This window comes from Pseudoalteromonas sp. 2CM41L (genome assembly GCF_023161905.1).
In the GTDB taxonomy this organism is placed as follows: Bacteria; Pseudomonadota; Gammaproteobacteria; order Enterobacterales; family Alteromonadaceae; genus Pseudoalteromonas; species Pseudoalteromonas atlantica.
Genome location: NZ_JALNTN010000004.1, coordinates 42,125 through 157,467, shown reverse-complemented (window position 1 = coordinate 157,467; position 115,343 = coordinate 42,125). Strand labels below are relative to the sequence as shown.

Genomic DNA, 115,343 nt, shown 5'->3' with positions numbered 1-115,343 from the left:
ATACAATTATGTACTGTAATTGGCCCTTTTAATGACACTTATTAATGAAATATAAAAACATTTAAGGAATATTTTAAGTGCAAGCAATTATTAAAGAATTTCAACTAGGTCAACACACAGTTACCCTAGAAACAGGTGCAATCGCACGTCAAGCAGACGGCGCAGTATTAGCAAGCATCGGCGACACGTCAGTATTAGTTACTGTCGTTGGTAAGCGTGAAGCTCAACCTGGTCAAGACTTTTTCCCACTAACAGTTAACTACCAAGAGCGTATGTACGCTGCGGGTCGTATCCCGGGTGGTTTCTTAAAGCGTGAAGGTCGTCCTAACGATGGCGAAACACTTATTGCACGTCTTATTGACCGTCCAATTCGTCCACTTTTCCCAAATGGTTTCGTAAACGAAGTACAAGTTATTGCAACCGTTGTTTCTGTAAACCCTGAAATCCAACCAGATATGGTTGCGATGATTGGTACATCAGCAGCACTTGCTATCTCTGGTATCCCATTTAGCGGCCCAATTGGTGCGTCACGCGTTGGTTACATCAACGGTGAGTACGTACTTAACCCAACACTAAAAGAGCTTGAAGAAAGCCAACTTGATTTAGTAGTTGCAGGTACTGATAACGCAGTACTAATGGTTGAATCAGAAGCTGACGTACTAGCTGAAGACGTAATGCTAGGTGCGGTTGTATACGGCCATGAGCAATCTCAAGCTATTATCAACGCAATCAACGAATTTAAAGCAGAAGCGGGCAAGCCTACATGGGATTGGTCTGCACCTGAGAAAAACGTATCGCTTGAAGAAAAAGTAGCTGAACTTGCTGCTGATAAAGTAGGTGAAGCTTACCGTATTACCGATAAAGTAGCGCGTAAAGAAGCATTAACTGCAGCAAAAGACGCTGTAATTGAAGCGCTTACAAGCGAGCTTGCTGAAGATGAAACACTTGATAAGCAAGAAGTAGGTAAAGTATTTGGTTCTTTAGAGAAGAAAATTGTACGTGGCCGCATCACTGCTGGTGAAAAACGTATCGATGGTCGCGAACCAGACATGATCCGTGCATTAGACGTAATGACAGGCGTATTACCACGTACTCACGGTTCTGCAATCTTTACTCGTGGTGAAACTCAAGCATTAGTTACAGCTACACTTGGTACAGAACGTGATTCACAGTTAATCGATGATTTAACGGGTACTCACAAAAACCACTTTATGCTTAACTACAACTTCCCTCCATTCTGTGTAGGTGAAACTGGTTTTGTAGGTTCTCCTAAGCGTCGTGAAATTGGTCACGGTAACCTAGCTAAGCGTGGTATTTCTGCTGTAATGCCTACACTTACTGAGTTCCCTTACTCAATTCGTGTTGTATCTGAAATCACTGAATCTAACGGTTCGTCTTCAATGGCATCTGTTTGTGGTACGTCACTAGCTCTTATGAACGCGGGTGTACCAATTAAAGCGTCTGTTGCGGGTATCGCGATGGGTCTTGTGAAAGAAGATGAGAAGTTTGTTGTTCTTTCAGATATCTTAGGTGATGAAGATCACTTAGGTGACATGGACTTTAAAGTAGCAGGTACTACTAACGGTATCACTGCACTACAAATGGATATCAAGATTGAAGGTATCACACAAGAAATCATGCAAATTGCGCTTAAACAAGCAAAAGCTGCACGTTTACACATTTTAGGTGTGATGGATGAAGCGATTTCTGCTCCTTCTGAAGAATTATCAATGTTTGCTCCTCGCATCTACACTATGCAAATTCCTGCTAAGAAGATTGCTGAAGTAATTGGTAAAGGTGGCGCTACAATCCGTCAACTTACTGAAGAGACAGGCACAACAATTGAAATTGAAGACGACGGTACAATTAAGATTGCTGCAACAGACGGTGAAAGCGCGCAAAACGCAATTACACGTATTGAGCAATTAACAGCAGAACTAGAAGTAGGTACTATCTACACTGGTAAAGTTGTACGTATTGTTGACTTTGGTGCGTTTGTAAACATTCTTCCTGGTAAAGATGGCCTAGTGCATATTTCTCAAATCAGCACAGAGCGTGTTAACAACGTAACTGACCACTTAAGTGAAGGTCAAGAAGTTAAAGTTAAAGTACTAGAAGTAGACCGCCAAGGCCGTGTACGTCTAAGCATTAAAGAAGCAATGGAATCAGCAGCACCTGCAGCTGATGAGTCAAAAGACGCATAATTGCTAAACTTTAACCCGTTAATATACGCGGGATAATAAAAAAGGGGCTGTTTAGCCCCTTTTTTTATGCTTTAATGAAACCTTATTAGACAAGGTCTGTCTTATTTTTATTGCGATATATCTTGGTATTAAGGATTTTAATGATACTCAAACATTTAGCTTTGGCATCTTTTGCTATTTTGTCTTTAAGCGCTTGCCAAACCACGACTGAATCAAAACCTACGCCGATTGTTAATGTGCCTTTTACTGCACCCCTTGCATCTGACTTTAGAAGTGAAATTGCGATTGCACGTTACTCTGAGCTATTAAATCGAGCCGATTTAAGTACCGAGCAACAAGCTAAGCTTTATTATGACCGTGGGGTATTATTTGATAGCTTAGGAATGACCACGTTATCGCGCATTGATTTTAACCGCGCTATAAAACTAAAGCCTGATTTAGCTGAGGTGTATAACTTTTTAGGTATTCAGCACACTTTAATGCAGCAATACGAAAAAGCGTATGAGTTTTTTGACTCAGCCCTTGAGCTTAATGAAGAGCATGAATACGCTTATTTAAACCGTGGCATTGCACTGTATTATGGTGAAAGAGCAAACCTAGCGCAAAGTGACTTTGATGAGTTTTTAGCGCGTTCACCAAACGATCCTTATCGTGTGTTATGGCTTTACCTTGCACAATCACAAGAGGATAAACAACAAGCATTAGCGGCTCTTAAAACAAATGCTGCAGCCCTTGATGAATCGCAATGGGCTTATCAGTTAATTTCGCTTTATACCGGCGATATGAGTGAGCATACGTTTTTATCGGGTATTAGCGAGGGCGTTAAGTCAGAGCAAGAATACGCACAGCGCTTGTGCGAGGCGTACTTTTATTTAGCCAAAATGCATCAAGCAGCCGGTGAGCAGTTTTTAGCTGCTGATTACTTTAGGTTGGCATTATCCACTAATGTGCATGAGTTTATTGAATACAAATATGCACGTTTAGAGCTTGAGCTTATGGCTGGTGCAGACGCTAGTTAAATACCTGTGTTATCTAATTGGTTTGCTATTTAGCCTGCTTATTGCAGGCTCTTGCAACCAGTTAAGCAGCATTAGCTTTTGGCATGTACTTCACGCTCAGGCTAATCCGCTGCAAAGTTATTGGCAATTTCCCCGTTACTTTTCAAATAATATTGCACATCTTCCCGAGCTGACCTTAGGCTTTTTAGCGCGTAAAAATATCCCATCAGCTCAGTACAATTATTCTTTAAAGCTGATTAATGCAAGCAAAAACGAGCAAGCAAAGTTATTTTGGCTACAAAGTATAGAGCATGTTGGGCACAACAAGCGCCAACAACTCGCGCATGCTCTTTTAAAGCAAGGTCGCTGGAATGACCTTCAACTATTGTTAGCTCAAAACTTACTGCCTAAAGGCGCAGCATTTAACCATTTAGCGCTGCACAAAGGGAGTGACTATGAGCAAGTTTCGCCTTCCTTTTTACATCAGCTTGGTTTTGCAGCGTTAAATACACGCCCGCCGATTAACAATAGCTGTAGTTACAATGTGCTGCTATTAGGTGTAAATAGAGAAGCCTTGTTTAAGTTATCAAGTTTTGCCGCGCAGTATAATAAAAAACCTGAGCCGCAAAGCGGGGCGTATTGCTTAAGTAAACCGGTTTACGCTGGGGGCGCAATTGACTGCGCTCCCACCTCGGACATGGCTAATTGCTTATGGCAAAACGCGCACGTAAAAGCGCAGTCTACTAACGGCTATGACTACACTGTAATTATGGGTACGAGCGGCAGCGCCAATGTAACAGGTAAAAAAATGCAGCTAAGTACCCAAGCAAACTATAATGTATTTTTGCATGAGCTAATGCACTTTAGTGGTTTTGAAGATGAATATACGCTGCCTATTTCTAAACAGCGCTGGTTGTGTAAACGCCAAGGATACGTAGCCCCAAATTTATATATTTCGCAAGGTGAGGCTGCGCCAAATGGATGGCACAAAAGCTTAAGTTGCCAGCAAGGCGGCGTGGCATATAAGCCAACTAAGCAATGGTCAATTATGCAGTATCAACAACTCGGTTTATCAAAGCGGTACAGGGCTTTGTGGGTTGATCAAATCAATGCTGCTAAAACCGCTCAGCTTGATTAAATTTAAATCGATTAGGCTTGCTATCTATAGACAAAATGGCCGTTTATAAGTATAACTGTACGTATTAATGTCGTTTAAAAACAGACAGTAAAAGCATCTTTTCGTGATGTATAAAACGTAAGGATAAACTTATGATTATAAAAGGCCCTACATTATGACTTTGCTCTGGATACCTTTGTTATCCTTAATTGGCAGTGTTATTTCTTCATGCACCGGCAAACTATCCCGTACGCAAGCTGCAGCTGTCACTGTACTTGCCCCTTTAGCAGCATTAGGTATTACGCTATACCACACCCCCGCTATTTTAGCAGGTGAAACGATTCGTTATGCTGTAACGTGGATCCCCGCTGTTGGACTGGACTTATCATTTCGTCTTGATGGCTTGAGCTTACTGTTTATGTTTATGATTTTAGGCATAGGCATACTGGTAATTACCTACGCACGTTATTATCTGAGTAAAAACGACTCCTTAGCTAAGCTCTATAGTTACTTATTGCTGTTTATGACCGCAATGCTGGGCATTGTTATGTCTAACAATGTTATTCAGCTTTGGCTGTTTTGGGAACTGACCAGCATTAGCTCGTTTTTATTAATTAGCTATTGGTGGCATAAAACAGAAGCACGAAAGGGCGCTCGCATGGCGCTAGCTGTTACCGGTGCTGGTGGCTTAGCATTGCTGGCAGGTTTAATGTTAGTGGCCGATATCGTTGGCAGTTACGACCTAGATGTAATTTTAGCTAGCAAGGCAATTGTTCAATCACATGATTTATACGAAACAGCACTGGTATTAGTTTTGCTAGGTGCATTTACTAAATCGGCACAGTTTCCATTTCATTTTTGGCTACCTCACGCTATGGCAGCCCCAACCCCTGTTAGCGCGTATTTACACTCTGCGACTATGGTAAAAGCAGGTATATTTTTATTAGCGCGTTTTCACCCAGTACTTTCAGGTACAGACACTTGGTTTTTACTGGTTGGTTTAACCGGTTTAACAACGCTTTTATTTGGTGCTTATATCGCCTTATTTAAACACGATTTAAAAGGCCTGTTAGCGTACTCAACCATTAGCCATTTAGGATTAATTACCCTGTTATTGGGCCTAGATACTGAGCTCTCTACTGTGGCGGCAATATTCCATATTATTAATCATGCCACGTTTAAAGCCTCGCTATTTATGGCAGCAGGTATAATTGACCATGAAACCGGCACTCGTGATATGCGTAAGCTTAATGGTATGTGGCGGTATTTACCGTATACGGCCACACTTGCCATGGTTGCGGCTGCTTCAATGGCGGGTGTGCCATTGCTTAACGGCTTTTTATCTAAAGAAATGTTTTTTGCCGAAACCTTACATCAGCAAGTGCTTGGCTCTATGTCGTGGTTAATCCCGGTGTTAGCCACTATTGCAGGGGCGTTATCGGTGGCTTATTCGTCGCGTTTTATTCACGATGTATTTTTTAATGGCGAGCCAATTGATTTACCACGCCAGCCGCATGAGGCTCCACGTTATATGCGACTCCCTATTGAAGTATTGGTTGTGCTGTGTGTGCTGGTTGGTTTGTTCCCGCATTTTTCAGTCGATGGCATTTTATCTGCTGCGTCTTTGGCTGTACTTGGTCAAAAGGTACCAGAGTACGAACTGGCTATATGGCATGGTTTTAACTTACCGCTATTAATGAGCGCCATGGCGGTAGTGGGTGGTTTGTTTATTTATATAAATCGTAAATACCTATTTCAATTTCAAGCATCATTACCGCCACTTAATGCTAAAAAAACCTTTGAGCTAATTGTGCTTAAAGTTATTAATTGGTGCCAAAGCAGGGTAAACACTATCGAAAACGGCTCATTACAACGCTACATTTTTGTAATGCTGGCGGTGGTATTGTTATGTGCCGGTTGGCCATTATTTGAAATGCAACAATTAGCGGGTAGTATGCCGCGTATTCCGGTTGATGTGCATAACGCAATAGGTGCAGGCCTATTGATTATAGGTGCTTTTGCTACCGTTATTTGGCATCGCTCACGCGTAGTTGCGTTACTAATGATTTCTATTGTAGGGCTTATGGTGTCGGTGGCGTTTACGCGTTTTTCTGCGCCCGACTTAGCGCTTACGCAATTAACGGTAGAAGTAGCAACCGTTATTTTATTAATGTTGGCGTTGTTTTTCTTACCACAACATACGCCTAAAGAGTCTAGCTCGTTACGAGTACTCAGAGATTTAGGGATAGCCTCAACATTAGGTGTTGTGGTGGCAAGTATATGTTATGCATTACTTACGCGCCCACTCGAATCGATATCAGATTTTTTCATAGCCAATGCCAAAACAGGAGGTGGCGGTACCAATGTAGTAAACGTTATTTTGGTTGATTTTAGGGGCTTTGACACCCTAGGCGAAATAACCGTATTGGGTATTGCAGCGTTGGGTATATTTAAAGTGCTTTCTCGTATTCCATTGTTCATGCCAGCAAGTGATGGTGAAGGGCGCCCATGGGCACGCGAGCGACACCCTATACTACTTGCCAGTATTTCGCATAGCTTATTACCGCTTGCATTATTAGTATCGGCTTATATTTTCTTACGTGGTCATAACTTACCTGGCGGCGGCTTTATTGCAGGGTTAGTAACATCAATTGCCTTTATATTGCAGTATATGGCTCATGGCTCAGCTTGGATAAGCGAGCGCTTTGCAGTCAACTACCGGAAAATTATTGCATCAGGTATCGGTATTGCCTTGTTTACTGGAGTCGGTAGCTGGTTCTTTGAACGGCCGTTTTTAACTACGTGGTTTGATTATTTCGATATCCCATTTATTGGCAAAACAGAACTTGCAAGCGCAATTGTGTTTGATTTAGGCGTTTATTTAACAGTGGTTGGAGCCACGTTAATGATATTAGCAAGCCTTGGCAACATGACAGCAGATACCCAGAAAAAAGAGGTAAATATTTAATGGAGCTATTGTACGCATCTTGCGTTGGTGTATTAGTTAGTTGTGGTGTGTTTTTACTGCTAAGGGCCCGTACGTTTCCGGTAGTGCTTGGCCTTACTATGATTTCCTATGCCGTTAACTTATTTTTGTTTTCTGCGGGTCGCTTAACCATAAATAAAGCGGTTGTACTTGGTACAGGGGCTGAATATGCCGACCCTTTACCTCAAGCACTAGTGCTTACTGCAATAGTGATAGGATTTGCAATGACTGCGTTTGTGGTTATTTTGGCTATACGTGGTAGAGCCGATTTAGGAAGCGATCATGTTGATGGGCAAATCATCAAAAGCGCAGCCGATAGCAAGGAGCAAAAATGATTCAACATTTAACCTCTTTGCCTATTTTATTACCTATGTTGGCAGCGGTAATATTGCTTTTGCCACCCTGTGGTAAAAGTTTACGTATTCGCCGTATTGCCTCATCAATTATGGCGGTGATCACATTTGTTGTTAGTGCATTGCTGTTAATCCATATATATAACAGTGGTATCAATGTATACGCTATTGGTAATTGGTCTGCTCCTTTTGGCATAGTGCTTGTTGCCGATATGCTTTCTACTTTATTGGTTGCACTTACATCCTTTTTAGGAATGGGAGTCATTTTATATGGCTGTGCCGGCGATGATGCAAAAGGAAACTTTTTTCATCCATTAGTTCATTTTTTAATATTAGGTGTTAATGGGGCATTTTTAACGGGTGACTTATTTAATGTATTTGTATTTTTTGAGGTGTTGTTGATTGCTTCATACTCACTACTTATGCATGCCGGAGATAAACAAAATACCCGTGCAGCGCTCCAATACGTCATATTAAATTTGGTTGGCTCGAGCGTATTTTTAATTGGTTTAGGTATTTTATACGGCGTACTGGGTACATTAAACATCGCTGATATGACGCAAAAAGTAGCCCTGTTAACGGGCGATGATGTCTATTTGGCGAAGGCCGGCGGCTTACTGCTGTTAGTTGTATTTGCTTTAAAAGCTGCATTGCTCCCTTTGCACTTGTGGCTACCAAATACTTATGCCAGTGCAAAGCCTGTGGTTGCCGCTTTATTTGCTATTATGACCAAGGTGGGTGTATACGCCATGTTGCGCGTTTATACCGTTATTTTTGGTGAGCAAGCCGGTGAGCTTGAACATATGGCGCAATCGTGGTTATGGGGCTTAGCCATTGCTACTATAGTGGTTGGTGCAATTGGCGTAATGGCTGCGCAAGATTTACGTAAGTTAACGGCAAATTTAGTTGTTGTATCAGTGGGCACGTTAGTCGCTCTAATTGCACTGCAAAACGTCACTGCAACAGCTGCATTGCTTTATTATTTAGTGCACTCCACCTTAGTCAGCGCTGCACTATTTTTATTAGCTGATTTAATTGCCACACAAAGGGGCAAAGTAGGGGATAGACTGGTTGCCGGACGAGCCGTAAACCAACCTTACTTATTAGGGGCATGCTTTGTAATTGCTGCATTAACCGTAGTAGGTATGCCGCCGCTATCGGGGTTTGTTGGAAAAGTTTGGATCCTCAAAACAACCTTAAATAGCGAGCAAGCCTTACTATTTTGGCCTGTTTATTTAATTGCTAGCTTTGTTTTATTAGTTGCACTTTCTCGTGCTGGTACAAGTATGTTTTGGGAAAGAAAAGGCAATAAAACAGAAAGCGCCGAGGGCGAAAATGCTCACCCATTACAAGTGATGATAATTGTAGGGCTACTTGCGTGCTCACCTTTGTTAGTTGTTTTTGGCGGACCAATAAGTGAATACATGGTCAGTGCTGCTACGCAATTGCATGACATAAGTGGTGGCATTAATGCAGTTATGAAGGGAGGTGAGTAATGAGGTTACAAGCCCGTTATCGTTGGTTGCCAACGCCGTTTCGTAGTTTGTTTTTATTCTTAATTTGGTTGTTGCTTAATAATAGTGTATCCGCAGGGCATATAGTATTAGCTACGTTTTTTGCGATATTTATACCGCTATTAAGTGTTTCATTACGTGATCCGCAACCTTTAATACTAAAACCAGGTTTGGCACTAAAACAATTACTCATTGTACTTTACGATATAGTGGTTGCTAATTTGCAGGTAGCCTTATTAATCGTTGGCCCAGCTAAAAAGTTACGCCCTGCTTTTGTTAAAGTGCCTATAGATTTAATACACGATATGCCCATTACAATTCTTGCCAGTTGTGTATCTCTTACACCTGGTACAGTAAGTGCCGAGGTATATCCTATTCCTGAGTCACTAGACGAAGGCGAAAAGCCTAAACAGCGCTATTTACTTATACATGTGCTTGATTTAAAAGATGAAGAGGCACTTATTAAACAAATTAAACAGCGCTACGAAGCTCCCCTAAAGGAGATATTTCAATGTTAGATACTGTATTACTTATTGTATTTGCCATGATTGGTTTATCGTTACTGTTAAACCTATGGCGATTAATTATTGGCCCCTCAGTGCCTGATAGAGTTTTAGCCCTAGATACTATGTACATTAATGTTATCGCGTTAATTATTTTATACAGCATTAGTATGGGCACTGGTTTGTACTTTGAAGCCGCGTTATTAATCGCGATGCTTGGCTTTATAAGTACTGTTGCAGTATGTAAGTATTTACTACGCGGCGACTTAATTGAATAGGATATTAAAATGATAAGCGAGTGGGTTGTATCAATATTACTACTTTTTGGTGGGCTATTTATTTTAATAGGGTCGCTGGGCTTAATTAAATTACCTGATTTTTACATGCGCTTACACGGCCCTACTAAAGCAACAACACTGGGTATGGCCAGCATATTAATTGCTGCAATGGTGTTTTTTGCAACGTCGGTGCACACCATAAGCGTAAAAGAGATTTTAATTACCGTGTTTTTATTAATCACTGCCCCTATTAGTGGGTATATGTTAATAAAATCAGCGATCCATCATAAGCTTAAAGCAAAGGAAGGCACAAAAGGGCTCGATAACGTAGAAGACGATTAGCCCCTGTGCACTGATAAAAAGGCCAAATAAACATGTTTTATTTGGCCTTTTTAGTATGGGTTTACACATTTACAAACTATTTTATACCCGTTCGCATAATTAAGTAATTTATTCTGAGGCTGGTAAAACGTGTTGATAATTTAGTAAAAAATTAGCTATTTAGTTGTTCTGAATGAGCATTTTTTAACGTAAGTAGCGACCCGTTTAGCCCCGTAAAATGAGTAAGTATTATTGCGGATTGATATTAATCATGTGAGTATGGTCTTACTTTTTATATTTAAGGATATGACAATGGCTAAGGCACTATTACTTTCGTTACTTATATTTTCTGGCAGCGTATTGGCTGACGAAGCAACTAAGCAGCAAAAAATAGATGAGCTGATAAACGTGATGAACATGGATGCTATGGTTGACTCAATGTACGGGCAAGTTGAGGGCATGATGAAAAACATGTCTGCACAAATGGGTGTTAAGCCCTCTGAGCAAGCTATTTTTGATAAATACTATGCAGATATGACCAACGTACTTAAAACCGAAATGAGCTGGAAAAAAATGCAGCCGATGATGGTTAACGTTTACGACAAACATTTTAACGAGCAAGAAATTGCCGACATGCTGGCGTTTTATAAAACTGAAACAGGGCAAAAAATTCTTCAAAAAATGCCTGTAGTAATGCAAGAGTCTATGCAAATGTCGCAAAGCTTAGTGCAAGATGCAATGCCAAAAATTCAGCAAATAGCCGGTGAGCTAAGTGAAGAGCTAAAAGCCTCTCGCCAACAAGAAAATTAATCTCTCTGCCTCTTTTTAAGCGCGCTCATTAGCGCGCTTTTATTTTATCAGCTCCAGTAAATTTAAATTATGCTTTAATGCTCCCCTCTATTGACCTGTGTGTCACACATAGGTTTACAATTGAGCTCTAAAATCTAAGGGGGCTAAATTATGTATGTTAAGCAATTAGCGACGTTAATGGGTGTAACGCCTGATACAGTTCGTCATTACACACGAATAGGCCTTTTAACGCCCATACGTAGCCAAAGTAATGGTTATCAACAATATACAAAAGCAGACCGCCAACGTTTACAGTTTATTATAAGCGCCCGAAAGCTCGGGTTTTCCCTAAAAGATATACAGCATATCATTGGCGAGTCAGAACAAGGGCATTGCCCATGCCCACTTACACGGCAAATTATTGCAAAACGTTTAGAAGAAACCGAAGCCTTGTTTCAAGAAACCCTTAAATTACGAGTGCGTATGCACGCGGCGTTAAAACAGTGGGAAACATCGGCAGACGGCGCTGTTGCAAGTGATGTGTGTAGCTTAATAGAGACGTTTGTTGACCCACTTGTTGAGCCAAACAAAAGCGGAGATGTGCAATGAGTAGCAGTAAAACAACAGAGCAAAACTTTATTATTGAAGGTGCTAATTGTGGCAGTTGTGTAGCCAAAATAGAAAAAGCCCTCAATAGTGTGCAAGGCGCAAACAATGTCGAAATGAACTTTGCAGATCGCACGGTACGAGTAGAGGGCAGCGCGCAGCAAAGCACATTAATTAGCGCCGTTGAAAATATAGGTTACGGCGCAAAACCTATGGATAACACATCAGAGCAAGATGCGCTTGATGAAAAAGCCAAGTCAGACGAGGCACATTACAAAAAGCTAATGCGCAACATGATGCTGGCTTTAGGTGTGGGCGTACCGCTTATGATTTATGGGCTTATTTTTGATATGAGCGTGACAACCACTAACCAGCGAATTGCATGGGGTGTGGTCGGTATTATCACGTTTGTCGTTATGGCTGTAGCAGGTAAGCAATTTTATAAAGGTGCTTGGCAGTCATTTAAAAATCATGGGGCTAACATGGATACGCTTATTGCTTTGGGAACGGGCACTGCGTGGTTATATTCAATGTTTGTTGTGCTTGCGCCTAGCTTACTACCTGAGGTTGCAAGGCACGTTTATTTTGAAGCTTCTTCAATGATAATCGGGTTAATTAGTTTAGGCCTGGCTTTTGAAGTGAAAGCGCGTGGACGTACTTCGCAGGCTATTAAGCGTTTAATTGGCTTACAAGCAAAAACAGCCCGTGTAATACGCGATGGCGCAGAGCAAGATATAGACATTAGTGATGTGCAAAAGGGCGACCATGTAAGGGTACGCCCAGGCGAAAAAATCCCGGTAGATGGTGATGTGCTCGAAGGTAGCAGCAGATTAGATGAATCTATGCTCACGGGTGAGCCTATGCCAGTGAGTAAACAAGCTGGCGATAAAGTGGTTGCTGGCAGCATTAATAAAAGTGGTACATTATTATTTGAAGCCACACATATAGGCCAAGAAACAACCCTTGCCAATATCATTAATATGGTAAAACGCGCGCAAAACTCTAAGCCTTCAATAGGGCGATTAGCCGATGTTATATCGGGCATTTTTGTGCCCACAGTAATGATAATTGCGATACTAGCAGCCCTTGCATGGTTGAATTTTGGCCCAGCTCCTTCAATAGCTTATGCAGTGGTAGCGTTAACCACCGTGCTGATTATTGCATGCCCATGTGCGCTGGGTTTAGCAACGCCTATGTCGGTAATGGTGGGAATAGGTAAAGCCGCCGAGTTTGGCATATTAATTCGCAATGGCGAGTCACTGCAAACGACCTCTAAAATTACTACCATGATTTTAGATAAAACCGGCACTATCACCCAAGGTGCACCACAGGTAACAGATGTTGTAACGTTTAATAACGCAGATGAAAATAACGTAATGCAATTAGTTGCAAGCCTCGAGAGTAGCTCTGAGCACCCACTTGCGGAGGCGATTACACAGTACGCTCAAAAACAAAATGTAACCTTGAGTAAAGTTACCGACTTTGATGCGATTACCGGTAAAGGTGTAAGTGGAGCGGTGAATGGGCAAACACTGTTATTTGGCAATAAAGCGCTTATGGATAAATACGAGATTGCAGTTGATGACGCCATAGAGCAAGCACACACCTTTGCAAATGATGCAAAAACCCCGATGTACTTTGCCTGTAATAATCAACTAATGGCCTTAATTGCGGTAGCGGACCCGCTTAAAGAAGACTCAGTACAGGCAATCAAGCGCTTGCAAAATGAAGGTATTCATCTAGTAATGCTCACTGGCGATAATAAAGCGACCGCACACGCTGTGGCTAAAAAAGTCGGTATTGATGATTTTATCGCAGAAGTGTTGCCAGAGGATAAAGTAAACGAAGTCACTAAACGTCAGCAGCAAGGCGAGATTGTAGGCATGACGGGTGATGGGATCAATGATGCCCCCGCGCTTGCTAAAGCAGATGTCGGTTTTGCAATTGGCACAGGTACAGATGTAGCCATAGAAAGCGCCGATATTACTTTAATGCGTGGCTCACTTCATGGCCTTGCCGATGCTATTGCCATTAGCAGGGCAACAATTAAAAACATTAAACAAAACTTGTTTGGTGCCTTTATATATAACGTTGCGGGCATCCCTATTGCAGCCGGTGTGTTGTATCCGTTTATTGGTGTACTACTAAACCCAGTAGTGGCGGGCGCAGCTATGGCGCTTTCATCACTGACAGTAGTCACCAATGCTAATCGCTTACGTTTTTATAAACCCAATAAGCGCTAAGGAGTCGATAATGTTAATGATAAATTTACTTGGTGCAGTATTAATAGCGGCCATTATTTATTGGTTTTGGCTTTATAAGCCAAAGCAAATACACAGTAATGATAATACGCAAACCATAGTGGTAGATAACGGCGTTTATCAACCAAGTCATATAAAGGTGGCGGCCAATAAAAAAGTAACACTTACATTTGATAGAAAAGACAGTGCACCGTGCGCCGAAACTATGGTGTTCCCGCAGCTTGATGTAAGTGAAAGCCTTGCAATGGGAGATAATAAAATCACTTTGCCTGCACTTAAAGCAGGTGAGTACGACTTTCATTGCCAAATGAAAATGTATAAAGGTAAGTTAATCGCTGAGTAACCAGTGAGTTGATGAAGTAACATTAATACGGCCTAACTTTATGTTGAGCTAAACAACGGGTTATGTCGTATTAGTGTTAATTAAGCACACTAGATTATTTAATGAATAAGTTAAACCCTAAAAAATTACTAAACAGTAAGTGGACTGCCACTCCAGCTATCAATAAAGAAAAACACTTTATCATTGTAGAGGTAGAATACGATGAAGAGGGTAATGTAATTGAGTGCATTACCGAGTCGGTATTTTCTAAAGATCAGTACTCAATACGCTGGCGAGATTTAAAAGACACACAAAAATGGCGTCAAGGCTGGAAGTAGTTAAATTGTTTTTATACTTTAAAAACGCCAATTTGTTATGCCCAACTAAATGCAATGCGCTCCCTTTTTAACCCCTGCCTTTTACTAAATTCGCCATTTGGCAACAAATGCCTGTTTTTTACAGGCTTGCCATGCTTTTAAAAAATAAACGCTAAAAATTTTATAAATGTCAATATATTTCAATTGGTTATGTTTTAGGTTTTATGGCGTTTAATTGTTTTAATTAAGCTGTTCAGCTTTAGTTTATTCTTAAACTTCCCCACATTATGTTTTTAGTTAGCTTTTAGCTCATGTGTGGCTTTTTTATAAATCATAAGCTGTTGATTCTAATGGTTTATTTAAAGTGGCTCATCTAGCTGTTGCTAAAAAGCAACAAAAATACCACTCGAAACTTAATTTTTTCATATACTTATCGTATAACTCATTGTTTATTAGGTAAAAATAAAACATGGCACTGAAGTTGTAATAGCTAAGCTGTATTAAGCAAAACGTGGGTAACGCCAATTGGCTACTCCCCTAACCCTATGAAGGATTTCATTATGAAAAAGGCACAATCAACATTGGTATTAATGGCTTTAGCCTCTTCATCAGCGGCTTTTGCAGTAACAGATTTTGACACACTCGATAAAGATGGCAGTGGCACATTAAGCCCGTTAGAAGCATCTGCTGATGCTGAATTAATGAGTCAGTTTACAAAACTTGATACTGACAAAAACAACGAGCTATCTAAGAGTGAGTTCGACAAAGCATAAGGGAGTGCTTTGAGTAGTTAACGCCCAGTGGCACGTTAATTCTGAGTTGCCAAAGACAACCTAAGTAGGCAAGGGAGCTTACCATAAAGAATAACAAGGACAGTGTAATACACAGGGCATTTTATTATAAACGCATAGCGAAGGAATCGATATGTAAAAGCGATACCCAACTTTGCTTGCAATAGCGCTGGTATTTTCTGGCACATTTGCAAAGTTTGATACCAACACAAGCGGTAAACTTTTTAAAGCAGAGGTTTTACAAGCGTAGACGATTAATGCGCTGTGGTGTAAGCATGATTCTGAGTTGCCAAAGACAACCTAAATAGGCAAGGGAGCCTATTAAAAAGAATAACAAGGAAGTGAATTGTAACCACCTCAGTGCAAATTTATACAGGTAATGCATATTATTGAAGGATTACATTATGACTAAGCTGAAAACAACACTTGTACTTATCACCTTGGTGTCATCATCGGTGGTATTGGCAAATACAGAGTTTAAAACACCTATGCAAGGCGAAGGTGGTTTAACAAACCAAAGTGATCAATCAGCAGAACAAATAATGCAGCAATTAAATATGCAAAGCCGAAATGGCCTAACCGAAAACGATTTTTTTGAATACAAATAACCGATTCTCCCTTTATGGATCTCAGAAAAGGATTTCTTCCCCTTTGCCAAGCACTTAGCCTAAGGAAATGATTATGAAAAAATTTATCGCACTTCTAGCACTTGCCTCTTCATCAGCGGCGTTTGCCGCGGTCGACTTTAACAGTTTTGATGCCAATGGCGATGGCGTAATTAGCAAAACAGAAGCACAAGCCAACGCTCAGTTAGCACGGTTGTTTGATAAGCTCGATACAGATAAAAATGGTGAGCTTTCACAGCAAGAGTTTTCTAAAGTACAATAATTTTATGGCGTAGTTTTACGCGCTTAAAATTTATCAGGTCATACTCACAAAGCAGTTAAGTAACATTTACTTAGCTGCTTTTTTTGTGCATGGCGCAGGCATAACTGCTTTTTCACCAAATAGGTGCAAATGAGCGCAAGTTAAAACCTTAACCTGATGAATAAAAACACTTTTTATACTTGGTTTTAAACTTGCTTAGTTAACGCTATAGCAACTAAGTGAGTACACAATTATGGCGCGAATGAGTTATATAAGTAGTGTTGAGCGCTACCATGAGTATGAGCAAGTAATACACAGCTTGCTTGACTCTATTTTAATGAGTATTGAAGATGGGCTTAACAAAAATCGAGATACGCGTTTTTTAGTAAAGCAATATCCCTTTTTAGAGCTGCAATATTGTTTAAACGAATCTGGGCTTCAGCAAGGCAATAACGTTTGCTTTAAGCGTGCCTATAAAAAATTAGCCGAGCAAGGCAATCAGCAAGACTTAAGTGAGCGCCCTTACTTTTTACAATCTAAACAAACCGATTCGGTGTGCTTTACCGATCCGTATATTTCTATCGCAACTAATCATGTATGTATTTCGGCTATTAAAGAGCTAAAAAAGCCAATTAACCAGCAGCATTATTTAGTGTTAGACGTATGCTTAACCCAGTTAATTGAGTTTGTAATGGGAGACAGCGCGCGTGCCGGTATTTCGCCTTATTTTAAAGCGGGTTATGGGGTGATTGTGGCGTGTTTATTTACTTTGGTACTCTTTTTACTGAGCATAGTATTTAACGATATATATGCATTATTAACCCACTTTGACTCAGCGTCTGATCCTCTCGAGCCCTTTAGCATTATTATATATATTACTTTAGCGTTGGCCGTGTTTGATTTAGGAAAGACCATTCTCGAAGAAGAGATTTTAATGCATAAGGATATATTTAGGCACTCTTCTACACGGCGCACAATTACTCGGTTTATATCTACCGTGCTAATTGCAATATCTATTGAGGCGCTATTAACCATGTTTAAGGCAGCGTTGGGGCAGGCTGAATACTTATTACCGGCCATTGCGATGATGCTTGCGGTGGTAGGGCTTTTAATAGCCTTGGCTATTTATGTGTATTTAGGGGCCAAAGCCGAAACCTTACTAATGCGGGCGCGCTCAAAATTAAAATCCTCCAAGTAGGAGGATTTTAATGCGATTGGTATGATTATTATTTAGCTTTAAACTTTATCTGCTAATGCGGCTTATCTTGCTCGCGCTTTGCTTTAAAGTCTGAGTCACTCGTCCATGTAGGCCAATCGCCATTGTTAGCAAGCTTTGTGGCTATATCAACAATAAGCTCTATGTCTTGCTTTACGCCACCTAAGGACCACTGCGGCGAGTAATCATCGGCTTCTTTATGGTATTTATGCGCAATGTAATCAGGGTCGGTATCGCCAAGGCTCATAAATAATAAACTCGGCACACCTTGCTTAGCTAAAGAAAAATGATCTGATCTAAAAAACAAACCGTTTTGCGGGCGGGGGTCCATTTTAACAACGCGACCTTGTGCTTTTGCCGCGTTTGCTAGGTAGTTTTCTAGGGTGGATAAATCCTTACCGTATTGCAAAATGTAATCGGTGCCATCTAGCACGTTCATTCCGTCAATATTTAATAGCCCGACCATTTGTTTAGTGGGCACAACGCCACCGGTTGCAAATTCTTGCGAGCCAATGAGGCCAGTTTCTTCTGCGGTAAAATTAGCAAATAAAATAGAGCGTTTAAACGGTGTTTGCTGGTGGATTTGATTCATAATGCGGGCAATTTCAAGTGTGGCCGCTGTGCCAGAGGCATTATCCACTGCACCGTTATAAATTTTAGGGCCGCTGTCGGTTTGCTTGGTACCAAAATGATCCCAATGAGCACCTATTACCACGTACTCATTAGGGGCGTCGCTTCCTGTAATTTGCGCAACTACGTTATGTGATTTGGCATGCGATACTTCGTTTTTAAATGAAAGGTTGGCTGTTAAATTAAGCGCTGTGGCTTTAAAGTCATCACTTAAAGCCTTTTGTTTTAAATTTTGATAGTTAAGCTGTGCGGCATTAAAAATTTGCTCAGTAGTATTAAGTGTTAGCCAGCCCATAACTGGGAGCTTAGAAGCGTTTAGGTTATTGTCCATCAGGGTGTATTTAGTCCCTGTGTTTGAGCTTTCAACCACGCCCCAAGGGTAAGCCGCAGGGGCAGTTTCGTGCACAATAAATACCGCTTTGGCACCTTGGCGTGCGGCTTCTTCGTATTTGTAAGTCCAGCGGCCGTAGTAGGTCATAGCATTACCTGTAAATAACGCATCGTTTTGTGTAGCAAAGCCAGGGTCGTTTACCAATACAATAACGGTTTTACCTTCAACATTAATGTTTTCGTAATCGTTCCAGTTGTATTCGGGGGCATTAATACCGTAGCCCACAAATACAATGTCAGAGTTTCGTACATCTATTACTGGCTGTAATTGCTCTGTACGGGCGGTAAAATCGTTACCTGCTTTAAACTTTAAGTCGCCTACCTGCAATTGCATATTTTGATTGGCCGTGACCATTGCCATTTTTACCGGCTGTAAAAACTTACCATTATACGCGCCAGTTAAACCCATAGTTTCGTATTGCTCGCTCAAGTAACTCACTGTTTTTACTTCACCATGAGTAAGTGGGCCGCGACCTTGAAAGTCATCAGAGGCTAGCGTTTTTATATGCTGTTTAACGTTATTTAGGCTTACGCCGAGCGTATTTTCTAAAGGAGAATGCTCGCTTGCAGGTTCAGAGCAACCAAAGAGAGCGACTAGCAGGCTTAGGCTAGCGCTTTTAAAAAGAGTAGAGGCCATAGTTTTCTGAATAGTTTTAAAAATTGGCTTTTAATATAAAGGAAGCACTGATGTGAGTCGAATATTTATCATTTTGCCAGTTCTATTTTTCAAAAATTGAAAATTGCCGGTGTAGGGTGTATAAATAATCGACAACAATAAATGGAGCACACACAATGAGCCAATCTAAAAAAAGCGGATACCTGTTTATAGGCAGCGGCGTAGCATTTTTTGCAGCAGCTTTGCTCGCACAGCAAGCGATGTTTTTTGCTTTAGCTGCATCTTTTGTAGTGTTAGGTACAATTAGTATAAAAAAAGCGGCTTAATAGCCGCTTATTTAATTAACACCTTGTAATAAATACCTTTAAAACACCTACCAAATTAGTTTTTCCACCATTTATGGGTTATTGCAGCGTCGGTAGGGGTAAATATTTGTCCAAACTCGGGTGTACTCAATGTTACGTTATTTATGTTGCTTGCAGCCGTTACTCGTTCAAATGGGTCAACCCAAGCATGAAACGCCAAGTCAAACGTACCGTTATGAATAGGCACTAAAGTTTTACCTTGTAAATCAATATGAGCTTGAACCGATTGCTCTGGTGTCATGTGTATATCGGCCCAATCTTTGTCGTAGGCGCCTGTCTCAATTAGGGTTAAATCAAAAGGACCGTACTTGTTACCAATTTCTTTAAAGCCTGCGAAATAACCCGAATCACCACTAAAATAAACACTTTGCTGGGAGGTTTTAATAACCCACGAACCCCAAAGTGTGTTGTTTGCATCACTTAATCCACGGCCCGAAAAATGCTGGGTAGGAGTAAAGGCAACTAATGCATGTTCGGTTTGTAACTCCTGCCACCAGTTAAATGTGCTAATTTTGTTTTCATCCACTCCCCACTTAACTAAATCGGTATCTACACCAAGTGGCACATAAAACTGCTTAGTTTTTGCAGACAGCTTTTTAATAGCAGATTTATCAAGGTGATCGTAATGGTTGTGCGAAATAAGCACCTTATCGATTGGTGGCAGTTCGCTAATACTAATAGGTAATTTAGAAAAGCGCTTTGGCCCTACAAAAGAAAAAGGAGATGCGCGCTCACTAAATACCGGATCGAGTAACCAGTATTCGCCATGCACTTTTAAAAGCACGCTAGAGTGGCCAAGTTTAATGACATGCACAGTATTATTTGCAAGGGAGTTAAGCATTTTTGCTGTAACACTTTTAATTGCAATGGGCTTTTTAGGTGTAATGTTGGTACGCTTTTCTGTTATGTAACGCCCTAAAATTCCGAGTGTTTTCTTAAAGCTATTCGGCTCAACCTGTTGATGGTTATGAAATCTACCATTTTCGTAGTTATCTACATTAGGTGCTTCATTAACACCTTGCGCAACTATCTGTTTATTCACGCTACAACCTCCAAAAACAATGATGGCGATGATCACAACTACCCATCTTATAAATGTCATCGTTAAACCTTAAAGTAAACTAGTGAGTGTAGTTTTTCATTGTTTTGGTGAAAAGTAAACTATACAGTGCATTTTTTTATTGTTTAGTTAAAATGTAGCTATTAACAATTGCAGAACCCATTATGAAATTATCAGAAAAAAAACGCATAAATATTCTTCAAGCAGCAGAGCATCTGTTTTTTGAAAAAGGTGTAGAGCACACTAGTATGGATCAAGTTGCTGCAAAAGCGGAGGCTTCTAAGCGAACTGTTTATAATCACTTTGCGACAAAAGAAGAGCTATTTCAGGCTATTTTAACGACTATGCTGGCTAAAATTAATCATGGTGATGTTATTTACTTTAATAAAAATCAACCAATTGATTTGCAGCTTACTGCTATTGCCGAGCAAGAAGTGGCTATGCTTACATCGCCTGATTTTTTACGTTTAGCTAAAATTGCCTTTATGCAAATGCTACAAGAGCCGCAGCTAGCAAAGTCTTTAAGTAATAATACTATGGGGTGTATGACTTATTTAGAAGATTTTTTAGAGCAAGCTAGAACAGCAGGTGTTTTAAAAGGTGATGAGCTAAATATAGCTGCTAAACAGTTTGTGTATCAATTAAAATCGTTTGTGTTTTATCCGCTACTTTATGGGTTTGAAACAATAACAGATCAGCAAAATAATAAAGTAATTGAACAAACAGTCAGCTTATTTCTGGCTAAATATAAAGCGTAAACTTAAAAGTAAAAAACCAGCAGATAGCTGGTTTTAATCATATAGCAAGTAACTAATTACTCATCTGCGTATTTTACGCGAATTTTGCTTTTATCAACGCTTAATTGATTAAGTGCTTTAATAGCGCTTCTACTTTCTATGTCGTTTGGCATTTCTACAAAGGCAAAACCTTTTGATAAACCAGTATCTTTATCAAGCACCAAGTTACAGGTAGTTACTTTACCGTGTGCTGCAAACAACGTGCGAAGGTCTTGCTCTGTGGTAGCGCGAGACAAATTACGAACTAATAATTTCATATATAACCTAAATAAGGGGTTCGCTGAGGATTATCTCAAGTAACTTGGCTTTAACCTAATTTTATTTTTACCCTTTTATTTAAAGTTGTTTTTCGCAAATAGCTCAGCTAACAATTATAAAGCCATACTGGTAATAAAGATCTAGTTATTAAAACAAATAATTGGTAAGTTATATTTTACTTTATTTACTTACCATTAACCTGGGCTGGTTGTTTATGTCAAAGTTTGGCTTGCGTATTTTAACTATTACTTCTGTTTGTTCTTTGGGTATTTTAGTTGTAGGGTGCGGCAGCTCAGGGTCAAAAAGTGAGCCTGTAAATGCATCGGTTGTAGCGCAAAGCGCCGCGGTGATTAGCGGTCAAACAGCTGTAAGTATTGAAAATACCCGCGATATAGCAATTTCAGGTGAACTGTCTATAACGGATGCACAAGCCAATGAGGCAGTATTTAAAACGCAAAGCAATAACACCACAGCTTATGGTTTATTTAGCTTAACTGAAGATGGTAATTGGTCATATACACTTAACGGCGAGCATGCCACTGTGAGTGCACTAAACGAGGGCGAAACCTTACTTGATGAGATAACCGTCACATCGGTAGATGGCACCGAAGCGACAGTGTCTATAAGCATTATAGGCACTGCAGGCCGTGATGATTTTATAGTAACGCAAGAAACAACCCTCAATGCCGATGGCGAAAACACAGGGCTAAGTGCTTATACATTAATAGAAAATGCGTTTAGTGAAGGTGCAATTGAATCGCCTGATATGTATAGCGGGAATCATCAAGATGTTGTGCATATTATTGAAGATACTGACTCAACTGTAGGTAATCACTTTGTGTTTTTAGCACATCGTGATGAAGACCAAGATAAAGATAAGGGCGCAACCGACCGCCAGCGCAACGAAATAAAAGCCTTTGATAAATCGCCCGCCGCAACACTTGCCTTTAAAGACGAAACCGTACAATACAGTTGGAAGTTTAAAGTCTCTAGCGAGCTTGAGCTAAGTAGTAAATTCAGTCACTTTTTCCAAATAAAAGCCCGTAACGACAGCAACGACAATACCAATGGCAACGACGACCAACCTATTATTACGCTCTCTGGTGCACAAAAAAACAGTACAGGTAATCAGCTGCAAGTACGTTATAGCGCAGGCTTTGATGAAAACGGTAACAGCACAGGGCTTGATAAAAACCTTATCGAAACCGACTGGTCACTCATTACTGATGAATGGATTGCGGTATTTGTACAAGCTACTTTTAGTGAAGCGGGGCAATTTGAAATGACCCTAACCCGCTTAAGTGACAACGAGGTGCTATTTAGCATTAGCGAGCAAAACATAGATATGTGGCGTGGCTTTAGCGATGATGACTTTGCCCGTCCTAAATGGGGTATCTATCGTTCAATAGTCGAAACCGATAGCCTTCGCGCTGAAGAAGAGCAGGTACGGTTTGCTGATTTTGTGATTAAAAAAGGCGTTTTAGCGCAGTAAATATTTGCCTAGTTTTTTATCGTGGCTACTTACACGTTGTTGAATAATAGCCACTATGTGGCGGCGTATCCACTGCAAACCGGCATCGTTGTCTTGGCGCTTATGCCAAATAACAGAGACAGGCGTTGGTGGCGTATCAATAGGGCTTTTTAAAACTACGAGCTTATTGGTAAATATTTCCTGCTCAAGCGCTATTGAGGGAATGACACAAATAAGATCGGTATTTTTAAGAATGTTAGGTACATTTGCCGCGTTATTTACCGTCATCGCTACTCGGCGTTTTAACCCTAATACTCTTAGTGCTTGATCAGATGGCCCTAAAATATCGCCCGTAATTGATACTAATAAATGATCTGTATTAGCAAAGTCAGTAATACTTAAAGGGGCATTAGCAAGCGGGTGGTCAGGGCGCATAAGTACAACATATTTAGGCTTTAATAAGTGCTCGGCTCTAATAACGTTTTCAGACAGGGTGTAGCGATTAATTGCCAGTTCGGCTTCGGCGTCTTTAAGTACATTGGCAGCCTCTACCGCCCGATTAGGGATTGCATGGATATTAATGCCTGGGGCCTGCTGCTCAATAATTTTACGAAGAGGCCCCCATATCATTTCTACAAATATATCAGCGGCAGAAATCCGAAAAGTGCGCTGCGCTGTCGCTGGGTTAAATTCACTTTGGTTTATAGCATGCTCTAATGATCCAAGTGGCCCCTGTATTTGCCCCCATAAATTGTTAGCAAATGCTGTAGGTTGAATATTTCGGCCATCTTTTATAAATAACTCTTCTCCCCACGCTGCGCGCATACGTGCAAGCGCGTTAGATACCGCAGGTTGTGTCAGCGATAATTGCTCTGCTGCACGAGTGATACTGCCTTCAGTCATGATGGCATCAAAAATCATTAGTAAATTAAGCTCTTGAGGACGCATATAGCACCGTTATAAATTTTAAATGTAAGATTATTTTACATCATTTTTAGTGATGTGTTTTATATAATAATATAATTATTTTTATGCTTTTACCGCGTTCATAATATAAGCAGATTTTAACACAACTCGTACAGCAAGAGAGTTAACCATGTCAGCTATATATAAATTTGCATACACGTTTATTATTGCGCTATTAGCGATAATATTGGGTGCATGCAGCGATAAGCCAAGTTCTATTCAAAGTAATGATGATTCTACGCAAGGGGTGGGCGTAGAAGTGGCCGAAGTAATAAGTCAGCGAATAACCGAGTGGGACAGCTTTACAGGGCGGCTAGAGTCGCCGCAAATAGTGTCTTTGCGTCCTCGCGTATCTGGTTATATTGAAGCGGCAGTATTTGAAGAGGGTGAGCTGGTAAATAAAGGCGACACCTTATTTTTAATTGATAGCCGCGAATTTAATGCACAAGTAAACCGCCTAACAGCGCAACTTGATGAAGCAAAAAGCCGCTTAAAACTAGCAAAGCAAGATTTTAATCGAGCTAAAGAGCTATTTAAAAGTAAATCAATATCTAAAGAGTTATTAGAGACCCGAGGCGCAGAGGTTGACCAAGCAAATGCCTACGTAGCACAAAGTAATGCATCCCTTGAGCTTGCACAGCTAAACAAAACCTTTACACGCGTAGAAGCGCCTATTTCTGGGCGAGTGTCTCGTGCGTTAATTACCGAGGGCAACTATGTCAGTGCAGGGCAAACTGAAATGACCTCTATTGTCTCTACAGAGCAGGTTTATGCCTATTTTGATATTGATGAAGCAACATGGCTTAACTATCAACAAGCGCACCTTGGTAACAATCAATCTACCGTGTTACCTGTGGCAATGCGTTTAGCGAATGAGCAAGATTACCAACACTGGGGCAAGCTTAATTTTGTTGATAACCAAGTAAATACCCAAACCGGTACATTACGCGTGCGGGCTGTATTTAATAATCAAGACGGCGCGATTTTACCTGGGTTATTCGCCCATTTAAAATTAGCAGGGGGCAATACTGAGCAAGGTATTTTAATTGCTGAGAAAGCCATTGGTACCGATTTAAATAATAAATACGTTTTAACGGTTGATGAGCAAAATAAAGTGCAATACCGCGCCATTACTTTAGGCGACAAAGTAGGTGAGCTACGAGTTATTAAACAAGGTTTAAAAAGCGGCGAACGCATAGTAGTTAATGGCTTGCAGCGCGTGCGCTCTGGCGTACTCATTAAGCCAGAGTTAATTAATATGGCAAAGCAAAGTACTTTAAACGAGTTACAAGCATGGCAGCAAAAGGTTGATAATCAAAACCGCTTAGCCAATGCCGAGCCAACACTTGAAATAGGCATGTAATAATGAATTTTTCTCAGTTTTTTATTCATCGACCTATTTTTGCAGCGGTTTTATCTATTCTTATTTTTATAGGGGGAGCCATAGCCATATGGCAATTACCTATTACAGAATACCCAGATGTAGTACCCCCAACAGTTGTTGTTACAGCTAACTACCCAGGTGCCAATCCTAAGGTAATAGCCGAAACCGTGGCCACAGTGCTTGAACAAGAGATAAACGGCGTAGAAAACATGCTGTACCAGTCATCGCTTGCAAACTCTGCCGGCACCATGACATTAACAGTCACCTTTGCGATAGGAAGCGATCCCGACGAAGCAACTACCTTGGTACAAAATAGGGTAAATAGAGCAATACCTCGCCTACCAGAGGAAGTACAAAGGCTAGGTGTAGTCACCGAAAAGTCATCACCGAACCTTACCCTCGCGGTACACATAACTTCGCCTACAGGGCGATACGACAGTTTGTACCTGTCTAATTATAGCGATCAATTTATAAAAGATGAGCTAAAGCGCATTAATGGCGTGGGCCAAGTACGTGTATTTGGCGCAGGCGATTACAGTATGCGTGTGTGGCTAGAGCCTAACAAATTAGCGGCGCTCAATTTAAATCCAAGTGATGTAGTTAATGCTATTCGCTCGCAAAATCAGCAAGCTGCGGCAGGAAGCCTAGGCGCACAACCCATAGGCACCAGTGAGTTTCAATGGCTTATCAATGTAGAAGGGCGCTTAATAGAGCAAGACGAGTTTGAAGAAATAATCGTAAAAACGGGTGATAACGGCGAAATTACACTGCTAAAAGATGTTGCTAGAGTAGAGCTAGGTGCAGATAGTTATACCCTTAGGCCACTTCTTAATAATGAATCAATTGCCGCTGTGCCTGTTTTTCAAGCGCCAGGCTCTAATGCATTACAAATTTCTGACGATGTGCGCGCTAAAATGGCTGAACTGTCGGCGCTATTTCCAGAGGGCATGAGCTATGAAATAGTGTATGACCCTACCGTATTTGTAAGGGGCTCTATTGAAGCTGTAGTCGATACATTATTTGAAGCGGTTTTATTAGTTGTGTTGGTCATCGTGCTGTTTTTACAAACATGGCGAGCATCTATTATTCCGCTGGTGGCAGTGCCAATTTCATTAGTGGGCACCTTTGCTTTTATGCACTTAATGGGATTTTCACTTAATGCGTTGTCGTTATTTGGCTTGGTGTTAGCAATCGGTATTGTTGTTGATGATGCCATTGTTGTGGTCGAAAACGTTGAAAGAAACATCAGTGAGGGATTAAGCCCCATTGATGCAACCACTCAAGCAATGAAAGAAGTAACAGGGCCTATTATTGCCACTACTTTAGTGCTTGCTGCGGTGTTTATTCCTACTGCGTTTATGAGCGGTTTAACAGGGCAATTTTATCGTCAATTTGCTCTTACAATTACTATTTCAACAGTACTTTCTGCCATTAACTCGCTTACGCTGAGCCCAGCGCTGGCTGCATTATTACTCAAACCTCATGGGCAAGACAACGATTGGTTAAGTCGTGCCATTAATAAATTATTTGGCCGTTGGTTATTTGCGCCTTTTAACAAAATGTTCGATAAAGCCTCGGGTAAATACACAGGAGCCGTTGGCCGAATAGTGCATAAAGGCGGCATAATTGGTGTGCTATACGTTGGTTTACTGGCCTTAACGTGGCAGCAGTTTGAAAATACGCCAACAGGGTATGTTCCGCCGCAGGATAAAATGTATCTCGTCGCTTTTGCGCAATTACCTAATGCAGCATCGCTAGATCGCTCTGAAGCGGTGGTTCGCCAAATGTCAGAGATAATCAGGGCGCACCCAGGCGTTAGTGACGCCGTTGCCTTTGCAGGTTTAAGCATTAATGGTTTATCTATAAACCCAAGTTCGGGGATGATGTTTACACCGTTAGAGCCGTTTTCAAATCGGCAGGGCCCGCGCATGTCGGCAGCTGAAATAGCGGAAGATTTAAATAAACAACTTAGTCAAATAAAAGGCGCTAATGTTGCTATATTTCCGCCTCCTCCAGTAAGGGGAATGGGCACCATTGGTGGCTTTAGGCTGCAGCTTGAAGATAGAGGCTCATTAGGGTTTGACACCTTGCAGCAAGTAACAAATGAAGTAATTGCTAAGGCTAAAGCCGACCCCGCCCTTGCTAATGCGTTTACCAGTTTTACAACCGACGTACCACAGCTAGATGTAAAGGTAGACCGTAAAAAGGCACTAAGCTTAGGGCTTGAAATAAACACCTTATTTGAAGCGATGCAAGGCTATTTGGGCACAGTTTATGTGAACGACTTTAATTTATTTGGTCGCACGTACCAGGTAAATGTGCAGGCCGATGCACCCTACAGGGAAGATGTAGAGCAAATTAAGCAATTAAAAGTGCGCAATAAAAATGGCGATATGATCCCCCTTGGCGCAGTGCTTAGTATTGAACATAGTTTAGGGCCGGATAGAGTAATGCATTATAACGGCTATGTTACGGCTGAGGTTAACGGCGTACCCGCACCAGGGTATAGCTCTGACCAAGCTAAAGCCGCAATAGAAAAAATACTCGATGAAACACTGCCAATGGGTATTGCGTATGAGTGGACAGACATAACCTATCAGCAAATTTTAGCGGGCGATACTTCAATGTATGTATTTCCACTTATTGTATTGCTTGTATTTTTGGTTTTAGCAGCGCAGTACGAAAGCTTACGTTTGCCTGTCGCTATTATTTTAATTGTGCCTATGACATTGCTAAGTGCGCTGATTGGTGTGGCTATTTATGGTGGTGATAATAATATTTTCACCCAAATTGGCCTAATCGTGTTGTTTGGACTTGCCACTAAAAACGCTATTTTAATTGTTGAGTTTGCAAAAGAGCTACAAGATACAGGTATGGATGCATTTAATGCCATTAAAGAGGCGAGCCGGTTGCGATTACGGCCAATATTAATGACCTCAATAGCATTTATTATGGGGGTTGTACCTATGGTGTTCTCATCGGGAGCAGGCTCTGAAATGCGCCAAGCTATGGGCGTTGCGGTATTTTCTGGCATGATAGGCGTAACGGTGTTTGGCTTAATACTTACACCTGTGTTTTATTATATACTTAAACGCAGTGGTAAAAATTAAACCGACAAAAAAGCCCTTAGCAATTTAATTGCTAAGGGCTTTTTTAATGCGTTTTAAAAAGTAATTATTTTACTTCTTTACCTGCAGCTTGTTGGTCAGCGTGATAGCTTGAACGAACAAATGGGCCAGAGGCAGCATGCGTAAAGCCAATTTCATCAGCGTATTCTTTTAGTGCGTCAAATTCCGCTGGTGGCACGTAACGTTTAACTGGCAAGTGATGCTTAGAAGGCTGTAAGTATTGGCCAACGGTAAGCATGTCAACGTTATGCGCACGTAGGTCACGTAATACTTCTTCTATTTCACTAATTTCTTCACCTAGTCCAACCATTAAGCCAGACTTAGTTTTTACCTCTGGGTGCGCTTCTTTAAAGCGACGAAGTAATTCTAACGACCATTTGTAATCGGCACCCGGGCGCGCAAGCTTGTACAAACGCGGGGCAGTTTCTAGGTTGTGATTAAACACATCAGGTGGCGTTTCAATTAAAATCTCCAGTGCGCGGTCCATACGACCACGAAAATCTGGCACTAAAATCTCAATAGTAATGGTTGGGTTGTGCTTACGGATTTCGCGAATACAATCGGCAAAATGCTGTGCGCCGCCATCACGTAAATCATCACGGTCAACCGAGGTAATAACCACGTAGCTAAGCTTCATGTCTTTAATTGTCAGTGCAAGCTTTTCAGGCTCTGCTGCATCAGGTTTTAGTGGGCGACCATGGGCAACATCACAAAATGGGCAACGACGAGTACAAATAGCACCTAAAATCATAAAGGTAGCAGTACCGTGGTTAAAACACTCAGAAAGGTTAGGGCACGAGGCCTCTTCACATACTGAGTGTAAGCCGTGCTTGCGCATAGCTTGTTTTATACCGTCGATACGCTCGGTAGATTTTGGTAAGCGAATTTTAAGCCACTCTGGCTTGCGCAACATTTCAGTTTTTTCTGTAGGTAAAACTTTAACGGGGATCAACGCCATTTTTTCTGCGTCGCGTAGTTTTACACCTGGTTCCATTTTGACTGGTTTATTCATTCGTTTTCAAACCCTTCAGTATGCTTAACCTGTGTTGCATTAAGCTTCTTTATCATGTGTTTTACCAGCCCTTCACCTGCTTGTGCTAAGTTTTGAGGGCCGTTTAATTCTTTCGTTTGCACCATGTTCATGCCGGCATAACCACACGGGTTGATGCGTAAAAACGGGCTTAAGTCCATGTTAACATTTAATGCTAATCCATGAAACGAGCAACCACGACGAACACGTAATCCTAATGATGCAATTTTACTGTCGTTTACGTACACACCGGGTGCATCGGCTTTTGCGTAGGCTTTTATATCATACTCATTAAGGGTATCAATAATGCACTCTTCAAGCCATGTAACAAGCTCGCGCACACCGATTTTTAAGCGGCGCAAGTTAAATAATACATACATCATTTGTTGGCCGGGGCCATGGTAAGTAACTTGCCCGCCACGGTCTACCTTAATGACTTCTATGTCACCAGGGGCGAGTAAATGCTCATCTTTACCAGCTTGGCCTTGTGTAAATACACTCTCGTGCTCTACAAGCCAAATTTCATCTGGCGAGCTGTCGTCACGGGTGTCGGTATAGGCTTGCATTTTTTGCCAAATTGGCATGTAACGCTGACGGCCTAGTTGGCGTACGATTAAAGTGTTTTCGTTCACAACAAGTCTCAACTATGGCTTAAAGCATATGGCGTACGTCATCAATGTTGCTGATCACGTTGTAAATTTCTTCTATGTGTTTACCGCTTGTCACTGTGGCAACAAACGTTACCGACTCATAATTGCCTTTACTGCTTGGCTTCACTTTTGGTGCGTAGTCACCAGGTGCAATAGGTTGTAATTTAGCTAAAATTTGTTCCGTAAGGTTAACGTTTGCTAAACCCATAACTTTAAATGTGAACGGACATGGGTACTCAAGGTACTCATCAAATTTAGTATTTTTAACAGGTTGAACCACGACGGTGACTCCTCAAACAAAAAATGTTGGCTACGTGAGATAATATCAATCCGCAATAAGACTTAATCATTTTGCGGGGCTAAACATGTTGCTACCTGCGTTAAAAAATGCTCATTTAGAACAACTAAATAGCGATTTATTAGCCAAGTTATCAACACGTTTTTCCAGCCTCAAAATAGATTACTGAATTAACCGAATTGGTATAACGCTAAGCGTGACTGGCAGGTTTAGGGTGATCCTGCTTATATGGGGCGCATTCTAGCATTTTTCAAGCAAAAAAAAACGCCTCATAACAGAGGCGCTTCGTTTAACAACCCAACGACTGTCGGGTTATTTTTACGTTTACATAATTTGTAAACGTAAGTAGTCGTAAATTTTGCTAAAGAAGCTGCCTTCTTCCACTTCTTCAAGTGTAACTAGTGGGTATTGTGCAATGTCTTCGCCCTCTAGTTGTAAGAATAACGTACCTACTTTAGTGCCTTTCGCTAATGGTGCTTCAAGCGTGTTGTCTAGCTCAAAGTTAGCTTTAAGGTTTTTATGTTGACCACGTGGAATGGTAATTGGGGTATCTTCTAAAATGCCTAACGATACATTTTCTTTATTACCCATCCAAATACGTTGCTCTGCAAAGCTGTCGCCTGCTTTGTAAGGTGTAATTGTTTCAAAAAAGCGAAATCCGTAGTTAAGTAGTTTTTTGCTTTCTACTTTACGTGCGCGCTCGCTTGATGTGCCCATAACAACCGCAATTAAACGCATGTCGTTTTTAGTCGCAGACGTTACTAAGCTATAACCTGCCTCTGATGTGTGACCCGTTTTAATGCCATCAACATCTAGGCTTTCATCCCATAACAAAGAGTTACGGTTATATTGTTTAATACCGTTGTAAGTAAACGATTTTTGCTTATAAAGTGCGTACTCATCAGGTACATCACGAATAAGTGCAGCGCCTAGGGTCGCCATATCACGTGGGGTAGTGTAATGCTCGTCTGTATCTAAACCGTGGCTATTAATAAAGTGGCTATTGCTCATGCCTAATTTAGCGGCATGGGCATTCATTAAATCAGCAAATGCGCTTTCGCTACCTGCAATGTGCTCAGCCATGGCTACACACGCATCATTACCAGATTGAATAATAATACCGTGATTAAGCTCATCAACACTTATTTGCTTGCCTACTTCAATAAACATTTTTGACGATTCAGGGAAGTTTTTAGCCCAGGCTTTTTCGCTCACTGTAACCATATCGGTTGGTGCAATGTTACCGGCGTTTATTTCTGTACCAATTACATAACTGGTCATCATTTTAGTTAAGCTTGCAGGGGCTAGCTTTGTATCAGCTTCACCTTCAGCAATAACTTTACCTGTTGTAAAGTCTACTAAAAAATAACCTTTTGCATTAATTTGAGGTGGAGCCGGAATAATTTGGGCGCTGGCTGAAAATACGGCGGCTGTGCAAACTAAGCCGCATACACCTTTGAGGATTTTATGTTTAATTGATTTCATCATACTCATTAATGGTTAAAGTTAAAAATTCGCGTTAGTCCATCTTATACCCAAACTACCCCGAGATGCGAGCGTCGTTGGAATTAAAAACAACTTAGACAAGGCATTGATTGTCAATAATAGTCACTCTATTGTTCAAATCAATAACGCAGTATAAATCGTTTTTAAACCACGCTTTAGGGCGTTTCACTGAGGCTGATTTTCTGTGTTGTTATTTTTTAAAAGGGATTGCCATTTAAAAAATAACACCTAGATTTTAAGCCCCAATACAACGCTGAATCCTACATTTTGGCGTGGTTTAGGTATTTGTCTTACTGAGTGTAAAGCAAGAACGCGTTTTGAAATTGGTTTTGTTTTAATTTTTTTAATACGTCTTGTGCATGCTGGGCATCTTTAATCGGGCCCAAATGCAAACGATAAATGTTGTCTGCTTTTACTATATTAGTAGGTACTTGATACTGCAGGCGTAATGTAGAAGCTAATGCTTCAATATTGCTAAGCGTACTACCCGCAGCTACCTGTATATATGTTTTACGTGCAGGAATGCTGTCGAGCGTAATCGCCTCTAGCTTAACCTTGGCTGTACCGTGAGTGTAATAGCCTAATTTATAAGCAGCAGCATACGAAAGATCTATTATTCTGTCATCATGAAACGGCCCACGGTCGTTTACACGTACAATCACCGATTTATTGTTGGCAGTATTAGTAACGCGTACAAAGCTTGGCAGGGGTAAGGTTTTATGCGCAGCGCTCATGGCAAACATATCGTAAATTTCACCGTTTGAGGTATGGTAACCATGAAACTTACGGCCGTACCACGAAGCGATCCCTTCTTCTGTATACCCTTTTTCATCAAGCATTGGCGTATAACGTTTGCCTAATACCTCGTAGGGGCGACTTGCACTGGCACTTTTTTTAACATCCACCACAACGGCATCTTGCATTTCAAGTGCGGTTGGCGCGCGTAAAGGTGCGGCGTCGTGCTCCATATGATAACGACTATTAGAGCCGCTACTACATGCGCTTAACATAAATATTAAGGCTGAAATAAATAACAGCTGGGTAGGCTTATTCATTATTTTAAAAGCATCCTTTTATCTGTCGCAATTGACATAATAATGCCAAATCCGGCCATTAACGTCACCATAGAGGTGCCGCCATAACTAATAAGGGGTAAAGGTACACCTACAACAGGCAACAAGCCCGATACCATGCCTATATTTACAAAAATATAAACAAAAAAGGTGAGGGTAAGGGCGCCGGCCAATAATTTACCAAACGCATCTTGCGCGTTTACCGCAATGTATAAGCCACGGCCGATAATAAATAAGTACAGGCTTAATAAAACACACACACCAAATAAGCCAAACTCTTCACTTAATACCGAAAATATAAAGTCGGTATGGCGCTCTGGTAAAAATTCGAGTTGTGATTGCGTGCCTTGCAACCAGCCTTTACCTTCTATACCGCCTGAGCCGATGGCTATTTTGGATTGAATAATATGATACCCCGAGCCAAGCGGATCGCTCTCTGGGTCTAAAAACGTTAATACGCGCTGCTTTTGGTAGTCGTGCATACCGTAGTGCCAAAATGGCCATGCAGCCAGTGCGACAACCGAGCTTAAAAAGCCAATTAAACGCCAGCTTAAACCCGATAAAAACAACACAAATATTCCTGAGCTGGCAATCAAAATTGAGGTGCCTAAGTCGGGCTGTTCTTTAATTAATAAGGTAGGCAGCATCACGATGACAAAGCCAATAATTAGGTGTAATGGACGTGGCGGAAGTTGGTTTCGGCCAATATACCAAGCCACCATCATAGGGACTGCCAGCTTCATAAGTTCTGAGGGCTGAAAGCGAGTAATACCTAAATTTAACCAGCGCTGAGCGCCTTTTGAGCTCACGCCAAATAGCAATACGCCCACCAACATGAGTAACCCAACACAGTAAAGGGGGATCACTAAGCGTTTAAGAGTCGCGGGGGAGAACTGTGCAAGCACTATCATGCCTATAATAGCGCCGCCCATACGGGTGATATGGCGGATCATCATGGCCGAGTCTTGGCCACTTGCGCTATATACTATGGTGATACTGCCTGCCATCATAAGTAATAAGGCAATTAGTAACGGTAAGTCTAAATGCATGCGCATCCATATCGAGCGCTGGGTGTTTAATACGGTCATTGCGCTGTATTCCTAGCAACTTCTATTGGGTTTGCTGCAAAATAGTAATCCATTAGCTCACGTGCAATAGGTGCACCCACAGAGCTTCCGCCACCGGTGTTTTCTACCACAATTGAAACCACAATTTTAGGGTCGTCATACGGAGCAAAACCAATATAAATCGCGTTATCGCGTTGGCGCTCCTTTAGTGATTTTGCATCGTAACGCTCACCTTGGGCAATACTCACTACTTGCGCTGTGCCTGTTTTACCCGCAGGGTCATAATTAGCGCCTTTAAATGCACGGTGTGCCGTTCCTGTTACTTTTTTTACGGTATTGTGCATGGCATCGAGCGCGATACGCCAGTTATCAGGGTTATTAAGTACCACTGGCGGTTTTTCTTCGTTATTAATTTGCGTCACTTGGTCTTCTTTTTTAGCCACTTGTGCTAAATGCGGCGGGTGGTTTATGCCTTTATTAACCAATATGTTAGTCGCGTTAGCAATTTGAATAGGGGTGGCAGTCCAATACCCTTGGCCAATCCCCACTGAAATAGTATCGCCACGCCACCACGACTCTTTAAAGCGGCCTTCTTTCCACTCTTTTGAGGGCAATATGGCTGTGGTTTCTTCGTGTATGTCTATTCCCGATAAGTCACCAAAGCCAAAGCGCGCCATAAAATTACTAATTTTTGTTATGCCTAAGCGGTATGCCGCATCGTAAAAGTAAGTATCGCACGACTCTTCAATCGCTTTGTAAACATCTACATGGCCGTGGCCCCAACGTTTCCAATCGCGCCATTTATGTTCAACATTCGGTATTTGAAAAAAACCAGGATCCCACACCGAGGTGCTTTCACTGACAATGTTTTCTTCAAGTGCCAGTATAGCCATATGCGGTTTTACTGTGGAAGCTGGCGCATAGCGCCCTTGAGTGGCACGGTTAATTAGAGGGCGGTCGGGGTTTAGCAGTGCTTTATAATCTTTACTGCTAATACCATGGACAAATAAATTAGGGTCGTAACTTGGGTTTGAATAAAGTGCTAATACGCCGCCATCTTTGGCATCCATTACTACAACCGCGCCGCGCATATCTTTAAGCGCATGTTGGGCTATTTGCTGTAAACCTATATCTAAGGTAAGCACTAAATCACTGCCCGGCTGCGGGGGGGTCATACTTAATGTGCGAATAACACGGCCGCGGTTATTCACCTCAACGCGTTGAGAGCCGACTTGGCCATGCAAAAGCTGCTCGTAATATTTTTCTATGCCAAGCTTACCAATATCGTGCGTAGCGCGGTAATTTGTGGCTTGGTCTTCTTGTTCTAACTTATTAAGTTCTTTGCGGTTTAGTTTTGCAACGTAGCCTAATGCATGGGTTAGCGTATCGCCATATGGGTAAAAGCGTGCAAGGCGCGCCTCAATGCTAAAGCCCGGAAATTTATGCTGATTAACCGCAAATTGGGCCACTTCGGTTTCATCTAAGCGGGCTTTTAGTACTTGCGACTTAAAACGACGCGTATGCTTTATGTCATCAATAAAGTCTTTTTTTTGCTGCTCGGTAATCGTAATTATTTTGCTAACTTGCTCAAGCGATTTAGCTAAATCGTCGACCTCTTCAGGAATAACCTCGAGGTTATAAACGGGTTTGTTTTCAGCAAGCAGTACACCGTTGCGGTCGTAAATGAGGCCACGGTTTGGCGCAATAGGAATTACTTTAATACGGTTATCGTTAGAGCGGGTTTGATAGTCGGTGTGTTCTTCTACCTGAATGGTATAAAGATTAGAAAGCAAAATTGCCACTAAGCCTAAAACAAAAATAAAACCCACAAATGCGCGCCGTGCAAATAAGTTTGCCTCAGCGGAATGGTCGCGTATTGTGGGTCTTTGCTTAATCATAACAAGGCGTTACTCGCGATGATAAGGATGGTTGTTATTTAAGCTCCAGCCTCGGTATAGGCTTTCGGCAACAATAATACGCACTAAAGGGTGCGGTAACGTTAAGTTAGATAACGACCATTTTTGCTCAGAGGCGGCAATGCACTCAGGGGCTAACCCTTCAGGGCCGCCAATAAGCAAACTAACGTCGCGGCCATCGAGCTGCCACTTTTCCATATTTTTAGCAAGCTGGTGAGTATCAAGTGGTTTACCTGTTACCTCTAGGGTAACAATGCGATTGCCTTTTGGAATAGCGGCTAAGGTTTTTTCACCTTCGGTGTGCAAAATGCGTTTAATATCGGCATTTTTACCGCGTTTACCGGCCGGAATTTCTATTAACTCAAGCGCCATATCTTTAGGAAAACGGCGTTGGTACTCTGCAAATCCGGTTTCTACCCATGCTGGCATTTTTGTGCCAACGGCAATCATTTGTATTTTCACGTAATACTTCCAAGCTCAATTAAAAAATAGTGGCGCTTAGCCCCACAGTTTTTCTAGATCGTAATAGCTACGTGCGTGATCTTGCATCACGTGTACAACTACATCACCTAAATCTACCAGTACCCATTCGCCTTCGTCTTGACCTTCGTAACCTAAAGGTTCTTCGCCAGCGTGGCGAGCTTCTTTTGCTACGTTATCGGCAATTGATTGCACATGACGCTTAGAAGTACCCGAACACACAACCATGTAATCGGTAATGTCTGAGCTGTCACGTACGTCTAGTTGTACCACGTCGCGTGCTTTCATATCGTCAATTTTGTCTAGTGCAAAGGCAAGTAGTTGTTTCGAATCCAAGGTATTGTCTCAATTTTAAATTTAATAGCGTGCATTTTAACATGCTAGGGGGTTTTAATCATCACTTTGATAAAGCTGGTGTTGCTTAATGTAGTGACTGACTGGTTCGGGTAATAGTTCATTATTTTTATTGGTTTTTTTTAATTGCTCTCGAATAGTGCTTGAGGCAGCATCAAGGGTTTCACCAGATAAAAAATAAAGCTTACCAAAGTTGTTTGTGGCAAGTTGCTGTGGCGCTTCAGTGTGGGCATTACTGACATAGCTTTTAAGCGCCTTATTTGGGTTACATGTTTGCCCCGGGCGATGATAAACCACTATATGGCATAGCTGTGTAATTGCTTGCCATTCATACCATTTGTCGAGGTTATTAAATGAGTCCATGCCCATTAAAAAAAGAATTGGCGTATCTGGGTGCTCAGCTCTTAGCTCTTGTAAACTCAACAATGAGTAAGAAGGCCCAGTACGATTAAGCTCTCTTAAATCAAGTGCAAAATGAGGGTAAGGGGCAATAGCGGCATTGAGCATATTAATACGGTGCGCTGTACTTATACCCGGCGCAGCTTTGTGCGCGGGCAGGGCACAGGGCATAAAGTACAACGTGGATAAGTTAAATGTACTTATACACTGTGAGGCCATATTTAGGTGGCCTAAATGCACGGGGTCGAAGGTACCGCCAAAAATTGCAATCATGTTAAAAATCTTTAGTTAAGTGCGTGGCAAGGCATTGGAATATCAAGCGGCTGGCAAAACTTAATACAAATATGCGCAAGCGCTTGGTAAGGCGCAATTAAGTTACCTTGTTTGTAGCTTGAATCAAACAGTGCAAGCTCACTGCTTATTTGCTCAAGTGTATTAATATTTAAGCGGTTAATCGCATTTTGCACTGGGCCTTGCTGGTTTTTCCAAATCCCATTTTTTTTAAATAACTGTGCGATAGGCTCGCCATTTAAAAGCCCTTGCTGAATAGTGAGCAAACTGGTGAGCTCTTTATTTATAGCCCATAAAATACTCACCACTTCGGTGTTATCGCTGGCCAGTTTATTAAGTACTTTAATTGCTTGCTTGGCGTGGCCATTTAATAGGGCATCACTTAAGTCAAAAATATCAAACTTGGCTTGATTTAATAGCCCTTGCATCACAAGTTGCTGGGTTATTAAGGCATTACCATGCAGTAGCGAGAGCTTTTCGAGCTCCTGGAAACACGCTAACAAATTGCCTTCGGTAGCGTTAATTAAGCTCAATTTTGCTTCGTTTTGCATATTTAGAGAAAGGCGCGCTACTTGTTCATCTAACCAGCGTTTTAAATGATTCCCTGCAAGCGGGTAGCACGGTACAAATACACCGTGTTTATCGAGTGCTTTAAACCAAGCGCCACGTTGTACGTCTTGGCTGGCTTTAGCCCCTTTTACAATTAAAATGGTATCGGGGTTAATTAACTCGACTATTTTTTTAAAGGAATTACTACCTGGGGTGCCAGGTTTTTGTTGGTTTAAATCAAGCTCAATTATAGTGCGCGCACTAAACAAAGACATGCTTTGATATTGAGCTATAATTTCTTGCCAATCAAACCCTTGCATTAGGGTAAATTTAATTACCTCATCAAAGCCTTGGGCTTTTGCTGTGTCGCGTATTTGCTGCACACATTGCGCTTCTTGAAACGGTTCTTCACCAAACACTAAATAAAAGGGTTTCAAACCTTTATTTAATTCACTCGGTAACTGATTAGCATAACAGCGCATTATAGTTGCGACAGCTCTCTAACAATACGACCACTGGCTTGCTTACGAATTTCGCTAATAAGCAGCTCAAGCTCTTTTGCTTTTGCAAGTGCGTGATCGGGGTCGTCTTGGTAGTTACGATAAAGCTCAAAGCGTTTTTCTATGGCTTTTTCGCCTGGGCGTTTAACAACATAGCTTACCCCGTAGGCAAGCTCGTATTCAGCCACCTGACCATTTTGAAACAACGACAAGGTTTGGCGCTCAATGCTTTCTTTGCGTAAGTAAAGCTGGGCAACATTTTTAGCCGAAGGTGTCAGTTCTACGTTACTGGCTTTAAGCTCTTTTTTAAGGTTTAAAAATAACGATGATTTTTCATCATCACCTTTAAGTGTAAGCGTTTTAAGGTTATCAGGCAGGCTAGAGGCTTTCTTTAAATGAAAGCCACAGCTAGATAACACAAAACACATTAGCACTAAGGCTAATGTGTTTTTAAGGGGGTTAAAGCTAACCATTTAGTTAGCTACCACGTTAAGTAGTTTACCCGGTACGTAAATAATTTTACGAATGGTTGCGCCATCAGTAAATTTAGTTACGTTAGACTCAGCAAACGCAAGTGCTTCTACCTGCTCTTGTGTTGCATCGGCCGCTACAGTTAGCTTAGCGCGTAGTTTGCCGTTTACTTGTACGATGATTAATTTTTCATCTTCAACAAGGGCAGACTCGTCAACTTTAGGCCATGCTGCATCTAAAATGTCACCCTCTTTACCAAGCTCTTGCCATAACTGGTGCGATAAATGCGGCGTAATTGGCGCAAGCATAATAAGTAGGGCTTCTAATGCTTCGTTAGCAATAGCAACATCTTGCGTATCGTTTAACGGCGCTTTTAATAACTTATTAGAGAGCTCCATAATGGCAGCAATTGCAGTGTTAAACGTTTGACGACGCTCAATATCATCGCTCACTTTTGCAATGGCTTTGTGTAGCTCACGACGCAGTACTTTTTGTGGGTTACTAAGCGCTGATTTATCAAGTGCTTGGTAGCCAACTGTTTTCACATCTACTGCGTATTTCCAAATACGTTTTAAGAAGCGGTGCGCGCCTTCAACGCCTGAGTCTGACCATTCAAGCGTTTGCTCTGGTGGTGCGGTAAACATCATAAATAAACGCACAGTATCTGCACCGTATTGGGCAATTACTTCTTGTGGGTCTATACCGTTGTTTTTAGACTTAGACATTTTGCTCATGCCCGATGAGAACACAGGTTCACCATCTTCTTTGTGCCATGCTTTAGTTACGCGGCCTTTTTCGTCAGTTTCGGTATTTACATCGCTTGGCGAAATCCATACGTCACCGCCTTTTTCATCTTTACGGTAGAACGTTTCGGCAAGTACCATGCCCTGACAAAGTAAGCGATCGAATGGCTCGTCTGAATTTACTAAACCAAAATCACGTAATAACTTATGGAAAAAACGCGAATACAATAAGTGTAAAATAGCGTGCTCAATACCACCTATGTATTGGTTCACTGGTAACCAATAGTTAGCTGCTGCTGGGTCTAGCATGCCTTCGTCGTGACGCGGGCTACAGTAACGTGCGTAGTACCAAGACGACTCCATAAAGGTGTCAAAGGTATCTGTTTCATGTGTTGCTGGTACGCCGTTTACCGTTGCTTTTGCCCATTCTGGGTCTGCTTTGATTGGCGAAGTAACGCCATTCATAACTACATCTTCTGGTAAACGTACTGGCAGCATTTCTTCGGTGGCGGCTAATTCGTTACCGTTTTCGTCGCTCAGCATTGGGATTGGTGAACCCCAGTAACGCTGGCGGCTAACACCCCAATCACGTAAGCGGAAGTTAACTTTACGCTCACCCACACCCAGTGCTTCTAGTTTGTCGGCAATAGCGTTAAATGCGCCTTCAAAATCAAGGCCATCAAATTCGCCAGAATTAACTAACACGCCTTTTTCAGTGAATGCTTCTTTTTTTAAATTTACTTCAAGCTCTGAGCCTTCAACCGGTGCAATTACTTGTTTTATGTCTAGGCCGTATGCTGTGGCAAATTCATAGTCGCGTTGGTCGTGAGCAGGTACTGCCATCACCGCGCCTGAGCCGTAATGCATTAATACAAAGTTAGCAACCCAAATTGGAACTTGCTCGCCCGTTAATGGGTGAGTCGCGTAAAAGCCTGTTGCAATGCCTTTTTTCTCCATAGTGGCCATGTCTGCTTCGGCAACTTTGGTGTTTTTGCATTCTTCAACAAACATTGCAATTGCATCGCTGTTTTTAGCGGCTTCTTGCGCAATAGGGTGGCCACCGGCAACGGCTAGGTAAGTTACACCCATAAATGTATCTGGACGTGTAGTGTATACGCTAAACTTTTCGTTGTTGTCGGTACGCGTAAACTCAATGTCTAACCCTTCAGAGCGACCAATCCAGTTGCGCTGCATGGTTTTAACTTGCTCAGGCCAGTCTTCTAACTTGTCTAAGTCATCTAAAAGCTCTTGTGCGTAGTCAGTAATTTTAATAAACCACTGTGGAATTTCTTTTTGCTCAACCACTGCACCAGAGCGCCATCCGCGGCCATCTATAACTTGTTCGTTAGCAAGTACAGTTTGATCAACTGGATCCCAGTTAACCGTTGACATTTTTTTGTACACTAAGCCTTTTTCGTACAGCTTAGTGAAAAACCATTGTTCCCATTTGTAGTATTCTGGGTGACACGTGGCTATTTCACGATCCCAGTCGTAACCAAAGCCTAATTGCTTAAGTTGGTTACGCATGTAATCAATGTTTTCGTACGTCCACTTAGCTGGTGCTGTTTTGTTTTTGATAGCGGCGTTTTCTGCAGGTAACCCAAACGCATCCCAACCCATTGGTTGCATAACGTTTTTGCCTTGCAGGCGCTGGAAACGAGAAACAACATCACCAATGGTGTAATTACGCACATGACCCATATGCAGTCGGCCACTTGGATACGGGAACATAGAAAGGCAGTAATACTTTTCTTTGCTCTCATCTTCGGTGACTTTAAATACCTGGTTTTCTTCCCAGTAACTTTGGACTTTTGACTCTATGTCTTGCGGGTTATATTGCTCTTGCATCTATGATTCCAGACTTCTTGCAAACTAATAAAAAATTGCCGATAGGATACCCCAAATAAAAGCCTAATCACAGCGTATAAGCACGGTTTTGTTAAAATCTCACTTTCAGTGCAGGTTAACCTATACTTATCTATGTTAAAGGCCAACACGCCCTTGATTTTGATGGAGTATAAAATGGCAGATTATAAAACATGGCTTAGCGATTTAACTAATTGGTTAAAAGATGTAAAAGATCACGAAGTAAAAGATGCAATGACCCGATTTGTTGAATCTGAGCAAGCACTTAAAGACCTAGGCAAAGAAAAATACGGACTCTATAAAAGTTATTTGCAGCGCGACATAGAACACGTTCAAGAAAACGAATCGCACTATAATTCGCTTGCATGGCAAGAGCTTAAAGAGTCGTTATGGTATGAGCTTTCACACATAGAGGACAAAACCCAGCTTGAATGGCAGTCTCTTAGTCAAGATTTTAAGCACAATGGGATGTATCACGCAGGCGAATGGATAGCCATGGGCACATTAGTATGTAAGAATTGCACCCATAGTTTTGATATTTATCACGCTACACAAATTACACCGTGCATTGAATGTGATGGTATTTATTTTAGCCGTAAGGCATTACAACCCTAAATATATGTATTAAGTGGCTTGTAGGCCACTTAATACGCCCAAAGCCAGCGAGTATGTTGGTACAAAAAGAAGTTAGAATGACGAAAAAACTGCTGCCATTATCTGTTTCACAGCTCGCACCGAGCATTTCTACTAATCACGTTAGCACGTGTATGAGCAATCCATACCCAGAGCAACTTACCTTTATAGGCCAACAACGCGCCCAAAGTGCGCTCGACTTTTCACTTGGGATGGAGCTGCCAGGCTATAATGTTTATGTAATGGGTGAGGCCGCGCATGGCCGATTTACACTTGTAAAAGACAAACTTAAACAACACGCAAAAGATCGCCCCACACCTAACGAGTGGTTGTATGTTAATAATTACGACGACCACCGCGAGCCAATTGCGCTATTTATGCAAGCAGGGCAAAGCAAGCAGTTAAGTGACGACATAGACTCATTTTTAGATGAAGTACTCGACACCTTTCCGGCAGCGTTTGATAACCCAGCTTATCAGCGCAAAAAAAAGTCAATCGAGAGCGAATTTAACGACGCTTACGACAGCGCTATTACCGCAGTCGAAGAAATGGCGCTTGAGCAAAGCGTAGCGCTAATAGAAGAGAAAAATGCCGTAGGTTTTGCGCCTTTAGTTGAAGGCAGACAGTTAAGTGATAACGAATTTGCCGCCCTAGATGAAGAGCTTCGTGATGAGTTTTTTGAAAAAATAGAAAAACTAGAAGATGCCTTAATTGAAGCGCTGATTGAGTTGCCTCGCTGGAAACGCGAATCAAAAGAAAAACAGCGTAATCTAAAAAAGGCCACAGCCGAGCAAGCTACAAAGCCATTATTAAAAGACTTAGAGCATAAATACGCTGCACATATTGGAGTGCTGCGCTACTTAAAAGATATTCGCGTAGAAATAATTGATGCAGTACTTGAGTGGCTAGACGATGAAGATGAAAGCGAAGAAAGCAAAGAAGATTTTGACCGTAAAGGCATGCTTACCGACTTTTTTGCGCCTAACATTTTAGTTGAATTTAAAGAAGACGATGCCGCACCTGTGGTGTATGAGCCAAACCCAACCTTTGGCAATATATTTGGCAAAATTGAGTATTCAACATCGCAAGGCTCGCTTATAACCAGTTACCGCTCTATACAGCCTGGTGCATTGCACCGTGCAAATGGCGGTTACTTAATTATGGATGCCGAAAAAGTAATGGCCAACCCGCAAGTGTGGGATGGCTTAAAGCTTTCGCTTAAAACGCACCAAATTAAAAACGACCTACCGTATCAAGACAGCTCAGTAGGCAGCAGCTTTACACTGCGCCCGCAATTAATTCCTCTTGATGTAAAAATTATTTTATTAGGCTCGCGCGATTTGTATTACACCATAGGTGAGTACGATGAAGAATTTGCAGAGCTGTTTAGAGTACTTGCCGACTTTGATTACTATTTACCAAGTAGCGATAAGCTTCAGTACCAATTTATTACTAAAGTGAGTGAGTACTGCCAGCAAACGTTAAAGTGCACAACCACAGAGGCCGCCATGGTGCGGTTACTTAAATTTAGCTACCGCCAAGCAGAGCACCATAATAAATTATCGGCGCGCTTTGCCGATGTGCTTGAGCTGGTGGCTGAGGCCAGCTTTTACGCCAAGCAAGATAAGCAAACACTGATTGATGCGCATCATATTGATGAAGCCATTGAAGGTAAGCAGTACCGCACCGGCCAAATAAGCGAAAACATGCTAAGCGATATAAAAGAAGGCCACACGCTTATTGCCACACAAGGTCAAGCCATTGGTAAAGTAAACGGCTTAACAGTGCTGCACATTGGCGATACGTCGTTTGGTACACCCGCACGCATAACCGCCACCGTATATGCCGGCGCCGATGGTGTAATAGATGTTGAGCGTGAAGCCGAGCTAGGTAAAGCAATTCACTCAAAAGGTGTAATGCTACTTACCGGTTATTTAGGGAACAAATACGCCCAGCACTTTAGCTTAACGCTAAGTGCTAACATAGCCATAGAGCAAAGCTACGGTTATATAGATGGCGATAGCGCCTCACTTGCTGAGTTATGTGCGCTTATATCGGCTATTACCAGTTTGCCTATTAGCCAGTCTATTGCCCTTACAGGCTCTATTAACCAACACGGTGATGTGCAAGCCATTGGCGGTGTAAACGAAAAAATAGAAGGCTTTTTTAAGCTGTGTAAAATGCGCGGCTTAACAGGCGAGCAAGGCGTTATTATTCCAAAATCTAACCAAGTTAACTTAGTACTTGATGATGAAATACTTGAAGCGGTTGAGCGCGGTAAATTTAATATTTACGCAGTAGAAACTGTAGACCAAGCACTTAACTTATTAATGGATATTGATGCCGGCGATATTATTGACGGCGAATACCCAGAAGATTCTGTTAATGGTATTGCTTTAGCACGCTTAAAAGATATAGCCGACATAGTTAATGGCGATAGCGAAGAAGATAAAGAAGCCGATGAAGATGAGGAAAAACACTAAATGATCAATATAATTTTAGCGGTGATCATCGCTATATTTTGTTTTTTAATTTTTCAAAATAGTAAAAAAGCAAAGCAACAAGCTGGCATTAACGCGCAAATTGAAGCCGACTACCTTGTCGCTAACGCAAAAGTTGAGGGCGTAATAGAAACCGCCTCAGGCTTACAGTACAAAGTGCTGCACAAAGGCGAAAGCGAAAATACACCTAACCCTACTAGTAAAGTAAACGTGCATTACCACGGCACGTTAATAGATGGCACCGTATTTGACAGCTCAGTAGAGCGTAAAACGCCAATAAGCTTTGGTTTAAATCAGGTTATTAAAGGCTGGACCGAAGGCTTACAACTTATGAGCCCAGGCGATAAGTACATATTTTATGTACCGCACCAATTAGCCTACGGCGAAAAGCGAGCGGGCAGTATTCCACCTGCATCACTGCTTATTTTTGAAGTAGAGCTTTTGGCTATTGAGTCTTAATACACGCGTAAAAAAGTGTTATTAACTTTATAAAAAACCCGTTAGCTAACGGGTTTTTTATTGCGTGTTTTTTTAAGTTATTTAAGTTATTTAAGTTATTTAAGTTATTTAATATTAAAACCAATTCGCTTAATTAAGTATTACTGCGGTTTGGTATAACTTTAATTATTTGGCCACCGCTGCCATAGAAAGCTTATTAAGCACCACAGCTATTTTATTAAGTACTTCTTCGCAGCCTTTTATATTGTGGCGTTCTTGTAAATAAGTGGGGCTGTTATAGGTAAGCCAAACTTGGCCATTGTTGTCTTGAGATATATGTACTTTTTGCGGTAAATCTATCGCCACACTTTGCTGGCACTGCATTAACGGTGTGCCTACCTTTGGGTTACCAAAAATAATCACTTCACTAGGGGCCAATTCCATATCAACATTTTGAGCGTTTTTTTGATGATCTACCCGTGCAAAAATGGTTATCCCTTTGTTACTGGCTATTTTTTCAAAACGGTTAGCCGTTTCTTGAACAGAATAATTACTTTGAAAACGTACTAAGCTGTCATTCGCACTCGCCACGGCCGTGGCCGAGAGTAAAATAACCCCTAAAAATAGTCGGTTTAACATGGTTTGCTCCTCATAAAAAGGCTGATACCAATTCGCTTAATTAAGTGGTTTATTTTGAGGCTGGAAAAACGTGTTTATAGCTAGGCAAAAAATTCGCTATTTAGTCGTTCTCGGCAATTGCTCCTGTATTGCGCTACCTTCTGCATCCATGCAGTCGTAAATGAGCATTTTTTAACACAAGTAGCGACACGTTTAGCCCCACAAAATGATTAAGTATTAATGCGAATTGCTATTATAAAGCGTATGAAAAATACACACTATCTGAGTTCCTTATTTGGTTCAACACTGCGCAAAGGGAATATGTATAAAACGTGAGCATAAAAGTCTTTAAGTACCTATTTTAGTTGCGATTAATTCGAAAAATAAGGATGAATATGAAATTATTTGCATTGCATATAGTAATGATAGTCGTTATCATTCGCGGCGTTTTATACACCTCTTTTCAGGATCAACATGTTTAACCAAAAATACTTGGCGCTTAGTATTGCTGCGTCTTTTTCTGCTTTTTCTAATGTGGCATTTGCCGAGCAAAATAACGAAATTGAAACAATAGAAGTAACAGGCCGCGCTCAGCAGTTTTACCTAGAAACCGAAAGTAAAATTGGGACTAAAACGGATTTAGATCTTATTAAATTACCGCAATCTGCGCAGGTATTAACCGAGCAGCTTATTATTGACCAAGCCGCGCGCGATATTACCGATTTATACCGCTCAATAGCCGGAGTAAGTGAGTACAGTTATTCAGGCGTTACTTTTCGCGGATTTAGAGACGATGCCAATGTATTTTACGATGGCGTACGCGGCGACCCGTACTCGGGCTTTGGTGTACCCCAATTATTTAATGTAGCGCGTGTAGAAGTATTAAAAGGCCCAGCCTCTGCGTTATATGGTGGTGGTGAGCCAGGCGGTATGATCAACTACGTGACTAAAAAGCCAAGTTATACGCAAAGTAAAGAGCTAAAACTAACGCTTGGTAATTACAACACACATGGTGCCTCACTTGATATGACCGGCGGTTTAACCGACACCATGGCATACAGAGTAGGTGGTTATTACGAAGAGCAAGACAGCTTTCGTAATAATGCAGATTCAAAAAACAGTGAGTTTACCGCTGGTTTATTATTTGATTTAACCGATTCAACCACACTAACCACCACAGTTGATTACATCAAGCAAGACTTAGGCGGTAACCGTTTACGTGGTGTACCGGTAGATGACAATGGCAACTTTTTAGTTGACCCTAGTTACAACGCAAATGAAGCTTTTGACTACCAAGACATGGAAGCGTTAGTGCTGCAAGCCGAGCTAAAGCATTACTTTAATGATGATTTTTCTGTAAGTAGCACACTGCGTTACATGGATAACGAACGCGACCAAGCCTACCATGAGTCGCAAAGCTGGGTAGATGTAAACGGCGATGGTGAAGCCAACATTGATGACGAAACCATTAAACGCGAATACCGAAAGCAATACCGCGCCAACGAAGAAACAAGCTTAACCACCGACTTTGTTTATAGCTTTGAGCAGGGCCAATTAGCACACCAAGTATTATTTGGTGGCGACTACCACATAGTCGATACCGAGTACGATTACTTACGCGCCCGTTATGAAGCGGACGGCGTGGCTAACTTAAACATATTTGACTTAAATTACGGCGAAACCGACCCAAGTACTTATAACCTTACCGACATGAACCGCGATGGTGTTGAAACCGACCGTTTTGGTGTTTACGTACAAGATGTTGTAAGCATTAACGAGCAATGGACCGTGATTGCCGGCCTGCGTTACGACTATTTTAAAGAGCTAAATAAAGAAACCGGTTACAGTTACTCAGATAACGATGTAACACCGCGTGTGGCCGTTACATACCAACCTGTTGAAAACACATCGTTATACATAAACTACTCAGAAAGCTTTAACCCAGCATCATCGGGTGACCAAGAAGATGTAGAAGGCGAGGGGAACTTAACGCCAGAAACCGGTAAACAAACCGAAATTGGTATGAAAAACCAATGGCTAGATGGCAAAATTATGAGCACCTTTGCTATTTACCAAATTAATAAAGAAAACGTAGTAATGAGTAACCCCGACGACACGGGCGCGGGTGACGGCATTGCAGCACTTTTAAATATTGGTGAGGTAGAAAGCCGCGGGTTTGAAACAACGCTGGTGGGCGATTTAACCGAGCATTGGACGTTAACAGCTAACTACGCCTACAACGATACACTAGTTGTTGAAGGTGTAACCGGCGATACTATTTCAAGCACCTACGGTGATGGCTCTCGCTTTGCTAATGCGCCGCGCCACCAAGCTGGTTTATGGTCGCGTTTTGCGCTTGATAGCATCGACTCGTCTATAGCATTTGGCGCAAATTACGTAAGCGAGCAAATAAGCCAAGATGGCCAAAAAGTTAAACCCTTTACTGTATTTGATATGAGCTGGACTACGCGCTTTGACGATGTGTTATTAAGCGTAAATATTAATAATATATTTGATAAAGAATACGCAGTAAGTGGCTTTAGTGAGCGTAACGGTCACTTCCCAGGCAGCCCACGAGAAATAGTAGGCCAAGTAACCTATAAATTTTAAAGCAATTTAAGCGCGAGCTTATCTCGCGCTTATTTTTTATCGCTATTAAAATTAGCGGCTTCTTGCGCTGTGTTAATAGCTGTAATAGGGAAGGGGATCACAATACCTTCTTGGTTATAGCGTTTGTGTAGCGCTTTAATAAAAGCAGATTTAACCCAAAACCGATTAAAGTACTCTTTTGCGCGCAGCATTACGGTAAAATTAATGCTTGAGTTATCAAAGGTGTGATACACCACAAAGGTATTGTAATCATCAACCCCCCATTCATGGTCAATTAGTACTTGGCGCGCAACTTCTAGCGTTACTTGCTCTACAAATTCTAGATCTGAGCTGTAGTGAACGCTTACATCAACAGGTACACTCAGTTCTTTTTCGGGGTAAAAGTATTTAGGGCGTGTTGAACTTTGCGGATTGAAATTTGTTCAATCTAGGGGCGATTAAATCGCGGCGCGAGGTTTGTAACCTAGTGGGCTAAGTAAAAACCGAGCAACAAAGAGTTTATCGCCCCTAGGCAGAACCCGAAGGGCAGCGCATGTTTGGCATTTATGCTGCGTTATCGCCTATTTATGGGGAATAACCACACTTCATAGGCTCTGCCTTGCCTAAAAACCAAACACGCTGCTGCAAATTCAAACATCAAAGATCAACACGCCCTACTAATACGCGATTTAGAAAGCTGACTATTAGGAATAATAATCATATTATTTGGCAGCATTTTAACCCATGTAGAGCGCCAACCAATTTTCTCTACAAAGCCTTGCTCCTTTGACTCAAGCTCAATAAAATCCCCCACCCGTATGGGTTTATCTATAACAAGTTGTACGCCCGAAAAAAAGTTTTCAAGGGTGGGTTGCAGAGCAAGCGCCACCGCTAATGACGTAATACCTAACGAGGCAATTATAGGCGTAATAGAAATACCCAAGGTGCCTAACAGCACTAAAGCCCCGACCGATAAAACGCTTACCCTAATAATGCCTTTAATAATACTTTGCGAATTAAAAATTACCGCCGACTCTTTGCTGTAGTAATTAATGGTGCCCACAAAAAAGCGGTCAAAAAATAAAATAATAGCCACTAAGCCCAAAATAATATTAATGGTCGAAAACGAAATATAGCTCGCAACCGGCTCGCCTTGTATTAACAACCCTTGCTCTATAATGGTGAGTAGCACAATAATTGTGCAAAGGGTGAGCGGTTTAGAGATAGAGGCGATAAGTAAGCTATCGAATATAAATTTAGTATGAGAGGTCCACTTTTTAAGCCAGTACATTATAAAAAAGCGGATACAAAACAAAGCTATAGTTATAGAAACTAAACAAATAGCAATAACTACCCAAGGTTGCTCTGTTAGGTTGTAAAAAGTAGTAGCAGACATTACTTACCTCTCTTTTATAAACTTAAAAGAGTAAGCAGCAAGTTATGTAGCTATATGAGTAGAGGGGCTGTATTTATAAAGTAACTCAGGTTATTAAAAGGTAATATAACTGGCAGCCAGAGCGCGCCAGTTATATTTTTAGTATGGCTTAATTTAGCTTTAGGTTACATAGACTCAAGTGTTTTACCACGGGTTTCTGTAATGTATTTGGCCACAAAAAATATGCTAATAAGTGCCGATAAAGCATAAAAGCCGTACGCTCCGGCAAGGCCAATTTTAGCTAGCATAATAGGGAAGGTCATGGTAATGGCAAAGTTAGCAATCCACTGCGCGCTTGCAGCAACAGCAAGCGCTGCACCGCGAATACGGTTATTAAACATTTCGCCTAATAACACCCACACAACGGGGCCCCAACTTAAACCAAAAAATACCACAAATAAGTTAGCCATTATAAGCGCAAACGTACCCATGTTATCGCTAAGGGCAAGTTTGCCTGCTTCATCAAGGCCTGCGCTACCAAATATATAAGTAAGCGCGCTTAAGCTGATAAACATACCAATACTGCCTATAAGCAACAGTGGTTTACGGCCAATTTTGTCAACAAGGGCAATAGCAATAAAGGTCGATACAATATTAGTCGTACCCGCTAATACATTTATAAATAACGATTGCGACTCGTCAAACCCAGCGGCTTGCCACAGCTCAGAGCCGTAATAAAACACCACGTTTATACCTACAAATTGCTGAAACACACTCAGCGCAACACCCGCCCATACAATCGGGTGTACTTTTTTACTGCCATCAATAAATAAGTCGCGAATACTTGGCTTTTTATCGCTACGTAAGGAGCTTTTAACATCGCTTATTTGCGCAGCAACGTTGTCGTTCGAAATTTTACTAAATACTGTTTTTGCATCGTCTACTTTACCTTGCGCCACTAAATAACGAGGCGACTCAGGAATAAACAACACACCCACTAAAAATAGTATTGCAGGCACAAGCTCAGCCCAAAACATCCAGCGCCAAGCGGCTATATCAAGCATTAAAATATTTTGCGCACTACCTGCTGCATCAGCAATTAAATAGTTACTTAAAAATGCAGCAAATAAACCCAATACAATAGCGAGTTGTTGTAATGTAGCTAAACGACCACGAAGGGCAGGTGGCGCAACCTCTGCAATATAAGCTGGCGCCAATACCGATGCAGCACCAATACCTAAGCCACCAAATAAGCGGTAAAAAATAAACTCGGCCGAGCTTTCGCTAATGCCCGAACCAAACGCACTAATGGCAAAAATAATCGCGGTGATGATCATAATTGCGCGGCGGCCAAACTTATCAGCCAGCGGCCCCGCAGCAAGTGCCCCTAAGGCACAGCCAAGTAATACAGACGCTACGTTAAAGCCCGTAGCTACACTGCTTGAATTAAACGCATTACCGAGTGCCGACACCGTGCCGTTAATAACACCCGAGTCAAAACCAAATAAAAAGCCACCAATAGCAGCCACTGCAGAGATAAAAATTACGTAAAAAAGAGAGCATGTGCCCAATGTGTGCGCCGAGCTATTACTGCTCGGCGAGAGAGGTGATGTCATAATTGTGTGTCCTGGTTTTTATTATTGTGTACTTTACTATATTGAGACGTGTGGTGCTGCGTATTTTAAACGAATTTTATCTGGGCTAACTCTTTCATAATCAATATTAAAATTATTGTTTAATACTTCTAGCAGTCCTTTAATATCGCCCGTTTTGAACATGCCAGCTACTTGTACTTTTTTGAGACGGTCATCCTCTGAAAGCTCGAAATCTATATTTGTATAGCGGCTGATTTCAGCCATGGCTTCAGCAAGTGATTCACCTCTAAATATTAAGCTACCTTTACGCCACGATAATCTAGCGGCTACATCCATAGGATCAACTTTTTCGGCCGCTTTAGCAATTTTGCCTTTGAAGCTTAAATCAAGTTTTTCTCCCTTTGACACCGAAGTTGAACTATTTGATAAATACTGACCTTGTTTATTAGTCCCTTGGGAAAGATTTGGTAACGGTTTGGTACTTTGCTCTGCAACAAGGACTTTGCCATCTGTCACAATCAGTTCTATTTGCTTTTGACCTACTTCTACATTAAATGCAGTACCAACAGCCTGAATAACTTTATCACCAGCGATAACACTTAAAGGGCGCATTTTATCGTGAGCTACGTCTATATGAATTTCGCCACGCAGTAAATTTATTACGCGAGTGTGTTGGGTATACCTCACTTGAACAAAGCTATTTGTGTTTAAGGTGATTTTACTTTTATCAGAAAGCAGTATGTCCTTACTTTCACCTACGTCGGTTTGAAAGTTAAGCTGTTTAGCAACCACAGCTGATTGATTAACCGGGTAAAAAAATGAAAAGTTAAACGCTTCTTGAAAAAAGCTAAGTGCAACAGCTAATAAAATAGATGCAGCTGTTGCACCTAACCACACAGGGAGGCGTTTTTGTTTTACTGGTGTTTGTGGAAACAGATCTGACAAGCGGCTGAGGTCGTCCATTTTGTCCCACAGCTGTGCTACTTCAAGTAACACCTCTACATTTTTATAAGATTGTGACAACCATTGCTTTAACGCTTGTTCTTCGAGCTTAGACAGTCCACGATCAAGTTTAGCCAGCCACTCACTTGCTTTATCAAGGCGCGCATCGTCGCTAGTGTTTCGTTCGTTTATATGATGAACATTACTCATTCCTCCCTCCTGCATTTAGCTGCGAAGAAGTATTTGGTTGCCCATAAACACTTTTTGTAGATTGACGCATAAATTGCGTACAACGTTTCATGCCTGTTGCTATATGTTTTTCCACGGTACTTTCACTAAGGTTTAATTGAGCAGCAATTTCTCGCTGCGAATAACCATACACTTTTTTTAATACAAACACTTTACGGCACTGCACAGGTAAAAGCCGTATGGCTTCACAAAAATTAGAAAATTCACTATCGGTGAGTGCTTTTTCGTACATTTCGTCTTGCTGGTGTTGCGATAAGAGTTGCTCTAACGCTTCCATGTTGTCGATCCCATCGACTAGGCGTATATTGGCTTGCTTTTGGTAATCGAGCGCTAAATTTCGCGCCGTTTTATAAATAAAAGATTTTGGTGAGCTTATGTTTTCAGTGTTTTTAATCTGACAAATTCGCACATAAGTTTCTTGCACTATATCTTCAATTTCATGTGGCGGCACTATACGTGCAACTACATTTGAGAGACTTTTGCGCGAGGCCAAATAGACCTTATAAAAAAGTGTGTCTTTCGTCATTTAGTGTGTGTCTCGTGTGTGTGTTTACGGCAATTATTGTTATTGTTTTGCCAATACAAACTAAGACGAATGGTAAGAAAAAATCCGCCATTAAATTTAAAAAATAAATAAGTTTTTTTATTTTTAAATTTAATGTTCACTAACCGCAAAGGGCATAAAGCTTGTAATGTAAAGGCGAAGTGTACTACAGTTTTTGCCATTATAAATACCTTACTAAGTACTGGCTCTGTACTTTAGAAACTTTAACTTTTTAATTAATAAGTAAAAAATTGCAATGTGGACTGTATTTTTAATTGTTTAAAAATACAGTTAAAAGCGCAAACAATAAAAATAATAAAGGCATAAAAAAAATTAGCATGGCTAGTCAAAAAAATAATTTATTAAAAAAAAATAAAAAAAATTTATGGAGGAAAATAAAAAGTCACTCGTCTTTGTTCTGTGTATGGCCAAAAACTATACACAAGGAATATTTACATTTGCCGCTTTGTTTACCGCTTTATGCGCTGGTTTTTAGCTTACTCACCACCGAGGTAAAAGCGAGCGCTGTAAACGATAAAGCTGTGTTTAATATTCCAAGACAAAGGGCTGATTTATCGCTAATAAATTTTGCCGAGCAAGCCGATATTACTTTGCTTTTTCCGCTGGATAAAATTCAGCAGTTACAAACAAATACTATTGCTGGCGAGTATTCAATAATAAACGCATTACAGATTTTACTCGATGGCACAGGGTTGCAACCGCATGTTAGCGAAGATGGGCAAATATCTATTTTAATAGACCCAAGTTTCGAGAGAACTGACAACATGGCTAACTATAAAAAAAATGGCGTGTCCAGTGCTGTACTAGCTGTACTAAGCACAATGGCAACGCTCCCTGCAGTGGCAGAGACAGCAGCACAAGAACCAGAAATAATTGAAGTACGCGGGATCAGAGGCTCGCTTGGCCGAGCTATGGATGCCAAAAGAGAAGCGGGCGGCGTGGTCGACTCCATTTCAGCAGAAGATATTGGTAAATTCCCTGACACAAATTTAGCTGAGTCTTTACAGCGAATTACGGGGGTTTCAATAGACCGTTCAGGCGGTGAAGGGCAGCTTATTACGGTGCGTGGTTTTGGCCCGCAGTTTAATACTGTGCTTGTAAATGGTCGCCAAATGGCCTCTGAAAATCAAAGCCGTGCGTTTAGCTTTGATACTATTGCATCAGAGCTAGTTAAAAGCTTAGATGTATTTAAAACCTCAACAGCCACTATGCAATCTGGTGGTATTGGCTCAACAGTAAATGTAAATACTGCGCGACCATTTGCGATTAGCGGTTTTAAAGTGGCAGGTAGCGTTAAGGGTATTTACGATGAAAATAGCGAAGAAACCACACCTGAAATTTCTGGATTAATTAGTAATACATTTAATGATGATACATTGGGTGTGTTGTTCGCTGTTTCTCGCCAAGAGCGCGAAACACGCTTAAACCAGGCGCAGGTAGACGGCTGGTTAGAAAACGTGGGCGTCCCAAACCCGCAAACTCAAAGCGGGCAAGCATACACCGGTAATATTTTTTCGCCGCGTAATTACGATCATAAAGTAACAACAGAAACACGTACACGTACCAATGCAAACTTAGTAATACAGTACGCACCTTCAGATGATTTAGTTATCACTGCTGATGCGCTCTACTCTGATTTTGATGTAGAAGCAGACACAACGTCTTATGGGCATTGGTTTACAGCGCCAAACTTAGAAGGCTTTGGCGGCGCTGCAGGGCCAACTGTTGATGAAAATGGCACTGTGGTTGATTTATATCAAGAGGTAGGCCTTGCCACCGATATGCACGCTAAAAAGTTTGATCGTTTAACCTCCTCTAGCGCATTAGGTTTAAACTTTGATTGGCATGTAAACGATAACTTAAATATGAAGTTTGATTTAAGCCACTCAAAAGCTGAGCGTGAGGCTAATAATGGTGGCGGGGATCAGTTATCGTTGATTGGCTATGCTAACCGAGTTCGATTTGAAGTGGATGGGGGGATTTTACCTTATGCGAGTGAGTTTGCCTCTGCTAACCCTAACATTTATAGCGGCCAGCAAGAGCTGGACGGTGTTGCTTATAACCCTGCAGTTACACCTGATGGCGTATCAAACCATTTAGATACAGCCAATAGCCGAGCACATGTAATGCTACGCCGTGGTTGGGCTGTAGAAGATACCGTGGATCAGTTTCGTTGGGATAGCATTTGGCATAACGATGGTACATCAGGCCTAGTCTCGGTCAAATTTGGTGCTATGTATTCAACTGAAACAAAAAATCTCGATCGTTGGGATAACGAAGGTGTTGGTATTCACTGTACTTTTTGTGGTTACCCAGATGACCCAAGTATGGATGGCTTAGCGCAATTTGTATTTGACGCAGGAGATGACTTTTTATCTGATGTGAGCGGCAGCGGTCGTATGCCAACGTCATGGCTTGCACATGATGGAGAGGCAAACTTTGCGTACCTTGAGCAAATAGCTGCAGCGAATGGTCAGCCTATTAGTTTTGATGCAGTTAAGCGTAATAAGTCGTTTGAGATAACTGAAGATACTTTCTCGTTTTATACAGAATTTGATTTTGAAGCTGAACTTGCAGGCATGCCTTTATACGCAACAGCCGGCTTTAGATACGAAAGCACCGATGTAGAAGTAAAAGGCACAGACGAGCCTGTTAGTGCATTAACGATCTTAGATAAAACGGAAATGCTTGCTAACTTTGGCGCCGTAGAAAATATTTCAGCAAGTTCAGATTACGAAGCGATTTTACCTAACTTTAGTGTAAAGCTTGAAATAAGTGATGAGCTAATAGCACGTGCTGCTGTATCACAAACAATTACACGACCAACACTCGATAGTATGTCGCCTGTAACTGTAATCGAAACAACTCGGCAGGGGGGCAATTTAACATCAAGCTCTGGTAACCCTGAACTTGAACCGTTTACCTCTGATAACTTAGATTTATCATTAGAGTGGTATTACGCTGATGCCAGTTATTTATCCGCTGGTTACTTTAGAAAGAATGTTGCTAACTTCATTATCAATACCACTGAAGATTTAACCTTTGAATTGTCTGGTGGCGGATTGTTGACTGACCCTTCAACAGGTAACGATGTAGATAACCCTGATGCAGCCGACTCAACGGCTGTATTTACAAACACCTTACCAAATAATAGCGAATCGGCGATTGTTGATGGCTGGGAAATAGCCTTACAGCATAGTTTTGACAGTGGCTTTGGCTTTATGGTTAATGCAACATTTGTAGACAGTGATGCAGAGCTAGACCCTGCAGATATAACTCAAGTATTTGCATTAACAGGCTTAAGCGACTCTTATAATGTGGTTGGCTTTTATGAGAATGGACCATTTCAAGCGCGTTTAGCCTATAACTGGCGCGATAGCTTCGTACAGTCACTTACACAGCTAAATGGTGATGGTGTGACAATTGTGGAAGATTACGCACAACTTGATGCTAGCGGCAGCTATGACATTACCGAAAATGTATCGGTATTTTTTGAAGGTATTAACTTAACCGAAGAATATGTGCACAAGCGTGGTCGTTTTTCTAATCAATTATTATTGGTTGAAGATAGCGGACGACGTTTTGCGTTAGGTATTCGCGGTAGTTTTTAACTTTAATTAATAAAGTGGCTTTTACATTTAGTAATAGCCACTTTTTAAATATGCCTTTATAGGTAACAAGTATGAACCAGCAAAATAAAAAAATAAAAACAGTGGTTGTCGTTGGTGGTGGTATAGCGGGCTGGCTAACAGCCGGACGATTAGCGGCGCACCATAAAAGTAATACCCCCGATGGCCTTAATGTTGTGCTAGTTGAATCTCCAAATGTACCAATTATAGGTGTTGGTGAAGGCACTTGGCCTACCATGCGTAGTACATTAATAGCACTTGGTATTAGCGAAACCGACTTTATACGTGAGTGCGAAGCAAGCTTTAAACAAGGTGCAAAATTTGCCAAATGGGTGGATGGCAGCAATGATGATTTTTATTATCACCCATTAGTTTTGCCACAGGGCTTTTCAAAAACAGATATGGCAGGGCATTGGTTAAATAATACCGCTGAGTCAACGTCTTTTTCTAATGCAGTATGTTACCAAGAAGCTATTTGTGAGCAAGGGCTTGCTCCTAAAACAATTCGCACCCCAGAATATGCTGCCTTAGCCAATTATGCCTACCACTTAGACTCGGCAAAATTTGCCGTTTTTTTACAAAAACATTGTACGCAGGAGCTTGGCGTTAAACATTTTTTAGCTGATGTAACACAGGTCAATAGTGCTAAAAATGGCGATATTGCAAGTGTTACCACAAAGCAACAAGGTGAAATTAGCGGTGATTTATTTGTCGATTGTACCGGTTTTTCATCATTGTTATTAGGCGAGCATTATAAGGTTCCTTTTATGCCTTGCGATGATGTGCTGTTTATCGATACCGCCTTAGCAGTGCAAGTCCCCTATGAGAATGAAGATGAGAGCATTGCGTCTCACACAATTTCAACAGCGCAAGAAGCAGGCTGGATATGGGATATAGGGTTACAACACCGCCGTGGGGTAGGTTATGTGTATTCGAGTAAATACAGTAGCGAAGCACAAGCACGAGAAAAGCTTAAAGAGTATGTTGGCGATAAAATAGAGTCGTTAACAATTAGAAAAATCCCTATTAAAAGTGGCCATCGCTCACACTTTTGGCAGAACAACTGTGTTGCGGTAGGGCTTTCGGCTGGCTTTTTGGAACCGCTTGAAGCTTCTGCATTGGTATTAGTAGAAATGTCAGCGCAAATGATAAGCGAACAACTCCCCCACACCCGCGATATTATGGATATTACCGCCAAGCGCTTTAATGAGACGTTTAGCTACAGGTGGGAAAAAATAATCGACTTTTTAAAGTTACACTATATTTTATCAACCCGTGACGATAACGCATTTTGGCGTGATAACAGAGACCCAAAAACGATTCCTCAAAGCCTACAAGATCTAATGAAATTATGGCAATACCGCGCCCCTGCTGACCACGACTTTACAAGTAACAATGAGGTGTTTCCAGCGGCGAGTTATCAATATGTTTTATATGGTATGGGCTTTAAAAGTGACTACAGCACAACTTCCTATATGCTTAAAGACACTGATTTTGCTAAAAGTCAGTTTGATAAAAATAAAAGCATGATAAACCAAGCAGTCACTAACTTACCTAGTAACCGAGAATTGTTAAATAAAATTAAGAGTCATGGCTTTAGCACTATTTAGCTTAAAAATTTACACATAAAAACAATAAAGAGACACGCATGGAAAATTTAGTCGCATTAGAGCAAAGTGCTCATCAGCATATAAAAATAGACACACAAAAAGCACAATCACACGCTGAAAACATTAATATGATCCCTGTTGTTATGGCAGAACTTAATCAAATTGCCGTTCAGCAGCCTATAGTTTTTGCAAAAAACTCAGAAACAGGGCAGTTTACACTCAATGCTTTATTAGGCTTTGAGCAACATGAGAACTTGTTTTATCAGCACTCGCAGTGGCAGGGAGTATATTTACCGCTTCAGTTACAGCGTCAGCCATTTTTTGTTGGTGATACTCATGCAAAGCAAACTCAATACCCTGTGTGTATTAATTTAAATAGCCCAGCAGTCATTAATAACCAAGCGCAAAGCCAGAATGATTTAGAACCAATTTATACCCAAAACGCAGAAGAAAGTGGTTATTTTAAAAAAATAAAGCAGTGTTTAGGGCATTTACTACAAGGCGAAATAGACAATAAAAAGTTAATAGATACCTTGTTACAGCATGAGCTACTGCAGCCATTATCGCTTGAGGTAACGTTTCAGAACAGTCAAAAAACAAAGTTAAACGGCTTATACACTATTAATCAAGAAAGACTCGCACAACTTGATAGTGATCAAATTACGCTTTTACATCAACGCGCTTTATTACCCGCTATTTATACTGTTATAACCTCACTTGGCCAAATATACCCATTGATTGAGCGTAAAAATGCGGTGCTTAATTTAGCCGATGATTGATTTTACACTTAACAAAAATATGGTGTTACAGATACACACTGTTGGGGAGGAGCAAACCCCAATCATTGTTATTGATGATTTTGTAAATAATGTAGATGCACTTATTAATTTTGCTGTGTTTTCTCAAAACGCTAGAGAAACATTTTGCGCACAAGAAAGTGATTTTTATCCAGGAGTAAGAAAAGTAGCACCGCTTAGTTATATCGAGCGGTTAAAAGACCTTGCGCCAATTATTAATTCACACTTTGATATGACAGATAAAAGCGAGTTTGATGTAATACTTTCTGCTTTTTCAATTGCATGCACTAAACCTGATGAGCTAAGGCCAATACAAATGCTCCCTCATTTTGATACACCTAATATGAATCAACTTGCTATGGTGCACTTTTTATGTGATGAAACGCATGGTGGCACTTCATTTTATAAGCATAGAGCCCTAGGGTATGAACGCATAACAAAAGAGCGACTTATGCCATATAGGCAAACTATTAAGCAGCAAGCCATGGCGCAAAAGCTTCACAAAAACCCACATTATATAAATGGCAGTACAGCTTTGTTTGAGCAAGTTTACAGTGTAGAGGCAAAGTTAAATCGGGTTGTTATATACCCAAGCAACTTATTGCACTCTGGTAATATAAATGCGGCTAACGATTATGCACGCGATCCAATTAATGGGCGTTTAACTATTAGTAGCTTTGCTGTTTTACGTTAGCTTTTTATTAACTGCTAAAACTTTCAAAGTATTCTTTTAAGTTAAAAGTTGAATATGTCCCCTGAAAGCTGGTTAAAACTAATTAACCAATTAGCACGCGTAATTTATAGCGCAGTTTAGCTTATTCAATTAAAGTGGCTAATTAGTTTATTGAGTATTAATTCTTTTTTGAGGCTAGATGGATGCTAGAGTTTGTTGCTACTGAAGACTTAAAGACTGCCGCACAGTTTACGTTTAACAATATGAAGCCCTATTACGAAATGTATACGGTAGATTGGGATGTAGAAGACGTTTATCAAGCTACCAAAAACCTTAAAAATTTTGATATTTTGTGTAAGGAACAACACATAGGTGTCGTGCGCTTATCATTTGAAGAAGGGCGTTGCCAACTTCGCGATATTCAGATTGCAGCTACTTATCAAAACAAAGGTTATGGTGCTCACGTTATTGCTAAAGTAGTTGATATGGCTCGTCAACAAGGTGTCAAATTCATAGATCTCAAAGTATTTCAGCTAAGCCCAGCATTTAAGTTATATAGCCGTATTGGATTTGCAGTCGATAGAAAAGATGATCGTTTTTACTACATGAGCTTGCGAGTCTAATAGCAACAGTATTAAGAGGCGTAACGTACTCGGTTTCACTACTCTTTAGCTAACTTTAGTCAAGTCCGACTGTATTGCCTTATGCAGGCATTAGTTTTTAGGAGAGTGAGGTGTTCTTAATTGCTGTGTGGTCTGCTCAAAAATTTAAAAGTACATTTAGGCCTGCAGGTTTTAGCTCATTCCTATTTGGTGGTTTTATGGTTTACATAATTACGATTAGTTACCGTTAATAAGTGGCTAAGCTTGCCAAGGGTAACTAAGAATGAGCGTTAACATATTACCCAGTTCCTGCCTCACACCTCAAAGTTATTAAAGTATTCTTTTTGCAATTCTATAGTCAGTGCTTTAGGGCGAATACCTTGTACTAGGCTGTATACTTCTTCTTTTGTGTAACCTGCCGAATTTAAAATAAGCGCAGCGACCAACCCTGTGCGGCCAGTGCCGCCTTTGCAATGTATGGCAATGGTTTGTTTTTGCTGTATAGCTTGTAGTATGTCTGCTTTGTGGGTGTTCCAGCTTGATATAAAAGGCTGTTTGGGTGCTTCGTCGTCATTTATAGGTAAATGAAACCAGGTTATAGCGTGCTTTTTGCACTCACTATTAATTGTTTGTACGTTGTTTTTTTCAAGCTCCTTTTGCGGCATAAGCGATAACAGCATGTGAGTGCCAGCGGCTTTTAATGTAGCGATTGAATCCGCTAGGTTTTGCGTTTTTGTACCAGGGCAAGGCGTAAAAATAATATTTGCGCCGTTATTGAGTGATAAAACATCGTATGGGTGCGCGCTCATGGTAAGTCCTTTATTTTTAATAAATTTACTTTTATACGCTCACTATAGCGTGTTTTAGTTACAAGTTTAAGATTGAATAAAAAGCACAAATGCTAGATACTGTTTTTATATACAGTTGTGGCGATGTTATGAAAAAAGAATTACCAGCAAAATACTATTTAGCGCATTTTAGAGAGCTTATTGAGTTTGTAACAAGTAAATGTATGCATTTACTTGAGCCTAAACATAGTGAATTTATTAGTAAAATTAACCAACTAGATGAGCAAAGCCAATGCATGTTGGCGCGTGTGTATTCGCGCAAACCTTATTTAGTGCAGGCGCAATCGCTTAATTATGAAGAAATAACTTCGCCGCATCAGGCTATTTATACGCTAAAAACAGCGGGTATTTTATATGAGCCAAACGCACAGCATTACAAGCAGCTTATAGCGCATTTAACTAAGCCCATGCTGGTGGAGTTACTCAGTAATTACAGTGAGCAAATAAGCTTTAAAAAAAGCGCAGCTAAAGGGGAGTTGGTCACTATTACGTGCCAATTTTTTAGTGAGCGCGCAGATGAGCTTGCCCCTTTATATAGCCAATATGTGATAAATAACCGTGAAGATTATTACGAATATTTTGAGTTTTTATTTGCAGGGCGCTTAAGTAGTGGCGATGTAAACCATCAAAACCGCTTTGTTATGCGCGATTTAGGGTTAACTGCTACCCGCGAAGGGCACAGCGAGAGCTTATCGCGCTTTAATACACTCGCTGAGGCGCAATCTAATTACGTTTTAAATCGTTACCGTTTAGCGTTTAAAAACATCGGCAAAATAGCCGGTAATACAAAAGATGAAACCTTGGATGACAAAACCCCTTACACCGAGCTTGCGCATATAGTATTGGCGCAACCGGCGCATGGCGCACAAGCGCACGACATTAAAAATAAACTGCTGGTTAGGCTGTATAAACAACTTAAAAATACCGATAGCGAACTTGCCTTTAGCCTACTTGAAGGCTGCACCGATTACGCTGAAGCCCAAGAAATTCAAATAAGAGAGCAATACCGCCTAGGTAATAAAGCGTGGGTTAAAGCGCAGCTAGAGCAAATTATAGAAAACCCGCTCACCGACGATTTACTGTATTTTGCTGATGACTTTTTAATGCGTAAGTTTAATAAACAAACGCGTTCGCGCTTAAGTACCATGCTGGCCGACACCCAGTGTGTGCTTGAAATTGACGAAATTTACCGAGGCGATGTAGAACAAGGCGTAAATGAGCATTACAGTGCAAAAGGGTTAACGGTATTTAATACTGAAAACACCTTATGGCAAAGCTTGTTTGGCTTAGTATTTTGGCACGAGTTATTTATTGAGTCGCCTTACCCGCCGTGTAATGAATTTGATATTTACCCGCAAGTTTTGCAGCTTGATAATTTTTATGAAGCACAAAGCACGCAAATTGACGCACGTTTAAAAAGCTGCGGTACTAATCAGGCGCTGCTTAATTTGGTATGTAAGCATGCCGCACAGTATTTTGAGCAGCCCAATGGTTTATTTAGATGGCGCAGCAATTTATTAGAGCCACTAGAGGCACTTATTTTAAACAGCCCGCTTGAAGCGTTAATTGCGCACTTAACGGCAATGAGTAAACACTATTTACAGCTAAAAGACGGCTACCCCGACTTAATGGTTATTAATAATGGCCAAGTACATTTTGAAGAGGTAAAAGCCCCAGGCGATAAGCTTAGGCGCAACCAACTTACCACTATTGATAATTTAAAAAATGTAGGCTTTACAGTACATATTGCTGCAGTTAAGTGGTTTGTAGACCCTAACCGTATTTACAGCGTGGTTGATATAGAAACCACGGGCGGCTTAAAAGGCGGTAACCGCATTACCGAAATTGGCATTGTTAAAGTGCAGCACGGTAAAGTAATTGATACCTGGACGACACTTATTAATCCGCAGCGCCATATCCCAAGTTTTATTACTAAATTGACCGGCATAAGCGATGGCATGGTTTACAACGCGCCTGTATTTGCCGATATAGCACAGCCACTACTAGATAAACTCGCAGGCAGTATTTTTGTAGCCCATAACGTAAACTTTGATTACGGTTTTATAAAAAAAGAATGCGAGGTTGCAGGGCACTTTTTTAAAATGCCAAAAATGTGCACCGTGGTCGAATCGCGCAGAGCGTTTAAAGGCTTAAAGTCGTATTCGCTTGGTAACCTCAGCGCGCATTTTAATTTAAACTTAACCAGCCATCACCGCGCATTGGCCGACGCTACCGCCACTGCCGAGCTGTTATTGCTGATCCAAAACAGTGAAACGCTTACGCAGTAAACGAGTAATTTATATTTAAGAGTATGAAACTTAAATAATTAAGTAACGTTATTATAATTTTTTAATTATTTTTGGAATAAAGTGTTTTTGTAAATCGTCTTCTTTATGTCAATCCGACAAACTAGAGGACAAAACAATGACTAAATTAAATAAAATTGTAAGCGTAATGATGTTAAGCGGTGTGTGTACTTTTACAGGTGCAGTGCACGCCGCTGATATTGAACTATCTCAGTCAACGTCGGCGCAGCAACAAACATCTACATCTATTGCGCTTTCACAAAATGGTTTAACAGCCAGTGGTAGCAACGAGTCAAACGTATCTAACGATACACAAGTAACGGCTGATGATTCGCAAAACACAGATTCAACGGCGAATAATACGCAAACTCCAGCGCAAGAAAGCAGTGAGGCCGCAGAGCCTGCAAATACATTAGTTGCATCTGCAAGCGGATCTTTAAATAATGCATTAAATGCATCGGCCTCGTCTTTAAATGCCACAGGCATTACCACAGCCAATACAGCGCTCGATGCAACAACACAGTTAACTTCATCGGCGGGTAATTTAACAACCGCTGTGAGCCAGTCGTCATTACTTTCTGTTGCCTCTGAACAAGGCGCTCAGCCAGATACTACCGATACACCAGCCGATGCCTCTTTACTTTCAAATGTAAGTAGCGATACCGATTCAGTTACACAAGCTGATGCAACTAATGCAACTAATGCCGGTGAGCTTACAAACCAATTAGCAATTACTAATACGGCTGCAAACTCAGTGAGCTCTGCACTGCAAGCGGGTGATGCAATTAATACCAGTAATGAAGTAGTAAGCAATGTTCAGCAATCTTTAACTGCCAGTGTGCAAGACAGTACGGTTAGTAGTTTACAAAGCACAGTACAGCAAAGTGTTAGCGGGCAGGTGAGTGCAGCGGTTACTGATCAAATTAGTAACGATGTAGCACTTAGCACCGCAAGTGAAGTAGTAACCAACATTACTAACGATTTAGACCTAGGCCTTTAATACGCCAAGTGCTTGCACAAATGCCGAATGGGGAAACCTATTCGGCCTGTTGGAGAAAAATATGAAAGCAGTTATAACCGCCACATTGTGTGTTTTTAGTGCTCAAGCGGTGCTTGCACAAACTAACCTCATTAAAACAGCTGAGCAAAATAAGCCCTTTAAAAGTAGCTTTGAAGTAAATGCAGATGCAGAAGTTGGGGTATTAAGTAACTCGGCGCTCTCTGTTCAAGAGCTTGACGATATTTCCTCGCAAAGCGACAGCGGCATAAAAACCGCAGCCGGTGTTAATGCAAAATGGCAAGTAACCAAAAGCGCTAAATTAACCTCAAGCTATAAGTTTGAACAACAAGACTACGATGAATTTGATCAATACGATTTAGACCTACATCAGTATGGTTTAGATGGCAGTTATAGCTTTAATAGCCATGAGGTAGGGGTTCGTTATGATGGCGCAAAAGCAAATGTAGATGGCGAAACATTTTTACATTTTAATCAAGCCAGCGCCTACTATGGCCATTTTTTAAACCCGCATACGTATTTGCGTATGAGCATAAAAACCAAAGCTAAACGTTTTGCTACTGCAAAAGCACGTAATGCCGACGGCGTAGGCGGCGATGTAGCACTTTATCATTTTATAAATAATGGGCAAACCATGCTAATGGCATCGCTAAGTGCCGATAAAGAAAACGCCGACGACAACCAATACGACTTTAACGGCTACGGTTTTACTACTAAAGTTACGCACAAATTTACGGCCTTTAATGTGGCTAACAAAGTGGGAGCTGGCTGGCGTTATCAAAATAAAGATTACGATGAGCAAACAACGGATGATTTTTTTGAGCAAATACCGTCGCGAGATGAGCACCGAAATGTAGTTAATGCGTTTTATAACCTAGCTGTGTTTGAGCACGTAACACTCATAGCCGAGGCTGAATATGGCGATTATCAATCAAAGCTTAGTAGCAATACCTATACGCAATCGGTTTTATCGGCGTCAGTTAAAGTGCACTTTTAGGTGGGTAAATGGCACCATAACCAAAGGTGGTGTCTTTGCCTTGCTCGCCTAAGTCGACGGCAAGCGATGTAAGCTCGTTAAGAGCTTTGGTTTTATTATTACCATGCTTTAACAATAAACAACTTAATGCCGCGCTTACATGCGGCGCCGCCATTGACGTACCCGACTCCCTTCCAAACTTTCCATTGCCTTGGCTTGTAACAACATTTACACCAAGGGCTGCAAAGTCTATGTAATCGCCTTTATTTGACCATCTATAAATTTGGTTTTGTGAATCAATAGCACTTACCGCTATCACGCTTTTATACGCACCTGGGTATAACGGCTGCGACGCCGGCCCTTGGTTACCTGCAGCAGCTACAATTAACACGTTTTGTTTTATTGCTGCAGTAATACTTGCTTCTAAAACTGCGTTATTTGGCCCTGTTAGGCTCATATTTATTACGGGTATTTTATTACTGACTAGCCAGTTAAGTGCTTCTACTATGGCAAATAATGTAGCCCCTTGAGCATATTCAGATTGCCTATAAAACACCTCGGCACTGTAAAGCATGGCACTGCCTAAAAGCGGGTTAAGTTTTGCGCCTTTACCTGTAATTAGCCCTGCAATGGCGGTGCCGTGTAAATTTGGCGAGCTTAACCCTTGTGGTAAAAAGCTTTGCGTAGTGATATTTGCACCTTCAAAAGCACTTTGTTTGGTATTAATGGCGCTGTCGATCATGCCAATTTTTACGCTTTGTGTGCAGTAGGGGGCAATAGAGTTATTTGGTGTTACTTTTTCGGTAGGCTCGCCAATTTGCGCCTGGTATATGTGGTTTCGGTCAAGTATTGCAGACTCATCTAAGTTAAGTGCTTTTAATAACTCACTTTTAGAATTAACACCTTGGGGCACGTTAAAGCGCACTAAGCTCATGTTAAGTGCGTTGTAATTTTTTACCGATACAATGGTTACATTTTGCTGCTTTAGGGTATTAAGTTGTTGGCTATTTGCCATTAATAACCATTGGCGCTCTATTGCTCTAAAGCCGTTTTCTAGCTCTACTTCAACAAATGCGGTGTTTTGGCTATTTATATTAATGTTAAGCACATTGGGTAAGCTGCTAATTGGCTCACTAATTTGCGCTTTTAGTTCATCAATCGAAACTTGTGGTACAGGCACCGGAAGCGGCAGGCGTTGTGCTCGCTCTATTGTTTGCTCAATACGCTGCTCTATTGGGTTTAACTGCCCAAGCACTTGATCGACTCTCACTATATTGGCAGAACTCGTTGCGCTAAATATGCAAAGCGAAGCGGCTATTATGTGTTTAACGCGTGTGTTTTTAATATTCATAGTGGGTTACTTCTATAAAATTTATCATGCTTGTAATTAACGTTTAACACATAGAAATATTTCATTATTCAAATTATTTTGATTATTTGGGAATAAATGTTTTTTTGAATCGTCTTCTTTATAAAAGGGGTAAAAATCAATGAACGAAACATTAAAAACCTTATTGCCCATGCTTAGGCGTTTTGCCTATTCGCTAACGGGTAGTAAAGCAGATGCAGACGATGTAGTGCAAATAACAATTGAAAAACTATTAGTAAAAGGCATTCCGGATGACGTTGAGCCTGCTAAATGGGCGTTTAAAATTTGCCGCAATGTGTGGATAGACGAATACCGCTCACGCAAGGTAAGGCAAAATACGGCTCAGGCCGATATATTACCAGAGCCAATTACAAGTAATGAGCACCAAACGCTCGAAAACAAACAAATGCTTAAAAATGTAAATACCGCACTTGGCCAATTACCCGAAGAGCAACGCGCCATTGTATCGCTGGTGGCAGTGCAGGGCATGGCCTATAAAGAAGTAGCACATACACTCGATATACCTATAGGCAGTGTAATGAGTAAATTATCGCGAGCACGCAGTACACTTTATAATTTAATAAAACCCGACTTTAAAAAGGAGCAAGTATGAACATTAACGACGAAACACTTAGCGCCTTTTTAGACTCAGAGCTAAGCGAGCACGAAATGGAGCAAGTGCGCAAAGCCCTTGAAACCGATGATGAACTAGTAATGCGACTTGCAGAGCTAAGCGAAGTAGACATGCGAGTAAAAGAGCACGCAACAAGTATTGATGACGCCCCCCTTAGTGACTCATTAGCTAAAACGGTTGCAAAGCTTGATACAGCAACGACAAAAAATACGTTAAATAGCAATGTAGTAACGTTAACGCCTTGGCAAAGGGTTAAGCAGTCGGCTAATAAAAGCTTAGCAATAGCTGCAAGCGTTGCCGTGGTATTTGGTATTGCAATGACTAGTTATTTACAACCCAATGAGTCGCAAAATTTAGTAGCCAGTAACATAGCAGCAGCACTTAATACACAGCTAAGTAGTGGTGAGTATAAGCAAAGTGATGGCTCAGTATTTAGCGCGCAGCTTAGTTTTAAAAATCAGCAAGGTGAGCTTTGTAGGCAGTATGCGCTAAGCTCAAACAATACCACGCAAACAAGCATTGCTTGTAAAACGCAAAGCGGTTGGCAAATTAAAGCGCAAACAGCCGTGCAGCAAAGTGATAATGGCGCGCAATATCAAACGGCGTCTAATAACAGTGAGTTAGATGCTGTTATAGATAGCATGATCAGCGGCGCACCACTAGATAGAGCGCAAGAGCAGCAAGCAATTAGTGCAAAGTGGCAGTTAAACCAATAATAGTTTTTATAAAACGAGGTGAATAATGAAAACATCTATTTTAATTATCAGTATTTTACTTATGGCGGGTTGCGCATCTAAACCCGACTACCGCCCAGCTAATAATGGCTCACAAGGTTATAGCGAGCAAAAAATTAGTGACGATCAATACCGCGTCGAGTTTAAAAGTGTGTCAAACAACGTAGCCGACGCCGGTGACTATGCATTGTTACGCGCGGCTGAACTTACCCAAGCGCAAGGCTACGACTGGTTTGTTGTAACAAATAAAGAAACCTTTGTTGAGTCTAAATCGCAAGCGCCAGCGTCATCTATTAGTGCATCACACAGCCAGCAATATGAGCGAAACTGCGGTTTATTAACCTGCGAAACACGCGTACGCCCGAGCAATAGCGTAGGCGTACAAGTGAGCAACAATGATAAACGCAAAGAAGTACACACCCTGATTGACATTAAAATGGGTAAAGGTATTAAACCCAGCGACAACAGCTATAGCGCACAAGACTTAATTGAAAACTTAAGCAAAAAAGCACAAAAGTAAGCGCTTTGTAAAAGCACTTAGCTTGCTTAAGCTAAGTGCTTTTTTCGCGGTAAAAATCCAGTAACCAGCATAGTGCCCACAATAACAAATAATGCGCCTAATAACGTATTTGGCCCAATTTGCTCATCTAAAATTAAATGCCCCCAAAAAATGCCAAATAGCGGAATTAAAAACGTGACCGTTAAAGCTGAGGTTGGGCCTATATCGTCAATAAGTTTAAAAAATAAAATATAAGCAAGTGCGGTACACACCACGCCAAGAGCTAATACGCCGAGCATAACGTTGGTACTAGGTACTTCGCGCATTGGCATAAAAAGTATAAGGGGCAGTACTATAAAACTGGCTGCCCACATAGAGCCGTGTGCGTTATCGAACGGGGCAAGCTTAGGGGCATTTTTTGTATAATGGGATGCAATGGCATAACACAGGGAGGCGCATAGCGCTGCTGCAATCGCAATAACTGACTGACTATTTAATACAAAATGATTTTGCCCAACTAAAATTGCCACGCCTATTAAACCCAACAGCAAACCTAACACCATGCTTTTAGTCGGTTTGGTTTTGCTCCAAATTATACCTACCACCGCGCCCCATATGGGCGTTGTAGAATTTAAAATAGATAAAGTAGAGGCGCTAATCGTTTGCGCGGCATAAGCAAACAGTAAAAAGGGTAGGGCGGAGTTAAGTGCGCCAATTATAAAAAAGTGCTTTGTGTGCGCAGTAAACGCCAAGCGGCGTTTTAAGTACAGCGCCACAATAAAGAGGGTGAGTGCGGCAAAGCCAACTCTAAACTCTATTAACACCGCTGGGCCTAAGCTGTTTGCTGCCATTCGCATAAATAAAAATGACGCGCCCCAAATTGCAGCCAGAAAAAATAACCGAAGTAAACTTGCTAAGCTCATGATAGTATTTTAATTATACAAATTAATTTACAGAGTAACAGGCTTTGCATTAACTGTAAGCCAGATTCGGTACTCGCATATAAAAATAATAAAAAAGGAATAGTCATGAGCCGATATTTACTGATCACAGCAATTATGGGAGTGGGTTTATTAAGTGGTTGTGGGTCTACGCCTATTAATTTATACGATGACATAACCATGAAAAAACATGAGTACAATGGCATAAAAGCGTATAAAAAAGGTGATTATAAACAAGCTTTTATGTACCTAAAAGACCCTGCAGCACTTGGCTATAAAAGCGCGCAATACACATTGTCGTTTATGTTTTTAAAAGGGCAGTACTTAACACAATCTACTAACATGGGTATGGGGTGGCTAGGCGTTGCAAAAGAGGCTGGAGTTGAAAGTTGGCAGGCGCAATACAATACCTTTTATAACGCGGCCACTTCGGCGCAACAGCTTAAAATAGACGAAACCGTTGCGTTGTACATAAGCCAATATGGTAGTAAAGCACAAAAAATGACGTGCCGCCGCTCAACAACCCCAAGACGCACGTTTGGCGAGATTAAAATTGATTGTAACAAACACGATGGCACGGTGACTAAATACGAAGTGCAAACAAAAGAGTAATGCTAAGCGGTGGCTTGTTTTTGTTCAAAGTCACTTTTTACAATTTCGAGCGCTTTTAATACATCCTCTGGAGCAACCTCGTGCTGCTCCAAAAGCATAATTAAATCTACTGCCAGTTTTACATGTGTAGGGGCGTTATCAAGTGGGCTGGTCATCTAAATCTTTCTTTTTTGAAATTTGGCTAATAGCAACGTCTATAGCGGTTTGTACGCGCTCTTCCATGTGAATACGTTCACTTTGTGGTAAATAAAAGGCCATATCTACATCGTATCTAATATAACGTGGCGGCAATTGATTAAGTACCGTGCAACAAAAATCGGCCATTACATCTTCACTGTAAACTTTATCTAGTTTACGTTTAATGATTTCTTCAACCACAATTTTTTCGTAAAAGTTATGTATGTCGTCGTGCAGTCGCATCGTGCTAGCGCCTTTTATAGAGTCCGTTTATTTGAGTGTATACTAAGCACTAAAATAAATCGATAGCAGCTTTAAATAGTTGTTTATGAACATTTATTAACGCATTTAAATTACGCTGATAACCGCCACCTAAAGCGCACATAAGTGGGATGTTATGGGCTTTGCAGTAGTTAACAATAAAATGATCGCGTGCATAAACCCCTTCAAGCGATACATTAAATAACCCTAGCTCGTCTTTTTCGTAAATATCAGCCCCTGCGTTATATAAAATAAGGTCGGGGTTATGAATACGCACGCAAAATTCGAGGGCTTGTTTTAACGTTGTTAAGTACTCGGTATCTGATGTGTTGGCAGGTAGGGCGAAGTCGTAATCGGAGTGTTGCTTTAAGCGCGGAAAATTTTGCTCGCAGTGAATAGAGCAAGTAACTATAGCGTTATTATGTTGCGTAATTTGTGCTGTGCCATCGCCTTGGTGTACATCACAATCAAATATTAATACGGTATCGGCTTGGTTTGTATTGATTAAATGCGCGCCAGCCACAGCCAAATCGTTAAAAATACAAAAGCCACTGCCGTAATCGCTATATGCATGATGATAGCCACCACTTAAATTAGCGCAAAAACCATGTTTTAGTGCGTATTCGCTGCCTTGAATACTGGCCCCAACCGAAAGTAGCGTACGCTCTACTAATTTGCGTGAATACGGGAAACCCATTTTTTTAATTGCTTTATTACTGAGTGTGGCGTTTAAAAAATCATTTATGTAATCTTGGCTATGGCACAGTGCAAGCTGCTCGGGCGTTGCTTTGGTTGGTGTACTAAACTGTGTAGCCCCAAAGCCTAAGCGTTCTATTTCTGCTTTTAGCATTTGGTATTTTTGTATAGGAAAACGGTGGCGCTCAGGAAGCGTTAAAGCACTGTAGAGCGGGTGGTAAAAAAGCTGCATTAGCGTAATTGTTGTTTTTCGACTTGTTGAATTTTATCTTCGGTGGCCGAAATAGCTTTCCGGCAACGGCCTAAACGCGCATGCGTGGTTAAAATTTCCATATTAAGTTTTTGTGCTTGCGCTGGGCTGGCTTTTTCCATTTGTAGTTTACGCTCTTCAATCATTAACACTAAGCGTCGTTCAAACTCATGGTTTTGTTTAAGCTCGTCGTATAGCTCGTGCGACGATTGCATTATTTTTTTTACGGCTTGCTTATAAACCGTATTTTTTGGCCTAGGTTTGTACTGGCTTTTGTTTTCTTTTGCCCAGATGGGGGTCGATTTAATAACACTAAATACAGCTTGTACTTGATTACCTATGCGCTCGAGTGCATAAGCATAAGCATGGCGATGATCACTGGGTGGTAAGCTGGTAATTTCGTCTTCAATTTCTGTTACGTAGTCAGTTAAGTTCATGCTTTTAGTACTAAATACGCCGCGGTCAAATAAACTAGGCTGCGCCTGCATATAGCGGTTTTTAGAAAACAATTTAGCTTTATCAAATTGCTCAGCTTGTTGTTTAAGCGTAGCAACTTGTTGGCGTAATTTATCTAACGCGTGGGTTTGCATTTACAAATAAGCCTCGTAAATCAGTTTTAATGCTAGCAGTATAACCATAGTGTTAAAAACAGGGCGAATAAACTTACCGCCAAAGCGAATGGCTGAGTGAGCACCAATCCAAGCACCTAACATAATAAAAAAGCCCATGATAAGGCCTAATAAAAAGTTTACATGACCAAGTGCCACAAAGGTAATAAGCGATATAAAATTAGATACAAAGTTCATTGAGCGGGCTAAACCACAGTTAAGCAGTAAGCTCATTTTATAAAATAAACTATTAGATGCGGTCCAAAAAGTACCGGCGCCTGGGCCTGCTACGCCATCAAAAAAACCTAATGCTAAGCCCTGCAACCACTGCTTTAGTTTAAGTACTGGTGTTACTTTTGGTAAATCATCGCCCTGTGTGGTGCTTAAACTACCAAACAAGCTATAACAGGCCACCATAATAATAATGATAGGCAAAAGCTTATTTAAAAATTCAATACTTAAGTGATCGACTATTAACGTACCAATCACAGCGCCTATGGCTGTAGCAAAAATCGAGTTTGCCCAAAATTTAGGACTAAATAGATTTTTTTTATAATACGTGTAGCTGGCCGTTAATGAGCCAAAGCTTGCCGCAAGCTTGTTGGTGCCAAGCGTTACATGCGGTGGCAAGCCAGCGGTGAGTAGTGCAGGGACTGTTAATAAGCCTCCGCCGCCGGCAATTGCATCAATAAAGCCAGCAGCAAGGGCCGCGGCACATAAAACTGCCAGTGTTGTGGGATCTAAAGCAAGTTCAAACATTAATAATCTATTTGTCTTTTAAAAGGTGGTAAGGTGTCGAGCATGGCTTTGCCGTAGCGCTTGGTAATTAAGCGTCTATCGAGAATAGTTATACGGCCTTCATCGCTCTCTTTTCGCAGCAGTCTACCACAGCTTTGTACCAATTTCTTTGCTGCATCGGGCACCGTAATAGACAAAAATGGATTACCGCCTTTACTTTGTACAAATTCGGCTTGGGCTTCTTCTATTGGTGATGTAGGTACTGCAAACGGTATTTTTGTAATTATTAAATTTTCTAAATATTTACCAGGTAAATCAAGCCCTTCTGAGAGGCTTTGCGTACCAAAAAAAATACTACCTTTACCGCTATCAATATTTTGGGTGTGTTTTTTTAATAATGCCTCGCGCGACATTTCGCCTTGTACTAATAAGTTAAAACCTTTTGTTCTAAGAAACTTAGCCACATGGTCCATTTGCCAGTACGAGGCAAACAATACCAAATTAGCTTTTTTTGTGTTTAAGTACTCTGGCAAGGTTTGCGCTATATGATCACTAAAAGCTTTGTCGGTTGGCTCAATTTTACTTACCGGGATACGCAAGGTTGCTTGTTTAGGGTAATCAAACGGAGAGGGCACTTTAATAAATTTAACGCCTTCTTCTTTTGCTAATCCGCTTTCATAGGCAAAGTGGTCAAACGAACCGAGAGCACTTAAAGTCGCCGAGCATAGTACCGCCCCTGCGCATTCATTCCATAGCTTGTCTTTTAAGTAGTAGCCAACTTCGATAGGGCAATCACTTAATAGGTGATCGTGATGGTTTTTATATTCTAAACGTTTGATCCACCTTGCGTGAGGTGTGCCTTCGCCTTTATTTGCATAGCTATACCACAGCTTATTTAATTGCTCTAAGCGGTTTATATAGTGTCCGCTTTCGGCCAAAACAGGGTCGGCAACATAGGGTTTTATATCGCCATCGCTTACATCTTGAGTGAGGGTATCATGCATTTTATTTAAACAACGCAGTGCATCTAGTGTGGCGTCACTTATATCTTTAGCTTTGTTGTGCAATGATTTTGGTATTTCACCATGCTCAAAACGGTATGTGTCGTCTTTTGAGTATTCAAAGTCGGCGTTATCGAGAATATCACGCACCACTTTTAAGTCTTTATTCGCATCGTTAATGCTATCGCACAATTTGAAATTTTGGCCAATGGCTTTTTGACCCACTAATACCTTAGACATTTTGCCACTAAATTTGGTGAGCTTATCGAGCCAATCAATGGTGCCTTTAATAGTGGCCGCTGCCGATGAAAAGTCGCGGGTAATATGTGCAAGGTGGTGCGCTTCATCTATTACATAAATGGTGTTATCAGGTTCGGGTAAAATTTTACCGCCCCCTAAATCCAAATCTGCCAGTAGCAGTGAATGGTTAATAACAAGCACATCCATTTGCATAAGCTGATTACGAGCAAGCTGAAACGGGCAGGTTTGATGGGCTTTCATTTGGCGTTGGCAAGCGTGTTTATCGCATGCTATTAAGTTCCACACTCTATCGGGTATGGTGTCGGCCCAACTATCTCTGTCGCCTTGCCATTTTTTATTTACATAGGCATCGTAAAGACCTTTTAAGCATTTAGTTTCCATATCACTTAGCGGCGAGGTAAGTGTGGGCATAAACTCCATTTGGGTTTGGCTATCGCCATTAACAGCGTTATGTAATTTATGGGCACATATATAGCGTTGCCTACCTTTTACTAGGTCAAACTTAAAGTCGAGCCCAGAGTGTTTTTTAAAAAAAGGCAGCTCTTTTGCTATTAATTGCTCTTGTAGGGCCACGGTAGCAGTAGATATAACCAGCTTCTTTTTTTGAGCAAGGGCAAGCGGTAACGCGCCCAAACAATAAGCAAGTGATTTACCAGTCCCTGTGCCAGCCTCAATAACACATATTCGCTGTTTTTTATGGTATTCGCCAGCCAGTGTTTTTGCTATTTCGGCAACTAGGTAGTTTTGGCTACTGCGTGGGCGGTAATCAGTAAGGTTACTAGCCACATGCTGATGTACTTGCCTAATTGTTTTTTTTAGTTGGTCAGAAAGCATGGGGAGATAAACCTAAAATATGTATATAATTACAGTGTATGGATTTTAGAGTTATAACCGTGTAACTACAAGCAAGGATGAAATTAATTTAGTAATTTCATCAGCGGCTCTAGATAAGGCCTGTAATTTTCCCACTCCTTTAATGCGGAGGTATAAATAGGCTGCCTTACTTGTTCTGAGCTCGGAGTTAAGACAGGGCGTTTAGTAGCATGAAAAGAATAACAACTTTGTTCTATTTCTATAGCGCAAAATTCAGTGATTTTTTTAAGTGCGGAATCGAAACCTTCGACAACCTGTTCATATTCAAGCGTTAAAATATGGTTTGGATATAACTGCTTCCAATGATCCATAAGTTGGTAATATTTCTTTATATACGTCGCTAAATTTTCAAAACTATATGTATATGCATGCCCTTCTGAAAATATATGTTTATAAAGACTCCAAGCTGTTGCTCTATTATCGCGTCTAACGTCGATTATTTTAGCGTTAGGAAATAAAGACATAATTAACCCAATATGCTGATAGTTAGCAGGTAGCTTATCAACAAAAATCGGCTTATTAGTTCTCAAAGGCTCAATAAATTTTAGGTAACGGGCTGATAGTTTGGAAAGCTTTTGCTGTGAAAGGCTATCTAGGCCATATGGAACTTGTGACTTGTTTTGTTGCTCTAAAAAGCTCGCTATAGATATTATTTCTGTTAATTCATAGCTGGTATCAACTTTAGAGTGGCTAGCAAGAATTTGCTCTACTAAAGTTGAGCCACTTCTGGGCATGCCCACGACAAAGACTAATTGTATAGAAGAAGGTTTTACTCTGGGCAAACTGTTTATTAAGTCTTTAGTCAAAAACTTAATACAGCGATAGTCAAATTCACTTTGAGTATATTTGATGTGGTTATTTTTTATTTTATTGCCTGCAGCATAGTGCTTATAAGCAGTGTAAAAGTTGTTTTGCTGCTCGTGGGCTTTTCCCAAAGCAAATTGACCCAGTGCTTTTTTATTTTGGTTTGTTAAGTTACAAATCGAGGCTTGTAAATTTTTTATTTCGCTTTCACTGAATTTATAGGTTTTAAGATTTGCTAGATTCCAGTATGCCTCAGTATTCGTTTTATCTTTTTCGAGAGCTTTTTTATATAACTGCACCGCAGTGGTTGGCTCGCCAATAATTTTTCTTATATTGCCCATTCTTAATAGGCAAGTAGAGGGGTGAAAACTCTTCCTTTCTAAATCAGCGTATAAATTAAATGCTAAATCAAAATTCATTTGTTTTACATGGCATGCAGCTAATAAACTGATAATATGGTTGGGGAGTGTTTTGTTGTCTTTTTTATTAGCTAATTCTATGAATTCATTAAAATGTTTAGTGTGAAAAAGTGCTTCAAAATAACAGTTAACAACAGCAGGTGAGCTCGGGTTACAATGGTAATTGTATTGAGAAACGTTAAGGTAAGTATGCATGTCAGCTGCTTTAAACGCTGCTTTACTAAGCAGCAAAAGGCATCGTTTTTCGTTTGGTACTAATTTTAACAATTTCTGGATTTTTAGCTGAGTATTATGAAAGTCTCCGAGTAACAAATCCTTCTTAGCGCAAGATAATTGCTCGTTAAACCATGCTATCATTTCAAATTGGTCATAGGCTGCGGTTTGTTTTTTTAATTCACCAATTTCTTTATAGCATTTTGATAAATGGAGCCAAGCTTGCTCTATCTCTGGATATTGAGACGTTATTTTAACTAACTCAGAGATGGCTAGTTTATATTTTTTTGTACTGATCAAAGCTAATGCTTCTTTTAGAATCGGCTCGTTTATCATTTTTACTCATTTTTTATTGATTAAACTTACATTTTAAAAGCTTACTGTAAAAGCTCATAAAGGTTCCATTTTGTATTTAACATCAGGTTTTTTACTATCAGCTAAGGCTAATGATACCGCACAAGGTGTGCAATATGAAATTTGGTTAAGTACTAAACATGGTCCGGTTAAAAGCGTTTCTTCAACGCAACCAGTTCTTTTTTTTATAAAAAGTACGGATGCAAATACAGTAAATGCTATTTTAGCTGCTGAGTCTATTCTTCATGAAATAAAACCGCTTAAATTAAAAAACTTTCAGCAGCAAGATATGTGTGGCTGTTACTTTTACTCACTCAAACACTTTTATAGCGCGAGCAAAGCGTTAAAAAGTCGCGGTATTACACTTTATGAAGATGATATAAGGCCCATTGAGCGCTATTTAATGGAGCGCTTTATTAAAGGCGGAGCGTGGATCACGGGTAAACGAGTGGATCATGCACATTACACTGAAATTTTAGATGCTAAATTAAAAACCAATGCCGAATATACGCCTGTGCTTTCTAAGTTGTCACTTGATATAGAGTGCAATGAAAGTGGGGTGTTGTTTTCTATTGGCTTGGTAGGCTGTGGTTTAGATTGCGTAATAATGATTGGAGAGCCTGAGCATCACGACCCAGTGATTGGTTATACTATTATATGGTGCGCAGACGAGGTTGTACTATTACAGCAACTTGTAACACTTATTAAGCATTGCGACCCAGATATTATTATTGGGTGGAATGTTATTGAGTTTGATTTTGCAGTTATATATGAGCGCTCTGTGGCACTTGGAGTAAAACTATTACTAGGAAGAGGAAACCTTCCTTTATATGTTCGAAAAGGCCATTTTACACGGGTTTCTATTCCCGGGCGCTGTGTAATTGATGGCATTGATACTCTAAAAAATGCCACTTATAGTTTTGAAACTTTTTCACTTGCTAATGTAGCTAAAGAAATTTTAGGCGAGTCTAAATTAATTGAATCTAGTAACAGCTTACAAGAAATTATTCGTCAATTTAATGAAGATAAAATCGCGCTTGCTAACTACAATCGCCAAGACTGCATACTCGTTAATAAAATCTTCGATAAGCTAAAACTTCTCGATTTTGCTGTTATTCGCACACAATTAACAGGCCTTGAGCTGGAAAAACGCGGCGGCTCAGTGGCGGCTTTTGTAAACATGTATTTGCCTTTATTACATCGCAGCGGTTATGTAGCACCTAATATGGGCGACCATGGGCTGACGTTTGAAAGCCCAGGTGGTTATGTTATGGAGTCGGTACCGGGGCTGTATAAAAATGTCATCGTGCTTGATTTTAAAAGCCTGTACCCCAGTATTATGCAAACCTTTTATATAGACCCGCTTGGACTAATAGAAGGGATTGAAAACCCTGAAAATAGTATTGAAGGTTTTAATAACGCATTATTTTCAAGAGAGCAGCACCATTTACCAGCGCTTATAAAAAGCCTAGCGCTACAGCGCCAAAGAGCAAAAGATAATCACGATTTAATGCTATCTCAAGCGATTAAAATAATAATGAACAGTTTATATGGTGTATTAGGCTCACAAGGCTGTCGCTTTTATGACCCTCGACTCTCAAGCTCTATAACTTTGCGTGGCCATGAGATAATGCTGCAAACTAAAAAGTGGATTGAAGAGCAAGGTTATAGTGTTATTTACGGAGATACCGATTCGACCTTTGTAAAACTAACGGATGATTTAAGTGTTGAGGCGTGTAATAAAATAGGTAAACAGCTAGCTAAACACATAAACACGTTGTGGCAGCAAAACATACACGCTAAACATAATTTAACTAGCCATTTAGAAATAGAGTTTGAATCGCTTTATAGCCCCTTCTTTTTACCCACCATAAGAGGTAAAAGCGTGGGGTCTAAAAAACGCTATGTGGGGCAGTTAATAAAGCCGGATGAATCAAAATTGGTTTTTAAAGGCTTAGAAACCGTAAGAAGTGACTGGACTAAACTGGCTCAACAGTTTCAATTTGATTTATTTACCCTCCTTTTTGAGCAACCAGAGCAAATTAATGACCTTGTAAATGATTACATTAGTAAACTTTTACGTGGCGAATTTGATCATTTGCTGGTTTTTAAAAAACGTTTAGGTCAAAACTTAACCGACTATCAAAAAAATATCCCTCCCCATGTACAAGCAGTAAAAAAGTTTCAGAAACAAAATAGTGAATTTACGCTAAAAAGAGGTGAATTTGTTACATTTGTTTACACAACGCACGGTGTTGAGCTGTATCAAGGGCTGCATAGCTACGACTATCAAATGTATTTAGATAAACAGATTATGCCGCTTATAGGGATGGTTTCGTTTGTTTGTAATATTGAAGTATCAGAAATGTTTCCTAGTCAGTTATCTCTAATTTGATTATACCAAATTCCTGCCTAAAAAGTCTGGCCATCTATTTGATGTTATAACATTTACTTTAAAAGATTGTTTTGTACCTACTTTGTTTACATTTGAAATTTAATTTTAAAAAATCATTAACATTAGTTGGCTTTTAAATTGTTTTTGTTTAGTATTTGTATCAGTTACGGTTAACATGCTGTAACAATAATAAATAATTAAATAATAAGTCGCTTCTAACAAGTGGTGACCCAGGGAGAATCAAATGTTAAATAATCAAGTTACAAAAGCAGTGCGCTTAGCCATTGCTTTTGGTGCAGCGTCTACTGCTGCTTTCTCTGCAAGTTCATTTGCCGCAGAAGAAGAGTCAGCTGAAAAAGTTGAACGAATCGAAGTTACTGGTTCACGTATCAAGCGTACTGATATGGAAACAGCTAGCCCAGTACAAATTACAACAGCAGAAGAAATTGCAGTTTCAGGCTTTACACGTGTTGAAGACATGTTAAACAGCTTACCTCAACTAGAGGCTTCTTCTACTGCTTTCCAATCTAATGGCGCTACAGGTACAGCAACATTAGACTTACGTGGTATGGGATCGCAACGTACTCTAGTTTTAATCAATGGCCGTCGCGCACAAGCAGGTGGTATTTACACTCAATCGGCTGATGTTAACCAAATTCCAGCCTCTCTAATACAGCGCGTAGAAGTATTAACTGGTGGTGGTTCATCTACTTACGGTGCTGATGCAGTAGCCGGTGTTGTTAACTTCGTAATGGACGACAAATTTGAAGGTTTTGCTGTTGATGTAGGTGCTACGGCTTACCAACATGATAACGACAACGACTACATCCAAGGCCTAATGGATGACAAAGATTTTGATTACCCAACGGGTAGCTCTGGCCTTGATGGTTCATCTTTTGATTTTAGTGCTACTTTAGGTGGTTCTTTCGACGGTGGTAAGGGTCACGCTGTAGGCTACATTACTTATAATAAGCAAAACGAACTTCGCCAAGGCGCTCGTGATTACTCATCATGTGCTCTAAATGCGGCTGGTACGTCATGTGGTGGTTCAGGTAATGCTGTTGTTCCAAATTTCTACGTATCTTCACCAACTGCTGATGGTGCTTTTGATTGGTCTGATTACGACTACTGGACGCTTGACGGTACTGGTGGTTTTGAAGATTCAGTAGGTAACTTATATAACTATGCTCCAATAAACCACTTTATGCGTCCTGATGAACGCCATACGTTTGGTTTATTTGCTGATTATGAAATTAATGATAACTTTCACCCATACGTAGAAGCTATGTTCATGCGTGACCGTACTACAGCACAAATCGCTGAATCAGGTACGTTCTTTAATGAAAACTATAATATTGACTTCGACAGCCCACTTTTAACTGACCAACAGCGTCAAGACTTAACTGACCGCTTTGGTTTAACGTCGGGTGATCAATTTGCTACATACATCGGTAAACGTAACGTTGAAGGTGGTGCTCGTGCAGACCAATTAGAACATAACTCGTTCCGCTTAGTACTTGGTACAGAAGGCGAGATCAACGATATGTGGTCATATGATGCATTTGTTCAATATGGTTCAACGTCTTCTTCTTCAGCTTACATTAATGACTTCTTTGGTCCACGTATAGCCACAGCTCTATCTGCAAATGGTGAAGATTGTGCAACTAGCGATGGTTGTATACCTTATGAAGTATTTGAGTTTGAAGGTATTACATCAGAAGCGGCCGGTTCTTTAACAGGTACAGCTATTCTTAACGGTGTAACAGAGCAATTTATTGTTGGTGGTTATGTAACTGGTGAATTTGACTTTGGCCTTCCTAGTTCAGATTACCCAATTGCAGCAGTATTTGGTACAGAGTACCGTGAAGAAACATTTAGCCGTACAGCTGATGAAGTATACGCACAAGGTTTATTACTAGGCCAAGGTGGTACTACTAAAAGCTTGAATGGTGAATACGATCTAACTGAGTTCTACACAGAAGTTAGCTTACCTATTCTTGAAGATGCACCTTTTGCTAAGAGCATTGCTGTTGATTTAGGTTACCGCTGGTCTGATTACAGTACTTCTGGTGCTGAGCCTACTTATAAACTAGCGCTTGATTGGAATGTTACGGACGATTGGAAAATCCGTACAAGCTATAACCGCGCAGTTCGTGCCGCAAATAATGGTGAATTATTTGCTAACCAAAGCACAGGCTTATGGGGCGGTACAGATCCTTGTGCTACTGATACTCCTTCATTATCTGCTGCACAGTGTGCTAATACAGGTGTTTCTGCATCTCAGTACGGTAATGTTTCTGCGAGCCCAGCATCTCAGTACAATGGTTTCTTCGGTGGTAACCCTGACTTAGACCCTGAAATTGCAGATACAATAACGTTTGGTATTGTTGCTAACCCATTTGAAGGGTTCAACTTCTCAATTGATTACTGGGATATTGAACTTGAAGATGCGATTGGTGCTATCAATCCTGAAGAGATTGTAACTAACTGTGCACTTACTGGTGATGCTGTTTTTTGTGATAACGTACAAAGAACATCTGGTAGCGGTAGCTTATGGATTGGTGATGGCCAAGTTGTAGCAACTAACGTTAACCTTGGTAAATTACATTGGGAAGGTATCGATTTAAGTGCAAACTATGACTTTGAAGTAGCCGGTGGCATGTTAAAAGCTAACCTAATTGGTACTTACATGCTTAGTAAAGAGTACGATAATATTCCAGGTGTAAGTGAAGCATATGACTGTGTAGGTACTCTTGATAACAGCTGTTTTGCTCAACCTGAATGGCGTCATGTTTTAACTCTTAGCTACGACATGGATACTTACTGGCGTGCGACTGCTAAATGGCGCTACTTCGGTGAAGTAAGCGATTACAGCGGTGATGATACGCTTGCTCAAGGCGGTATAAGCTCACAAAGCTACCTTGACCTTAAAGCTAGCTTCACTATTAATGAATACACTTCATTATTAGTAGGTGTTAATAACGTTTTAGATAAAGAGCCACCTCTTTTAGGCGGTAGTTTATCAACAAATGCTAACGCTATTGCTGGTTACTACGACACGCTGGGTCGTTATTTCCATACAACTGTATCATTTAAATTCTAATTATTTGTGATATAAATAAAGCGAGCTTAGGCTCGCTTTTTTTTATGGAGAAATTTAAGAATGACGCAAGTTAGCGTATCGCAAGCTTTAAAGGAGCTAAACAGTGGTCAAATCAATAAAGGAAAAACAACACTTAATATATTAGCTGCTAATCAAAATACTGCAGAGCAGGCCCTTATTCTATTATTCAAGGTTTCAATGAGTGAAAAAAACCTTAATGAGGCTAAGTTAATTAGTGAAAGGTTAGTTTCGATTGTTCCAAACAAATTTGATTACATCAATACATTAGTTCAATTGTATTTGTCGAGCGGTGATTCTGATACTGCAATCAGCAAATTAAAAGCATTTATAAGCCAAAACTCTAATCACGCGCATGCTCATTTCTTGCTTGGTAGCTTAGCTCGAAAGTTAGGTAATGGATTTTTAGCTAAGCAGCACCTTTTAAGTGCGCAAGAAAATCAATTTCCCGATATTTATTTGGTAAAATTAGAGATAGCGTTAGTTTATTCTGATTTGTTAAATGATCATAAAAGCGCAATATATTGCTTAGAAGAAGCAATAGAAATTAAAAAAAACAATGTAAATGCTTATTTTAATTTAGCTAATATCTATGAGCAAATGGGCAATAAAAGCAAAAGCTTAGAGCTATTCCAGCAAGTGCTAGTTATAAACCCTAAGCATGGCTTAGCGCATGCTAGGCTTTCTGACATAGTTACATTTAACCCTGCTTTGGCGCTAGAATATGAGCAAGTGAGCCTAAAAATTATTAAGCAAGAAAAAGATAATTCGATAGTGGCTGATTTATATTATGCCCTTGGTAAAGTATTTAATGATATTGCTGATTATAAAAAAGCTTGGGAGTATTATTTTAGTGCAAATAGAGTTAATCGTTCATATATACCGAAATACAATAAATATGAGATTGAAAAACTAACCAAATTAACTTTAGAACGAAAGGAGAAGCCAGTCACTAGCAATGAAAATAGTGAGTTAACACCAATCATAATTTGTGGCATGTTCCGCTCTGGTTCTACTTTAATTGAGCAAATACTTGCTGCATCTGATTATATTAGTGCTGGTGGCGAAATTGACTATATTCACAAAAATTTATTTAACTTAATTGCTAATCCAATTAAGCTCGAAAATACAGCCAGTACAATAGAGTTTAAAGAGGGCTATAACCGTGAGTTAGCGCTTAGAGCTAATAAGAGGGCATTCGTTACAGATAAAAGGCCTGAAAACTACCTCTATATTGACCAAATCAAACGTATTTATCCTAACGCTAAGATTATATGGACGGAGCGTGATATTCGAGATAATAGTTTGTCGGCATATTTTCAACATTTAGGGCCTAGCTTAAATTATGCTACTAATCTTAGCCATACACTACATTACTATACAGCGCAGCAAAAAGTTAAAAGCCATTGGTTAAAAATATATACCAATGATATTTTTACGGTAAACTATGATGAATTAGTTTCAAATCCTGAAAAAGTTCTTATACCCTTGTTTGATTTTTTAGGTATTGAATATAAAGATGAAAACAGCACATTCCATGAGAAAAGAAATATTGTAAGTACAGCGAGTGTGTGGCAAGTTAGAAAGCCCCTCTATACTTCTTCATCTGGTAGATATAAAAACTTTAGTGAGTACATTAAGCAAAATATATCTGAAAAGGAGTTTGAAGCGTTTTATAACTTGTCGCTTTAATACTTATTTACAATTTACAGCTCTCAGTAGAGAGCTGATATAATCTAATTCTGCGTTGGCAAATCTTTCATCTCCACCGAGGCTCTGCTTTTTCTCTATTAACTTCGAGGCTTATAAAGCTTGCTTAGAACAGTCGAACAAAATTGCGTTTGAGACTCTATTTTCTCTGAAAAAAACTTGCTAAATAGCTCCCATTAACAGCACCAGCACATTGCACAGCACTATGGGAAGTCCACTGAATTAGCTTTTCAATCATGGCAATATTATATAAGTTTAACCAATAGGCGCGCTGTTCATCTAGGCTGAGATCGTTCAGAGAGCCTTGAACTGGGACATTTTCTAGACTTAAACGAATTTTTTAAACCCACTTTTAAGACCTGTTTCTATAACCTCTTCAAAATAAAAGCGAGTGGCTTCTAATGCTGTACGCTTATTTCTAGTTGATCTTATTCTTGTACCTATAGACTCCATTGACTTTAAAGCCGTTCTGTCCGACATCCATCTACAACTGTTAAGTCGAGGTGCTGGTTAAATCAGTATAATAAACCTTTATATCCCTATTTAAGCTCAAGTCAGAAAACTCTTCTGGAAGTATAAAGCCATCAGCTAATACTGGATTTTAATCTAAAGTATAGGCATAACATCGCATGGAACAGTTAAACGTGGTTGTGTACTTTTTAAAGGATATGTACCGTGCCATATATAGCTAGGAAATATAATCATTTGACCTGTTTTAGGGCAAATACTTCGCGCTATCTCTTCTCTTTCTTTAAGGTTTAAACACGTTTCCCCTAGTTTTAACCAGCCACTTTTATTAGTGTCATTTTCATTTAATTCCTTGGGGAGAGAAATATAACTTGGTGCCGATAACCAGCCAGCAGGGTGTATATGGTTTGCATGAAACCCTTTGTTACCTAACTTGACTGACCAACTTCCATTCACTTTAAATGCATTATTATTTCTTGAACACAGAGGGTGCTTTTGGTCTTTTGGCAGATTAGCTAAATAGCTTGTTATGCAATTATTCATAGAATGCTTAAAGTCGCTTATTAGCTTGTTACTTCTAAATAAGAGGTGCCCCTCTGTTTGGGTACCACTTCTTACACTTTGATCAATCAATTGTGTACTGTGTGCGTGTAAATTGAGTAATAGGTCAGTTAAATTTTCTAAAAATTGTCCGCTAGTGCTATACCCTTTTGGTTTTTGAAGCTCAAAAACTTTTACGTATTGATCGTAATTCGTCAGCCAATAATATTTATCGTTAGCAGATAAGCGCCAAGCTGTGCTTAAGTAAGCCCAAACTTCTTGATTAAAGTAATCGTATTTTAAAGCACTTTCTAATTGTCTAATTGCTTCTATGTAGTCTCCATTTAATATAAGGTAGTGTGCTAAATCTATTCGGTACCTGCTTTCATGAGGTGCTTTTTCTACTAATTGATTCAATAAGTTAAAAGCTTTTTCGTGGTCATTAAGTTTTCCTAATACCACGCTATGCGCATGAACTATTGTATGATCATTCGGAAATAGTTTTAATGCATTAGTTGAAACATCCAAGGCCGACCCATAGTTATTTGACTTTATAAGCTGCGATATAAAAGAATGTTCAATTACAGGGTGAGGTTCGTATTTCTGCTTTACTAATTCATAGCTATTTAAAAACAACTTTTTATTTTTCGTTGAGTGATAAAGCCTATTAAGGCTTTCATGTGCAGGAACATAATAAGGCGCAATTGCTAAGCATTTATTTAAATAGCGTTCACACTGTTGGGTATTATTTAAATCTTTATAAATACAGCCTATTAAAAATAATATTTCTGGTGTGGTACTTTCCTTTTTTTCTATATTTAGTAGTAAACCTAAAGCCTCATTAAAGCGTCCCATACTCCTTAAATTACAGGCTCTTTTATAGCTTATATAAAAGTTATTTTGTTGTGCTTCAGGTAGCATATTAATAATATTCTCAATTATATCTAACTCACCTAACGCCTCATGTAGCTCTATTTTCAACCATATAAACCTAAACTCTAAATTAGTTGGTGTACTTATTAATTTCACTAATCTTTTAGCTTCAAGTAAGTGATTTAATTTTATTAATGCTTCTAGTTTATTTAAGGAGAGCTTAGCTGAAACAGTTGTCACTGTTGTGTTTAGTAGATTTAAACAACCCATAAAATCGCCCAACTTACAAAGTAGTCCGGTATAGTTTTCTAGTAATGAAATATTTGTTGGGTTGTTTTTTAGTGCGCATTGGTATATTTCAATGGCTTTATCATTTTTATCCAAAGCAGTTAAACTAGCTGCTTTTAGTAAATGGGCGTCTAGATGTGAAAGCTTAAACTCATCAATTATATCAAGAGATTTTTGGAAGTTTTTTGTATTGTACGCAGTAAGAGCAGCTTTAAAGTTCTGCATATAAATTACACCCTGTTTATTTTTATATTAACAGGATGTAAAATACATTTGAATTTTAATTTTCGTTTTTATCAGTTGATAAGTCCTTAATATTGACTGTACCCGAATTCTGCTCATTTTTTAGTTTTAATGCTTTTAATTTTTCAATTTGATCAGCAGAAAACCGACCAAAATCCATTGTTTTATTGGTAATTGAGTCAGAAATAAAGTTGAGGTTTACAGCTCCAACACCAGAGCCACTTCCATCGGCGCCCTTTGGATAAGCAGAGTTACTTACTACCGCATTAAGCATAGCTGCGTTATTAGTGGCTGAAGAGCCACCAATAACTCTCTCAGTTCCAAATATATCTGTAATGCTCCAATCTTCAATTTTAAACCTAATCGACTTAGCATTTTTTACGTCGTATCGCATACTAGTATCTACATATTTTTCTAGGTGGTAATGCAGATCAGTCTCGAAATTTTCAAATAAAGGTTTTGTTTGCTCGAAATATTTTGAAACGTAAAGTCTATTTTTTTTCCCAATGTATAAACCTCTATTGGAATTAACAAATTCGTCACCATTATCTTCAAGCTGATGAAATACCTTTTTGCCGGAGTATGCTTCGGCTCTTAAATTAGGACTGCCAATATTACCCTGGTAAAAGCCATACATAACAATAGGCTTATTAGTGAATTTTTTAAAAACTATTTTTTGAATATCATTTAGAGACAATGCATGTCCTGAGACAGATAAAAACTTTTCTTCTAAAATGCTATTTTTACCAAAGAGTAACTTTTCAGTGTCTCTAACGGGGTAGTGCTTGAGTAGTTGTTCAACTACTGCGGTGTTGTAAAGGTTTAGCCAATAAGCCAACTGTTCATTTAGTGATAAGTCATTTAAAGCTATCTCATTGGGTAAGCTTTCTAGGCTTATACGTATTTTATTAAATCCTTCACTTATTTCAGACTTACTAACTTCTTCAAAGAAAAACCTGTTAGCTTCGTTTTTTGTATTTTTCTTTCTTGACGAACGCATTTTTGTGCCAATCAACGCTTGCGATTTAGACGCTTTTTTTCTATCCGAACGGCCAGTATCTAAAACGGTCAATTTTAGAAGTTGGTCCAAATCGTCGTAAGAGACGGTAATATCATTATTGATACTAAAATCAGCAAACTCCTTAGGTAAGCCTTCAACACCTGCAAAAGCAAAACCGCTAGTGGTAAGGCAAAGTAGTAATAGCCATTTATACATTTTTATTTTCCTTTCTAATTAGATTAATTATTCAAAGTACAAATTTCACTCTAAATACAATTTATACACTTAATGCAAACAAGGTGAAACTAATTGTTAACCAAGGTTGGTTTTATCGTTGGTTTTTGTTGGTTTGCCGTAGTGTTTTTTAAGTTTATGCGAGAAGTCTGAATTCAACAATAATGTATATTTCGCAATAGTGATAAAATCGGTACATGTAAACAGGATGAAAACGCAAGCTTTTGTAAATAAAAGGTATTTTTGGTTATCGCTTTGTTGACCTTGTGCTTGAAATGATATTAATATTTGCGAACTGGTTAATTTTAAGTATTAGCTAGGTGTATAAAAATAAACTATTAGAAGTATTCAGGGAGAATCACATGTTAAATAATAAAGTTTCAAAGGCAGTGCGCTTAGCGATTGCTTTTGGTGCAGCATCTGCAGCTGCGTTTTCAGCAAATTCATTTGCTGCTGAAGATGATGAACTTGAAAAAATCGAGCGCGTTCAGGTAACTGGCTCGCGTATTCGCTCAGCTGAAGCTATGTCTTCTGCGCCAATACAAGTAGTTAGTGGTGAGGCTATTGATGCCTCTGGTTCTTTAAATATCCAAAACCTATTACTTGAAAACCCTGCATTTGGCTCCCCAGCTATTAGCAGAACAAATTCAAACTTTTCTACAGCTAGTGCTGGTGTTGCCACTGTTGATTTACGTAATTTAGGCTCAAACCGTACTCTAGTTCTTGTTAATGGTCGTCGTTATGTATCTGGTGTGCCGGGCAGCTCTGCAGTTGATTTAAACACCATTCCTAGCCAGTTTATTGAGCGCGTAGAAATTATGACTGGTGGTGCTTCATCCGTATATGGCTCAGATGCAGTTGCAGGTGTTGTTAACTTTGTACTTAAAGATGACTTTGAAGGTGTTGAGTTTGAAGGACAATACGGTGAGTCTAGTGAAGGTGATGACCAGTCACGACAGTTTAACTTTACCTCGGGTTTGTCTAGCTCAGATGGGAAAGGGCAAGCAATGTTTCATCTTGGTTATTCAGATCAAGGCGCTGTGTTTTCTAGAGACCGTGAACGTTCGGCTGTTGACCAATTTTCAGGTATTTATTTTGAAGACGATCCTGCAGCGAACCCTGGTTCGATATTCGATGCAGTAAGTCCATTTTTATCATCATTTCCTCCACAAGGCCGCTTTAGTGCAGGGGATAATACATTCACATACGATAACGCGAATAATCTACAAGATTCGTTTAGTACAAATGGTGGTGATGGAGTTGAGGCTAATGGCTTCAATCGCAGTGGCGTAAGAACTATCGCTATACCAACAGAGCGCTATTTGTTTGCCTCAAACGGAAGCTACGAGTTAAATGATAAGCATAGCTTCTTTTTTGAAGGTACATATGCCGCTACAACAACAGTATCTGAGTTAGAGCCATTCCCTTTTGCCTCAGACGATATTTATGCCAATGGTCAAGTGCCAATTGAATTTAATGTAAATGGTGAAGTACTTCGTAGTGCATATGTACCAGATGATATTTTTAATTCAGCCACTGATACAGATGGAGATGGCTTAAAGGATATTTTCTTTGCAAAGCGCCTAAGCGATATTGGTAATCGTGGTGCACGTGCCGAACGTGATACTTTCCGCTTAGCTGTTGGGTTTCAGGGTGAAATTAACGATAGCTGGTTTTATGATACTTACTATGTGTACGGCAAAACAAAAGAGCAGCAAGTATCTGGTGGTTTAGTAAATGTACAGAGTTTTCGCCAAGGGCTTGAATCTGTAATTGATAGTCAAGATTTAGATGGTGATGGTATAACTGATGAGGCAATTTGTATAGATGCTACTGCACGTGGCTTCAATTGTGCTCCAGTTAATATTTACGGTTATAATTCATTGTCACAAAGCGCCATTGATTTTGTTAGTGCGCCTAGCTCACTTTCTACATCAGTTGAGCAAGAGATTATCGGTGGTAATATATCGGGTGATTTGTTCGAGTTACCGGCTGGAATGATTGGTATAGCAGCCGGGTTCGAGTACCGCGAAGAGTTTTCTCGTAGCGAATTTGATGCATTGCAACAAGCTGGCTTAAATGCAGGCAATGCAATCCCTGCTACAGAAGGTTCATTTGATGTAACTGAATATTATGTTGAAGCAAACATCCCTGTTTTTGACTCAGTAACAATGAATGCTGCAGTTCGCTTATCAGATTATTCTACAGTTGGTAATACTGAAAGTTGGAACATAGGTGTTGATTGGGAAGTAATGGACAGCCTGCGTTTACGTGCAACACGTGCTCGCTCTACTCGAGCTCCAAATATTGATGAATTATTCTCTCCACCTTCACAAACATTCCCAAGTGGATTAAATGATCCTTGCTTAGGTATTACTAATAGTGGCGGTGGCGCTGCAGGTGATGCTTGTCGAGCTGATGTGGGTGTTGCAAACAATATTGCGTCAAATGGTGAGTTCACGCTTAACCAATCTGATTTACAAGGCATCAGTGGCTTTAACCGTGGCAATCCTGATTTAAAAGAAGAAGTGGGTGATTCAGTAACTGTTGGGATTGTATTTACCCCAGAAGAGCTTGTTTCAGGTTTAGATATCACTTTGGATTATTTTGACATAGAAATTACTGATGCGATTGTATCAACTCCACGTCAATTTATCTTAGATCAATGTTATGGTGGTGGAGATACTAGCTTCTGTGACTTTGTTACTCGCCGTAGTGCGGCATCAGGTAATAACAGCGCCGGCTCTCTAGAGTTCATCGATAGCGGTGTATCTAATAGTGGGGGCTTAGGCACTGAAGGAGTTGATTTAACATTAACTTACTCATCTGATATTGGTCCTGGTTCATTTAAAACTCGTTTGGCATACACTTATTTGATAGATGGTTATACGATTCCGCTACCAGGCGCTGATAAAGATGAATTTGCTGGTGAAATTGGTGCATCAGAGCACAAAGCTAATTGGAATTTAGGTTATAAATTTAATGATTTTGATTTTAACTGGAGCTTAAACTATATTGGCGCAGCTGACTTTGATGATCAATTTTTAAGTGGTTTCGGTATTGCACCTGGCGGTGTAGGAATTGGTTCTGTGACTTATCATGATGTCCAAGCAAGCTATCACTTTAATGACACAATGGAGTTATATGCAGGAGCGAACAATTTATTCGATAAAGAGCCTCCGCGCATATTATCGGGTGTAGATGGTTCTAGTACTGGTACAGAAACAGATGCTGGAACATATGATCCTATCGGACAGTCTTTTTATATCGGCTTTAGAAGTAAGTTCTAATCCCAGATACCGCTATTTTTATGACCGTTCTGAAATACATTGACGGTTTTAATCTAGGGCCAGTAGTTTTTGCTACTGGCCTTTTTATAGGCTTGGTTTCGTGTTTGCCTTTCTAAACTCATATTCGGCTTATATTAATACTAATTCTCCGACAAGTTCCTTTAGCTATTTTAGGTTTTGGGATTTCTAGAGTTAGAACAATTGCTTCAACATGCCATTAATGCGCCCAGCTCGTACTTTTGGTCGTAATCTTTATTTGGTATGCCTGTGAGCAGTACTAACATCCTCTACCTTAATGATGAATTATACAGCATTAATACTGACGATTATTGATGGTCGTATCCAATGCCTTAAACACATTTTTCGTCTTTCATTCCCAACCCAATTCATAGCACTTACGAATACTATTTTTGGCCTCTATAGTTGTATATTTTTGCATAGGTTAGAATACTTTTTCATCTAATATTTGTTAAAAGTAGTTATTAGTTGCAATTTTCTAGGTAGTAAATAGCTAATACTTTCTTCTCGTAGCCTATTTTCTATTTTAGGCTTATACTAAAAAGGAATTAAAATCTAACCCTATAATTTAGCGAGATATAAATGAAAGAAGTTCGATCTTTTATTAAAACAGCATCATTAACTGAGCTAGAAAAAGCACAACAATTAATCACTGATGCGATTGCAAAATATACTGAGCAGCTACAAGCTAAACAGGAAGTGTTGGATCTTTTAAAAGAAAAAGGACTTACGTTAGAAGATTTACAAGACGGTACTGCAGATAAACGTACTAAAGTAAAAGCTAAGTATCGTATTGAAGTAGATGGCGAAGTGATTGAATGGACCGGTCGTGGTCGTCGCCCTAAAGCGTTTGAAGGTGTTGATTTACAAAAGCACCTAGCTTAATAAAGTAACAGAGAAGCTACGGCTTCTCTTTTTAATGGCGTATAATTTAATAACTAAACTTAGGCTTACGCTTTGTACGCGAGATTTAATTGGCCAAAACTTACCTTAAACTCCCCGCAGTCGCTTAGTATTTGTTAAACTGCATTTCTGGTTATTCTATTTACTATTTTCATGAGCTATAAATTAAGGCCGTATCAGCAAGAGGCCGTAGAGCGCACCGTTTTACATTTTCGAAAAACAAATGATCCTGCCGTGATTGTACTGCCTACCGGTGCGGGTAAAAGTCTTGTTATTGCAGAGCTTGCGCGTATTGCTAAGCAAAAAATTTTGGTGCTTGCACATGTTAAAGAGTTGGTAGAGCAAAACGCACAAAAATATAAAAGTTTTGGTTTAGAAGCGAGTATATTTTCAGCAGGGTTAAAAGAAAAATCACTCAACCACCAAGTTATCTTTGCCAGTGTTCAGTCTTTATCGCGTAATTTAAATAAATTAAATGAGCATTATTCTTTGCTTATTATTGATGAGTGCCACAGAGTAAATGGTGATAAAAAAAGCCAATATGGAAAGGTTATAAATACGCTCAAAGAATATAATCCTCAGTTAAAAGTATTGGGTTTAACAGCCACACCTTATAGATTAGGAATGGGGTGGATATACCATCATCATTACCATGGTTTTGTAAAAGGTAATAAAGAAAGTCCATTTAAAAACTGTATATTTGAATTACCGCTCAGGTATATGATCAAACATAATTACTTAACGCCGCCAAATGAAGTGGACGCGGCAATTAGTCATTATGATTTTTCGTCCTTGGCTACTAATGCATTTGGTCAATATACGACTGATGACATGAATGCGCTTTTAAAAAATAGCGAGCGCGCAACGCAAGCTATACTGAAGCAGGTAATACAATACAGTGAAACCCGCCAAGGCGTGATGATATTTGCGGCAACGGTGATGCACGCGCAAGAAATTTTAACTTATTTACCCGCAGAGCAAAGTGCCCTTATAACTGGCGATACCCCAAATGCAGAACGCGATAAATTAATAAATCAATTTAAACAAAAAAACATAAAATACCTCGTTAATATTTCTGTTTTAACTACCGGATTTGATGCGCCGCATGTCGATTTTATCGCTATTTTACGTCCCACCGAATCGGTTAGCTTATACCAGCAAATTGTTGGCCGTGGGCTTAGGCTAAATGAAGGAAAAACAGACTGCTTAGTTATAGATTACGCAGGCAACGGCTTTGATTTATTTCACCCTGAGGTGGGCGATAAAAAAGGTGATAGCGATAATGAGCCCGTTCAAGTGCTTTGCCCTGGGTGTGGGTTTGCAAATATTTTTTGGGGAAAAACCGATGCTGATGGCAAAGTAGTTGAGCATTTTGGCAGGCGCTGCCAAGGTTTATTAGAAGATGACGAAGGCCATAAAGAGCAATGCGATTATCGGTTTAGGTTTAAAGAGTGCGAACAATGCGGCGCTCAAAACGATATAGCAGCTCGTAAATGCCATGATTGCGGCGCAGTAATGGCCGACCCCGACGACAAGCTACGTAACGCCCTTAATTTAAAAGATGCGTTAGTACTGCGCTGTAGTGGGTTATCAGTGGTAAAACTTAAAGATGATTTAATTAAAATAACCTACTTTGATGAAGATGGTGCAAGTTGCGATGAGGTCTATAACCTTGCTAGTAAAGGCGGGCAGTATATTTTTAATAAACAGTTTGGTAAACGCCTAGGGCAGGGGCATGCGCCTGTCGAATTTACAAGTGCTGAGCAGGTTATTAAGGCACAGTTTGATTTAGTGCCCCCTGATTTTGTTATCGCGCGTAAAAGTAAAAAGTATGGCTGGAAAGTATCTGATAAATTATTTGATTACACTGGCAACTTTAGAAAAGCTAATCAGTTAAGCGGTTAAGCTTAACTGATTTTTGTTAAGCGGCGTCTTCGTCCATTAAACCCCAGCCATCGCCATAGCCATTGTAACTGTTAGCAATACTTTCAAGGTATTGCTCTGCTTGGCCAAGCAATGTGTGCTCTGGCACCATTTGTACATGAGTAATCACTTCCCACACGCCTGTGTCTTTGCATTTTTCAACGTTTGCGCTTTGTACTAATGCATCAGAGATTATTTCTTTGGAAAATTTTTCAGCATCAGCTTGTTGTTCAAATAAAATGAAAAAATCGATTTGGTGCATTTTGCTTAAATCAACGCCAGCAGCGGCTATTTCGGCTAAAAGTTGGCCGTTATCATCATCAGGGAATTGCATTAAAAACTCATTTAAAATTAATTTTGTATTCGTAGCCACTATTGTAACCAAAATATTGCTTTAAAGCGTATTAATTTTAACTTTATAGGCTTTAAAGGGGAGTGAAATTTGGTGCAAGATTACCATTAAGTTAATGTGTTGCTCATTATGGCTATGGTAGTATGCAACTCATTGGTGGTTAATTTTTAAAGAATAAAAAGTAAGGATATTTACTTGTTCAAACAGTTATTACGTTTTGTGTTTTTTTTAGCTTGTTTTATAAGCACTCAAGTCAGCGCTGAGCAAAGGGTAATTGAAGATTACGAAATTAAAGGGATTAGTGGCGAGTTAGAAAGTAACGTTGAGCTATATTTAAAACAACTGGTTGGCGAAAAACCCACCAGAACCTTGCGCCGCTATGCCAAAAAGCAAGTGCAAAGCAGTATTAAAGCGCTGGGGTATTACAACCCAACGGTAGACATTGAGTTTGATAAAGACGATAAAGAGCTTATCGTTAAAGTAGAGCGCGGCCCTGCAACGCGCATAGAAGCTATTAATATAAAGCTTAATGGTGAGGGTAAAAACGACTCGCAATTACAAAACGTTATTAAAAACTTAAATTTAACCCAGGGCGATATTCTTAATCATGGCAGGTACTACTCAGCTCATAAAAAAATAGAGTCAATGCTATTAGAGCTAGGCTATTTTGATGCTAAATGGCCAGCCCGAAAACTTGCTGTATCAGTGCAAAAAAACACTGCCGTTATTACATTTAATATAGATACCGGCGTGCGCTACACGTATGGCAATATAATCATTGCCAGCGAAACCCCCGCAGAAAAATACATTCGTTCACTTGCACCTTTTACCCAAGGGCAAGCTTATAAAGCCACACAAATTGCCGATTATAACCTTGAGCTCTCAAGCACACCGTATTTTGCAAGCGTGCGTATTTATGCCGATATACCAGCAAGAGCCAACGGCCAAGTGCCTATAAATATTGATGTGCTACACAAACCTGCTAATAGCTACGAAGTAGGCGGTGGCTTTAATACCGAGCTGGGCCCGAAAGTGCGTTTTAAATGGAGTAAACCCTGGATCACAGAAGACGGGCATTATCTGGAAAGCAATTTAAATGTAGCTGAGAAACAGCAAGATATTTCTATGGCGTACACCATTCCGGTAGATGACCCTAACGACGATTTATGGCGTTTATCAGTGGGTTACAAGTTAGAAGATGAACTTGCCGATGACATATACAGTGAAATACTGACCGGCCAACTGCAGCGCCAATGGTTAACTGAAGATAAATGGGTACGCACGGCCTTTTTACGTCGAGACCAAGAAACATACCGCATTGGTGATGAACCAGAAGAAAGCACCGAAATGCTTATGCCCGGTATTAGCTATGCCCGTAAAAAGTCAAAAGGAGGCACAACGCCTTATTGGGGTGAGCAGTGGCTAATTTCGGCTGAGTTTGGTTTAGATGATGTACTTTCAACCACCAACTTAGTGCGGGTGCAGCTGCAGCATGCGTGGCTGCGAACCTATTTAGATAAACACTTAGTTTTTTTAAAAGCAAACGTGGGCGCTATGCTGGTCGATAATATTGAAAACGTCCCTTACTCACTGCGCTTTTATGCCGGTGGTGACCAAAGTGTACGTGGTTTTGCTTATCAGTCTATTTCTCCTGAAGATGAAGACGGTGATTTAATCGGTGGTAAATACTTATTAACCAGTACTATTGAATACAATTACCAATTTGCACAAAATTGGCGTGCAGCTTTATTTGTTGATGGCGGTACTGCCACAAATGACTTTTCGGACGACTTTGAAGTGGGCGCAGGCTTTGGCTTTCGTTATTTAACACCCATTGGCCCTGTGAAAGTAGACCATGCATGGGGGCTTACTAAAGAAAGTAAAAGCACACGTTTAAGCATTACCATAGGGCCAGAAATTTAATGTCAGTATTTAAAAAAATATCCGCCGCCGTCATCGGCGTTTTAATCACGCTTGCCGTTATTATATTTTGTTTGTTATTTACTGCGCCCGGTAATCAATTTATTGCTTATAGTGCCAATAAAATGGTGGACGGCTTACATATTGAGATTAAAAAAGGGCGCTTTTTATATAACAACCCGTTTAATGTGAGCTTTAAAAACCACAGTACAGATTTTAAAGCGCAGCAGCTTAAAATAGATTTATTTTGGTGGCAGTGCGATGGCCTATGTTTTGAAAATGTAAGTGCGCGGTCAATCAAACTTGCCCTTGGAAATGCATCCGAAGCCTCACAACAAAGCAACTCAGAGCCATTAGCTAAAATTACGTTTCCCTTTAATGTTGCCGTTAAAAATGTAGCAATAAACGAATTTGTATTAAATCATCCCAGTGCTGATGTAACCGTAAATAACTTTACCCTTGCAGCGAAAGCTGAAGATGCAACCTTAGCACTAAAAAGCCTAACTATTAGTGATGTATTGGTAAAGCTTAAAGAGCAACCAGCCTCATCTAATCAAGCAGCGGCTAATCAAGGCCAGGCGCTAACAGCGCTGCCTGCGTTACCAGATATAGAATTTACATCGCCCCTTAATTTACGGGTAGAGCAGTTTGACGTTAAAAAGGTGGATATTGAGCAAGGTGAGCAAACTCACACAATCGAAAATATAGCGCTTGTATTAAATGTAGAAGATGAAAAAGTTAACTTACAAACGCTTAGCGCGCAGTACCAACAATGGCAATTAAATACAGAGTTAACTAGTGAGCTTGCAGGTAACTTACCATTAAACGCTAAAGTAGCGCTAAACAGCGACTTGCACCAAGCGAATTTAGCGTTAAGTGGTGATCTATCTGATTTAAATATAAATTTACACACGACTGGTCAGTACCCATTAAATTTAACGGCAACGGCTAATTTAAAACAAAAAAATTATCCGTTTGAACTTACTGGTAAAGTTGAGCAATGGTTGATTGACGCTCAAAGTAACGAGCTAAAAGTAAATAATGTTGATTTATCAGCCTCGGGTAATGCGGATGATTACACGCTAAGTTTAAAGGCGCATAGCCAATTAGGTGCCTATCCAGCTGTAGTATTAAACACGCAATTAAACGGCTCGCTTAGCCAAGCGCAGCTAAGTACCTTAAGCCTAAACGCAAACGACAGTAGTGCAATATTTAAAGGTAATGTTAATTGGCAAAAGGGCATACAAGCCGACTTTACCGGTTCGTTAAATAGCTTAAAAGCACAATACTTAACAGATGCGCTTACAAGTAATATTTCTGGCCAGCTAGAAGGGCGCTTTAACAGCGAAGGGCAAAACTGGCACTTGCAAATGGATAATACACAACTTGCAGGTACACTGAACCAAACACCGCTTGAATTTGCCTCAAACTTTACACTGAATAATACGCTAAAGGCCAACATAGACAGCCTGTATCTAAGTAGCGGTGCCAATAAATTAACCTTGAGCGGGCAAGTTGACGACACTTGGCAGGTTGACGGAAAAGTAACACTTACCGGAAATGAGCAAACTAATCTGCCATTTGTTGCAAACGGTAAGGCCGATTTAAAAGTTAAAGGGCCCCGTTTAACCCCCGCCGTTGATTTATCGTTATTGCTCGATAACTTTATGTATAACGACATAAACGTTAATAAACTCACCCTTAAAGGCCAGCTCGATACAGCCGCAGATTGGCAAACCGATGTGAGCTTAATCGTAGGCTCAGCAATGGTTGCTGATCAGGTAATTAATAGTGTTGAGCTAACTGCCACTGGCGATAAAACCGACCATCAGCTGGTTGCCGCCATAGATGCAGAGCAAGGCGCTGCTGAACTTGAAGTAACCGGTAAGCTCAATAATGACGTATGGAATGGCTCGCTCAGTAATATAACGCTAAGTGACAAAAAGCTCAGCTTTAGTAATAGTAAAAAAATTGCGGTGATGTTTAATACCCAAACCAGCGATTTTGATGTGAGTGCGCATTGCTGGCGCTCAAACAAAAGTGAGCTATGTATTAATACCCTTGCGCAAACTAAAAACTTGGGCCAATTTAATGCTACGTTGAGCAATTTAGCGCTTGAAGAGCTTAAACACTTTTTACCAGATAACATGCGTACGCGTGGCGATATAAGCGGCGACTTTGCTGCAAATTGGAACGAGGGCGCATTAAAAACACTTCGCGCTAATTTAAATGCGGATGACCTTGTTGCTGTTCTTACCTCAGAGGAAGACCGGTTTAGATTACCCATCGAGACGCTAAAAGTCAGTGCTTACACTGATTCTCAAACGGGTAAGCTAGAGGCCGATTTACGCTCAAGTGTGCTAGGTAAAATAGCCACCGAAATTAATATTGATGATATTCAAAATCAGCAAACATTAAACGGTCACCTTAATATAGATAAAATATTGCTATCAGACTTACATCCATTTCTCGAAACCCTTGAGCAATTAAAAGGCGATATAACAGGAAACGTGGCAGTAGCCGGCACTTTGCAAGACCCTTTATTAAATGGTGAGTTAAATGTCAGTGATATCAATTTAGAAGGTGAGCAGTTGCCGGTGGTGCTGCAAAAATCTAATGTAAATATTTTATTTGATAAAACCACCGCCACAATTAAAGGTAATTTAAACGACACCCAAGGCGGTAAAATCAACCTAACCGGCGACGTAGATTGGCAAGGCGCCCAGCCTGAGGTAAATGTAAGCGTTAACGGCGAGCAGTTTTTTGTACGCGCGCAGCAAGGCGTGACGTTTAAAGTATCGCCTGATTTAACCATTGGACTTGCAAATAATGCATTAAAGCTGTTTGGCGAAGTGATTGTGCCTTATGGCAGGGTAATGATTGAAGAGCTGCCAGAGGGCGCCGTTCAAGTGAGCGACGATGAGATTATTGTTGATCAACAAACTGAAACGGCAGAAAACGTGCCGTTTGATTACGATGTAAATTTAAAAGTGATTGTTAAAAACGATGTAAAAATAGAATCGTTTGGTCTTGAGTCGAAAATAGCGGGTGATTTAGCCATCAAAATGAGCCAGGGCGCCCCTATAATTGCTACTGGCGAGCTAAATTTAATTGATGGTACGTATTTAGCTTTTGGCCAAGATTTAATTATTAGTACTGGGCAAATAGGGTTTAGTGGCTCAATTGAGCAACCGTTTTTAAATATTAAAGCCATACGTAATCCAGACACCACAGCAAATGATGTTGTGGCAGGTGTTACGCTTACTGGTAACGTTGAGCAGCCTACCTTAAAAGTATTTTCTGAGCCGGCAATGGATCAAGCACAAGCGCTGGCCTATTTACTCAATGGGCAGCCGCTAGGCGAGGGCGACAGTTCAAGCGATGCCATGCTTACTCAGTTATTGCTCTCACAAGGGGTGAGCCGCAGTGAAGGCGTTGTATCTAAAGTTGGCGAAACCATTGGTTTATCTGATGTAAGCTTAAGTTCAACGGGCTCTGGCGATAACACTAAGCTTGAAATATCGGGCTATGTAGCGCCTAGCTTACAAGTTAAATACAGCGTAGGGGTATTTGACTCGCTCAGCGAGGTCGCTATTCGCTATCAGCTGCTTTCGCAATTTTATGTAGAGATCACCAGTGGTTTAAATCAAAATGTTGATTTACTCTATAAGTTTGATTGGGACTAAATAGGCAGTATAAGGATTATATGAAAGGATTATATTTAGCAGCACTAATAACAGGATTAACTGGCTGCGCCCAACACACAGAGCAGCACGCGGGCACTCAACAAACTCCAATCCGTAGCGCAAGCGAGGTAATAAAGCATGCTAAAGCGCACGAATGGCGAAATGTAGACAAGCAAAATGTTTTAAAAATTACGCTGCCTACAGGGGCGGCTTATGTTGAGCTTAACCCACAGCTTGCAGCTAAACATACTGCGCACATAAAACAACTTGCACGAGAAGGCTTTTATAAAAATACCCGTGTTTATCGTTTTGTTGAAGGGTTTGTAGCTCAAGGAGGCGACAGCTCAGGCAATAAAGTAATTAAAACGGCTAATAAAACTGTGCCTGCAGAGTTTTACCATAGCACCACACAGCCGCTTAAAATTACAGAGCTACAAGGCGATGGTTACGCGCCTGTAACGGGGTTTTTAAACGGTTTTGCTGTCGCACAAAACGCCTCTAATACACAAACTTGGCAGGTACATTGCCACGGTGTGTTTGCCATGGCGCGTGGCAATGAGATCAACAGTGCAAGCACTGAATTTTTTGTCACCATTAGCCAAGGTCCGCGCTACCTTGATAAAAATATTACCGTATTTGGAAGAGTGCTTGAAGGTATGGAGCACTTTAATCGTTTACAGCGTAAGCCTGTTCCTAACACGCCATTTAACCCAATTAAAAACATTGAGGTGTTAGCCGATATTAAGCGTGATAAAAGCACCTTTAATGTTATGAAAACAGACTCGCAATCATTTAGAGAATTGATTGAGGCGCGAAAAAATCGTACCGAACCTTGGTTTGTATACGCCCATAATTATATTGATGTGTGCGCAATGCCTATTCCGACTAAGCGCATTGATTAGCTTATAACGGGTATAAAAAAGGAGCTTAAGCTCCTTTTTTATGGTGATATTTAAGTCGATTGGTATTACTGGCGATTAATTTTTACCGCAAAAGGCGTATCGTTATAGTGCGTTGAACGATACGGATTTATATCCAGCCCACCGCGGCGCGTATAACGCGCATAGACTTCAAGCTCTTTAATGTTTAGCTGCGTGGTTAAATCACTATAAATACGCTCTACACATTGCTCATGAAACTCATTGTGAGTTCTAAATGAAATTAAATAACGCAAGAGTGCCTCATGGCATATTTGCTCGCCAGTGTAACGAATAATTATACTGGCCCAATCTGGTTGCGAGGTAATTAAGCAGTTAGATTTAAGCAAATGGCTGTGCAGGGTCTCAGTAACCAGGGTGTCACTTTTTGATTTAAGTGAGTAGGCGTCAATATCGTAGTTATCTATTTCAATATCTAAATCGTCAATACATTGCCCAGGTAATGGCGTGCAAGGTAAGCAGTTATAGTCATCAGGTGCGTATAACGTTACCGCTACATCGCTATTTACCGCATTTGATAAGTCTTCAATTAAATGCTGTCTTACCACCTCAGTACTTTCAAAGCGGGTTTGATTAAAGCTATTTAAGTAAAGTTTAAACGACTTAGACTCAATAATATGGCTGCTTTGGCACGCAAAAGTAAACAGCGCCACGGCAACCTGCGGTTTACCTTTAGCGTTTAACCACGAAAGCTCATAACCTGTCCAAATATCTTGGCCTTTAAAGGGCAACTCGGCTTCGTCAATATTTAAAGCATCACGATTTAACTTGCGGGCAATAGGAAAAAGCAAGCTAGGCGAATATACATCTACATATTCAGTAGATTGTCCTAACACACTACCTTTAAGGTCTGGAGAATTGCTGTAATCTGTCATGTTTGCTCTTAAATAGTTACAATAGGGACATTATATCTAATTTAAATGAGTTTCGCAGTATGTCTGTTGCAATGCAAATGGCCCAACTTCACACGCAATTTTGTGAAAAAACCGTTAAAAACACCGCTAAATATCCGCTTATGGCACACGATGAACAATGGCCTAGCCCTTGCGAGTTTGGCGAGGTAGACACACAAGGCAATATTCAATGGAAAAGTGCTTTGCAAACCCCCGCAGGTTCGTTATCAGATTTAGCTAGCGCGCTTGAACTGAGCTTCCCAGCAGGGGTTGATGAGTTTTATGGGCACATGTATGGAGGTAGCATTTTAGCTAGTATAGATGGTCACCGTGTGGAGTTATTACAAGCTTGGAATAAAGATGATTTTGAGCTGCTGCAACAAAATATTACCGGTCATGTATTAATGAAACGAAAATTAAAGCAGCCAGAAACCCTATTCATTGGTTTAACTGAGCAAGATGACTTACTGGTTACCGTGCAGGTGAATACCGGTGAGGTATGTTTGGAGTACGTAGGTAAAAAGCCGCATCATGTACTTGCACCCAATATAGAATCTTTTTTAAAAGCGCTTGAGGTTTAGATTAATTAAACCAATGTGCAGTAATAGTAATTATTGTGAAGTATAAGCCCTGTGCAAGATGCGTTAAAGGTTGCTCAGTTATTACAGTAAAAATAACGATACTGTAGCCTTACTTGCCGCTTTCACTTAATTTAATTGAGCATTAAAAAATCAGCTTAGTGCAATGCATTAAGCTGATTTTGTATAAGGTGTGTAACTTTATTTTGCAAAGTGCAGGCTTTTAGTTACTGAAAATCCCACGAAACATTAGATACCAACCCACATGGCTCACACCTAAAATCAAATAACCCAAACCACGGCTCTGGCAATTTCCACTCACTATTGCAGCTAGGGCATTTCCGCTCAAGTTCTGAGGCTTTATCTACACCGCCTACACGGTATAAATAATAATAAACCGGTTTTTGAGTTAAAAAGCGGATACGTTTAGCAATGTCTTTACCGCGGCGGTATAAGTCACTTTGTGTGCTTGATATTTCTTCAAGCGCTGGAAATTCGCACCGAGTAGCGCCGTTAATTTGTATTTGATCGCAGGCTTGCCAATCTTCTTGCCATTTTATGAGTGTTTTATAATCACCATTTGCAATGGCCGGAATAGTAAATAATGGCACGGGTAAAAAGTCATCACCACAATACAGTGGGCTACAGGTATGCACATAGGTTGTGTATAAAATATAGCTTGAAGGCGATTCACAGGTATCGGCACCGTTTGAGTGAATGTCTTGGCCAATAACTTTTATTTTAGGAGCAAGTAAACCTGCACTGTGCAGCTTCTCAATACTGTGTTTTACAAAAGGGCTATTATTTAATGGGTGCATGGCGTCTTCGGTTGGGCACATTACACGGGTAATAAAATAGCCATCTTTTAGTACAGTTGGGAATTCTTCACCCATAATTTGGCCGTTAAAACGCAGTGCATTAACTAATCGGTTAATGGCTTGCTCGGCGTGCTCTAGGGTGGTGTCTTGGTAGCAGTCAAACGTTAAATCAACAACGAACATTTATAGTCTCAAATTATTTTTGCTCTAACAGGGCTAGCAACCTATCGAGTTTTTTCTCAATGCGATCGAGTTGAGATGTTTTAGGCTCAACGATGCTCTGCTCAGGGTTTTTCATTAAATTATGAATTGAATCAGGGTTATTCTTATATTGACTTACTGCGGCAATAATAACCGGCATAGGCACAGGTTGTGCTAAACGGCTTTTAGTTAGGGCAACAGTAGGGGTTTTGCCTTCATCAAGAAGGACTTTAATTGCATCAAATACAACTGCATTCATTAGATTTGTAACTCTTTAATATATAAGCGCAGCAAGTGTTTGCTGCGCGGGTGCTATAGTAGCAACAATACCAAGGCGCATAAAGCCTTGGTATAAGCAGAGGGGGGATTATACCAATTCGCAATAATACTTAATCATTTTGAGGGGCTAAACGGGTCGCTACCTGTGTTAAAAATTTTTCATTTAGAACAGCCAATAGTGAATTTTTGCTTAGCTATAAACACGTTTATCGAACCTCAAAATAGGTCGCATAATTGAGCAAATTAGTATTACTTACCTTCTTGGCGAAGCCTCACATCAAGTTCATCAATTACTTCACTCCACGCGCCATCTTCTGCTAGCGATTCTGCTAAAAAATGCTGCTGTGATTCATCCCAAAAAGGAGCTTGTTGTAAAAGCGTTGTGTCTTCTAGTGAGTGAGAAGCAATAAAATCGTCAATCTGTTGTTCTGAGCTAGGTAAACCCAATTGTGCAAACAACGTTTTCATATCGTGTTTTGTCGTATCCATATTATTACTCCATCTGATTAAATTAAACCAAGCTTAGAGCCAGACTATAGGCTTTGCTAGTTAAACTCTCGCTGAATTGACGGTATTTTTGCTTTAGGTATATAGTTAACTTGCAGTATAGATAAACATTTTCGCCATACAATTACCAATTACTTTATATACGGTAAATAGTTTGGCAACGTTGAGGGTAGTAAAGCAAAAAGGATACACAATGACAGTCACCTCTAATGAGCACACATTAAGCGTACAATACCTTGCCCCTGAAGATATAAGCACTGCAGGGAGTTTAATCTATCAGGCCTATCATGATGATCCGCTACTTCAAAATTTATTAGGTTATGATCAACATAATATAGCTGCCTACGAGAAAAAATTACGCTCAGTGATACGCGAAGAGCTCAGTGCTTTTTGGCAAGAAAAACTGCCATTAATAGGCTTGTACCGCGATGATAAATTAAAAGCGGTGGCGTGTGTATTTGAGTCAAGCAGCCAATTACAACCAGAGCGTTATTGGCATTGGCGCTTAAAGCTAATGCTGAGCGCAGGGTATTTGCAAACCAACCAACTAATAGAAAAAGAGCAAACAATACGCACTGCGCTTAATGAGATTGGCGATTACTACTATTTAGCGTTTATTGCGGTAGACCCGCACGTGCAAGGCCACGGACTTGGGCGCTACCTGTTACGAGGCTTAGATGATTTAGCAACTAAAAACACAGGGGCTAAAGGGCTTGCCGTTTTTGTTACACACCAAGAGCATAATACGTTTTTTAAATCAGAAGGATTTAGCACTTTTAAAGCACTTGCCTTTAATAAAGTATCCGGAGAGCTTCTTTTTAAACCATATGCAAAGTAAGTCTGTAAGCGATAAGCGCCATTACGGACATATGCCCGTGAGATATATCTTACATTGGCGTGCGCATTATCAGTTACGGTCGTTCATAAATGCGGCTTTAATGGGGTAAGATGCTGTTTAGTATAGGGTTTTATATTTTTTCATATATATTACGAAAAATTAATTTTGTTTACCTAGTAGGATGAAACCCAAACTCGCGTAGTATTTAACTTGTCAAGACGACATAGCTTAATGACTAAGCTACTGCCAAGGATACGGAATAGGCAACATAGCAGATGCTAGCAGGAAGCATAAAGGACAAGTTAAAAAGGACGCAAGGACGAACTAGGAAGTGCATGAAGCGCTTAGTAGTTGGAACTACTTAAGGATATTTACGGATGAGGCTACAGGAAGTAGCAGGAGCGTTAGTTTACGCAGGATGGCCAAGGCGGCAAGTGGAAAATGCAGGATGCATTTAAAGTGGCAGGAGCTACTTAAAAGGATGACCAAGGATGATGCTACAGCAAGTAGCCAAGCGTTAGTTTACGTGGGTTAGCCAGGATGGTTATGGATTTTGCAGGATGCAATGTTGAGGGTAAATAGGGTTGTTTACTCGTTCAGGGGATGATAATACGGATTTTGGGTCAAGGATAACAAGCAGGATGCTGTAAGAGTGGGGCGTAACTTTTGTTACGCCTTAGTTTTATGTATTAACTTATTTTAGTGGTTTCATTTTAACCCCACCGGTTTTAACGATTAGAGTTAAATTTTGTGTGGCGGCACAACAACGCTTTTTAGCATTTCATTTTCCATAATTAAAATACCTTGATAGGCATTTTCGCCATCACTTGAAAACTCAAACATAAATTCGCTTTTGATCCCCGGTTTGCCATTTTTTAAAATGCCAAAGCGGCGTTTTGTGCACGCTACGCTCATTAACTGAACCTGTAATTGCTCAGCTTGGCGCGCGGCATGACTGTTAGCAGCTTCTGCTACTTTTCGGTTTAGCCAAAATAAGTAAATTACAGCGCCAATGGCGATAAACGTCCACAAAGTAGCCATTAAGAGAACAACCTTCCAATTGCGCGAGCGAGCGTTTCGCTGCGGTTTTCTTTACGTAATAAGCCTAATAAATGTGGGCGTATAGTGGGTATTGCAACTAAATCAGCAAAGATACTGGGAAATAGCTCGGCAATTTGCTGGTGGTGCGCACAATTATCCATAAAAATATGTAAGCGCTCAGGCTCTTCTAGTTGAGAAAAGCATCGCCCTGCAATCGTTAAAAGTACATCTGAATCAGTGCCAACAGATGAGCTTAATGCAGCATCTACTAGTTGTGTACACAGCCCTTGGGCTTGGCCTTTTGAAAGCGAGCGCAGTGCGGCAGTTAGTGCAATTGTATCGTTATTTTCAATGGCAGTGTGGCCATAGGCGACTAAAAGCTCACTGAGTGATGGCGGTATTTCTACATGTTCAAGCATGGCGCTCAAAGGCTGCAATACCTCTAGTGGTAAATGCGGCCAAGCTTTTTGCAAGTTTGCTAAGTTGTTGTCGTTATTTAAGCGCAGTGCAAAATCGGCAATACCTTGTAGCGCAACGCTTTGCCAATCATCAAAACCTAAAGTGCCACTAAAGTACAGCTGGGTGTGCTCGTAATATTTAGAGGCTGGTTGCTTTAACAATACTTTAAGTTGGGCGTTAAAAGCCGCTAATTTATTTGCATTAGGGGTAAACACATAAGGGTTATTATCTAGCTTACCATCGGCTTGCTCGCCGGTTATTTCGCTGCCTAGGGCTTCAATTACCATATTAGCGAAATGATCGCGGCTCGCGCTCACTAATTTACTTTGCTCATCAAGTGGAAACTTTAAAAACCATACATAAGGTTCTTTACTTGCTTTGCTATCCCAAAATTGAATAGCCAGCCATGCATGCCCCGCAAGCGGATAAGGATAAGGAACTTGTGCTTGCTCAATAGCTAAAAACTGTTTTTTATCAAGCTTAGTAATATGCCTGCCAATATCAAAAGCACGCCATTGTGTACCGGCGCCATCTAAAAGTTGGCCAAGTGTCGCTATGTGTTCGCTCATCGTTATCTCAATTGTTTTTACTGCAAAATTGCCTCAATTATACGCCATAGCAGGCATTGAGGGAACAGGGTATAATTGCCCTATAACGTAAAAAGAAGAGTGGTTATGTATCAGCAAACTCAGGCTTATTTAAACCAATTAAGCACACTTTTAAAAAAACATAAGCTGTGGCAAAGCACGCCAATAGAGGCGCATAAATTACAATCTCAAGTGCCTTTTTGTCACGATACCATGGCATTTGAGCAATGGTTACAGTTTGTATTTATTGAAAAAATGCAGCAGTTAATAACGCTTAACCAACCATTGCCGCAAAATTTTGCCATTGCGCCTATGGCTGAAATGGCGTTAGTGGATAAAACCGGCAGCGGCGAAATTATAACGCTACTTAGTGAACTTGATGCTTTTTTAGGTAAACCCAATGACTGAAAAGGGTGAACCTGTAGAGTACGGCGAGCTTAATATTCTTTACCAAGACGAATACTTTGTTGCCATAGATAAGCCCGCAGGCTTATTGGTTCATCGCTCTTTTTTAGATAAATATGAAACCCAGTTTGCAATGCAAATGCTGCGCGACCAATTAGGGCAACATGTATTTCCGGTGCACAGGCTAGATAGACCAACATCAGGTGTGCTGCTATTTGCTTTAAGTTCAGAATCTGCCCGAGACATGAACAAGCTATTTATTGAAGGCACTATTACAAAACGTTATTTAGCGCTTGTACGTGGTTTTGCGCCTGAATCGGTGTTTTTAGATAAACCGTTAAAAGAAGAGCTTGATAAAATAGCTGACAAATTTGCCTCGCAAAATAAAGCGCCACAAGCGGCGCAAACGCAATTTAATTGTCTGCATCAAGCCACGCTACCAATTCCTATTGGTAAATACCCCACGGTGCGTTACTCGCTCGTAGAGTGTTTTCCAAAAACAGGGCGAAAGCATCAAATTAGGCGCCACCTTAATCATTTATCAATACCTATAATTGGTGATGTAAATCATGGTGATAATCAGCATAATCAATTTTTTAGGGAACATTTTGCACTGCGGCGGTTAATGCTATTTGCAACGCAGCTTAGTTTTGTGCACCCTTACACGCATAAACCCATCGTAATTAAAGCGCCACTAGGTGAAGACATGCTTAGTATATGTAAGCAACTAGGTTGGCCACAGCAAGAAAAGGATTATTAATGGCACATATTAGTATTTTTGTAGGCAGCGTTAACGGCGGTGCAGAACGTTTAAGCTACGACGTTGCAAATACAATTGAAAAAGCGGGGCACACTGCGAGCGTTATTAGTGAGGCCTCACTTGATGATATTAAAAACGCCTCACATATATTAGTTGTTACCTCTACCACAGGGCAAGGCGATGTACCTAACAATTTAGCTGGGCTCTACTTTGCTATGAACAGCACATTTCCGATGCTTACTGATAAGCCATTTGGTGTTATAGCCATGGGCGATAGATGCTACGGCGATACGTTTTGCGGTGCAGGGCGCAGCTTTGATGAGCTACTACGTGACTTGCAAGCTAAGCCGGTAGGAAACCGTTTAGAAATAGATGCCTGCGAAGACTTTGAGCCATGGCCTGTAGCAGAGCCGTGGTTAAAAGCATGGCTTGAAAAATTACCAGCTTAGTAACACCAATGCGCAATAATGCTTAATCATTTTGCGGGGTTAAACGTGTCGCTAGCTGCGTTAAAAAATGCTCATTTACGACCGCATGGATGCAGAAGGCAGAGCCATGCAGGAGCAATTGCCGAGAACAACTAAATAGCGAATTTATTGCCTAGCTATTAACACGTTTTTCCGTCCTCAAAATAGAGCACTTAATTAAGCGAATTGGTATTAAACTGCTTATATGTACAAAAAAAGGAGCGCATGCGCTCCTTTTTTAATTATTAAACCGTTGGTTAACTACTTCTTACATCAACCTTAAGCTTTAACTTTTGGCCAGGCTGTAAATACTTTTGGCCGGCTAAGTTATTCCACTTAATAATTTCGTTTACGGTTAAATTAAATTTAGACGCAATACGAGCAAGCGAGTCACCACGGCGTACTTTGTACGTAATGGTGCGATTAGTACTTGCAGTTGCTTGTGGTTTACTCGCTGATTTATAAACAGTGAGCTTTTGATTTAAGCGCAATACTGAGTTTTTCTTCAGTTTATTCCACGAGGCCAACTCATCCATGGTGACATCGTATTCGCGACTAATGTCCCACAGGGTGTCGCCACTTTTAACCGTGTGCGACAGCTTAGTACGGGTGGCTTTATTAGCAGCTAAACGCATTTGCTTAGGTAAATGTTCACTATTAATTGCGCCATCGGTTAAGGGTACTAATAACTGTTGGCCAATACGTATGGTGTTTGACTTTAATTTATTAAGCGAGCGAATAGCACTGGTGCTGGTGGTAAACTTTTTAGCAATAACCGATAGGCTATCTCCGCGCGCCACAGTGTATTGCTGCCAGCGTAAGCGGTCTTTAACATCGGTTTGCGCCAGCTTTTGGCTGAATTGTTCCGCTTTATCGGTGGGTAATAGTAAAAAATGCGGACCGTTAGGGTCGGTCGCCCAGCGGTTAAAGCCTGGGTTTAACCTGTATAGCTCAGTAAGAGTCATATCGGCCATATCTGCGGCCAGTGCTAAGTCAATCTGTGTGCCTACATCAACCACTTCTACAACTTGCGCGTTGATAACCGGTTTCCACTTTACATTAAACTCATCAGCGCGTTTTAATAAATCGGCAAGGGCTAAAAGCTTTGGTACATACGCGGTGGTTTCGCTTGGTAAGTCGAGAGACCAAAAGTCTGTTGGTAAATGCTTTTTACGATTTTTCTTAATCGCACGCATTAAACGCCCTTCGCCTGAATTATAAGCCGCAATGGCGTTTAACCAATCGCCTTCAAGGGTTTTGTGTAAATACGATAAGTAATCAAGGGCAGCACGCGTAGATTGCACTATGTCGCGTCGGCCGTCGTACCACCAGTTTTGTTTTAAATCAAAACGCTCGCCAGTGGCTGGCATAAATTGCCAAATACCCGAAGCACTGCGATTAGAGTAGCCAAATGGGTCAAATGCGCTTTCTACAATAGGTAAAAGGGCGATTTCGATAGGCATTTCGCGCTTTTCTACTTCTTCAACAATAAAGTGTAAATAAGGTTCTGCGCGTTTTGAAATGCGGTCTAAATAAGCTTGATGACGCGCATAGTAATTACGCTCGGTAACAACAGGGCGGTTTTGCGGTACATCAATAGACAGTTGGTAGCGAATGCGCTCCCACACATCGTCAAAAACGGGGGCGTCTTCGCTCTGCTCAACGTGTTGATATTGGGCGTTTACCATCAATGCATTGTTAATATCGTTAGGGCTTGCGCCTTCTAAGCGCTTATTTGCTTGGGTAGCAGCTTGTGCGTCTGAATCTACGGTTGTTAATGTTTGACAACCACTTAGCGCAAGCGCCAAGGCAATTAATAGAGGAGATTTATTCATATATACCAATACATCAGGTAAAAAAACTCGGCGAATACTACCCGTTATGAGTCAACATTGCCACTTAACGACCAACTTTAACATGTTGATAAAACCATTCGCTATTTTTAAACCAATGGTTTTACCTAGGATATACCTAACCACGATGCTGCAAAATTAATTACAACAGGTCAACATATCTTAACTAAAAGTTGTCTTTGAATCGTCTCAGACTTGCAAAGTTTTCCCATGGTTCATTGTTTTTTGTAACCAACACAAATTCTTTTGGAATTAACTCTGTAATAGTAGGTAGGTCGCTGCGCATAAATGGATTAACTTTAAGCTCTTGGCCTATTGTACTTGGCAGTGTAATTTCGCCCTTAGCACGCTGTGCATCTACTTTGTCGCTGTATTGGAGTAGCTCAGGGTTACGCGGCTCAACGGCTTTTGCAAATGCTAAATTAGCTTGTGTATATTCATGCGTGCAATACACTTTACAGGTTTTAGATAGCTCACGTAGCTTATTAAACGACTCCCACATTTGCTCAGGCGTCCCTTCAAATAATCGCCCGCAGCCCCCACTAAAAAGCGTATCGCCGGTAAAAGCCAACTCTTCATGAATATAACAAATGTGATCAAGCGTATGGCCAGGGGTGGTAATAATGTTAAAACGCGTACCCAATACCGCAATGCTATCGCCATCAACCAGTGTATTAGTGATCCCCGCAAACGGACTGTTAATAGGACCGTACACTGCAATGTTAGAAAACTGTTTTACAAGCTCGGCTACGCCACCGGTATGATCGCTATGATGATGGGTAATTAAAATGCCACCAAGTTGTAAGTTATGCTCTGCTAAATGCGCCATAACGGGCTGTGCGTCGCCTGGGTCAACCACCCACGCTAGGTCGCTATTATGGGTAGTTAAACACCAAATATAATTGTCAGAAAATGCTTTAATTGCTTTAACTTGCACCATATTAATTTGCTCTATAAAGTGACGGGTAACACCTAGTATAACGAGCTATAAAAATGAAACCAGCCCTTAGTTTTCAAGAAGGACCCAAACCGCTGTCATGGCAGCAGTTCCCTCATGGGGATTATTTACGTGCTGACATTGAACAAAAAATGGATCAATGGCTGCCGCGTATGTTTGGTTACCATATGCTTAAATTAGGTAATTTAAGTGGCGAGCTTAATACCAGCATAAGCACTATAAAACACCAAGTATGTGTTGCCGAAGAGGGGCCTTACACAGGTGTAATAGCCGATATAGACGAACTGCCTTTTTATGAGCACAGTGTTGATGCGTGTATTTTAAGCCACTGCTTAGAGTATCACTCAGACCCACATCACATATTACGCGAGGCGCATCGTACACTTATACCCGGTGGTTACATTGTTATTACCGGATTTAATCCGTTTAGTTTATGTGGATTGGCGCAAATGTTGCCCTTTAGCGGCCAAAAGCTGCCGTGGACGGGGCGTTTTTTTACGCCTGCGCGGGTAAAAGATTGGCTTAATTTATTGGGGTTTGAAATTATTAGCGATGAGCGCTTTATTTACTCATCTCTTGCGCGTGGTAACAGGCTTTCGCGGTTTGCATTTTGGCGCAGCTTTGCCAAACAGTATTTAAAACCTATGGGGAGTGTGTATATGCTGGTGGCGCGAAAACGCGTGGCTCCGCTTACGCCTATAAAACCTAAGTGGCATGCAAGGCCGCAGTTTTCACCTGTAAAGGGGGCAGGGCTTAGACAAACATCAAAGCAGCACTTTAAACAGTGTGAGCAAAAAAATAATAATAGTTAAAAAATGTAAGTAGGCACTTTTTAACCCAGCCATGAGCCTTACACTCATGGCACTAAAAAGTGCAAAAGCTTTAACGGGTTAAGGTTGATACCCTACATCATCAAGTAGGTTGCTACTGCCTGCAGCGTCACGGGCCAAATCGTCAACTATTTCGTTATATTTATGCCCGCTATGTCCCTTTACCCATTTCCATGTAACCGTGTGCTCGCTACAAGCGCTATCAAGTCGCTTCCATAAATCAACATTTTTAACCGGCTTTTTTGCCGATGTTTGCCAGCCCCGTTTTTTCCAATTTGCAATCCACGACTCAATACCCTGCTTAACATACTGGCTATCTGTGGTGAGGTTAACGGTGCAAGGGCGGGTGAGTGATTCAAGGGCAACAATGGCAGCGAGCATTTCCATACGGTTGTTTGTGGTTAGCTTATACCCTTGGCTTAATTTTTTTTCGTGGCCGTTATAAATCATAAAAATACCATAACCACCAGGGCCCGGATTACCTAAACATGAGCCATCGGTGTAAATCTCTACGGTTTTTTGCACTGTTTTACCTTGATATTATGTACAATAAAGTGATTATAGAAAGATACCAGAGTCAGGCTAAATTCGATATGGCACGTAGACAAATAGTTTTAGATACAGAAACCACCGGCATCGACCCCAAACAGGGGCACCGGATTATAGAAATTGGGTGTGTAGAATTAATAAACCGACGTTTAACCGGTAATAATTTTCATGTTTACATTAACCCACAACGCAGCATTGAAGAAGAAGCAATAGATGTTCACGGTATTACCAACGAGTTTTTACGTGATAAACCACTTTATCGCGATATAGCGCAAGAGTTTTTTGACTACATTAAAGGTGCAGAGCTTGTAATTCATAACGCCCCGTTCGATGTGGGCCATATGGATAACGAGTTTGCGCTGCTTAACCAAGGCTACCCAAATACGCACGAGTACTGCCAAGTTCTCGACACCCTTAAAATGGCGCGTGACTTGCATCCTGGTCAAAAGAACAACCTAGATGCTTTGTGCCGCCGTTACGATATAGACAACGCAAAACGAACATTACACGGCGCATTACTGGATTCTGAAATTTTAGCCGATGTTTACCTTGCCATGACTGGCGGGCAAACCAAGCTAAACTTAAACCAAAATAAAGATGACGGCAGCGAGCAACAGACTGGTGGCATAAGACGCTTAAGTAGTGACCGAGCACCTTTAGTTGTATTGCGCGCAAACGACGCTGAGCAAAGCGCACACGAAGCACGACTCGATCTTATAGACAAAGAAGGCGGCCACTGTTTATGGCGCGCTGAATAAGGCCAACTATGAAAACGATGTATTTTATAACTGTACTGTGCGCCACCTCACTGTTTAGCGCCAGTGCGTTTGCCGTTAAGCAAGTAGAGCTGCTTAAACGCGACGGCGAACAAAATGAAATACCGCTGCTAGATAACCGTTTTCGTATAGACAGCCAATTAGACGAAATAACCTTACTATTTTTTAGAAAGCCAGGTTCGCCCGCGGTTATTTTAGTCAGGCCCGATGGCAGCAAGTACTTTGCCACTAACGCCGTTAAAGATCCCAACCTCGATTGGTTTGATGAGCTTAGTTACGACTTAATCACCATAAAAAAACCGATGGCTGGCCCATGGCAAGTTATTGGCCGCATTTTGCCCGACAGCCGCATTGTGGTGTTAGGGGAAGTGTCTTTAAAAGCACAGCCATTACCTCCTATGTTATTTAGAGGCGAGACAATAAAAATAACGGGCGAAATTTTAAATGATGATGAGCCTATCGATGCTAACTTATTCACAGATGTAGTTAGCCTAAACGTTGACTTTGTAAGTACCAACGATGAAAGCTATGCAAACTTTGGTGCAGGCACTCAAGAAGTTGCCGAATTTAAAGACGATGGCCGCGGCTTTGATGAACGCCCTAACGATGGAGTGTTTACTGGCGAATTTAAATTAGACTTTCCAGCAGGGCAGTGGACACCAGAACTCTATATAGCGACCCCCTTATTACAGCGACGGATTGTGCAAGACCCTATCATTGTGCATGAACCGCCATTTAAATCTGAGGTCGCACTGGCAGAGCTTGATACTGACGATCACCAGCTATCTATTAATATAGATAGCAACATAGTTAAACCCGAAACTGTTATTGTGCAGGGAAAAATTTATTACCCTAACAATGAAGAGCAAATGTTCACTATTGACGCGCAAGCGGGTGATACACGCCAACTAGCAATTAAAAACTATGATTGGGGAAGATACAGCGTTGAACTGTCTGTTTTTGGCACTAATATAAACGGTCGTGAGTTTATGGCCACAATACCAACATACAAATTTGAGATAGAAAGGCCAATAGAAGCAGTACCAGAAATAGACCCTGCTACGCTTATTGATCAAAACCTGGCCTTGGAAGCTGAGCCCGTTGAAGAAAAAATGGCCACTTCTACATTAGTGACTTTAATCGTGGGCTGTAATTTGCTCATTTTATTGTTAGGGTGGTTAGCAATTCGTATTTTTGTACAGAAAAAGCCAATCAAATTTAACTTTAAACTGCCTTTTTTAAACAAAAAGAAAGTAAACGATGAGAGCAACGCCGATGCAGAAAAAAATCAAGTCGGCAAAAATGGCTCAAAAAGTGACAAATCAGGTGAAATTTTAAACCTTTCGATGTCAGATGACTAAAAAACCTGTAAAAAAACAAAAAAGCCCTTGACGAAGTAGGGGCTGATTCGTATTATTCACGCCGCTGCAAAGGGAGACCTAAGCAGAAACGAAAATGCGGAGTGGTAGTTCAGTTGGTTAGAATACCGGCCTGTCACGCCGGGGGTCGCGGGTTCGAGTCCCGTCCACTCCG

The 115,343-nt window shown here is 40.6% G+C and carries 100 protein-coding genes, 1 tRNA gene and 1 pseudogene; 57 read left to right on the top strand and 45 right to left on the bottom strand.

The annotated features are described in order from the left end of the window. Positions 1 to 77: 77 nt before the first annotated feature. The 18 genes from pnp (at position 78) to MTF64_RS07430 (ending at position 17,425) form a co-directional block, all read left to right on the top strand. A complete protein-coding gene (gene pnp / locus MTF64_RS07515) occupies positions 78 to 2,204 on the top strand; it encodes a polyribonucleotide nucleotidyltransferase (protein WP_004585889.1) in 2,127 nt (708 codons plus the stop codon). Between the two features lie 140 nt (positions 2,205 to 2,344). Beyond that, positions 2,345 to 3,223 carry a lipoprotein NlpI gene (gene nlpI / locus MTF64_RS07510; RefSeq protein WP_029773956.1) on the top strand — a complete coding sequence of 293 codons (879 nt, stop codon included), beginning with the start codon at positions 2,345 to 2,347 and terminating at the stop codon, positions 3,221 to 3,223. Next, positions 3,207 to 4,340: a hypothetical protein gene (locus MTF64_RS07505; RefSeq protein WP_121637201.1), complete on the top strand. Its 1,134-nt coding sequence runs from the start codon at positions 3,207 to 3,209 to the stop codon at positions 4,338 to 4,340. The genes nlpI and MTF64_RS07505 overlap by 17 nt, the downstream gene beginning before the upstream one ends. Before the next feature lie 154 nt (positions 4,341 to 4,494). Continuing rightward, positions 4,495 to 7,287 carry a monovalent cation/H+ antiporter subunit A gene (locus MTF64_RS07500; RefSeq protein ID WP_024033786.1) on the top strand — a complete coding sequence of 931 codons (2,793 nt, stop codon included), beginning with the start codon at positions 4,495 to 4,497 and terminating at the stop codon, positions 7,285 to 7,287. Further along, positions 7,287 to 7,640 carry a Na+/H+ antiporter subunit C gene (locus tag MTF64_RS07495; RefSeq protein ID WP_004585893.1) on the top strand — a complete coding sequence of 118 codons (354 nt, stop codon included), beginning with the start codon at positions 7,287 to 7,289 and terminating at the stop codon, positions 7,638 to 7,640. Before MTF64_RS07500 ends, MTF64_RS07495 begins: the two co-directional genes overlap by 1 nt. After that, a complete protein-coding gene (locus MTF64_RS07490; RefSeq protein WP_054982207.1) occupies positions 7,637 to 9,154 on the top strand; it encodes a monovalent cation/H+ antiporter subunit D in 1,518 nt (505 codons plus the stop codon). The genes MTF64_RS07495 and MTF64_RS07490 overlap by 4 nt, the downstream gene beginning before the upstream one ends. Next, positions 9,154 to 9,690, top strand: a complete 537-nt coding sequence (locus MTF64_RS07485; RefSeq protein WP_055253050.1) for a Na+/H+ antiporter subunit E — start codon at positions 9,154 to 9,156, stop codon at positions 9,688 to 9,690. Before MTF64_RS07490 ends, MTF64_RS07485 begins: the two co-directional genes overlap by 1 nt. Next, on the top strand, positions 9,684 to 9,953 hold the full coding sequence (locus tag MTF64_RS07480) for a K+/H+ antiporter subunit F (RefSeq protein ID WP_004585896.1): 270 nt from the start codon (positions 9,684 to 9,686) through the stop codon (positions 9,951 to 9,953). The genes MTF64_RS07485 and MTF64_RS07480 overlap by 7 nt, the downstream gene beginning before the upstream one ends. A gap of 9 nt (positions 9,954 to 9,962) precedes the next feature. Then, complete coding sequence (locus MTF64_RS07475) at positions 9,963 to 10,295, top strand: Na+/H+ antiporter subunit G (RefSeq protein WP_004585897.1); 333 nt, start codon at positions 9,963 to 9,965, stop codon at positions 10,293 to 10,295. Between the two features lie 291 nt (positions 10,296 to 10,586). Next, positions 10,587 to 11,084 (top strand): DUF2059 domain-containing protein, encoded by a 498-nt coding sequence (locus tag MTF64_RS07470; protein WP_054982209.1) that lies wholly within the window; start codon positions 10,587 to 10,589, stop codon positions 11,082 to 11,084. Between the two features lie 150 nt (positions 11,085 to 11,234). Beyond that, positions 11,235 to 11,672 (top strand): MerR family transcriptional regulator, encoded by a 438-nt coding sequence (locus tag MTF64_RS07465; protein ID WP_248451039.1) that lies wholly within the window; start codon positions 11,235 to 11,237, stop codon positions 11,670 to 11,672. After that, positions 11,669 to 13,912: a heavy metal translocating P-type ATPase gene (locus MTF64_RS07460; protein WP_248451038.1), complete on the top strand. Its 2,244-nt coding sequence runs from the start codon at positions 11,669 to 11,671 to the stop codon at positions 13,910 to 13,912. Before MTF64_RS07465 ends, MTF64_RS07460 begins: the two co-directional genes overlap by 4 nt. Before the next feature lie 10 nt (positions 13,913 to 13,922). After that, positions 13,923 to 14,273, top strand: a complete 351-nt coding sequence (locus tag MTF64_RS07455) for a cupredoxin domain-containing protein (protein ID WP_138684553.1) — start codon at positions 13,923 to 13,925, stop codon at positions 14,271 to 14,273. Between the two features lie 101 nt (positions 14,274 to 14,374). Beyond that, a complete protein-coding gene (locus MTF64_RS07450) occupies positions 14,375 to 14,590 on the top strand; it encodes a TIGR02450 family Trp-rich protein (RefSeq protein ID WP_248451037.1) in 216 nt (71 codons plus the stop codon). A gap of 539 nt (positions 14,591 to 15,129) precedes the next feature. Beyond that, on the top strand, positions 15,130 to 15,342 hold the full coding sequence (locus MTF64_RS07445) for a calmodulin-like protein (RefSeq protein ID WP_004585903.1): 213 nt from the start codon (positions 15,130 to 15,132) through the stop codon (positions 15,340 to 15,342). 422 nt (positions 15,343 to 15,764) lie between these two features. Next, positions 15,765 to 15,968, top strand: coding sequence for a hypothetical protein (locus MTF64_RS07440; RefSeq protein WP_024033777.1), 204 nt, complete (start codon positions 15,765 to 15,767; stop codon positions 15,966 to 15,968). Positions 15,969 to 16,041: 73 nt separating this feature from the next. Next, positions 16,042 to 16,248, top strand: a complete 207-nt coding sequence (locus MTF64_RS07435) for an EF-hand domain-containing protein (RefSeq protein WP_029772194.1) — start codon at positions 16,042 to 16,044, stop codon at positions 16,246 to 16,248. 232 nt (positions 16,249 to 16,480) lie between these two features. Beyond that, positions 16,481 to 17,425 (top strand): EAL-associated domain-containing protein, encoded by a 945-nt coding sequence (locus tag MTF64_RS07430; protein WP_096042016.1) that lies wholly within the window; start codon positions 16,481 to 16,483, stop codon positions 17,423 to 17,425. Positions 17,426 to 17,477: 52 nt separating this feature from the next. On the opposite strand, the gene MTF64_RS07425 is transcribed toward MTF64_RS07430, so the two are convergent. Continuing rightward, the gene (locus MTF64_RS07425) at positions 17,478 to 19,100 is read right to left on the bottom strand and encodes a M28 family metallopeptidase (RefSeq protein WP_248451036.1); all 1,623 of its coding nucleotides are present in this window, start codon (positions 19,098 to 19,100) and stop codon (positions 17,478 to 17,480) included. A 155-nt stretch (positions 19,101 to 19,255) separates the two neighbouring features. Here MTF64_RS07425 and MTF64_RS07420 point away from each other — a divergent pair, with 155 nt between their 5' ends. Then, on the top strand, positions 19,256 to 19,405 hold the full coding sequence (locus MTF64_RS07420) for a hypothetical protein (RefSeq protein WP_024033773.1): 150 nt from the start codon (positions 19,256 to 19,258) through the stop codon (positions 19,403 to 19,405). A 55-nt stretch (positions 19,406 to 19,460) separates the two neighbouring features. Here the strand turns inward: MTF64_RS07420 and MTF64_RS07415 are convergent, their stop codons facing one another. Then, on the bottom strand, positions 19,461 to 20,546 hold the full coding sequence (locus tag MTF64_RS07415; RefSeq protein WP_248451035.1) for an MBL fold metallo-hydrolase: 1,086 nt from the start codon (positions 20,544 to 20,546) through the stop codon (positions 19,461 to 19,463). 122 nt (positions 20,547 to 20,668) lie between these two features. Here MTF64_RS07415 and MTF64_RS07410 point away from each other — a divergent pair, with 122 nt between their 5' ends. Continuing rightward, positions 20,669 to 21,262 carry a TetR/AcrR family transcriptional regulator gene (locus MTF64_RS07410; protein WP_248451034.1) on the top strand — a complete coding sequence of 198 codons (594 nt, stop codon included), beginning with the start codon at positions 20,669 to 20,671 and terminating at the stop codon, positions 21,260 to 21,262. A gap of 56 nt (positions 21,263 to 21,318) precedes the next feature. Here MTF64_RS07410 and MTF64_RS07405 read toward each other — a convergent pair whose 3' ends face one another. After that, positions 21,319 to 21,558, bottom strand: coding sequence for an RNA recognition motif family protein (locus MTF64_RS07405; protein WP_024033770.1), 240 nt, complete (start codon positions 21,556 to 21,558; stop codon positions 21,319 to 21,321). A gap of 215 nt (positions 21,559 to 21,773) precedes the next feature. Here MTF64_RS07405 and MTF64_RS07400 point away from each other — a divergent pair, with 215 nt between their 5' ends. Continuing rightward, positions 21,774 to 23,051 carry a VCBS domain-containing protein gene (locus MTF64_RS07400; RefSeq protein ID WP_248451033.1) on the top strand — a complete coding sequence of 426 codons (1,278 nt, stop codon included), beginning with the start codon at positions 21,774 to 21,776 and terminating at the stop codon, positions 23,049 to 23,051. Here the strand turns inward: MTF64_RS07400 and MTF64_RS07395 are convergent. Next, on the bottom strand, positions 23,040 to 23,978 hold the full coding sequence (locus MTF64_RS07395; RefSeq protein WP_024033768.1) for a LysR family transcriptional regulator: 939 nt from the start codon (positions 23,976 to 23,978) through the stop codon (positions 23,040 to 23,042). The genes MTF64_RS07400 and MTF64_RS07395 overlap by 12 nt on opposite strands. A gap of 148 nt (positions 23,979 to 24,126) precedes the next feature. On the opposite strand from MTF64_RS07395, the gene MTF64_RS07390 reads away from it, so the two are divergent. Both MTF64_RS07390 and MTF64_RS07385 read left to right on the top strand, forming a co-directional pair. Beyond that, a complete protein-coding gene (locus MTF64_RS07390; protein WP_248451032.1) occupies positions 24,127 to 25,359 on the top strand; it encodes an efflux RND transporter periplasmic adaptor subunit in 1,233 nt (410 codons plus the stop codon). Between the two features lie 2 nt (positions 25,360 to 25,361). Beyond that, on the top strand, positions 25,362 to 28,490 hold the full coding sequence (locus tag MTF64_RS07385) for a multidrug efflux RND transporter permease subunit (protein WP_064386778.1): 3,129 nt from the start codon (positions 25,362 to 25,364) through the stop codon (positions 28,488 to 28,490). A 64-nt stretch (positions 28,491 to 28,554) separates the two neighbouring features. On the opposite strand, the gene lipA is transcribed toward MTF64_RS07385, so the two are convergent. From lipA to leuS, 13 genes are all read right to left on the bottom strand, one after another. Beyond that, positions 28,555 to 29,520: a lipoyl synthase gene (gene lipA, locus MTF64_RS07380; RefSeq protein WP_004585911.1), complete on the bottom strand. Its 966-nt coding sequence runs from the start codon at positions 29,518 to 29,520 to the stop codon at positions 28,555 to 28,557. Beyond that, a complete protein-coding gene (lipB, locus tag MTF64_RS07375; protein ID WP_004585912.1) occupies positions 29,517 to 30,170 on the bottom strand; it encodes a lipoyl(octanoyl) transferase LipB in 654 nt (217 codons plus the stop codon). Before lipB ends, lipA begins: the two co-directional genes overlap by 4 nt. Before the next feature lie 19 nt (positions 30,171 to 30,189). After that, the gene (gene ybeD / locus MTF64_RS07370) at positions 30,190 to 30,468 is read right to left on the bottom strand and encodes a DUF493 family protein YbeD (RefSeq protein ID WP_024033764.1); all 279 of its coding nucleotides are present in this window, start codon (positions 30,466 to 30,468) and stop codon (positions 30,190 to 30,192) included. A gap of 342 nt (positions 30,469 to 30,810) precedes the next feature. Further along, positions 30,811 to 31,971 carry a serine hydrolase gene (locus tag MTF64_RS07365; RefSeq protein ID WP_004585914.1) on the bottom strand — a complete coding sequence of 387 codons (1,161 nt, stop codon included), beginning with the start codon at positions 31,969 to 31,971 and terminating at the stop codon, positions 30,811 to 30,813. Positions 31,972 to 32,282: 311 nt separating this feature from the next. Next, the gene (locus tag MTF64_RS07360; protein ID WP_054982217.1) at positions 32,283 to 33,047 is read right to left on the bottom strand and encodes a septal ring lytic transglycosylase RlpA family protein; all 765 of its coding nucleotides are present in this window, start codon (positions 33,045 to 33,047) and stop codon (positions 32,283 to 32,285) included. Continuing rightward, a complete protein-coding gene (gene rodA / locus MTF64_RS07355) occupies positions 33,047 to 34,153 on the bottom strand; it encodes a rod shape-determining protein RodA (protein WP_004585916.1) in 1,107 nt (368 codons plus the stop codon). The genes MTF64_RS07360 and rodA overlap by 1 nt, the downstream gene beginning before the upstream one ends. Beyond that, on the bottom strand, positions 34,150 to 36,030 hold the full coding sequence (mrdA, locus tag MTF64_RS07350) for a penicillin-binding protein 2 (protein WP_004585917.1): 1,881 nt from the start codon (positions 36,028 to 36,030) through the stop codon (positions 34,150 to 34,152). The genes rodA and mrdA overlap by 4 nt, the downstream gene beginning before the upstream one ends. Positions 36,031 to 36,039: 9 nt before the next feature. Then, complete coding sequence (gene rlmH, locus MTF64_RS07345; protein WP_004585918.1) at positions 36,040 to 36,510, bottom strand: 23S rRNA (pseudouridine(1915)-N(3))-methyltransferase RlmH; 471 nt, start codon at positions 36,508 to 36,510, stop codon at positions 36,040 to 36,042. A gap of 36 nt (positions 36,511 to 36,546) precedes the next feature. Continuing rightward, positions 36,547 to 36,864, bottom strand: a complete 318-nt coding sequence (gene rsfS, locus MTF64_RS07340; RefSeq protein WP_024033760.1) for a ribosome silencing factor — start codon at positions 36,862 to 36,864, stop codon at positions 36,547 to 36,549. 54 nt (positions 36,865 to 36,918) lie between these two features. After that, a complete protein-coding gene (gene nadD, locus MTF64_RS07335) occupies positions 36,919 to 37,554 on the bottom strand; it encodes a nicotinate-nucleotide adenylyltransferase (protein ID WP_248451031.1) in 636 nt (211 codons plus the stop codon). Positions 37,555 to 37,565: 11 nt separating this feature from the next. Beyond that, the gene (gene holA, locus MTF64_RS07330; RefSeq protein WP_248451030.1) at positions 37,566 to 38,603 is read right to left on the bottom strand and encodes a DNA polymerase III subunit delta; all 1,038 of its coding nucleotides are present in this window, start codon (positions 38,601 to 38,603) and stop codon (positions 37,566 to 37,568) included. Continuing rightward, the gene (gene lptE / locus MTF64_RS07325; RefSeq protein ID WP_248451029.1) at positions 38,603 to 39,094 is read right to left on the bottom strand and encodes an LPS assembly lipoprotein LptE; all 492 of its coding nucleotides are present in this window, start codon (positions 39,092 to 39,094) and stop codon (positions 38,603 to 38,605) included. The genes holA and lptE overlap by 1 nt, the downstream gene beginning before the upstream one ends. Next, positions 39,095 to 41,683, bottom strand: coding sequence for a leucine--tRNA ligase (gene leuS, locus MTF64_RS07320; protein ID WP_248451028.1), 2,589 nt, complete (start codon positions 41,681 to 41,683; stop codon positions 39,095 to 39,097). A gap of 174 nt (positions 41,684 to 41,857) precedes the next feature. Here leuS and MTF64_RS07315 point away from each other — a divergent pair, with 174 nt between their 5' ends. The 3 genes from MTF64_RS07315 (at position 41,858) to MTF64_RS07305 (ending at position 45,294) form a co-directional block, all read left to right on the top strand. Continuing rightward, on the top strand, positions 41,858 to 42,316 hold the full coding sequence (locus MTF64_RS07315; RefSeq protein WP_004585924.1) for a hypothetical protein: 459 nt from the start codon (positions 41,858 to 41,860) through the stop codon (positions 42,314 to 42,316). A 77-nt stretch (positions 42,317 to 42,393) separates the two neighbouring features. Continuing rightward, positions 42,394 to 44,817, top strand: a complete 2,424-nt coding sequence (locus MTF64_RS07310) for an ATP-binding protein (RefSeq protein ID WP_241232299.1) — start codon at positions 42,394 to 42,396, stop codon at positions 44,815 to 44,817. Next, entirely contained in the window at positions 44,818 to 45,294 is a 477-nt protein-coding gene (locus MTF64_RS07305) for an FKBP-type peptidyl-prolyl cis-trans isomerase (protein WP_138579778.1), read from the top strand. Between the two features lie 165 nt (positions 45,295 to 45,459). Here MTF64_RS07305 and MTF64_RS07300 read toward each other — a convergent pair whose 3' ends face one another. After that, positions 45,460 to 45,912, bottom strand: a complete 453-nt coding sequence (locus MTF64_RS07300; RefSeq protein ID WP_029772176.1) for a DUF302 domain-containing protein — start codon at positions 45,910 to 45,912, stop codon at positions 45,460 to 45,462. A gap of 453 nt (positions 45,913 to 46,365) precedes the next feature. On the opposite strand from MTF64_RS07300, the gene MTF64_RS07295 reads away from it, so the two are divergent. Next, positions 46,366 to 48,501 carry a TonB-dependent siderophore receptor gene (locus MTF64_RS07295; RefSeq protein WP_248451027.1) on the top strand — a complete coding sequence of 712 codons (2,136 nt, stop codon included), beginning with the start codon at positions 46,366 to 46,368 and terminating at the stop codon, positions 48,499 to 48,501. Between the two features lie 29 nt (positions 48,502 to 48,530). On the opposite strand, the pseudogene MTF64_RS07290 reads toward MTF64_RS07295, so the two are convergent. From MTF64_RS07290 to MTF64_RS07270, 5 genes and pseudogenes are all read right to left on the bottom strand, one after another. Continuing rightward, positions 48,531 to 48,887 (bottom strand): annotated as a pseudogene (locus MTF64_RS07290) (mechanosensitive ion channel family protein); the annotation flags it as partial. A 257-nt stretch (positions 48,888 to 49,144) separates the two neighbouring features. Continuing rightward, positions 49,145 to 49,876, bottom strand: a complete 732-nt coding sequence (locus MTF64_RS07285) for a mechanosensitive ion channel domain-containing protein (RefSeq protein WP_096739899.1) — start codon at positions 49,874 to 49,876, stop codon at positions 49,145 to 49,147. A 164-nt stretch (positions 49,877 to 50,040) separates the two neighbouring features. Next, the gene (locus MTF64_RS07280) at positions 50,041 to 51,471 is read right to left on the bottom strand and encodes a sugar porter family MFS transporter (protein WP_248451026.1); all 1,431 of its coding nucleotides are present in this window, start codon (positions 51,469 to 51,471) and stop codon (positions 50,041 to 50,043) included. 36 nt (positions 51,472 to 51,507) lie between these two features. Then, the gene (locus tag MTF64_RS07275; RefSeq protein ID WP_248451025.1) at positions 51,508 to 52,602 is read right to left on the bottom strand and encodes a FecR domain-containing protein; all 1,095 of its coding nucleotides are present in this window, start codon (positions 52,600 to 52,602) and stop codon (positions 51,508 to 51,510) included. Beyond that, entirely contained in the window at positions 52,595 to 53,167 is a 573-nt protein-coding gene (locus MTF64_RS07270; RefSeq protein WP_248451024.1) for an RNA polymerase sigma factor, read from the bottom strand. The genes MTF64_RS07275 and MTF64_RS07270 overlap by 8 nt, the downstream gene beginning before the upstream one ends. 356 nt (positions 53,168 to 53,523) lie before the next feature. On the opposite strand from MTF64_RS07270, the gene MTF64_RS07265 reads away from it, so the two are divergent. The 5 genes from MTF64_RS07265 to MTF64_RS07245 all read left to right on the top strand — a co-directional run bounded on the left by MTF64_RS07265 (position 53,524) and on the right by MTF64_RS07245 (position 60,538). Next, positions 53,524 to 56,817, top strand: coding sequence for a TonB-dependent receptor (locus MTF64_RS07265; protein ID WP_248451023.1), 3,294 nt, complete (start codon positions 53,524 to 53,526; stop codon positions 56,815 to 56,817). A gap of 71 nt (positions 56,818 to 56,888) precedes the next feature. Continuing rightward, positions 56,889 to 58,445, top strand: coding sequence for a tryptophan halogenase family protein (locus tag MTF64_RS07260; RefSeq protein WP_004585936.1), 1,557 nt, complete (start codon positions 56,889 to 56,891; stop codon positions 58,443 to 58,445). Positions 58,446 to 58,483: 38 nt separating this feature from the next. Beyond that, positions 58,484 to 59,224 carry a SapC family protein gene (locus tag MTF64_RS07255; protein ID WP_004585937.1) on the top strand — a complete coding sequence of 247 codons (741 nt, stop codon included), beginning with the start codon at positions 58,484 to 58,486 and terminating at the stop codon, positions 59,222 to 59,224. Beyond that, positions 59,217 to 59,936, top strand: coding sequence for a DUF6445 family protein (locus MTF64_RS07250; protein WP_248451022.1), 720 nt, complete (start codon positions 59,217 to 59,219; stop codon positions 59,934 to 59,936). The genes MTF64_RS07255 and MTF64_RS07250 overlap by 8 nt, the downstream gene beginning before the upstream one ends. A 182-nt stretch (positions 59,937 to 60,118) precedes the next feature. Continuing rightward, complete coding sequence (locus MTF64_RS07245; protein ID WP_248451021.1) at positions 60,119 to 60,538, top strand: GNAT family N-acetyltransferase; 420 nt, start codon at positions 60,119 to 60,121, stop codon at positions 60,536 to 60,538. Between the two features lie 293 nt (positions 60,539 to 60,831). Here the strand turns inward: MTF64_RS07245 and MTF64_RS07240 are convergent, their stop codons facing one another. Further along, positions 60,832 to 61,326 (bottom strand): dual specificity protein phosphatase family protein, encoded by a 495-nt coding sequence (locus tag MTF64_RS07240; protein ID WP_248451020.1) that lies wholly within the window; start codon positions 61,324 to 61,326, stop codon positions 60,832 to 60,834. 89 nt (positions 61,327 to 61,415) lie between these two features. Here MTF64_RS07240 and MTF64_RS07235 point away from each other — a divergent pair, with 89 nt between their 5' ends. From MTF64_RS07235 to MTF64_RS07225, 3 genes are all read left to right on the top strand, one after another. Next, a complete protein-coding gene (locus MTF64_RS07235; protein WP_248451019.1) occupies positions 61,416 to 63,653 on the top strand; it encodes an exonuclease domain-containing protein in 2,238 nt (745 codons plus the stop codon). A gap of 136 nt (positions 63,654 to 63,789) precedes the next feature. Beyond that, on the top strand, positions 63,790 to 64,671 hold the full coding sequence (locus MTF64_RS07230; protein ID WP_248451018.1) for a hypothetical protein: 882 nt from the start codon (positions 63,790 to 63,792) through the stop codon (positions 64,669 to 64,671). A gap of 61 nt (positions 64,672 to 64,732) precedes the next feature. Continuing rightward, positions 64,733 to 65,686, top strand: coding sequence for a hypothetical protein (locus MTF64_RS07225; RefSeq protein ID WP_248451017.1), 954 nt, complete (start codon positions 64,733 to 64,735; stop codon positions 65,684 to 65,686). Here the strand turns inward: MTF64_RS07225 and MTF64_RS07220 are convergent. After that, entirely contained in the window at positions 65,670 to 67,016 is a 1,347-nt protein-coding gene (locus MTF64_RS07220; protein WP_248451016.1) for a S8 family serine peptidase, read from the bottom strand. The two genes, MTF64_RS07225 and MTF64_RS07220, sit on opposite strands and share 17 nt — an antisense overlap. A 139-nt stretch (positions 67,017 to 67,155) precedes the next feature. Here MTF64_RS07220 and MTF64_RS07215 point away from each other — a divergent pair, with 139 nt between their 5' ends. The 3 genes from MTF64_RS07215 to MTF64_RS07205 are packed head-to-tail and all read left to right on the top strand — an operon-like array spanning position 67,156 to position 68,922. Next, positions 67,156 to 67,647: an RNA polymerase sigma factor gene (locus tag MTF64_RS07215; RefSeq protein WP_006793586.1), complete on the top strand. Its 492-nt coding sequence runs from the start codon at positions 67,156 to 67,158 to the stop codon at positions 67,645 to 67,647. Beyond that, positions 67,644 to 68,384, top strand: coding sequence for a hypothetical protein (locus MTF64_RS07210; protein ID WP_248451015.1), 741 nt, complete (start codon positions 67,644 to 67,646; stop codon positions 68,382 to 68,384). Before MTF64_RS07215 ends, MTF64_RS07210 begins: the two co-directional genes overlap by 4 nt. 25 nt (positions 68,385 to 68,409) lie before the next feature. Beyond that, the gene (locus MTF64_RS07205) at positions 68,410 to 68,922 is read left to right on the top strand and encodes a hypothetical protein (RefSeq protein WP_248451014.1); all 513 of its coding nucleotides are present in this window, start codon (positions 68,410 to 68,412) and stop codon (positions 68,920 to 68,922) included. Positions 68,923 to 68,948: 26 nt separating this feature from the next. On the opposite strand, the gene MTF64_RS07200 is transcribed toward MTF64_RS07205, so the two are convergent. Next, entirely contained in the window at positions 68,949 to 69,824 is an 876-nt protein-coding gene (locus MTF64_RS07200; protein ID WP_248451013.1) for a DMT family transporter, read from the bottom strand. 105 nt (positions 69,825 to 69,929) lie between these two features. On the opposite strand from MTF64_RS07200, the gene MTF64_RS07195 reads away from it, so the two are divergent. Further along, positions 69,930 to 70,454: a hypothetical protein gene (locus tag MTF64_RS07195; RefSeq protein WP_024033714.1), complete on the top strand. Its 525-nt coding sequence runs from the start codon at positions 69,930 to 69,932 to the stop codon at positions 70,452 to 70,454. A 2-nt stretch (positions 70,455 to 70,456) separates the two neighbouring features. Here MTF64_RS07195 and rsmS read toward each other — a convergent pair whose 3' ends face one another. From rsmS to MTF64_RS07160, 7 genes are all read right to left on the bottom strand, one after another. After that, entirely contained in the window at positions 70,457 to 70,609 is a 153-nt protein-coding gene (gene rsmS / locus MTF64_RS07190; RefSeq protein ID WP_024033713.1) for a pleiotropic regulatory protein RsmS, read from the bottom strand. Then, positions 70,593 to 70,874, bottom strand: a complete 282-nt coding sequence (locus tag MTF64_RS07185; RefSeq protein WP_004585951.1) for a late competence development ComFB family protein — start codon at positions 70,872 to 70,874, stop codon at positions 70,593 to 70,595. The genes rsmS and MTF64_RS07185 overlap by 17 nt, the downstream gene beginning before the upstream one ends. Positions 70,875 to 70,923: 49 nt before the next feature. After that, a complete protein-coding gene (locus MTF64_RS07180) occupies positions 70,924 to 71,820 on the bottom strand; it encodes a histone deacetylase (protein WP_248451012.1) in 897 nt (298 codons plus the stop codon). Continuing rightward, complete coding sequence (locus tag MTF64_RS07175; RefSeq protein WP_004585953.1) at positions 71,820 to 72,428, bottom strand: primosomal replication protein; 609 nt, start codon at positions 72,426 to 72,428, stop codon at positions 71,820 to 71,822. Before MTF64_RS07175 ends, MTF64_RS07180 begins: the two co-directional genes overlap by 1 nt. Further along, positions 72,429 to 73,205: a TSUP family transporter gene (locus MTF64_RS07170; RefSeq protein ID WP_096739873.1), complete on the bottom strand. Its 777-nt coding sequence runs from the start codon at positions 73,203 to 73,205 to the stop codon at positions 72,429 to 72,431. Continuing rightward, entirely contained in the window at positions 73,205 to 75,280 is a 2,076-nt protein-coding gene (gene dinG, locus MTF64_RS07165) for an ATP-dependent DNA helicase DinG (protein ID WP_248451011.1), read from the bottom strand. Before dinG ends, MTF64_RS07170 begins: the two co-directional genes overlap by 1 nt. A gap of 83 nt (positions 75,281 to 75,363) precedes the next feature. Further along, positions 75,364 to 77,091 carry a sulfotransferase gene (locus tag MTF64_RS07160; protein WP_248451010.1) on the bottom strand — a complete coding sequence of 576 codons (1,728 nt, stop codon included), beginning with the start codon at positions 77,089 to 77,091 and terminating at the stop codon, positions 75,364 to 75,366. Positions 77,092 to 77,161: 70 nt separating this feature from the next. Between MTF64_RS07160 and MTF64_RS07155 the strand changes: the two genes are divergently transcribed. From MTF64_RS07155 to MTF64_RS07145, 3 genes are all read left to right on the top strand, one after another. After that, positions 77,162 to 79,504 (top strand): DNA polymerase II, encoded by a 2,343-nt coding sequence (locus MTF64_RS07155; protein ID WP_248451009.1) that lies wholly within the window; start codon positions 77,162 to 77,164, stop codon positions 79,502 to 79,504. Between the two features lie 244 nt (positions 79,505 to 79,748). Continuing rightward, the gene (locus MTF64_RS07150; RefSeq protein ID WP_248451008.1) at positions 79,749 to 82,607 is read left to right on the top strand and encodes a TonB-dependent receptor; all 2,859 of its coding nucleotides are present in this window, start codon (positions 79,749 to 79,751) and stop codon (positions 82,605 to 82,607) included. Between the two features lie 60 nt (positions 82,608 to 82,667). After that, positions 82,668 to 84,317 (top strand): tetratricopeptide repeat-containing sulfotransferase family protein, encoded by a 1,650-nt coding sequence (locus tag MTF64_RS07145; protein ID WP_248451007.1) that lies wholly within the window; start codon positions 82,668 to 82,670, stop codon positions 84,315 to 84,317. A gap of 624 nt (positions 84,318 to 84,941) precedes the next feature. Here the strand turns inward: MTF64_RS07145 and MTF64_RS07140 are convergent. Then, positions 84,942 to 86,729 carry a putative 2OG-Fe(II) oxygenase gene (locus MTF64_RS07140; protein ID WP_248451006.1) on the bottom strand — a complete coding sequence of 596 codons (1,788 nt, stop codon included), beginning with the start codon at positions 86,727 to 86,729 and terminating at the stop codon, positions 84,942 to 84,944. A 55-nt stretch (positions 86,730 to 86,784) separates the two neighbouring features. Then, entirely contained in the window at positions 86,785 to 87,963 is a 1,179-nt protein-coding gene (locus tag MTF64_RS07135) for a DUF547 domain-containing protein (RefSeq protein ID WP_248451005.1), read from the bottom strand. A 380-nt stretch (positions 87,964 to 88,343) separates the two neighbouring features. Between MTF64_RS07135 and MTF64_RS07130 the strand changes: the two genes are divergently transcribed. The 3 genes from MTF64_RS07130 to MTF64_RS07120 all read left to right on the top strand — a co-directional run bounded on the left by MTF64_RS07130 (position 88,344) and on the right by MTF64_RS07120 (position 94,097). Beyond that, positions 88,344 to 91,271 carry a TonB-dependent receptor gene (locus MTF64_RS07130; protein WP_248451004.1) on the top strand — a complete coding sequence of 976 codons (2,928 nt, stop codon included), beginning with the start codon at positions 88,344 to 88,346 and terminating at the stop codon, positions 91,269 to 91,271. Between the two features lie 600 nt (positions 91,272 to 91,871). Beyond that, complete coding sequence (locus MTF64_RS07125; protein WP_004585960.1) at positions 91,872 to 92,174, top strand: H-NS histone family protein; 303 nt, start codon at positions 91,872 to 91,874, stop codon at positions 92,172 to 92,174. 171 nt (positions 92,175 to 92,345) lie between these two features. After that, a complete protein-coding gene (locus MTF64_RS07120) occupies positions 92,346 to 94,097 on the top strand; it encodes a DEAD/DEAH box helicase (protein ID WP_248451003.1) in 1,752 nt (583 codons plus the stop codon). 16 nt (positions 94,098 to 94,113) lie between these two features. On the opposite strand, the gene MTF64_RS07115 is transcribed toward MTF64_RS07120, so the two are convergent. Then, a complete protein-coding gene (locus tag MTF64_RS07115) occupies positions 94,114 to 94,449 on the bottom strand; it encodes a ribonuclease E inhibitor RraB (RefSeq protein WP_039972099.1) in 336 nt (111 codons plus the stop codon). A 213-nt stretch (positions 94,450 to 94,662) separates the two neighbouring features. Between MTF64_RS07115 and MTF64_RS07110 the strand changes: the two genes are divergently transcribed. The 3 genes from MTF64_RS07110 to MTF64_RS07100 are packed head-to-tail and all read left to right on the top strand — an operon-like array spanning position 94,663 to position 100,975. Continuing rightward, positions 94,663 to 96,390 carry an autotransporter assembly complex family protein gene (locus tag MTF64_RS07110; RefSeq protein WP_248451002.1) on the top strand — a complete coding sequence of 576 codons (1,728 nt, stop codon included), beginning with the start codon at positions 94,663 to 94,665 and terminating at the stop codon, positions 96,388 to 96,390. Next, on the top strand, positions 96,390 to 100,073 hold the full coding sequence (locus tag MTF64_RS07105; protein WP_248451001.1) for a translocation/assembly module TamB domain-containing protein: 3,684 nt from the start codon (positions 96,390 to 96,392) through the stop codon (positions 100,071 to 100,073). The genes MTF64_RS07110 and MTF64_RS07105 overlap by 1 nt, the downstream gene beginning before the upstream one ends. 20 nt (positions 100,074 to 100,093) lie before the next feature. Then, positions 100,094 to 100,975 (top strand): peptidylprolyl isomerase, encoded by an 882-nt coding sequence (locus tag MTF64_RS07100; RefSeq protein WP_248451000.1) that lies wholly within the window; start codon positions 100,094 to 100,096, stop codon positions 100,973 to 100,975. Between the two features lie 65 nt (positions 100,976 to 101,040). Here the strand turns inward: MTF64_RS07100 and queF are convergent, their stop codons facing one another. Then, entirely contained in the window at positions 101,041 to 101,886 is an 846-nt protein-coding gene (gene queF, locus MTF64_RS07095; RefSeq protein ID WP_054982267.1) for an NADPH-dependent 7-cyano-7-deazaguanine reductase QueF, read from the bottom strand. Between the two features lie 59 nt (positions 101,887 to 101,945). Between queF and syd the strand changes: the two genes are divergently transcribed. After that, positions 101,946 to 102,485, top strand: coding sequence for a SecY-interacting protein (gene syd / locus MTF64_RS07090; RefSeq protein ID WP_029774013.1), 540 nt, complete (start codon positions 101,946 to 101,948; stop codon positions 102,483 to 102,485). Between the two features lie 224 nt (positions 102,486 to 102,709). Here the strand turns inward: syd and MTF64_RS07085 are convergent, their stop codons facing one another. The 3 genes from MTF64_RS07085 to MTF64_RS07075 all read right to left on the bottom strand — a co-directional run bounded on the left by MTF64_RS07085 (position 102,710) and on the right by MTF64_RS07075 (position 104,269). Next, on the bottom strand, positions 102,710 to 103,483 hold the full coding sequence (locus tag MTF64_RS07085; protein WP_248450999.1) for a Zn-ribbon-containing protein: 774 nt from the start codon (positions 103,481 to 103,483) through the stop codon (positions 102,710 to 102,712). Positions 103,484 to 103,496: 13 nt separating this feature from the next. After that, positions 103,497 to 103,760, bottom strand: a complete 264-nt coding sequence (locus MTF64_RS07080; protein ID WP_004585969.1) for a hypothetical protein — start codon at positions 103,758 to 103,760, stop codon at positions 103,497 to 103,499. Positions 103,761 to 104,029: 269 nt separating this feature from the next. After that, entirely contained in the window at positions 104,030 to 104,269 is a 240-nt protein-coding gene (locus MTF64_RS07075) for a DUF2789 domain-containing protein (RefSeq protein ID WP_004585970.1), read from the bottom strand. Between the two features lie 211 nt (positions 104,270 to 104,480). On the opposite strand from MTF64_RS07075, the gene MTF64_RS07070 reads away from it, so the two are divergent. Next, positions 104,481 to 105,125, top strand: coding sequence for a GNAT family N-acetyltransferase (locus MTF64_RS07070; protein ID WP_248450998.1), 645 nt, complete (start codon positions 104,481 to 104,483; stop codon positions 105,123 to 105,125). A 741-nt stretch (positions 105,126 to 105,866) separates the two neighbouring features. Here MTF64_RS07070 and MTF64_RS07065 read toward each other — a convergent pair. Both MTF64_RS07065 and MTF64_RS07060 read right to left on the bottom strand, forming a co-directional pair. Continuing rightward, entirely contained in the window at positions 105,867 to 106,166 is a 300-nt protein-coding gene (locus tag MTF64_RS07065; protein ID WP_004585972.1) for a DUF3301 domain-containing protein, read from the bottom strand. Next, the gene (locus MTF64_RS07060; RefSeq protein WP_004585973.1) at positions 106,166 to 107,194 is read right to left on the bottom strand and encodes a DUF3549 family protein; all 1,029 of its coding nucleotides are present in this window, start codon (positions 107,192 to 107,194) and stop codon (positions 106,166 to 106,168) included. Before MTF64_RS07060 ends, MTF64_RS07065 begins: the two co-directional genes overlap by 1 nt. 105 nt (positions 107,195 to 107,299) lie before the next feature. Between MTF64_RS07060 and MTF64_RS07055 the strand changes: the two genes are divergently transcribed. The 3 genes from MTF64_RS07055 to MTF64_RS07045 are packed head-to-tail and all read left to right on the top strand — an operon-like array spanning position 107,300 to position 108,826. Beyond that, a complete protein-coding gene (locus tag MTF64_RS07055) occupies positions 107,300 to 107,620 on the top strand; it encodes a YqcC family protein (RefSeq protein ID WP_248450997.1) in 321 nt (106 codons plus the stop codon). Next, positions 107,613 to 108,377, top strand: coding sequence for a tRNA pseudouridine(65) synthase TruC (gene truC, locus MTF64_RS07050; RefSeq protein WP_248450996.1), 765 nt, complete (start codon positions 107,613 to 107,615; stop codon positions 108,375 to 108,377). The genes MTF64_RS07055 and truC overlap by 8 nt, the downstream gene beginning before the upstream one ends. After that, entirely contained in the window at positions 108,377 to 108,826 is a 450-nt protein-coding gene (locus MTF64_RS07045; protein WP_138579817.1) for a flavodoxin, read from the top strand. Before truC ends, MTF64_RS07045 begins: the two co-directional genes overlap by 1 nt. A gap of 275 nt (positions 108,827 to 109,101) precedes the next feature. Here the strand turns inward: MTF64_RS07045 and MTF64_RS07040 are convergent, their stop codons facing one another. Beyond that, positions 109,102 to 110,679 (bottom strand): LysM peptidoglycan-binding domain-containing protein, encoded by a 1,578-nt coding sequence (locus tag MTF64_RS07040; RefSeq protein WP_024033687.1) that lies wholly within the window; start codon positions 110,677 to 110,679, stop codon positions 109,102 to 109,104. A gap of 184 nt (positions 110,680 to 110,863) precedes the next feature. Next, a complete protein-coding gene (gene gloB, locus MTF64_RS07035; protein WP_248450995.1) occupies positions 110,864 to 111,637 on the bottom strand; it encodes a hydroxyacylglutathione hydrolase in 774 nt (257 codons plus the stop codon). 53 nt (positions 111,638 to 111,690) lie between these two features. Between gloB and MTF64_RS07030 the strand changes: the two genes are divergently transcribed. Next, positions 111,691 to 112,467: a class I SAM-dependent methyltransferase gene (locus tag MTF64_RS07030; RefSeq protein ID WP_055255234.1), complete on the top strand. Its 777-nt coding sequence runs from the start codon at positions 111,691 to 111,693 to the stop codon at positions 112,465 to 112,467. A gap of 78 nt (positions 112,468 to 112,545) precedes the next feature. Here the strand turns inward: MTF64_RS07030 and rnhA are convergent, their stop codons facing one another. Beyond that, positions 112,546 to 113,010 (bottom strand): ribonuclease HI, encoded by a 465-nt coding sequence (gene rnhA, locus MTF64_RS07025; RefSeq protein WP_004585980.1) that lies wholly within the window; start codon positions 113,008 to 113,010, stop codon positions 112,546 to 112,548. 68 nt (positions 113,011 to 113,078) lie between these two features. Between rnhA and dnaQ the strand changes: the two genes are divergently transcribed. The 3 genes from dnaQ (at position 113,079) to MTF64_RS07010 (ending at position 115,343) form a co-directional block, all read left to right on the top strand. Then, positions 113,079 to 113,792, top strand: coding sequence for a DNA polymerase III subunit epsilon (gene dnaQ, locus MTF64_RS07020; protein ID WP_138579816.1), 714 nt, complete (start codon positions 113,079 to 113,081; stop codon positions 113,790 to 113,792). Between the two features lie 8 nt (positions 113,793 to 113,800). After that, positions 113,801 to 115,171 (top strand): TIGR03503 family protein, encoded by a 1,371-nt coding sequence (locus MTF64_RS07015; RefSeq protein ID WP_024033683.1) that lies wholly within the window; start codon positions 113,801 to 113,803, stop codon positions 115,169 to 115,171. 98 nt (positions 115,172 to 115,269) lie between these two features. Beyond that, a tRNA-Asp gene (locus MTF64_RS07010) sits at positions 115,270 to 115,343 on the top strand.

Excerpts from the sequence above, each read along its gene's own strand:
- lptE (WP_248451029.1), bottom strand. The coding sequence starts at position 39,094 with ATGGTTAGCTTTAACCCCCTTAAAAACACATTAGCCTTAGTGCTAATG.
- MTF64_RS07240 (WP_248451020.1), bottom strand. The coding sequence starts at position 61,326 with ATGAGCGCGCACCCATACGATGTTTTATCACTCAATAACGGCGCAAAT.
- MTF64_RS07030 (WP_055255234.1), top strand. The coding sequence starts at position 111,691 with ATGAAACCAGCCCTTAGTTTTCAAGAAGGACCCAAACCGCTGTCATGG.
- MTF64_RS07415 (WP_248451035.1), bottom strand. The coding sequence starts at position 20,546 with ATGACATTTATAAGATGGGTAGTTGTGATCATCGCCATCATTGTTTTT.
- MTF64_RS07385 (WP_064386778.1), top strand. The coding sequence starts at position 25,362 with ATGAATTTTTCTCAGTTTTTTATTCATCGACCTATTTTTGCAGCGGTT.
- MTF64_RS07170 (WP_096739873.1), bottom strand. The coding sequence starts at position 73,205 with ATGTTTGAACTTGCTTTAGATCCCACAACACTGGCAGTTTTATGTGCC.
- MTF64_RS07365 (WP_004585914.1), bottom strand. The coding sequence starts at position 31,971 with ATGAAATCAATTAAACATAAAATCCTCAAAGGTGTATGCGGCTTAGTT.
- MTF64_RS07315 (WP_004585924.1), top strand. The coding sequence starts at position 41,858 with ATGGCAGATTATAAAACATGGCTTAGCGATTTAACTAATTGGTTAAAA.
- MTF64_RS07420 (WP_024033773.1), top strand. The coding sequence starts at position 19,256 with ATGAGCCAATCTAAAAAAAGCGGATACCTGTTTATAGGCAGCGGCGTA.
- dinG (WP_248451011.1), bottom strand. The coding sequence starts at position 75,280 with ATGCTTTCTGACCAACTAAAAAAAACAATTAGGCAAGTACATCAGCAT.
- rsmS (WP_024033713.1), bottom strand. The coding sequence starts at position 70,609 with ATGACCAGCCCACTTGATAACGCCCCTACACATGTAAAACTGGCAGTA.
- leuS (WP_248451028.1), bottom strand. The coding sequence starts at position 41,683 with ATGCAAGAGCAATATAACCCGCAAGACATAGAGTCAAAAGTCCAAAGT.
- MTF64_RS07305 (WP_138579778.1), top strand. The coding sequence starts at position 44,818 with ATGATCAATATAATTTTAGCGGTGATCATCGCTATATTTTGTTTTTTA.
- MTF64_RS07015 (WP_024033683.1), top strand. The coding sequence starts at position 113,801 with ATGAAAACGATGTATTTTATAACTGTACTGTGCGCCACCTCACTGTTT.
- truC (WP_248450996.1), top strand. The coding sequence starts at position 107,613 with ATGACTGAAAAGGGTGAACCTGTAGAGTACGGCGAGCTTAATATTCTT.
- MTF64_RS07285 (WP_096739899.1), bottom strand. The coding sequence starts at position 49,876 with ATGTCTGCTACTACTTTTTACAACCTAACAGAGCAACCTTGGGTAGTT.
- MTF64_RS07230 (WP_248451018.1), top strand. The coding sequence starts at position 63,790 with ATGACTAAATTAAATAAAATTGTAAGCGTAATGATGTTAAGCGGTGTG.
- syd (WP_029774013.1), top strand. The coding sequence starts at position 101,946 with ATGTCTGTTGCAATGCAAATGGCCCAACTTCACACGCAATTTTGTGAA.
- MTF64_RS07185 (WP_004585951.1), bottom strand. The coding sequence starts at position 70,874 with ATGCGACTGCACGACGACATACATAACTTTTACGAAAAAATTGTGGTT.
- MTF64_RS07250 (WP_248451022.1), top strand. The coding sequence starts at position 59,217 with ATGATTGATTTTACACTTAACAAAAATATGGTGTTACAGATACACACT.
- MTF64_RS07300 (WP_029772176.1), bottom strand. The coding sequence starts at position 45,912 with ATGTTAAACCGACTATTTTTAGGGGTTATTTTACTCTCGGCCACGGCC.
- MTF64_RS07080 (WP_004585969.1), bottom strand. The coding sequence starts at position 103,760 with ATGAATGCAGTTGTATTTGATGCAATTAAAGTCCTTCTTGATGAAGGC.
- dnaQ (WP_138579816.1), top strand. The coding sequence starts at position 113,079 with ATGGCACGTAGACAAATAGTTTTAGATACAGAAACCACCGGCATCGAC.
- MTF64_RS07195 (WP_024033714.1), top strand. The coding sequence starts at position 69,930 with ATGAGCCGATATTTACTGATCACAGCAATTATGGGAGTGGGTTTATTA.
- MTF64_RS07425 (WP_248451036.1), bottom strand. The coding sequence starts at position 19,100 with ATGGCCTCTACTCTTTTTAAAAGCGCTAGCCTAAGCCTGCTAGTCGCT.
- MTF64_RS07070 (WP_248450998.1), top strand. The coding sequence starts at position 104,481 with ATGACAGTCACCTCTAATGAGCACACATTAAGCGTACAATACCTTGCC.
- MTF64_RS07445 (WP_004585903.1), top strand. The coding sequence starts at position 15,130 with ATGAAAAAGGCACAATCAACATTGGTATTAATGGCTTTAGCCTCTTCA.
- MTF64_RS07140 (WP_248451006.1), bottom strand. The coding sequence starts at position 86,729 with ATGCAGAACTTTAAAGCTGCTCTTACTGCGTACAATACAAAAAACTTC.
- MTF64_RS07460 (WP_248451038.1), top strand. The coding sequence starts at position 11,669 with ATGAGTAGCAGTAAAACAACAGAGCAAAACTTTATTATTGAAGGTGCT.
- MTF64_RS07220 (WP_248451016.1), bottom strand. The coding sequence starts at position 67,016 with ATGAATATTAAAAACACACGCGTTAAACACATAATAGCCGCTTCGCTT.
- MTF64_RS07360 (WP_054982217.1), bottom strand. The coding sequence starts at position 33,047 with ATGAATAAGCCTACCCAGCTGTTATTTATTTCAGCCTTAATATTTATG.
- MTF64_RS07130 (WP_248451004.1), top strand. The coding sequence starts at position 88,344 with ATGTTAAATAATAAAGTTTCAAAGGCAGTGCGCTTAGCGATTGCTTTT.
- MTF64_RS07275 (WP_248451025.1), bottom strand. The coding sequence starts at position 52,602 with ATGAGTAATGTTCATCATATAAACGAACGAAACACTAGCGACGATGCG.
- MTF64_RS07435 (WP_029772194.1), top strand. The coding sequence starts at position 16,042 with ATGAAAAAATTTATCGCACTTCTAGCACTTGCCTCTTCATCAGCGGCG.
- MTF64_RS07210 (WP_248451015.1), top strand. The coding sequence starts at position 67,644 with ATGAACATTAACGACGAAACACTTAGCGCCTTTTTAGACTCAGAGCTA.
- MTF64_RS07455 (WP_138684553.1), top strand. The coding sequence starts at position 13,923 with ATGTTAATGATAAATTTACTTGGTGCAGTATTAATAGCGGCCATTATT.
- gloB (WP_248450995.1), bottom strand. The coding sequence starts at position 111,637 with ATGGTGCAAGTTAAAGCAATTAAAGCATTTTCTGACAATTATATTTGG.
- MTF64_RS07085 (WP_248450999.1), bottom strand. The coding sequence starts at position 103,483 with ATGTTCGTTGTTGATTTAACGTTTGACTGCTACCAAGACACCACCCTA.
- MTF64_RS07265 (WP_248451023.1), top strand. The coding sequence starts at position 53,524 with ATGGCTAGTCAAAAAAATAATTTATTAAAAAAAAATAAAAAAAATTTA.
- MTF64_RS07390 (WP_248451032.1), top strand. The coding sequence starts at position 24,127 with ATGTCAGCTATATATAAATTTGCATACACGTTTATTATTGCGCTATTA.
- MTF64_RS07135 (WP_248451005.1), bottom strand. The coding sequence starts at position 87,963 with ATGTATAAATGGCTATTACTACTTTGCCTTACCACTAGCGGTTTTGCT.
- MTF64_RS07175 (WP_004585953.1), bottom strand. The coding sequence starts at position 72,428 with ATGCAAACCCACGCGTTAGATAAATTACGCCAACAAGTTGCTACGCTT.
- MTF64_RS07150 (WP_248451008.1), top strand. The coding sequence starts at position 79,749 with ATGTTAAATAATCAAGTTACAAAAGCAGTGCGCTTAGCCATTGCTTTT.
- MTF64_RS07145 (WP_248451007.1), top strand. The coding sequence starts at position 82,668 with ATGACGCAAGTTAGCGTATCGCAAGCTTTAAAGGAGCTAAACAGTGGT.
- MTF64_RS07255 (WP_004585937.1), top strand. The coding sequence starts at position 58,484 with ATGGAAAATTTAGTCGCATTAGAGCAAAGTGCTCATCAGCATATAAAA.
- MTF64_RS07295 (WP_248451027.1), top strand. The coding sequence starts at position 46,366 with ATGTTTAACCAAAAATACTTGGCGCTTAGTATTGCTGCGTCTTTTTCT.
- MTF64_RS07100 (WP_248451000.1), top strand. The coding sequence starts at position 100,094 with ATGAAAGGATTATATTTAGCAGCACTAATAACAGGATTAACTGGCTGC.
- MTF64_RS07160 (WP_248451010.1), bottom strand. The coding sequence starts at position 77,091 with ATGATAAACGAGCCGATTCTAAAAGAAGCATTAGCTTTGATCAGTACA.
- MTF64_RS07500 (WP_024033786.1), top strand. The coding sequence starts at position 4,495 with ATGACTTTGCTCTGGATACCTTTGTTATCCTTAATTGGCAGTGTTATT.
- MTF64_RS07235 (WP_248451019.1), top strand. The coding sequence starts at position 61,416 with ATGCTAGATACTGTTTTTATATACAGTTGTGGCGATGTTATGAAAAAA.
- rodA (WP_004585916.1), bottom strand. The coding sequence starts at position 34,153 with ATGACCGTATTAAACACCCAGCGCTCGATATGGATGCGCATGCATTTA.
- MTF64_RS07205 (WP_248451014.1), top strand. The coding sequence starts at position 68,410 with ATGAAAACATCTATTTTAATTATCAGTATTTTACTTATGGCGGGTTGC.
- MTF64_RS07310 (WP_241232299.1), top strand. The coding sequence starts at position 42,394 with ATGACGAAAAAACTGCTGCCATTATCTGTTTCACAGCTCGCACCGAGC.
- MTF64_RS07400 (WP_248451033.1), top strand. The coding sequence starts at position 21,774 with ATGTCAAAGTTTGGCTTGCGTATTTTAACTATTACTTCTGTTTGTTCT.
- MTF64_RS07065 (WP_004585972.1), bottom strand. The coding sequence starts at position 106,166 with ATGGCTACTTTGTGGACGTTTATCGCCATTGGCGCTGTAATTTACTTA.
- MTF64_RS07280 (WP_248451026.1), bottom strand. The coding sequence starts at position 51,471 with ATGACATCACCTCTCTCGCCGAGCAGTAATAGCTCGGCGCACACATTG.
- MTF64_RS07120 (WP_248451003.1), top strand. The coding sequence starts at position 92,346 with ATGAGCTATAAATTAAGGCCGTATCAGCAAGAGGCCGTAGAGCGCACC.
- lipA (WP_004585911.1), bottom strand. The coding sequence starts at position 29,520 with ATGAATAAACCAGTCAAAATGGAACCAGGTGTAAAACTACGCGACGCA.
- MTF64_RS07215 (WP_006793586.1), top strand. The coding sequence starts at position 67,156 with ATGAACGAAACATTAAAAACCTTATTGCCCATGCTTAGGCGTTTTGCC.
- MTF64_RS07075 (WP_004585970.1), bottom strand. The coding sequence starts at position 104,269 with ATGGATACGACAAAACACGATATGAAAACGTTGTTTGCACAATTGGGT.
- MTF64_RS07485 (WP_055253050.1), top strand. The coding sequence starts at position 9,154 with ATGAGGTTACAAGCCCGTTATCGTTGGTTGCCAACGCCGTTTCGTAGT.
- MTF64_RS07440 (WP_024033777.1), top strand. The coding sequence starts at position 15,765 with ATGACTAAGCTGAAAACAACACTTGTACTTATCACCTTGGTGTCATCA.
- MTF64_RS07450 (WP_248451037.1), top strand. The coding sequence starts at position 14,375 with ATGAATAAGTTAAACCCTAAAAAATTACTAAACAGTAAGTGGACTGCC.
- MTF64_RS07395 (WP_024033768.1), bottom strand. The coding sequence starts at position 23,978 with ATGCGTCCTCAAGAGCTTAATTTACTAATGATTTTTGATGCCATCATG.
- holA (WP_248451030.1), bottom strand. The coding sequence starts at position 38,603 with ATGCGCTGTTATGCTAATCAGTTACCGAGTGAATTAAATAAAGGTTTG.
- MTF64_RS07480 (WP_004585896.1), top strand. The coding sequence starts at position 9,684 with ATGTTAGATACTGTATTACTTATTGTATTTGCCATGATTGGTTTATCG.
- MTF64_RS07465 (WP_248451039.1), top strand. The coding sequence starts at position 11,235 with ATGTATGTTAAGCAATTAGCGACGTTAATGGGTGTAACGCCTGATACA.
- MTF64_RS07245 (WP_248451021.1), top strand. The coding sequence starts at position 60,119 with ATGCTAGAGTTTGTTGCTACTGAAGACTTAAAGACTGCCGCACAGTTT.
- MTF64_RS07060 (WP_004585973.1), bottom strand. The coding sequence starts at position 107,194 with ATGAGCGAACACATAGCGACACTTGGCCAACTTTTAGATGGCGCCGGT.
- MTF64_RS07200 (WP_248451013.1), bottom strand. The coding sequence starts at position 69,824 with ATGAGCTTAGCAAGTTTACTTCGGTTATTTTTTCTGGCTGCAATTTGG.
- MTF64_RS07270 (WP_248451024.1), bottom strand. The coding sequence starts at position 53,167 with ATGACGAAAGACACACTTTTTTATAAGGTCTATTTGGCCTCGCGCAAA.
- mrdA (WP_004585917.1), bottom strand. The coding sequence starts at position 36,030 with ATGATTAAGCAAAGACCCACAATACGCGACCATTCCGCTGAGGCAAAC.
- MTF64_RS07430 (WP_096042016.1), top strand. The coding sequence starts at position 16,481 with ATGGCGCGAATGAGTTATATAAGTAGTGTTGAGCGCTACCATGAGTAT.
- MTF64_RS07105 (WP_248451001.1), top strand. The coding sequence starts at position 96,390 with ATGTCAGTATTTAAAAAAATATCCGCCGCCGTCATCGGCGTTTTAATC.
- MTF64_RS07225 (WP_248451017.1), top strand. The coding sequence starts at position 64,733 with ATGAAAGCAGTTATAACCGCCACATTGTGTGTTTTTAGTGCTCAAGCG.
- MTF64_RS07180 (WP_248451012.1), bottom strand. The coding sequence starts at position 71,820 with ATGCAGCTTTTTTACCACCCGCTCTACAGTGCTTTAACGCTTCCTGAG.
- MTF64_RS07260 (WP_004585936.1), top strand. The coding sequence starts at position 56,889 with ATGAACCAGCAAAATAAAAAAATAAAAACAGTGGTTGTCGTTGGTGGT.
- MTF64_RS07115 (WP_039972099.1), bottom strand. The coding sequence starts at position 94,449 with ATGCAATTCCCTGATGATGATAACGGCCAACTTTTAGCCGAAATAGCC.
- MTF64_RS07125 (WP_004585960.1), top strand. The coding sequence starts at position 91,872 with ATGAAAGAAGTTCGATCTTTTATTAAAACAGCATCATTAACTGAGCTA.
- MTF64_RS07495 (WP_004585893.1), top strand. The coding sequence starts at position 7,287 with ATGGAGCTATTGTACGCATCTTGCGTTGGTGTATTAGTTAGTTGTGGT.
- MTF64_RS07490 (WP_054982207.1), top strand. The coding sequence starts at position 7,637 with ATGATTCAACATTTAACCTCTTTGCCTATTTTATTACCTATGTTGGCA.
- nlpI (WP_029773956.1), top strand. The coding sequence starts at position 2,345 with ATGATACTCAAACATTTAGCTTTGGCATCTTTTGCTATTTTGTCTTTA.
- MTF64_RS07475 (WP_004585897.1), top strand. The coding sequence starts at position 9,963 with ATGATAAGCGAGTGGGTTGTATCAATATTACTACTTTTTGGTGGGCTA.
- MTF64_RS07040 (WP_024033687.1), bottom strand. The coding sequence starts at position 110,679 with ATGAATAAATCTCCTCTATTAATTGCCTTGGCGCTTGCGCTAAGTGGT.
- MTF64_RS07410 (WP_248451034.1), top strand. The coding sequence starts at position 20,669 with ATGAAATTATCAGAAAAAAAACGCATAAATATTCTTCAAGCAGCAGAG.
- MTF64_RS07055 (WP_248450997.1), top strand. The coding sequence starts at position 107,300 with ATGTATCAGCAAACTCAGGCTTATTTAAACCAATTAAGCACACTTTTA.
- nadD (WP_248451031.1), bottom strand. The coding sequence starts at position 37,554 with ATGATTGCAATTTTTGGCGGTACCTTCGACCCCGTGCATTTAGGCCAC.
- MTF64_RS07470 (WP_054982209.1), top strand. The coding sequence starts at position 10,587 with ATGGCTAAGGCACTATTACTTTCGTTACTTATATTTTCTGGCAGCGTA.
- queF (WP_054982267.1), bottom strand. The coding sequence starts at position 101,886 with ATGACAGATTACAGCAATTCTCCAGACCTTAAAGGTAGTGTGTTAGGA.
- MTF64_RS07045 (WP_138579817.1), top strand. The coding sequence starts at position 108,377 with ATGGCACATATTAGTATTTTTGTAGGCAGCGTTAACGGCGGTGCAGAA.
- MTF64_RS07405 (WP_024033770.1), bottom strand. The coding sequence starts at position 21,558 with ATGAAATTATTAGTTCGTAATTTGTCTCGCGCTACCACAGAGCAAGAC.